99 protein-coding genes and 1 pseudogene (1 of these 100 running past the window's edge) are annotated in these 92,916 nt (G+C 69.9%); 80 read left to right on the top strand and 20 right to left on the bottom strand.

What is annotated here, in order from left to right:
- Window positions 1-457: pseudogene (locus tag ABD844_RS14000) on the bottom strand (sensor histidine kinase) (its annotated part extends 629 nt beyond the left edge of the window); the annotation flags it as partial.
- Between the two features lie 139 nt (window positions 458-596).
- On the opposite strand from ABD844_RS14000, the gene ABD844_RS14005 reads away from it, so the two are divergent.
- The 9 genes from ABD844_RS14005 to ABD844_RS14045 all read left to right on the top strand — a co-directional run bounded on the left by ABD844_RS14005 (window position 597) and on the right by ABD844_RS14045 (window position 7,888).
- Window positions 597-1,760, top strand: a complete 1,164-nt coding sequence (locus tag ABD844_RS14005) for an acetoin utilization protein AcuC (RefSeq protein WP_344876815.1) — start codon at window positions 597-599, stop codon at window positions 1,758-1,760.
- A gap of 14 nt (window positions 1,761-1,774) precedes the next feature.
- Window positions 1,775-2,557 (top strand): phosphatase, encoded by a 783-nt coding sequence (locus tag ABD844_RS14010; protein ID WP_344876817.1) that lies wholly within the window; start codon window positions 1,775-1,777, stop codon window positions 2,555-2,557.
- A gap of 312 nt (window positions 2,558-2,869) precedes the next feature.
- A complete protein-coding gene (locus tag ABD844_RS14015; protein WP_026214222.1) occupies window positions 2,870-3,073 on the top strand; it encodes a helix-turn-helix domain-containing protein in 204 nt (67 codons plus the stop codon).
- Between the two features lie 174 nt (window positions 3,074-3,247).
- Window positions 3,248-3,346, top strand: a complete 99-nt coding sequence (locus ABD844_RS14020) for a 30S ribosomal protein bS22 (RefSeq protein ID WP_018654693.1) — start codon at window positions 3,248-3,250, stop codon at window positions 3,344-3,346.
- Window positions 3,347-3,368: 22 nt separating this feature from the next.
- Window positions 3,369-4,364, top strand: a complete 996-nt coding sequence (locus tag ABD844_RS14025; RefSeq protein ID WP_344876819.1) for an NAD-dependent epimerase/dehydratase family protein — start codon at window positions 3,369-3,371, stop codon at window positions 4,362-4,364.
- Window positions 4,361-5,272, top strand: coding sequence for a lysophospholipid acyltransferase family protein (locus ABD844_RS14030; RefSeq protein WP_425568555.1), 912 nt, complete (start codon window positions 4,361-4,363; stop codon window positions 5,270-5,272). The genes ABD844_RS14025 and ABD844_RS14030 overlap by 4 nt, the downstream gene beginning before the upstream one ends.
- 93 nt (window positions 5,273-5,365) lie before the next feature.
- Window positions 5,366-6,160, top strand: a complete 795-nt coding sequence (locus ABD844_RS14035; RefSeq protein WP_344876821.1) for an SDR family NAD(P)-dependent oxidoreductase — start codon at window positions 5,366-5,368, stop codon at window positions 6,158-6,160.
- A gap of 136 nt (window positions 6,161-6,296) precedes the next feature.
- Window positions 6,297-6,875: an RNA polymerase sigma factor gene (locus ABD844_RS14040; protein WP_344876823.1), complete on the top strand. Its 579-nt coding sequence runs from the start codon at window positions 6,297-6,299 to the stop codon at window positions 6,873-6,875.
- Window positions 6,876-6,877: 2 nt separating this feature from the next.
- Window positions 6,878-7,888, top strand: a complete 1,011-nt coding sequence (locus ABD844_RS14045) for an LCP family protein (protein WP_344876825.1) — start codon at window positions 6,878-6,880, stop codon at window positions 7,886-7,888.
- 102 nt (window positions 7,889-7,990) lie between these two features.
- Here the strand turns inward: ABD844_RS14045 and ABD844_RS14050 are convergent, their stop codons facing one another.
- Genes ABD844_RS14050 through ABD844_RS14060 form a run of 3 tightly spaced genes read right to left on the bottom strand, consistent with a single transcriptional unit; the run spans window position 7,991 to window position 10,269 of the window.
- Window positions 7,991-8,866, bottom strand: coding sequence for an HAD family hydrolase (locus tag ABD844_RS14050; protein WP_425568556.1), 876 nt, complete (start codon window positions 8,864-8,866; stop codon window positions 7,991-7,993).
- 18 nt (window positions 8,867-8,884) lie between these two features.
- Complete coding sequence (locus ABD844_RS14055) at window positions 8,885-9,571, bottom strand: DUF5667 domain-containing protein (protein ID WP_344876830.1); 687 nt, start codon at window positions 9,569-9,571, stop codon at window positions 8,885-8,887.
- A gap of 59 nt (window positions 9,572-9,630) precedes the next feature.
- Window positions 9,631-10,269 (bottom strand): sigma-70 family RNA polymerase sigma factor, encoded by a 639-nt coding sequence (locus tag ABD844_RS14060; RefSeq protein WP_344876832.1) that lies wholly within the window; start codon window positions 10,267-10,269, stop codon window positions 9,631-9,633.
- A 179-nt stretch (window positions 10,270-10,448) separates the two neighbouring features.
- Between ABD844_RS14060 and ABD844_RS14065 the strand changes: the two genes are divergently transcribed.
- Window positions 10,449-11,939, top strand: a complete 1,491-nt coding sequence (locus ABD844_RS14065; RefSeq protein WP_344876834.1) for a putative quinol monooxygenase — start codon at window positions 10,449-10,451, stop codon at window positions 11,937-11,939.
- Window positions 11,940-11,951: 12 nt separating this feature from the next.
- Here the strand turns inward: ABD844_RS14065 and ABD844_RS14070 are convergent, their stop codons facing one another.
- Window positions 11,952-12,188: a glutaredoxin family protein gene (locus ABD844_RS14070; protein ID WP_344876836.1), complete on the bottom strand. Its 237-nt coding sequence runs from the start codon at window positions 12,186-12,188 to the stop codon at window positions 11,952-11,954.
- A gap of 115 nt (window positions 12,189-12,303) precedes the next feature.
- On the opposite strand from ABD844_RS14070, the gene ABD844_RS14075 reads away from it, so the two are divergent.
- The 13 genes from ABD844_RS14075 (at window position 12,304) to ccsB (ending at window position 25,886) form a co-directional block, all read left to right on the top strand.
- Window positions 12,304-12,981 (top strand): redox-sensing transcriptional repressor Rex, encoded by a 678-nt coding sequence (locus ABD844_RS14075; RefSeq protein ID WP_344876838.1) that lies wholly within the window; start codon window positions 12,304-12,306, stop codon window positions 12,979-12,981.
- Complete coding sequence (locus ABD844_RS14080; RefSeq protein ID WP_344876840.1) at window positions 12,978-14,234, top strand: glutamyl-tRNA reductase; 1,257 nt, start codon at window positions 12,978-12,980, stop codon at window positions 14,232-14,234. Before ABD844_RS14075 ends, ABD844_RS14080 begins: the two co-directional genes overlap by 4 nt.
- A complete protein-coding gene (gene hemC / locus ABD844_RS14085; RefSeq protein ID WP_344876842.1) occupies window positions 14,231-15,151 on the top strand; it encodes a hydroxymethylbilane synthase in 921 nt (306 codons plus the stop codon). The genes ABD844_RS14080 and hemC overlap by 4 nt, the downstream gene beginning before the upstream one ends.
- Window positions 15,148-16,692, top strand: a complete 1,545-nt coding sequence (locus ABD844_RS14090; RefSeq protein ID WP_344876844.1) for a bifunctional uroporphyrinogen-III C-methyltransferase/uroporphyrinogen-III synthase — start codon at window positions 15,148-15,150, stop codon at window positions 16,690-16,692. Before hemC ends, ABD844_RS14090 begins: the two co-directional genes overlap by 4 nt.
- Window positions 16,689-17,672, top strand: a complete 984-nt coding sequence (gene hemB / locus ABD844_RS14095; RefSeq protein WP_344876846.1) for a porphobilinogen synthase — start codon at window positions 16,689-16,691, stop codon at window positions 17,670-17,672. The genes ABD844_RS14090 and hemB overlap by 4 nt, the downstream gene beginning before the upstream one ends.
- Before the next feature lie 228 nt (window positions 17,673-17,900).
- Complete coding sequence (locus tag ABD844_RS14100; RefSeq protein ID WP_344876848.1) at window positions 17,901-18,530, top strand: bifunctional DNA primase/polymerase; 630 nt, start codon at window positions 17,901-17,903, stop codon at window positions 18,528-18,530.
- 300 nt (window positions 18,531-18,830) lie between these two features.
- Window positions 18,831-20,120 carry a glutamate-1-semialdehyde 2,1-aminomutase gene (hemL, locus tag ABD844_RS14105; RefSeq protein WP_344876850.1) on the top strand — a complete coding sequence of 430 codons (1,290 nt, stop codon included), beginning with the start codon at window positions 18,831-18,833 and terminating at the stop codon, window positions 20,118-20,120.
- A gap of 259 nt (window positions 20,121-20,379) precedes the next feature.
- On the top strand, window positions 20,380-21,300 hold the full coding sequence (locus ABD844_RS14110; protein ID WP_344876852.1) for a LysR family transcriptional regulator: 921 nt from the start codon (window positions 20,380-20,382) through the stop codon (window positions 21,298-21,300).
- Between the two features lie 65 nt (window positions 21,301-21,365).
- Window positions 21,366-22,004, top strand: coding sequence for a histidine phosphatase family protein (locus ABD844_RS14115; protein ID WP_344876854.1), 639 nt, complete (start codon window positions 21,366-21,368; stop codon window positions 22,002-22,004).
- Window positions 22,005-22,075: 71 nt separating this feature from the next.
- Window positions 22,076-22,642: a TlpA family protein disulfide reductase gene (locus ABD844_RS14120; RefSeq protein WP_344876856.1), complete on the top strand. Its 567-nt coding sequence runs from the start codon at window positions 22,076-22,078 to the stop codon at window positions 22,640-22,642.
- The gene (locus ABD844_RS14125; RefSeq protein WP_344876858.1) at window positions 22,635-23,357 is read left to right on the top strand and encodes a cytochrome c biogenesis CcdA family protein; all 723 of its coding nucleotides are present in this window, start codon (window positions 22,635-22,637) and stop codon (window positions 23,355-23,357) included. Before ABD844_RS14120 ends, ABD844_RS14125 begins: the two co-directional genes overlap by 8 nt.
- On the top strand, window positions 23,357-24,916 hold the full coding sequence (resB, locus tag ABD844_RS14130; protein WP_344876860.1) for a cytochrome c biogenesis protein ResB: 1,560 nt from the start codon (window positions 23,357-23,359) through the stop codon (window positions 24,914-24,916). Before ABD844_RS14125 ends, resB begins: the two co-directional genes overlap by 1 nt.
- On the top strand, window positions 24,906-25,886 hold the full coding sequence (ccsB, locus tag ABD844_RS14135; RefSeq protein WP_344876862.1) for a c-type cytochrome biogenesis protein CcsB: 981 nt from the start codon (window positions 24,906-24,908) through the stop codon (window positions 25,884-25,886). The genes resB and ccsB overlap by 11 nt, the downstream gene beginning before the upstream one ends.
- Window positions 25,887-25,898: 12 nt before the next feature.
- On the opposite strand, the gene ABD844_RS14140 is transcribed toward ccsB, so the two are convergent.
- Window positions 25,899-26,192 carry a PLD nuclease N-terminal domain-containing protein gene (locus ABD844_RS14140; protein ID WP_344876864.1) on the bottom strand — a complete coding sequence of 98 codons (294 nt, stop codon included), beginning with the start codon at window positions 26,190-26,192 and terminating at the stop codon, window positions 25,899-25,901.
- A gap of 139 nt (window positions 26,193-26,331) precedes the next feature.
- Here ABD844_RS14140 and ABD844_RS14145 point away from each other — a divergent pair, with 139 nt between their 5' ends.
- Together ABD844_RS14145 and ABD844_RS14150 are read left to right on the top strand one after the other, a co-directional pair.
- On the top strand, window positions 26,332-27,399 hold the full coding sequence (locus tag ABD844_RS14145; protein WP_344876866.1) for a hypothetical protein: 1,068 nt from the start codon (window positions 26,332-26,334) through the stop codon (window positions 27,397-27,399).
- Window positions 27,400-27,409: 10 nt separating this feature from the next.
- Window positions 27,410-27,652, top strand: a complete 243-nt coding sequence (locus ABD844_RS14150; RefSeq protein WP_344876868.1) for a hypothetical protein — start codon at window positions 27,410-27,412, stop codon at window positions 27,650-27,652.
- A gap of 194 nt (window positions 27,653-27,846) precedes the next feature.
- Here ABD844_RS14150 and ABD844_RS14155 read toward each other — a convergent pair whose 3' ends face one another.
- Window positions 27,847-28,068 carry a BldC family transcriptional regulator gene (locus ABD844_RS14155; protein ID WP_026214226.1) on the bottom strand — a complete coding sequence of 74 codons (222 nt, stop codon included), beginning with the start codon at window positions 28,066-28,068 and terminating at the stop codon, window positions 27,847-27,849.
- A gap of 256 nt (window positions 28,069-28,324) precedes the next feature.
- On the opposite strand from ABD844_RS14155, the gene ABD844_RS14160 reads away from it, so the two are divergent.
- Entirely contained in the window at window positions 28,325-28,543 is a 219-nt protein-coding gene (locus ABD844_RS14160) for a DUF4229 domain-containing protein (protein WP_344876871.1), read from the top strand.
- On the opposite strand, the gene ABD844_RS14165 is transcribed toward ABD844_RS14160, so the two are convergent.
- On the bottom strand, window positions 28,540-29,748 hold the full coding sequence (locus ABD844_RS14165; protein WP_344876873.1) for a hypothetical protein: 1,209 nt from the start codon (window positions 29,746-29,748) through the stop codon (window positions 28,540-28,542). The genes ABD844_RS14160 and ABD844_RS14165 overlap by 4 nt on opposite strands.
- Window positions 29,749-29,855: 107 nt before the next feature.
- Here ABD844_RS14165 and ABD844_RS14170 point away from each other — a divergent pair, with 107 nt between their 5' ends.
- The 17 genes from ABD844_RS14170 to ABD844_RS14250 all read left to right on the top strand — a co-directional run bounded on the left by ABD844_RS14170 (window position 29,856) and on the right by ABD844_RS14250 (window position 48,714).
- Window positions 29,856-30,572: a demethylmenaquinone methyltransferase gene (locus ABD844_RS14170; RefSeq protein WP_344876875.1), complete on the top strand. Its 717-nt coding sequence runs from the start codon at window positions 29,856-29,858 to the stop codon at window positions 30,570-30,572.
- Window positions 30,573-31,065: 493 nt separating this feature from the next.
- Complete coding sequence (locus tag ABD844_RS14175) at window positions 31,066-32,304, top strand: geranylgeranyl reductase family protein (RefSeq protein WP_344876877.1); 1,239 nt, start codon at window positions 31,066-31,068, stop codon at window positions 32,302-32,304.
- 64 nt (window positions 32,305-32,368) lie between these two features.
- Window positions 32,369-32,764, top strand: a complete 396-nt coding sequence (locus ABD844_RS14180; protein ID WP_080043646.1) for an NADH-quinone oxidoreductase subunit A — start codon at window positions 32,369-32,371, stop codon at window positions 32,762-32,764.
- A gap of 2 nt (window positions 32,765-32,766) precedes the next feature.
- Window positions 32,767-33,318: a NuoB/complex I 20 kDa subunit family protein gene (locus tag ABD844_RS14185; RefSeq protein ID WP_344876880.1), complete on the top strand. Its 552-nt coding sequence runs from the start codon at window positions 32,767-32,769 to the stop codon at window positions 33,316-33,318.
- Window positions 33,315-34,010 (top strand): NADH-quinone oxidoreductase subunit C, encoded by a 696-nt coding sequence (locus ABD844_RS14190; RefSeq protein WP_425568557.1) that lies wholly within the window; start codon window positions 33,315-33,317, stop codon window positions 34,008-34,010. The genes ABD844_RS14185 and ABD844_RS14190 overlap by 4 nt, the downstream gene beginning before the upstream one ends.
- Window positions 34,007-35,332 (top strand): NADH-quinone oxidoreductase subunit D, encoded by a 1,326-nt coding sequence (locus ABD844_RS14195; RefSeq protein WP_344876882.1) that lies wholly within the window; start codon window positions 34,007-34,009, stop codon window positions 35,330-35,332. Before ABD844_RS14190 ends, ABD844_RS14195 begins: the two co-directional genes overlap by 4 nt.
- 67 nt (window positions 35,333-35,399) lie before the next feature.
- The gene (gene nuoE, locus ABD844_RS14200) at window positions 35,400-36,056 is read left to right on the top strand and encodes an NADH-quinone oxidoreductase subunit NuoE (protein WP_344876884.1); all 657 of its coding nucleotides are present in this window, start codon (window positions 35,400-35,402) and stop codon (window positions 36,054-36,056) included.
- Window positions 36,053-37,342: an NADH-quinone oxidoreductase subunit NuoF gene (nuoF, locus tag ABD844_RS14205; RefSeq protein WP_344876886.1), complete on the top strand. Its 1,290-nt coding sequence runs from the start codon at window positions 36,053-36,055 to the stop codon at window positions 37,340-37,342. The genes nuoE and nuoF overlap by 4 nt, the downstream gene beginning before the upstream one ends.
- The gene (locus ABD844_RS14210; protein ID WP_344876888.1) at window positions 37,339-39,726 is read left to right on the top strand and encodes an NADH-quinone oxidoreductase subunit G; all 2,388 of its coding nucleotides are present in this window, start codon (window positions 37,339-37,341) and stop codon (window positions 39,724-39,726) included. Before nuoF ends, ABD844_RS14210 begins: the two co-directional genes overlap by 4 nt.
- The gene (gene nuoH / locus ABD844_RS14215; RefSeq protein WP_344876890.1) at window positions 39,723-41,024 is read left to right on the top strand and encodes an NADH-quinone oxidoreductase subunit NuoH; all 1,302 of its coding nucleotides are present in this window, start codon (window positions 39,723-39,725) and stop codon (window positions 41,022-41,024) included. Before ABD844_RS14210 ends, nuoH begins: the two co-directional genes overlap by 4 nt.
- On the top strand, window positions 41,011-41,526 hold the full coding sequence (nuoI, locus tag ABD844_RS14220; protein WP_308193318.1) for an NADH-quinone oxidoreductase subunit NuoI: 516 nt from the start codon (window positions 41,011-41,013) through the stop codon (window positions 41,524-41,526). The genes nuoH and nuoI overlap by 14 nt, the downstream gene beginning before the upstream one ends.
- A complete protein-coding gene (locus ABD844_RS14225; protein ID WP_344876895.1) occupies window positions 41,519-42,334 on the top strand; it encodes an NADH-quinone oxidoreductase subunit J in 816 nt (271 codons plus the stop codon). The genes nuoI and ABD844_RS14225 overlap by 8 nt, the downstream gene beginning before the upstream one ends.
- Window positions 42,331-42,627 (top strand): NADH-quinone oxidoreductase subunit NuoK, encoded by a 297-nt coding sequence (gene nuoK, locus ABD844_RS14230; protein WP_344876897.1) that lies wholly within the window; start codon window positions 42,331-42,333, stop codon window positions 42,625-42,627. The genes ABD844_RS14225 and nuoK overlap by 4 nt, the downstream gene beginning before the upstream one ends.
- Window positions 42,628-42,700: 73 nt before the next feature.
- A complete protein-coding gene (gene nuoL / locus ABD844_RS14235) occupies window positions 42,701-44,566 on the top strand; it encodes an NADH-quinone oxidoreductase subunit L (protein ID WP_344877072.1) in 1,866 nt (621 codons plus the stop codon).
- Entirely contained in the window at window positions 44,566-46,125 is a 1,560-nt protein-coding gene (locus tag ABD844_RS14240; protein ID WP_344876899.1) for an NADH-quinone oxidoreductase subunit M, read from the top strand. The genes nuoL and ABD844_RS14240 overlap by 1 nt, the downstream gene beginning before the upstream one ends.
- Window positions 46,122-47,714 (top strand): NADH-quinone oxidoreductase subunit NuoN, encoded by a 1,593-nt coding sequence (gene nuoN, locus ABD844_RS14245; protein ID WP_344876901.1) that lies wholly within the window; start codon window positions 46,122-46,124, stop codon window positions 47,712-47,714. Before ABD844_RS14240 ends, nuoN begins: the two co-directional genes overlap by 4 nt.
- Window positions 47,715-47,724: 10 nt before the next feature.
- Complete coding sequence (locus tag ABD844_RS14250; RefSeq protein ID WP_344876903.1) at window positions 47,725-48,714, top strand: polyprenyl synthetase family protein; 990 nt, start codon at window positions 47,725-47,727, stop codon at window positions 48,712-48,714.
- On the opposite strand, the gene rarD is transcribed toward ABD844_RS14250, so the two are convergent.
- Window positions 48,690-49,619, bottom strand: a complete 930-nt coding sequence (gene rarD / locus ABD844_RS14255; protein ID WP_344876905.1) for an EamA family transporter RarD — start codon at window positions 49,617-49,619, stop codon at window positions 48,690-48,692. The genes ABD844_RS14250 and rarD overlap by 25 nt on opposite strands.
- Window positions 49,620-49,740: 121 nt before the next feature.
- Here rarD and msrA point away from each other — a divergent pair, with 121 nt between their 5' ends.
- The 6 genes from msrA (at window position 49,741) to ABD844_RS14285 (ending at window position 52,744) form a co-directional block, all read left to right on the top strand.
- Entirely contained in the window at window positions 49,741-50,403 is a 663-nt protein-coding gene (gene msrA, locus ABD844_RS14260) for a peptide-methionine (S)-S-oxide reductase MsrA (protein WP_344876907.1), read from the top strand.
- Window positions 50,404-50,797: 394 nt separating this feature from the next.
- Window positions 50,798-51,253 carry a helix-turn-helix domain-containing protein gene (locus ABD844_RS14265; RefSeq protein WP_344876909.1) on the top strand — a complete coding sequence of 152 codons (456 nt, stop codon included), beginning with the start codon at window positions 50,798-50,800 and terminating at the stop codon, window positions 51,251-51,253.
- A 3-nt stretch (window positions 51,254-51,256) separates the two neighbouring features.
- Window positions 51,257-51,490 carry a hypothetical protein gene (locus ABD844_RS14270; RefSeq protein ID WP_344876911.1) on the top strand — a complete coding sequence of 78 codons (234 nt, stop codon included), beginning with the start codon at window positions 51,257-51,259 and terminating at the stop codon, window positions 51,488-51,490.
- Between the two features lie 46 nt (window positions 51,491-51,536).
- Complete coding sequence (locus tag ABD844_RS14275) at window positions 51,537-51,812, top strand: VapC50 family PIN domain-containing toxin (RefSeq protein WP_344876913.1); 276 nt, start codon at window positions 51,537-51,539, stop codon at window positions 51,810-51,812.
- A gap of 285 nt (window positions 51,813-52,097) precedes the next feature.
- A complete protein-coding gene (locus tag ABD844_RS14280; RefSeq protein WP_344876915.1) occupies window positions 52,098-52,445 on the top strand; it encodes a type II toxin-antitoxin system RelE/ParE family toxin in 348 nt (115 codons plus the stop codon).
- A complete protein-coding gene (locus tag ABD844_RS14285) occupies window positions 52,445-52,744 on the top strand; it encodes a helix-turn-helix domain-containing protein (RefSeq protein ID WP_344876917.1) in 300 nt (99 codons plus the stop codon). The genes ABD844_RS14280 and ABD844_RS14285 overlap by 1 nt, the downstream gene beginning before the upstream one ends.
- A 288-nt stretch (window positions 52,745-53,032) precedes the next feature.
- Here the strand turns inward: ABD844_RS14285 and ABD844_RS14290 are convergent, their stop codons facing one another.
- Entirely contained in the window at window positions 53,033-53,626 is a 594-nt protein-coding gene (locus ABD844_RS14290) for an NADPH-dependent FMN reductase (protein WP_344876919.1), read from the bottom strand.
- 114 nt (window positions 53,627-53,740) lie between these two features.
- Between ABD844_RS14290 and ABD844_RS14295 the strand changes: the two genes are divergently transcribed.
- Window positions 53,741-54,577, top strand: coding sequence for a helix-turn-helix domain-containing protein (locus ABD844_RS14295; RefSeq protein ID WP_344876921.1), 837 nt, complete (start codon window positions 53,741-53,743; stop codon window positions 54,575-54,577).
- 44 nt (window positions 54,578-54,621) lie between these two features.
- On the opposite strand, the gene ABD844_RS14300 is transcribed toward ABD844_RS14295, so the two are convergent.
- The 3 genes from ABD844_RS14300 to ABD844_RS14310 form a co-directional block, all read right to left on the bottom strand.
- Window positions 54,622-55,536, bottom strand: a complete 915-nt coding sequence (locus ABD844_RS14300) for a DUF6891 domain-containing protein (RefSeq protein WP_344876923.1) — start codon at window positions 55,534-55,536, stop codon at window positions 54,622-54,624.
- A gap of 136 nt (window positions 55,537-55,672) precedes the next feature.
- Complete coding sequence (locus ABD844_RS14305; protein ID WP_344876925.1) at window positions 55,673-56,800, bottom strand: hypothetical protein; 1,128 nt, start codon at window positions 56,798-56,800, stop codon at window positions 55,673-55,675.
- A 178-nt stretch (window positions 56,801-56,978) separates the two neighbouring features.
- Window positions 56,979-57,407, bottom strand: coding sequence for a hypothetical protein (locus tag ABD844_RS14310; RefSeq protein WP_344876927.1), 429 nt, complete (start codon window positions 57,405-57,407; stop codon window positions 56,979-56,981).
- Between the two features lie 130 nt (window positions 57,408-57,537).
- On the opposite strand from ABD844_RS14310, the gene ABD844_RS14315 reads away from it, so the two are divergent.
- Complete coding sequence (locus ABD844_RS14315) at window positions 57,538-57,957, top strand: VOC family protein (RefSeq protein ID WP_344876929.1); 420 nt, start codon at window positions 57,538-57,540, stop codon at window positions 57,955-57,957.
- On the opposite strand, the gene ABD844_RS14320 is transcribed toward ABD844_RS14315, so the two are convergent.
- Window positions 57,948-58,154, bottom strand: coding sequence for a hypothetical protein (locus ABD844_RS14320; protein WP_344876931.1), 207 nt, complete (start codon window positions 58,152-58,154; stop codon window positions 57,948-57,950). The two genes, ABD844_RS14315 and ABD844_RS14320, sit on opposite strands and share 10 nt — an antisense overlap.
- Window positions 58,155-58,226: 72 nt before the next feature.
- On the opposite strand from ABD844_RS14320, the gene ABD844_RS14325 reads away from it, so the two are divergent.
- The 14 genes from ABD844_RS14325 (at window position 58,227) to ABD844_RS14390 (ending at window position 73,129) form a co-directional block, all read left to right on the top strand.
- Window positions 58,227-58,598, top strand: coding sequence for an MmcQ/YjbR family DNA-binding protein (locus ABD844_RS14325; protein WP_344876933.1), 372 nt, complete (start codon window positions 58,227-58,229; stop codon window positions 58,596-58,598).
- A gap of 11 nt (window positions 58,599-58,609) precedes the next feature.
- A complete protein-coding gene (locus ABD844_RS14330; RefSeq protein ID WP_344876935.1) occupies window positions 58,610-59,182 on the top strand; it encodes a GNAT family N-acetyltransferase in 573 nt (190 codons plus the stop codon).
- A 47-nt stretch (window positions 59,183-59,229) separates the two neighbouring features.
- A complete protein-coding gene (locus tag ABD844_RS14335) occupies window positions 59,230-59,613 on the top strand; it encodes a hypothetical protein (protein WP_344876937.1) in 384 nt (127 codons plus the stop codon).
- Window positions 59,614-59,646: 33 nt separating this feature from the next.
- A complete protein-coding gene (locus ABD844_RS14340; protein WP_344876939.1) occupies window positions 59,647-60,576 on the top strand; it encodes a DMT family transporter in 930 nt (309 codons plus the stop codon).
- On the top strand, window positions 60,573-61,208 hold the full coding sequence (locus tag ABD844_RS14345; protein ID WP_344876941.1) for a GntR family transcriptional regulator: 636 nt from the start codon (window positions 60,573-60,575) through the stop codon (window positions 61,206-61,208). Before ABD844_RS14340 ends, ABD844_RS14345 begins: the two co-directional genes overlap by 4 nt.
- Window positions 61,209-61,301: 93 nt before the next feature.
- Window positions 61,302-61,652: a hypothetical protein gene (locus tag ABD844_RS14350; RefSeq protein WP_344876943.1), complete on the top strand. Its 351-nt coding sequence runs from the start codon at window positions 61,302-61,304 to the stop codon at window positions 61,650-61,652.
- A gap of 266 nt (window positions 61,653-61,918) precedes the next feature.
- On the top strand, window positions 61,919-63,373 hold the full coding sequence (locus ABD844_RS14355; protein WP_344876945.1) for a sugar transferase: 1,455 nt from the start codon (window positions 61,919-61,921) through the stop codon (window positions 63,371-63,373).
- 3 nt (window positions 63,374-63,376) lie between these two features.
- Entirely contained in the window at window positions 63,377-64,444 is a 1,068-nt protein-coding gene (locus ABD844_RS14360; protein ID WP_344876947.1) for a glucose-1-phosphate thymidylyltransferase, read from the top strand.
- Window positions 64,441-65,367, top strand: a complete 927-nt coding sequence (gene rfbB, locus ABD844_RS14365) for a dTDP-glucose 4,6-dehydratase (protein WP_344876949.1) — start codon at window positions 64,441-64,443, stop codon at window positions 65,365-65,367. The genes ABD844_RS14360 and rfbB overlap by 4 nt, the downstream gene beginning before the upstream one ends.
- A 25-nt stretch (window positions 65,368-65,392) precedes the next feature.
- On the top strand, window positions 65,393-66,244 hold the full coding sequence (gene rfbD, locus ABD844_RS14370) for a dTDP-4-dehydrorhamnose reductase (RefSeq protein WP_344876951.1): 852 nt from the start codon (window positions 65,393-65,395) through the stop codon (window positions 66,242-66,244).
- A 119-nt stretch (window positions 66,245-66,363) separates the two neighbouring features.
- The gene (locus ABD844_RS14375) at window positions 66,364-67,299 is read left to right on the top strand and encodes an endonuclease/exonuclease/phosphatase family protein (RefSeq protein WP_344876953.1); all 936 of its coding nucleotides are present in this window, start codon (window positions 66,364-66,366) and stop codon (window positions 67,297-67,299) included.
- Between the two features lie 52 nt (window positions 67,300-67,351).
- Entirely contained in the window at window positions 67,352-68,131 is a 780-nt protein-coding gene (locus tag ABD844_RS14380; RefSeq protein ID WP_344876956.1) for a WecB/TagA/CpsF family glycosyltransferase, read from the top strand.
- Window positions 68,128-69,243: a hypothetical protein gene (locus ABD844_RS14385; RefSeq protein ID WP_344876958.1), complete on the top strand. Its 1,116-nt coding sequence runs from the start codon at window positions 68,128-68,130 to the stop codon at window positions 69,241-69,243. The genes ABD844_RS14380 and ABD844_RS14385 overlap by 4 nt, the downstream gene beginning before the upstream one ends.
- 70 nt (window positions 69,244-69,313) lie before the next feature.
- A complete protein-coding gene (locus tag ABD844_RS14390; RefSeq protein WP_344876960.1) occupies window positions 69,314-73,129 on the top strand; it encodes a LamG-like jellyroll fold domain-containing protein in 3,816 nt (1,271 codons plus the stop codon).
- Here ABD844_RS14390 and ABD844_RS14395 read toward each other — a convergent pair.
- Both ABD844_RS14395 and rfbC read right to left on the bottom strand, forming a co-directional pair.
- Window positions 73,126-73,944, bottom strand: coding sequence for a glycosyltransferase (locus ABD844_RS14395; RefSeq protein ID WP_344876962.1), 819 nt, complete (start codon window positions 73,942-73,944; stop codon window positions 73,126-73,128). The genes ABD844_RS14390 and ABD844_RS14395 overlap by 4 nt on opposite strands.
- A 5-nt stretch (window positions 73,945-73,949) precedes the next feature.
- Complete coding sequence (rfbC, locus tag ABD844_RS14400; protein ID WP_344876964.1) at window positions 73,950-74,507, bottom strand: dTDP-4-dehydrorhamnose 3,5-epimerase; 558 nt, start codon at window positions 74,505-74,507, stop codon at window positions 73,950-73,952.
- Window positions 74,508-74,600: 93 nt separating this feature from the next.
- On the opposite strand from rfbC, the gene ABD844_RS14405 reads away from it, so the two are divergent.
- From ABD844_RS14405 to ABD844_RS14450, 10 genes are all read left to right on the top strand, one after another.
- Entirely contained in the window at window positions 74,601-75,809 is a 1,209-nt protein-coding gene (locus ABD844_RS14405; protein ID WP_344876966.1) for a class I SAM-dependent methyltransferase, read from the top strand.
- Entirely contained in the window at window positions 75,806-76,585 is a 780-nt protein-coding gene (locus tag ABD844_RS14410; RefSeq protein ID WP_344876968.1) for a glycosyltransferase family protein, read from the top strand. The genes ABD844_RS14405 and ABD844_RS14410 overlap by 4 nt, the downstream gene beginning before the upstream one ends.
- The gene (locus tag ABD844_RS14415) at window positions 76,582-77,229 is read left to right on the top strand and encodes a PIG-L deacetylase family protein (protein ID WP_344876970.1); all 648 of its coding nucleotides are present in this window, start codon (window positions 76,582-76,584) and stop codon (window positions 77,227-77,229) included. Before ABD844_RS14410 ends, ABD844_RS14415 begins: the two co-directional genes overlap by 4 nt.
- On the top strand, window positions 77,229-78,245 hold the full coding sequence (locus ABD844_RS14420) for an NAD-dependent epimerase/dehydratase family protein (RefSeq protein ID WP_344876973.1): 1,017 nt from the start codon (window positions 77,229-77,231) through the stop codon (window positions 78,243-78,245). Before ABD844_RS14415 ends, ABD844_RS14420 begins: the two co-directional genes overlap by 1 nt.
- The gene (locus tag ABD844_RS14425) at window positions 78,242-79,507 is read left to right on the top strand and encodes a DUF4910 domain-containing protein (protein WP_344876975.1); all 1,266 of its coding nucleotides are present in this window, start codon (window positions 78,242-78,244) and stop codon (window positions 79,505-79,507) included. The genes ABD844_RS14420 and ABD844_RS14425 overlap by 4 nt, the downstream gene beginning before the upstream one ends.
- On the top strand, window positions 79,504-80,496 hold the full coding sequence (locus tag ABD844_RS14430; protein WP_344876977.1) for a hypothetical protein: 993 nt from the start codon (window positions 79,504-79,506) through the stop codon (window positions 80,494-80,496). Before ABD844_RS14425 ends, ABD844_RS14430 begins: the two co-directional genes overlap by 4 nt.
- Window positions 80,497-80,507: 11 nt before the next feature.
- The gene (locus ABD844_RS14435) at window positions 80,508-81,983 is read left to right on the top strand and encodes an oligosaccharide flippase family protein (protein WP_344876979.1); all 1,476 of its coding nucleotides are present in this window, start codon (window positions 80,508-80,510) and stop codon (window positions 81,981-81,983) included.
- Between the two features lie 16 nt (window positions 81,984-81,999).
- Entirely contained in the window at window positions 82,000-82,878 is an 879-nt protein-coding gene (locus ABD844_RS14440; RefSeq protein ID WP_344876981.1) for a glycosyltransferase family 2 protein, read from the top strand.
- A 7-nt stretch (window positions 82,879-82,885) separates the two neighbouring features.
- On the top strand, window positions 82,886-83,707 hold the full coding sequence (locus ABD844_RS14445) for a hypothetical protein (RefSeq protein WP_344876983.1): 822 nt from the start codon (window positions 82,886-82,888) through the stop codon (window positions 83,705-83,707).
- A 124-nt stretch (window positions 83,708-83,831) separates the two neighbouring features.
- Window positions 83,832-84,677, top strand: a complete 846-nt coding sequence (locus ABD844_RS14450) for a hypothetical protein (RefSeq protein ID WP_344876985.1) — start codon at window positions 83,832-83,834, stop codon at window positions 84,675-84,677.
- Here the strand turns inward: ABD844_RS14450 and ABD844_RS14455 are convergent.
- Entirely contained in the window at window positions 84,670-85,797 is a 1,128-nt protein-coding gene (locus tag ABD844_RS14455) for an acyltransferase family protein (protein ID WP_344876987.1), read from the bottom strand. The two genes, ABD844_RS14450 and ABD844_RS14455, sit on opposite strands and share 8 nt — an antisense overlap.
- A gap of 175 nt (window positions 85,798-85,972) precedes the next feature.
- Here ABD844_RS14455 and ABD844_RS14460 point away from each other — a divergent pair, with 175 nt between their 5' ends.
- The 3 genes from ABD844_RS14460 to ABD844_RS14470 are packed head-to-tail and all read left to right on the top strand — an operon-like array spanning window position 85,973 to window position 89,109.
- Complete coding sequence (locus ABD844_RS14460; RefSeq protein ID WP_344876989.1) at window positions 85,973-86,911, top strand: hypothetical protein; 939 nt, start codon at window positions 85,973-85,975, stop codon at window positions 86,909-86,911.
- Window positions 86,912-86,920: 9 nt separating this feature from the next.
- Window positions 86,921-87,670, top strand: coding sequence for a hypothetical protein (locus ABD844_RS14465; RefSeq protein WP_344876991.1), 750 nt, complete (start codon window positions 86,921-86,923; stop codon window positions 87,668-87,670).
- Window positions 87,667-89,109 (top strand): O-antigen ligase family protein, encoded by a 1,443-nt coding sequence (locus ABD844_RS14470; protein ID WP_344876993.1) that lies wholly within the window; start codon window positions 87,667-87,669, stop codon window positions 89,107-89,109. Before ABD844_RS14465 ends, ABD844_RS14470 begins: the two co-directional genes overlap by 4 nt.
- Here the strand turns inward: ABD844_RS14470 and ABD844_RS14475 are convergent.
- Entirely contained in the window at window positions 88,998-89,546 is a 549-nt protein-coding gene (locus ABD844_RS14475) for a dTDP-4-dehydrorhamnose 3,5-epimerase family protein (RefSeq protein WP_344876996.1), read from the bottom strand. The genes ABD844_RS14470 and ABD844_RS14475 overlap by 112 nt on opposite strands.
- A 10-nt stretch (window positions 89,547-89,556) precedes the next feature.
- Window positions 89,557-90,531, bottom strand: coding sequence for a glycosyltransferase family 2 protein (locus ABD844_RS14480; RefSeq protein ID WP_344876998.1), 975 nt, complete (start codon window positions 90,529-90,531; stop codon window positions 89,557-89,559).
- Between the two features lie 64 nt (window positions 90,532-90,595).
- On the opposite strand from ABD844_RS14480, the gene ABD844_RS14485 reads away from it, so the two are divergent.
- The gene (locus ABD844_RS14485; protein ID WP_344877000.1) at window positions 90,596-91,411 is read left to right on the top strand and encodes a 2OG-Fe(II) oxygenase; all 816 of its coding nucleotides are present in this window, start codon (window positions 90,596-90,598) and stop codon (window positions 91,409-91,411) included.
- Window positions 91,408-92,328 carry a right-handed parallel beta-helix repeat-containing protein gene (locus ABD844_RS14490; protein WP_344877002.1) on the top strand — a complete coding sequence of 307 codons (921 nt, stop codon included), beginning with the start codon at window positions 91,408-91,410 and terminating at the stop codon, window positions 92,326-92,328. Before ABD844_RS14485 ends, ABD844_RS14490 begins: the two co-directional genes overlap by 4 nt.
- Window positions 92,329-92,669: 341 nt before the next feature.
- Here the strand turns inward: ABD844_RS14490 and ABD844_RS14495 are convergent.
- On the bottom strand, window positions 92,670-92,916 hold a 247-nt coding region (locus tag ABD844_RS14495; RefSeq protein WP_344877005.1), incomplete at its 5' end, for a hypothetical protein.

The raw sequence follows: 92,916 nt of genomic DNA on the forward strand, positions 1-92,916 counted from the left end.
TGAGCTCGATCCTGAGCCGGACGAACTGCCCGGCCCCCACGAACACGCCGACCGTGAACAGGGCCGCCAGCCAGCCGCCCTGCGCCCGCAGGCCCACCTCCATGACGACGGCGTAGAAGGCGTAGGCGATGGCCGTGGCGATCGCGGTGGTGCGGCCGATGGTGTAGCGGCCCAGGCTGTACATGGCGATGGCGGTGGGCAGGTTGGTGAAGACGATGGTCTGCGTCAGGATGGCCACGGAGTCGATGGCGGTCACCGCGGCGGCCGTCACGATCGGGTGGCGGCGGCGCACGAGCAGGCACACCATGGCGAGCAGATAGTGCACCAGGGTCAGGGAGTCTCCCACCGTGCCCCGGGCGGTCAGGGCGACGAGCGCGATGAGCGCAGGCAGGGCGAGCACGGCCACCAGCGTCCGGTCGAAGACCTTCGGACGCCGGAAGAACCGCACGGTCTTCATGAAGGCCCGCGCCACGCGCACGCCCAAACACTAAAACACCGCTGCTCCGAGCCGGGCCCGGCGGCGAACCCGGGCTTCAACCCGGTGTCTGCGCTGCGGTAACGTCTGCGCAAGGCGAGGGACACGCGGAGGGGTTGGCATGAGCCGGTCGGCACGGGTGATCTGGGACGACGCTCTCACCTCCTACAACTTCGGGCCCAGCCATCCGCTGGCGCCCGTGCGCGTCGAGCTGACCATGGCGCTCGCCCGTGAGCTGGGCGTGCTCGACAAGGTCGAGATGGCCGGCTGCGTCCCCGCGAGCGACGACGAGCTGGCCATGGTGCACGACCGCGGCTACATCGAGGCCGTCAAGCGCGTGTCCGCCTCGGGCCTGCCCGACCCCGCCGCCGGGCTCGGCACCTCCGACAACCCCGCGTTCAAGGGCGTGCACGAGGCGTCGGCGCTGATCGCCGGCGCTTCGCTGGCCGCCGCCCGCTCGGTCTGGGAGGGCTCGGCCGAGCACGCGGTCAACGTCGCCGGCGGGCTGCACCACGCGATGCCGGCCCTGGCCAGCGGGTTCTGCGTCTACAACGACCCGGCCCTGGCCATCGCCTGGCTGCTGGAGCAGGGGGTGGGCCGCATCGCGTACGTGGACGTCGACGTCCACCACGGCGACGGCGTGCAGACGGTGTTCTACGACGACCCCAGGGTGCTGACGATCAGCCTGCACGAGAGCCCGCGCACGCTGTTCCCCGGCACGGGCTTCCCCGAGGAGACCGGGGCCGACGGCACGGCCGTCAACGTGGCGCTCCCGGCCGGCTGCGGCGACTCCGGCTGGCTGCGGGCCTTTCACGCGGTCGTGCCGCCGCTGCTGCACGAGTTCGGGCCGGAGATCCTGGTGACCCAGCACGGCTGCGACAGCCACGCGCTCGACCCCCTGGCCAACCTCATGCTCAGCGTCGACGGCCAGCGTGCCGCGTACGCCGCCCTGCACCGCCTGGCGCACGAGACGGCCGGCGGGCGGTGGATCGCGACCGGCGGGGGCGGCTATGAGCTGGTGCAGGTGGTGCCGCGGGCGTGGACCCATCTCATCGCCGAGATGGCCGGTCACCCGATCGACCCCGACACGCCGACGCCCCCGGACTGGCGCCAGTTCGTACGGGACAGGACGGGGGAGCTGCCACCCCTCACGATGACGGACGGTCGAAATCCGGAATTTCGTGACCTGTCTGGTGGTTATGATCCAGCGGACCCCATTGACCGTGCGGTCATGGCGACCCGGCAAGCGGTGTTCCCCCTGCACGGCCTCGATCCGATGCCCTGACGAGGAAAAAAGCAGTGCTCACCCGCGACGAACTCCGAGATCAGCTTGTCCACAGCCGGATAGCCGGCGATGTCGCGACCTCCCGGGAGAACAACCTCGACCACTACAGCTCGCTGGCCAACGGCGACCCCTACTACGCGCTGGGGTTGACGTTCGACCAGCCGTGGTCGTACCGCGACATTCTCTCGCTCATGGCCAAGTCCGCGGGCGTGGTCTCCGATCCCGGCCACCGCTGGGGCCAGGACACCATCGATCCCGACCTGACGATCGACGCGATCGACGCGATGGCCGAGCGCATCGCCACGGTGCTGTCGCGGCCGAGCCCGCGCATCCTCTTCGCCACCGGCCACCCCACCGGTCTGCTGGCCGTCCACCTGCCGCTGGCCGCCCTCTGCGTGGCCAGGGGCGCGGTGCTGCTGACGCCCGGCGAGGGGTGGACGTACGCGGGGTCGGGGTTCGGGCGCCCTAGGGGGATCAGGTACCTGCAGGAGATCGCCATGCTCGACGACAAGGGCGCTCTCGTGCACACCCACGACGCGGCCCCGATGCGGCACATGCTCGCCGAGCTCGACGGAGATCTTCCCGACCTGGTGATCGCCGACCACGGCTGGGCGGGGGCGGCAGGGGAGGCCGGCGTGTCGACGGTGGCGTTCGCCGACTGCAACGACCCCGGGCTGTTCCTCGGTGAGGCCGAGGGCAAGATTGATGTGGTCGTGCCGCTTGACGACAACGTGCTACCGCGTCATTACGCTCCGCTGACCGAGAGACTGGTCACACAGGTCTCACGAGCCCTTTGAGTCGAAATCGGTCATCCCCATACTGTCTTTTCGCGCCTGCATTCCAAGAGGCTCGCTGTCCCTTTGCCAACTTTTGATGGGCCTCCGGCGACTCTTATGTGAGGCGACTTGGACAGTTCCAACGTCCAGGTGAGGTGCTCGGCCAGGCTGCTGGCCAGCGACTTCGCTGGTTCGGCTGACATGTGGCTCCGTCAACTGAGAAAATAGGGGGTTTGCGCACTCGGAGTCCCGACTTACGCTGACGGCAGTACACGTGCGTGAGCAATGGCACCAGTGGGGATAACCCGGAAACACGTGCGGAAGAGGCGTCCGATGGGTGCAGGCGAAAGACCTCTCAGCGAGGTGAAGTTCCTGACAGTCGCAGAAGTGGCGACGGTCATGAGGGTGTCCAAGATGACGGTGTACCGGCTCGTGCACTCTGGCGAGTTGCCGGCCATCCGTGTCGGCCGGTCGTTCAGGGTGCCTGAGCAGGCGGTACACGACTATCTACGGGAGGCCTACATCGAGGCAGGTTGATGTAGCGACACGCCCGGTCGTGTCGTGAGTGCTGTCGCGGGAGAGGCCCGGCCGACGCTGGTACGGCCGGGCGCTCACCCCCCAATGGGCGATCTACCGTGGATCGCCGGTAGTCTGTGAGCCGGTGTGCGCTCGCACTCCGATTCAGACGTGCTATCAGTACCTGGGGGTCCCGTGGGCTCTGTCATCAAGAAGCGCCGCAAGCGGATGGCTAAGAAGAAGCACCGCAAGCTGCTCAAGAAGACGCGCATCCAGCGGCGTAACAAGAAGTAACCGACGCTGCTGCGAGGCGCTGATGACCCACACCGTGCTCGTCACCGGGGTCTCGCGCCACATAGGCGCCCGCGTGGCGAGTGTTCTGGCGGCTGATCCCGGTATCGGCCGCGTCATCGGAGTGGACACCGTGCCGCCCCCCTCGCTCACGCGAGACGGCGGCATCACGCTCGGGCGGACGGAGTTCGTCCGGGTGGATCTGCGCAGCCCCGACATCGCCCAGGTGATCGCGGCCGCGGACATCGACACCGTGGTGCACATGAGCCTGGTCAGCGCTCCGTCGAAGAGCGGTGGCAGGGCGGCCATGAAAGAGCACAACGTCATCGGCACCATGCAGTTGCTCGGTGCGTGCCAGCGGTCGGCGACCGTGCGGCGCGTGGTGGTCCGCTCCACCACCGCCGTCTACGGCTCGTCCCCCCGTGATCCCGCGGTGTTCACCGAGGACCTCGAGCCCAACGAGGGCCCCGTCCACGGTTACGCCAAAGACGCGGCCGAGGTCGAAAGCTACGTGCGCGGTTTCGCGCGGCGTCGTCCCGACGTGACGGTGTCGCTGCTGCGCTTCGTCAACTTCATGGGCCCTGGTGTCGACTCGCCGCTGACGCGTTACTTCACCCAGCCGGTGCTGCCGACCGTGTTCGGCTTCGATCCGCGGCTGCAGTTCGTCCACGAGGACGACGCGGTCGAGGTGCTGCGCCGGATGGCGACCGAGGATCACCCCGGCACGTTCAACGTGGCCGGGGCGGGTGTGCTGCTGCTGTCGCAGTGCGCCAGGAGGGCGGGGCGGCCGTCGTTGCCGCTGGTCTCGCCCGCCTTCAAGGTGCTCGGCGGTGCCGTGCGCCGGCTCGGCCTGGTCGAATACTCGCCCGAGCAGGTCAGGCTGATGAGCCACGGCCGCGCGGTCGACGCCTCCAGGCTGGAGGCCGAGCTGGGCTGGAGGCCCAAGTTCAGCACCGGTGCCGCCTACGACGACTTCCTGCGTTCCCGCGGCCTGCGGCCGATCGGGGGTGCGCGCGTGTGAACGTTCCCCATGGGGAGCACGAGGGGCGGACGGCCCGCGTGATCCCGATCAGCGCGGCGCCGTCGTTCGAGGAGTCCGAGCCCATGGCCAGGCTGCTGGCCTTCCTGGAGCGGCGCGTCAGGGGCGACTACGAGGTCGACGAGTTCGGCTACGACGCCGAGCTGACCGACAAGGTCGTGCTCGAGCTGATCAGGCCGCTCTACAACCGCTGGTTCCGGGTGGAGACCCGCGAGCGGGAGCACGTCCCCGACGACAGCGGCGCCCTCATCGTCGCCAACCACTCCGGCACGCTGCCGATGGACGCGCTGATGTTGCAGGTGGCCATGCACGACGAGGTCGGCCGGCCGCTGCGGCTGCTCGGCGCCGACCTGGTCTACCAGTTGCCCGTGCTCAGCCACCTGGCCCGCAAGACGGGCCACACGCTGGCCTGCCCTGAGGACGCCGACCGGCTGCTGCGCAAGGGCGAGGTGGTCGGGGTGTTCCCCGAGGGGTTCAAGGGCGTCGGCAAGCCCTACTCCGAGCGGTACAAGCTCCAGCGCTTCGGCCGCGGCGGCTTCGTGTCGTCGGCGATCCGCGCCGGGGTGCCCATCGTGCCCACCGCGATCGTGGGGGCCGAGGAGATCTATCCCAAGATCGGCGACCTGCGGCTCGTGGCCAGGATGCTGGGGCTGCCCTATCTGCCGATCACGCCGTTCTTCCCGCTGCTGGGGCCGCTCGGGCTGGTGCCGCTGCCGTCGAAGTGGATGATCGAGTTCGGCGAGCCGATCCGTACCGACGAGTTCGAGCCGGCCGCGGCCGACGACCCCATGCTGGTCTTCAACCTCACCGACCACGTGCGCGAGGTCATCCAGCAACTGCTCAACGAGCTGCGGCTGCGCAGGGGCCACGCCTTCCCGCCCTTTCTCTGAGCGTCCGGATTCTCCGAACGCGGATGCGCAACCCCGCGGGATCCCCCGGTGTTCTCTGAGCGATCTGATCGGACACCGAAGGGAAATCTCCCCATGGATCTGCAGCTTTCCGGCCGCGTCGCCGTCGTCACCGGCGCGTCCAAGGGCATCGGGCTGGCCGTCGCCCGCACCCTGGCCGAGGAGGGCGCCCACGTCGTCGCCGCCTCCCGTACGGCGCCTGACGCCCCCGACCTCAAGGTGACCCACGTCGCGGTGGACCTCATGGACCCGCAGGCGCCCGAACGGGTGGTCGCGCGGGCGGTGGAGGAGTTCGGCGGGGTGGACATCCTGGTCAACAACGCCGGTGGGCCGCCCCCCGGGACCACGCTGCCGCGCGTCGGCTTCATGACGCCGGACGACGCCGACTGGCGGGCGATGTTCGAGTTCAACCTGTTCGCGCTCGTCCGGACGGTGCGGGCGGCCGTACCGGTGATGCTGGAGCGGGGCGGCGGGGCCATCGTGAACGTCTCCTCGACCATGAGCCGGCAGCCCTCCGCCCTGAACGTCGACTACGGCGCCGCCAAGGCGGCCGTGACGGCGCTCGGCAAGTCGCTCTCCGAGGAGTACGGCCCCCGTGGCATCCGGGTGAACACCGTCTCGCCCGGGCCGGTGCTGACCGACTGGTGGACCAAGGACGGCGGCGCGGCCGAGGTCATCGCCGGGATGGCCGGCTCCGACAAGGACAGCGTGATCTCCCAGGTGGCTCCTGAGATGATGCGGCTCACCACCGGGCGACTCGTGCACCCGCAGGAGATCGCCGACGCGGTCGCCCTGCTGGTCTCGCCCCGCTCCGGCAGCACCACCGGCGCGGAGTTCGTGGTCGACGGAGGCCAGCTCAAGGAGATGTGAGCCCTTCCCGGCTCCATCCGGAGGAGGATGGGGCCGGGAACACCCCGCCGGACCGCGGCGGGCGTTCGGGGCCGTGAACCCAGGCGGCGGGTTGTGGCAAGACATCCGTGACCGATCCCCCTACAGAAGGGCGGAGATGACCACGCAACCCGCCATCAGGGGTGCGGACTCCGAGCTGGTGAGCGCCTCGCTGACCGATCCCGAGGCGTTCGCCGAACTGTTCGACCGCTACTCCGCCATGCTCTACCGGTACGCCTCCCAGCGCCTCGGCCCCGAGCCCGCCGAGGACCTCGTCGGTGAGACGTTCCTGGTCGCCTTCTCCCGGAGACAGAGCTACGACCTGGCCTACCAGGACGCCAGGCCGTGGCTCTTCGGCATCCTCACCAAGCTCGTCTCCCGGCACCGCCGCACCGAGGCCGCCCGCTACCGGGCCTTCCTGCGTGCCCCTGTCGACTCCGCCGTGGAGTCGCCCGCCGACCGGGTCGCGGCCGGGGTGAGCGCCCAGGCCGTACGCACGGAGCTGGCCGGCGCCCTGGCCGGGCTGCCCGCCAAAGACCGTGACGTGCTGCTGCTGATCGCCTGGGGCGACCTGACGTACGAGGAGACCGCGCGGGCGCTCGGCATCCCCGTGGGAACCGTGCGCTCCCGCCTCAACAGGGGCAGGCGGAAGGTACGGGCCGCGCTCGGCGACGCCAACCCGATGGAGGAGGAGTGAAGATGGACGACCTGAAGCTGCTCCGCGATCTCGGGGCGGAACTGACGCACGAACCGCCCGCCACGCTCGTCCGCCAGCGCGACCGGCTCCTGCGCGACCGGCCACGGCGCAGGTGGTCCGGGTGGTGGACGGCCGGGCTCGTCGCCGTGGCCACGGCCGCCGCCGTGGTGGTGCCGACGGCGTTCACCGCGGTCCGCCACGTGGCCGCGCCACCCGCGGGGACCGACACGGTGGACGTGAGCGGCACCCGCAACGTGCTGGTCATCGGCTCCGACACCCGCGAGGGCGCGGGCAACGAGCAGTACGGCCCCGCTCTGGCCCGGCAGAACGCCGGCCAGCGCTCCGACACGATCGTGATCATTCATGTGCCGGCCGACAGGAGCGGGGCCACGACGATCAGCGTCCCGCGCGACTCGATGGTCCAGATCCAGCGCTGCGGCTCGGACCCCGCCCGGCTGGACCTGATCAACTCGGCGTACGACTCGGGCGGCGCCGCCTGCCTCAGGACGACGCTGGAGAAGCTCACGGGGCTGCGCCTGCACCACACCGTCGAGGTGGACTTCGCCGGGTTCAAGGACCTGGTGGACGCGCTCGGGGGCGTACAGGTCAAGGTGCCGGAGCCGATCGACGACCGCGAATCGAAACTCAAGCTGCCCGCGGGCGAGCAGTTGCTCAGCGGGGAGGCGGCGCTCGGCTACGCGCGGCTGCGCAGGCAGGGCGACGGCTCCGACGTCGCACGGATCAAGCGGCAGCAGACGCTCGTGCTGGCGATGCTGAAGAAGACTCAGCAACAGGTGGCCGCCGACCCGACCAAGCTCAGGGCCCTCACCACGGTGGTGCGCGAGGCGGTGCGGACGGATCTCAGCATCGAGGAGGTGTACGCCCTGGGCACGCAGCTCGCGAAGTCCAAGCTGAACACCGTGTCGGTGCCCTGGGAGCCGTACGAGGCGGACAAGAACCGGCTCCAGTGGAGCCAGCCGGAGGCGGACAACCTGTTCAGGTCGCTGAAGTAGACAAGTGCGACCGTCGCCGGGCGACGGCGCTCGCCCGGGTGCGGCCGGTCATGACGGCCGCAGGCACGGGAGTACGGCCGGTCGAGGCGATGCCGGCGAGGGCTACGGGCGGTCGCGGTAGAGGCGGCGCAGGGCGATGCCCGCGGCGACGCCGCCCGCGACCGCGCCCACCCCGGCCGCGATGGGCAGCGCCGCCATCGTGGCCTTGCGGCCGGTGCGGAAGTCCTTGATCGGCCAGTCGTGTTTTCTGGCGTGCTCGCGCAGCTCGTTGTCGGGGTTGATGGCCACCGCCCGCCCGACGAGCGACAGCATCGGCAGGTCGTTGGCCGAGTCGCTGTAGGCGGTGCACCGGGTCAGGTCGATCCCCTCGCGGCGGGCCAGCGCGCGCACCGCCTCGGCCTTGGCCGGCCCGTGCAGCAGGTCGCCGACCAGCCGCCCGGTGTAGACGCCGTCGCTGGTCTCGGCGACCGTGCCGAGCGCGCCGGTCAGGCCGAGCCGCTGCGCGATGACCCTGGCCAGCTCGACCGGGGTGGCGGTGACCAGCCAGACCCGCTGTCCGGCGTCGAGGTGGCTCTGGGCGAGCGCGCGGGTGCCGCCCCAGATGCGGTCGGCCATGACCTCGTCGTAGATCTCCTCGCCGAGGCGTACGACGTCGTCGACCTTGGCGCCCGCGACGAACGCCAGGGCCGTCTCCCTGGCGACGGCGATGTGCTCGGGGTTCTCGTTGCCGCGCAGCCGGAAGACCGCCTGCCCCACGGCGAACCTGAACAGGTCGGACGTCGTGAACAGTCCGCGCGTGGCCAGCCCCCTGGCGAAGTGGTAGATCGACGCGCCCCGCATCATCGTGTTGTCCACGTCGAAGAAGGCCGCGACCTGAAGGTCCGGCTCGACAGGCGGCACCGTGACCGCGGCCCGTGCCGCGGCCTCGCCGGCGACCTCGGGCCGCACTGCCTGTCGTCGTCGCATAAGCCGCCACATGCGCTTCAGCTTACTTTCCTACTCAGGCGCGACCAGTCCTTCTATGTAGTCGAGATAGCCTTCTGCCTGCGCGAGTTGGTCGTCGTCGAGCTCCTGGAGCATCGGCTTGACGGCCTCCTCCTGATCTTTCGCGAACTTCTTGATCTTCGGTGAGCGCGGCTCCGCCCGTTCGAGCCGGCTGATGCCGGCCCGGGTCGACTCCTCCATGTCCTTGAGCGTCTTGTCGACCAGAGGGCCCTCGGCCGACGAGCCGAGCAGGCTGGCGACCTCCTTGGCGCGGGTCTGGGCCGAGTCGAGCTCACGCCGGCCGCGTTCGGCCTCGTCGGCGCTGAGGCGTACGAGCGTGCTCTCCGCGGCGCGCTTGAGCGGGTAGAGCGTGTCGCCCGGCACGGCCCGGTAGGTGGCGAACGAGGAGACCATCATCGCCGCCGCCAGCCCCACGGCGGCGAGCTGGGACAACAACGGCTGCCGACGTGCCGGCCGCTGGGCCGGTCGCTGGGCCCGCCGCTGTGCCGCCCGCCCTGACCGCCGCCGGTGTCCGGCCGCCCGCGCGGGCGGCTCGGGCTCCGGCTCGATCGCGCCGGACAGCAGCTCGGCGCGCAGCCGTTCCCTGAAGGCGGGCTCGGGGGCGCCGCCGAGCGGCAGCTCGCGCAGCTCGGTGAGGTGCACGAGCAGGCGCTCCTGCCGCTCGCGCGCGCTACTCATGACAGCTCCCTGACCGTTGCGGCCACAACATCTGCCTAACGAAGGGCGCATGGGGGAGGTTACGCCAGGTCGTGCTTGAGAGCCCTGGCCAGCGCCCGTACGGCACGGAACTGCAGCGCTTTGATCGCTCCACTCTTCTTCCCCATGATCAGCGCGGTTTCCGCGAGCGAGAGGCCGTGCAGGAAGCGCAGCACGACGCATTCCTGTTGTTCGGGATTGAGATCTCGTACGGCACGCAGCACCCGGTCGTTGATGATGGCCGTGACCACGGCGTTCTCGGGAATGTGGGAGCCGTCGAGCGGAACGTCGATCACCTCTCCCGTCGGGATCTCCAGCCGGTAGCGGCCCGACTTGAAGTGGTCGGTCACCAGGTTTCTCGCGATGGTCACGAGCCAGGCCCCGAAGTCGCGGCCCTGCCAGGTGAAGTCGCCGATCCTGCGCAGCGCCCGGAGGAAGGTCTCGCTGGTCAGGTCCTCCGCCAGCGGGTGGGAGCCGACCCGGAAGTAGATGTAGCGGTAGACCAGGTCCACGTAGCGGTCATAGAGCGTGCCAAACGATTGGTTACATCCGTTCTTGGCCAGCATCACCAGCGAACGGAGGTCGTCGGGCGGGTCTTCGCGCACGGCGACCTCGCCCGTCCGGGCAGGTCCAGCGACCGCTGGCGCCAGCAGCCCGGCGAACGGCGACGAGTCAGGCATCCGGTATCCCTAGGGGTAAGGGGTGCGGCGTGCTCGAACACTCTAGAAATCAACCGGAAAATCCACAATCCACAGCATGCTTGCATGACTAGGTGTAATCGGCGGATACCGTGGTGGACCGACCCGTTCCCTCTTCGGCTACCGGCTGGGAGGCATCGTCCGGCAGCATTGGAGTCACCATGGAGATCCTCGTTGCTGTCATAGCTTTTGCCGGTGCGCTCCTGGCCGCGATCGCGGCGGGCGCCCTGATCCAACGACTGCGCGACGATCCTGAGGGATGGTTGATCGCCTGGACCGTTGCAGTCGGTGCGCTGTGCCTGTCCCTGGGCGCGATCGGCATCGGCTATCTCGCGGGCTTCGGCGGCGTCACGTTCCGGATCTATCAGGTGACAGGGTCGTTGCTGGCGCCGCTCTGGCTGGCCGTCGGTCTGGTGCAACTGCTGTCGGAGAAGGTGCCGCCCCGGTTCCTGGCGTGGCTGCTCGGCATCGCGCTGACCTTCGTGGCCACCGTCATCATGGTCCTCGACCCGCTGAAGACCGACGACATGAGCAGGCTCCTGCCCTCGGCCGCCAACCACTGGAACGTCTTCCCCAGCTACCTGCTGGTCGGCGTGCACGTGGTCGACCTGGTGCTCATGCTGGCGATGCTGGTCGTGGCCGGGCTCAAATGGCGCGGTGGCGACGAGTACGACACCGACAACCTGCACGCCACCCTCGTCATCGTCCCGTCGGGGCTGGCCGTCGTGGGCGCCATGCGGTTCGCGGTGCCGCCGCTGTTCACCACGGCGCTGCTGGCCGTGGCCGCGGCGGCGGTCTGGTACACCGTGCTGCGGCCCCTGGCGCCGTACGAGGACGACGACGAGGACGACTTCGACTCCGACGGCGACGCGCGCCCCCCGCGCCGTGACGAGCGCTCTCAGCGCCGCGAGGAGCGTGCCCAGCACCGCGAGGAGCGCGCCCAGCACCGCGAGGAGCGTCCCGTGGCGCTCGACGAGCGCCAGATGCCGCCGGGGGAGCGCCCGATGTTCCGCGACGAGGTGCCCCAGCAGGGCGGCCGCCGGGGCATGCCCGAGCCGGTGCCCGCCGCCGACCCGCCGGCCGCGCCGCCGCGCCGGTCGTCGGGGCTGGGAGACCTGGTCGCCGAGTATCGGGCGGGCGACAGGGAGGTCGACTACGCGTCGCGGATGACGCCGCCGCCCGACGCCGGCCCCTCGACCGGCTACATCATGAACGGCACGCCCTCGCGGCCCGACTACGCGATGCCCGACACCGGCGCCGTCTACCCCGGCGCCGAGCTGTTCACGCCCGCGGCGCAGCAGCAGGCCGACTCCGGCAAGCCCGCGCCGAACATCTACGGCCTGCTCACCGTCTTCACGATCATGGACGGCGCGGGCGACGCGTTCGACCGGCTGGCCGAGGCGACCGTCGAGGCCGTGCGCCGCGGCGAGCCCGACACGCTCATCTACGTCTGCCACGCGGTGAAGTCGGCGCCGCTGCAGCGCATCATCTACGAGCTCTACCGCGACGAGGTGGCCTACCGCGACCACCAGCGGCAGCCGCACGTGGAGCGGTTCGTCAACGACCGGCAGGCCATGGTGCTGGCCACCAACGTCATCGAGCTCAACGTCAACGCCGCGAAGGTGATGCCGCTCCCGATGGTCGCGTACTGACCCCGGGCCCCGCTACGCGCCGAGCGCGGCCCGCAGACGGGCCTCGTCGACCCGCCAGAAGTCGTGCTGCACGCCGTCGATCAGCGTGACCGGGATCATCTCCCCGTATTTCTCACTCAGCTCCTCGGAGGAGTCGATGCCGATCTCCTCCCATGGCACGCCCAGCTCGCCCGCGACCCTGGCAATGATCTCACGCGCGTCGTCACACAGGTGACAGCCGGGCTTGCCGAGCAAGGTGATGCGGTGCATGGAGCAACCGTACCCCGCCGACTTTGTGCATCGGTTCACAAAGGGATTAACCTGAAAGACGGTTCGATTCCGTTCACGCGGTCCCCAAGCCGCCCGTCCCCTGGAGCACCGGCACGTGAAGAGCGCGTCCCAGCCGCGTGACCGCGGCATTCCCGAGGCGACGGTCGCGAGGCTTCCGTTGTACCTCAGGGCGCTGCACGGGATGGCGGAGCGGGGTGTCGCGACCGTCAGCTCGGAGGATCTCGCCGTGGCCGCCGGGGTCAACTCGGCCAAGCTCCGCAAGGACCTGTCACACCTCGGCTCGTACGGCACTCGCGGCGTCGGCTACGAGGTCGAGTACCTCGTCTACCAGATCTCCCGCGAGCTGGGCCTGACGCAGGACTGGGCGGTCGCGATCGTCGGGGTCGGCAACCTCGGCCGCGCGCTGGCCAACTACGGTGGGTTCGTCTCCAGGGGCTTCCGGGTCGCGGCGCTCGTGGACGCCGACCCCGAAGTCGTGGGCGATACCATCGCGGGGTTGAATGTGGAGCACATCGACGAACTGGAAGCCGTGATCAAACGGCGTGGAGTCTCGATCGTGGTTCTGGCGACACCGGCGGCAGCGGCGCAGAAAGTGTGCGATCGCGTGATCGCCGTGGGCGTCACCAGCATCCTGAACTTCGCCCCAGTCGTGCTCTCCGTGCCAGAAAGCGTCGATGTCCGTAAAGTCGACCTATCAATCGAACTGCAGATTCTCGCGTTCCACGAGCAACGCAAGGCTGGGGGGCCACTCATGGCGGTGGACGGTCAATGAGTGTTCTGGCTATCGGACTCAGCCACCGGACGGCTCCGGTGGCCCTGCTGGAGCGCGTCTCGGTCGCCGGCGACGCGCTGGTCAAACTGCTGCACGACGTGCAGCAGGACCCCTGCGTCGCCGAGGCGATGGTGGTCTCGACCTGCAACCGGGTCGAGGTCTACGCGACCGTCGACCGGTTCCACGCCGCCGTCACCGCCGTCAGCACGCTGCTGGGCGAGCACTCCGGCGTACCCGCCGACGAGCTGACGCCGCACCTCTACGTGCACTACGAGGAGCGGGCGGTCGAGCACCTGTTCTCCCTGGTGTGCGGCCTCGACTCCATGGTGGTCGGGGAGGGGCAGATCCTCGGGCAGGTCCGTCAGGCGCTCAAGCTGGGCCAGCGCCACGGCACCGTGGGCGCCACCCTCAACGAGCTGGTGCAGCAGGCGCTGCGGGTCGGCAAGCGGGCCCACCACGAGACCGGCATCGACAAGCACGGGGCCTCCCTCGTCTCCGCGGGCCTCGCCCTGGCGGGCGACCTGGCCGGGCGGCGGGCGCTGGTGGTCGGCGCGGGCTCGATGAGCTCGCTGGCCGCCGTCACGCTCGCCCGCGCCGGGGTCACCGACATCGTGGTGGCCAACCGCACGTACGAGCGGGGCGCCCGGCTGGCCGAGTCCGTCGGGGGCCGGGCGGTCGGGTTCGCCGCCGTGGCCGGCGAGCTGGCCGGGGCCGACATCGTCATCACCTGCACGGGCGCGGGCAAGCACGTCATCACGCCGCCGATGCTCACGCGGCCGGCGTTCCTGCTGGACCTGGCGCTGCCGCACGACATCGACCCGGCCGTGCGCGAGGTGCCCGGCATCACGCTGGTCGACCTGGAGACGATCAAGGACTCGGGCATAGGCTCGCGCGAGGGCGACGCCGTGCAGTCCGTACGCGCGCTCGTCGCGGACGAACTGCGCGCCTACCTCGACGCCGAGCGGGCGGCCAAGGTCACCCCGACCGTCGTGGCGCTGCGCAGCAAGGCGGCCGGGGTGGTCGAGTCGGAGCTGGGCCGCCTCATGATGCGCATGCCCGACCTCGACGAACGGGCGCGCGACGAGGTCGCCATGACCGTCCAGCGGGTGGTCGACAAACTGCTTCACGAGCCGACTGTGCGTGTCAAGCAGCTCGCCACCTGTCCAGGAGGCGATCATTATGCGGAAGCCCTGCGTGAGCTGTTCAACCTGGATCCGAAGATGCCCGAGGCCGTGAGGGAGGTGGAGCTGTGACGTCCCGGTCCGGCGCGCTGCGGCTCGGCACCCGCCGCAGCCTCCTGGCGACCACGCAGTCCCAGACCGTGGCCGACGCCACCACCGAGCGCACCGGGTGCGCCGTCGAACTCGTCGGCGTCACGACCTTCGGCGACGTCACCAAGGCCCACCTCGCCCAGCTCGGCGGCACAGGGGTGTTCGTCAGCGCGCTGCGCGACAAGATCGCCGAGGGTGAGATCGACTTCGCCGTCCACTCGCTGAAGGACCTGCCGACCACGCAGGACCCGCGCTTCACGCTGGCCGCCATCCCCGCCCGCCACGACCACCGCGACGCGCTGGTCGGCGCGCACAAGTTCGCCGACCTGCCGCCCGGCGCCCGGGTCGGCACCGGGTCGCCGCGGCGCGTCGCCATGCTCAGCGCGCTGCGTCCCGACCTCGAGTACGTGGCCATCCGCGGCAACGCCGACACGCGCATCGAGAAGGTCAACTCCGGTGAGCTGGACGCGGTCGTCCTGGCCTCGGCCGGCCTGACCAGGCTCGGCCGCAGCGCCGACATCGCCCAGGTCTTCGAGATCGAGGAGCTGCTGCCCGCGCCGGGACAGGGCGCGCTGGCCGTGGAGTGCGGCTCCGACCGCCCCGACCTGATCGAGCTCCTGAGCGTGCTCGACGACCCGCACACCCGCACCGCGGTGACCGCCGAACGCGCCGTGCTGAGCGCCCTGGAGGCCGGGTGCTCGGCTCCGGTGGGTGCTTTCGCGCTCGATGACGGGCACACTCTGAACCTGACCGCTGTGGTCGTCTCCATCGACGGCCGCGAAGCGGTCCGCAAGTCCGCCGCCGGCTCTCCTTCGGAGTCAGCGAACCTGGGTCGCCTCCTCGCGGCCGAGATGATCGCCGAAGGGGCCGACAGATTGATGGGGGAGCATTCCCATTGAGCTCCGATAGTCCGACCTCCGGTTTCGTCGCGTTCGTGGGCGCGGGTCCCGGTGATCCCAACCTGCTCACGCTCCGCGCCGCCGAGCTGCTCGGCAAGGCCGACGCGGTGGTGCTCGACGAAGAGACGCAGACCCCGCTGCTGCGTCACTGCCGCGAAGGCGTCGAGATCGCCGAGGGCGACTTCGTCCAGCGCGCCGCACGCGGGCAGCTCGTGGTACGCCTGGTCGAGGGCGACCCCATGCTGTTCTCCTCGATCACCGAGGAGGTCGCGGCCTGTGCCGCGGCGGAGGTGGACTTCGAGATCGTGCCCGGCGTGCCGCCCGCGACCGCCGTGCTCACCTACGCCGGCATCCCGCCCGCGACCGACGTGCCCGAGTTCCGGGTCGTCGACGCCGCCCAGGACCAGGACTGGGCCGTGCACGCCGCCTGCCGCGGCACGCTGGTCATCTACAACGGCATCGGCGACGCCGTGGCCATCGGCAAGGCGCTGGTGGCCGGCGGCAAGCCCGACACCACGCCCGTCGCGGTCAGCAGCGGCGGCACCACGACCGAGCAGTACACCGTGGTGTCCTCGCTCGGCCGGCTCCAGGCCGACCTCAAGCACGCCGGCATGACCGAGCCAGGGCTGATCGTGGTGGGCGAGGCCGTGCGGATGCGCGACAAGCTGTCGTGGTTCGAGACCAAGCCGCTGTTCGGGTGGCGGGTGCTGGTGCCCCGTACGAAGGAGCAGTCGCGCAGCCTGTCCGAGCAGCTCATCTCGTACGGCGCGGTGCCGGAGGAGGTGCCGACCATCTCGGTCGAGCCGCCGCGCACCCCGCAGCAGATGGACCGTGCGATCAAGGGCCTGGTCACCGGCCGCTACGAGTGGGTGGCCTTCACCAGCGCGAACGCGGTCAAGGCCGTCCGCGAGAAGTTCGAGGAGTACGGCCTCGACGCCCGCGCCTTCGCCGGGCTCAAGGTGGCCGCCGTGGGCGACGCGACCGCGCGGGCCCTGGTCGAGTTCGGGGTCAAGCCCGACCTGCTGCCGTCCGGTGAGCAGTCGTCGGAGGGGCTGGTGGCCGAGTGGCCGCCGTACGACTCGATGCTCGACCCGATCAACCGGGTGCTGCTGCCGCGGGCCGACATCTCCACCGACACGCTCGTGGCCGGGCTGACCGAGCTGGGCTGGGAGTGCGACGACGTCACCGCGTACCGCACCGTGCGGGCGGCCCCGCCGCCCGCGCCCATCCGCGAGGCCATCAAGGGCGGCGGCTTCGACGCCGTGCTCTTCACGTCGTCGTCCACCGTACGCAACCTCGTGGGCATCGCGGGCAAGCCGCACAACGTCACCGTGATCGCGGTCATCGGGCCGCAGACGGCCAAGACGGCCGACGAGTTCGGGCTCCGGGTCGACGTCATGGCCGACAAACCGTCCGCCTCCGCCTTGGCCGCCGCGGTGGCCGAGTTCGGGGCCAAACAGCGTCAGGCGGCCCTGGCGGCGGGCGACACGCCGCGCAGGCCCTCGCAGAACCGCCGGGGCGCCAGAAGGAGAGCCAAATGAGCGCACGATTCCCCGTCGCCCGCCCCCGCAGGCTGCGGCGCAACCCCGCGCTGCGCCGGATGGTGGCGGGCACCAGGTTGCACCCCGCCGACCTGATCCTGCCCATGTTCACCAAGGAGGGCATCGCCGAGCCGCAGCCGGTGGCCTCGATGCCCGGCGTCGTGCAGCACACCCGCGACTCGCTGCGCAAGGCCGCCCGCGAGGCCGCCGAGGCGGGCGTCGGCGGGATCATCCTGTTCGGCGTCCCCGCCGTGAAGGACGCCCGCGGCTCGGCCGCCGACGACCCCGACGGCGTGCTGCAGGTGGCCCTGCGCGACGTGACCGCCGAGGTCGGCGACGCCATCGTGGTGATGGCCGACACGTGCCTCGACGAGTTCACCGACAACGGGCACTGCGGGATCCTCACCCCGTCCGGCGACGTGGACAACGACGCCACCCTGGAGCGGTACGCCTCGATCGCGGTGGCCCAGGCCGAGGCCGGGTCGCAGATGGTGGCGCCGAGCGGGATGATGGACGGCCAGGTGGGCGCCATCCGCGCCGCCCTCGACGGGGCCGGTCACGCGAACGTGCCGATCCTGTCCTACTCCGTCAAATACGCCTCCGCCTTCTACGGCCCGTTCCGCGAAGCCGCCGAGTGCGCACCGCAGTTCGGCGACCGCGGCACCCACCAGCAGGACCCGGCGGGTCCGCTGGAGGAGGCGCTGCGCGAGGTCCGTCTCGACCTGGCAGAGGGCGCCGACGCGGTCATGGTCAAGCCCGCGCTGGCCTACCTCGACGTCATCACCCGCGTCCGCGACGAGGTGGACGTGCCGGTCGCCGCCTACCAGGTCAGCGGCGAGTACGCGATGGTCGAGGCCGCCGCGGCCAACGGCTGGGTCGACCGGGACCGGATGATCATGGAGTCGCTGGTCGCGATCAAGCGGGCCGGGGCCGACCTGATCCTGACGTACTGGGCCACGGAGGTGGCACGAACGCTCTAACCAAGGGGTTTCCCGTCAACTCGTGGGACGTGTGGGTTAGAGTTGCATGACAAGTGCTGGTGTGTCCCGCGTGTGCGTTGGTGCAGACTCCGCTGGTCGCGCTGGCCGTGTGCCGCGGCCCGCCGCAGGCGCGGATCCCGCGACCTGCCGGTCGGCCGCTGAAGACGGCCGACCGTGCCGCCCGGAGCCGGGGCCTGCTCAGGCGCTGTTACTCGACGGGAGACACCAATGGTGGGGGTACCACTGGCTCGGCGTACCAAAAAGCGGTCGCGGCCGACACGCATCGAGGCCGTGCTCGAATACGCCGCCCTGGGCTGGCCCGTCGTACCGGGCGCCTATCCGCTGCGCCACGGGCCGCGCGCCTGTTCCTGTGACAGGGTCGGCTGTCCCGACCCGGGCGCCCATCCGCTCTCGCCCGCCTGGCACGTGCAGGCCACGACCGACCCCGCCCTGCTCACGCGCTGGTGGCAGAACGAGCCCGAGGCCGGGGTGATCGTGCCCACGGGGCGCGTGTTCGACGTCTTCGACGTACCGCTCGCCTCCGGCCTGTCGGCGCTCACGCGAATCGACGCCGCCGGAGCACACCCGGGCCCGGTCGCCGCCAACGGCGACCGGGTCCTGTTTTATGTGGCCACCCGGGGCAACCCTGAGGACGAGGACGAATGGTGGTCGTGTCAGCTCGACTGCGACCCGGCGACCATCGACGACACGCCGGGGCTGCGCTGGCACTGCCGCGACAGCTACGTCCTCGCGCCGCCCTCGGCGCTGCCCGGCGGCCAGTCCGTCGCCTGGCTACGCCCTCCCGACGGCCGCCCGCTCCCCGACCCGCTGCGCCTCCTGGAGTGGCTGGCCGACTGAGCTCAGAACCGGCGGAGGTCGCGCTGCCACAGTGCGGAGCTGTCGATGGGACAGAGGCTCAAGCGAGCGCTTCTCTCCATGCGGCCTTCTCCGCCAGACGCGCTGCCTCGGCCTGGTCGAACTCGCCCCGCTGAGCGCGTGCCGCGAGCTTCCCCAGCGCTTCGAGCCGCCTGCCCCGCGCGACGTACTCCCGGAGAGGTACTCCCGGAGAGCGAGAGCGAAGAGCGTGTGCGGCGCCACTATGCCGTGCCTTGTGCCCGATCTCGGGGGTGGTGGCCGGCGCGGCTAACCTTGGTTCCCGTGAGCCGTACACAGAACTCCGAGGACCTGTTCGCCCGCGCCCGCGCGATCGTGCCGGGAGGCGTCAACTCCCCGGTACGCGCGTTCGGCGCGGTGGGCGGCACCCCCCGCTTCATGGCCTCGGGCTCCGGCCCCTACATCATCGACGTCGACGGCAACCGCTACGTCGACCTGGTGTGCTCGTGGGGCCCGATGATCCTCGGCCACCGCCACCCCGCCGTCGTCGAGGCCGTCTCCGGGGCCGTGGCCGCCGGTTTCTCCTACGGCACCGCCACCCCGGGCGAGGTCGAGCTGGCCGAGGAGATCGTGGCCAGGGTGGCGCCCGTCGAGAAGGTGCGCCTGGTCAGCTCGGGCACCGAGGCGACGATGAGCGCCGTGCGGCTGGCCCGTGGGTTCACCGGGCGGTCAAAGGTGATCAAGTTCGCGGGGTGCTACCACGGGCACGTCGACGCGCTGCTGGCCGCGGCCGGGTCGGGGGTGGTGACGTTCGGGCTGCCCGACACGCCCGGCGTGACGGGGGCGTCGGCGGCCGACACGATCGTGCTGCCGTACAACGACGTCGCGGCCGTCGAGGAGGCGTTCGCCACGGCCGACGTCGCGTGCGTGATCACGGAGGCGTGCCCGGCGAACATGGGCGTCGTCCCGCCGCTCGACGGTTTCAACGCGCGCCTGCGCGAGCTGTGCACGGCCCACGGCGCGCTGCTCGTCGTGGACGAGGTGCTGACGGGCTTCCGCGTCTCCCCGGCGGGCTGGTACGGCCTCGACCCGGTCGACGCCGACCTGATGACGTTCGGCAAGGTGATGGGCGGTGGGCTGCCGGCGGCGGCGTTCGGCGGCCGGGCCGACGTGATGGCCTGCCTCGCGCCGGAGGGCCCCGTCTACCAGGCGGGCACCCTGTCGGGCAACCCGCTGGCCTGCGCGGCCGGCCTGGCCACGCTGCGGGCCCTCGACGCCGAGGCGTACGCGCGGGTCGACGCCGCCGCGCTGAAGGTGGGGGAGGCGGCCTCCGAGGCGCTGGGCGCGGCGGGGGTGCCGCACCGGCTGCAGCGGGCGGGCAGCCTGTTCTCGATCTTCTTCACCGAGTCGCGGGTCACGAACTTCGCCGAGGCCAAGGCCCAGAACACCGACGCGTTCACGGCGTTCTTCCACGCGATGCTCGACCAGGGCGTCTATCTGCCGCCGTCGGCGTACGAGGCGTGGTTCCTGTCGGCCGCGCACGACGACGAGGCGCTCAACCGGATCGCCGACGCTCTCCCCGCGGCGGCGAAGGCGGCCGCCGCCGTCCTGTGACCGACGGGGCGGCTACCTGAGGGGGCGTGCCGCCGTAGCGGCGACGGCAAGGGGCTCACCATGCGCCGAGCCCGCTCAGCGAGCGGGCTTCTCGTAGCGGATGCGCTGGTCGCGCGCCTGCTCGGCGAGCACCTTGAGGTACGACACGGGGGTGGGCTGCGGCTTCTTCGTCTTCAGTATTCTCATGCAACTATTTTCATCTGCTACACATTCAACGACAAGCGAGACTTTCTACGCTAAACCATTTAGGCTGGCTTACATGTTGGACTTGAACCGGCTCAAGGCCCTTCACGCGGTGCACGTCTACGGGTCGGTCGGCGCGGCGGCCGAGGCGCTCATGGTCACCCCGTCGGCGGTCTCGCAGCAGATCGCCAAACTGGAGCGGGAGACCGGCGCGCGGCTCATGGAGCGCAGCGGGCGCGGCGTACGCCTGACCGACGCCGCCGGCCTGCTGGCCGAGCACGCCGAGCGCATCCTCGCCCTGGTCGAGACCGCGGAGGCCGACTTCGAGGCGCTCCGGGGCGAGGTCGTCGGCCGGCTCAACATCGCCGCCTTCCCCACAGCCGTGCGCGGCCTGATGCCCGGCGCGCTGGTCTCGCTCAGGCAGCGCCACCCCGACCTGTGGGTGCAGCTCACCGAGCGCGAGCCGGAACGCGTGGTACGCGACGTCTCCAGGGGCGAGCTGGACCTGGGCGTCATCCAGGACTGGCTCAACCGCCCCATGGCCCTGCCCGAGGGCCTGTCCAAGGCCACGCTGCTCGACGACGTGGCCGACGTGGCCATGCCCGCGGCACACCCGCTGGCCGGAGAGCGGGAGATCGAGCTGGCCGCGCTGCACGGCGAGCAGTGGATCAGCTCCTCGCCCGGCACGGTCTGCCACGACTGGCTGGTCTTCACGCTGCGCAGCGCCTCGCTGGAGCCGGTGATCGCCTGCATGGCCGACGAGTACCCGACCCAGCTCGCCCTGGTGGCCGCGGGCCTGGGCTGCGCGATCGTGCCGCGCCTCGGCCGCGACTGCGTGCCCGCGGGCACCCGGCTCGTCCCCATCCGGCCGCGCCAGTCGCGGCGCATCTACGCGGTGTGGCGTACGGACGCGGCCCGTCGTCCCGCGATCAGGGCCATGGTGGAGGCGCTGGCGGAGGCGAGCAGGAAACAGGAGAACGCCTGGGCGGTGAACTGAGGGTGTCCGTATCCGGTGCGGGCGCTGACGGCACGGCCCGGGCGAGCGGATAGGCTGTGCCCACCATGGCTGAAACCACCGTCGTCCACCTGCTGCGCCACGGTGAGGTGCACAACCCGTTGGGCATCCTGTACGGCAGGCTGCCGGGCTATCACCTGTCCGAGACAGGTCAGCTCATGGCCGAGACGGTCGCCAAGGCGATCGGCGGCCGCGACATCGTCGCGCTCTACAGCTCGCCGCTCGAGCGCGCCGTGGAGACGGCGACCCCGCTCGCCGACAAGCTCGGTCTGGAGATCGTCCAGGACGACCGGCTGATCGAGGCGGGCAACTTCCTGCAAGGGCGCGTCGTGGGCAAGGATCTCCGGGTGCTGCGCGACCTGCGCAACTACCGCTACTTCTGGAACCCGCTGCGCCCGTCCTGGGGAGAGCCCTACCCGGTCATCGTGCGGCGCATGAAGTCGGTGATCGACGAGGCCAGGGCCGCCGCGCGCGGCCACGAGGCGGTGCTCGTCAGCCACCAGCTCCCGATCTGGGCCATCAGGTGCGCCGCGGAGGGCCGCAGGCTCTGGCACGATCCGCGGCGCCGGCAGTGCACGCTGGCCAGCCTCACCACGCTCATGTTCGCCGGCGATCGCCTGGTCAGCATCGGCTACAGCGAGCCCGCCGGATCGCTGCAGACCGGACGGCCGATCCCCGGGGCCTGATGTCCGGGGCGCGCGGGCACCCCGGTAGAGTTGCAAGCTCTACCGGTTGTAGTACAAGGAGATCTTCCTCCGTGCGCGCCAAGTCCTTCCCCCTTCTCCTGCTGGCCGTGCTCGTCGCCGGTTGCGCGGGCAACCAGAGCGGTCAGCCGCAGGCAGGCGACACCAGGTTCGTCGCCGGCGACGGGAAGATGCAGGTGTTCGAGGCGGCCGAGCGTAAACCGGCGCCCGTGGTCGAGGGGCCGACCCTCGACGGCGGCACCGCCTCGCTGGCGGCGCACAAGGGCAAGGTCGTGGTGCTCAACTTCTGGGCGTCGTGGTGCGGGCCCTGCAGGGCCGAGGCGCCGGTGCTCAAGGAGGTCGCCGCGAAGACGAAGGACACCGGCGTGCAGTTCCTCGGCGTCGACTTCAAGGACCGCCAGGCCGACGCGCAGGCGTTCGAGCGCACCGAGCAGACCGGTTACCCGCACATCTTCGACCAGCCCGGCAAGGTCGCGCTGGCCTTCCAGGGCACGGTGCCGCCCGCGGCCATCCCGTCCACGCTCATCATCGACAAGCAGGGCCGCATCGCGGCCAGGGCGCTGGGCGCGGTCAAATACACCGACCTGATGAACACGGTGACCAAGGTGCGCGATGAGTGAAGTCGTCGCCTCCGGCTCGCTGCTGCTGGCCGTGCCCATCGCGGTGCTGGCCGGGGTGGTGTCGTTCCTGTCGCCGTGCGTGCTGCCGCTGGTGCCCGGCTACCTGTCCTACGTCACCGGCATGAGCGCCGACCCCAAGCGGGGCCGGCTGGTGCTGGGGGCGGCGCTGTTCGTGGCCGGGTTCGGGCTGGTGTTCGTGCTCAGCGGGGCGCTGTTCGGCGGCCTCGGGTCGGTCATGCTGGGCAACGCCGTCCACATCACGCGGGTGCTCGGCGTGCTGACCATCGTGCTCGGGCTGGCGTTCCTGGGCGTGGTGCCGGGGCTGATGCGCGACGTGCGCATCCACCGCATGCCCGCCGCGGGGCTGGCGGGCGCGCCGCTGCTCGGGGTGGTGTTCGGCCTGGGCTGGACCCCCTGCATCGGGCCCACCCTGGCCGTCGTGCTCACGCTCGGGCTCAACGAGGGCAGCGCCGGGCGGGGCGCCCTCCTGGCCATGGCGTACGCGCTGGGCCTGGGCCTGCCCTTCGTGGCCGCGGCGCTCGCCTACAGCAAGGCCCTGCGGACGTTCCGGGCCATTCGCAAGCATTCGCGCCTGATCACCCGGGTCGGCGGCGGCATGATGGTGGCCGTCGGCGTCCTGCTCGTGACCGGGCTATGGGGAGAGATGATCGCGGCCATGCAGGGGCTGATCGGCTCGTTCGAGCCGGTGATCTGATGAGCGTCGAAGAGCTGGAGCGGACGAAGGCGCCCGAGCGGCAGGCGTTCGGGGCGACGGCCTGGCTGCGCTGGGTCTGGCGCACGCTCACCTCGATGCGGACGGCGCTGATCCTGCTGTTCCTGCTCGCGCTGGGCTCGGTGCCCGGCTCGCTGGTGCCGCAGCGCGGCGTCGACCCCGACAAGGTCGCCCGGCTCTACGAGCAGAACCCGGGCCTGGCCGAGTGGTACGACCGCTTCCAGCTCTTCGAGGTGTTCACCTCGGCCTGGTTCGCGGCGGTCTACCTGCTGCTGTTCACCTCGCTGATCGGCTGCATCATCCCGCGCACCGCGACCTACCTGCGCGAGCTGCGCCGCAAACCGCCCGCCGCCCCGAAGAACGTGTCCCGCCTGCCGCACGCCGCCTCGTTCGAGGGTGAGCTGGAGGTCGCGGAGGCCGCCGCGCGGCTGCGTAAGCTGCGCTTCCGGGTCGTGACCGGCGACGGCTGGGTGTCGGCCGAGAAGGGCTTCCTGCGCGAGACCGGCAACCTGTTCTTCCACATCGCGCTGCTCGGCATCCTGCTCGCGATCGGCGCCGGCTCCCTCTTCGGCTACCGGGGCAACGTGCTGGTCGTCGAGGGCGACGGGTTCGCCAACACCGTGGCCGCCTACGACCGCTTCATCCCGGGCAGCCAGGTCTCGGCCGAGTCGCTGGAGCCGTTCTCGTTCCAGCTCGCCGACTTCAAGGTGGCCTACCAGGTCACCGGCGACAAGCGCGGGCAGGCGCTCGATTACACGGCCCGGCTCAAGGTCAACGACTCGCCGCAGTCGTCGGCCCGCGACTACGACCTCAAGGTCAACGAGCCGCTGGAGATCGACGGCACGCAGACCTACCTGATCGGCAACGGTTACGCGCCCGTCTTCAAGGTCACCGACGGCAAGGGGCAGGTGGCCTACGAGGGGCCCGTGCCCTGCCTGATCGAGGACAAGACCACGATGACCTCGGGCTGCGTGGTCAAGGTGCCCGACGCGCAGCCGGCGCAGCTCGGTTTCCTGCTGCAGTTCATGCCCACCAGCGTGCCGCTGACCGACGGCGGCCACGCCTCGGCCTTCCCCGGCGAGCTGAATCCCGAGGTGCAGATCCTCGGCGCGTTCTCCGGCGACCTGGGGATGCGCTCGGGCAGGCCGCAGTCGGTCTACGAGCTGGCCGAGCCCGAGTTGCTGAAGAAGCTCAAGCCTCTGGTCATGGGGTCCGCCACGGCCAAGCCGCTGGCCGTGGGGCAGTCGGTCGACCTGCCCGACGGGGCGGGCAAGATCGAGTTCACCGGCGTGAAGGAATGGATCACGCTCCAGATGGCCTACGACCCGGGGCGCCTGCCCGCCCTGGTGGCCGCGGCCACCGCCGTCGTCGCCATCGCGCTCTCACTCATGATCCGCCGCCGCAGGGTGTTCGTACGGATCGGCGAGGGCCGGGTCGACGTGGGCGGTCTGACCCGTGCAGAGGGCTCAGCGGCGGGCTTCGCCGAGGAGTTCGCCGACATCGTCAAGGTTCTATCAGCGGGAGTGAAGGATGAACGCTGAGCAACTCGCCGAGCTGAGCGACCTTTTCGTCGTAGCGGCCGTTCTGCTCTACGTCGTCGCCATGGTCGGGTTCGCGATCGAGCTGGCCTTCGACCGGGCGCGTCCCGGCAAGGCGAAGGCCGCCACGAGGCGGGAGGTCGAGGCCAGGCAGCCGGTCGCGGTCGGCGCGTCTGGCGGCGACACCACCACCACCACTGGAGCGGTGGAGGAGGCCGAGACGCCCGCCGCGCCCGCCGCGCCTCCGGCGTGGGCCCCCAAGGCCGGCACCGTGGCCCTCGTGCTCGCCTGGGTCGGCTGGGCCGCCAACTTCGGCGCCCTCGTCACCCGCGGCCTGGCCGTCGACCGGTGGCCGTGGGGCAACATGTACGAGTTCGTGGTGGCCATCTGCTTCGCCGCCGTGTCGGCGTTCCTCGGCACCCAGGTCCGCCACAACGTGCGCTTCCTCGGCGCGTTCGTCATGGTCATCAGCGCGCTCGGGCTCGGGCTGGCGGTCAGATACTTCTACACCGTCGCGGGGCCGGTGGTGCCCGCGCTCGACTCGTACTGGATCGCCATCCACGTCTCCGCGGCGATCATCGCCAGCGGCCTGCTGGCCCTGGCCGGTGTCGCGGGGGTGCTCTATCTGGTGCGCGGCGACGGGATGTCACGCCTGCCCTCCCGCGCCGACCTGGAGAAGGTGGCGCACCGGGCGATCGTCTTCGCCTTCCCGCTCTGGACGTTCGCCGTCATCGCGGGCGCGCTGTGGGCGGACCGGGCGTGGGGCCGCTACTGGGGCTGGGACCCCAAGGAGGTGTGGTCGTTCATCACCTGGGTGGCCTACGCCGCCTATCTGCACGCCAAGGTGACGGCGGGCTGGCGGGGCAGGGCCGCGACGATCGTGCAGCTCGTGGCGTTCGGGTGCCTGCTGTTCAACCTGATCGGGGTCAACATCTTCATCGACGGGCTGCACAGCTACGCCGACGTGAAGTGACCCCGCCGGGAGCTAGCTCAGGTCGTCGCCGCGCATCCGCCGGTCGAGGTCGCGAAGGAAGTCGGGGTCGTCGTCCGGCCCCTTCGGCGCGCCCGGACCCGGGGGCACGGGCCAGGCGGCGCGCGGGGCCCGCGGACGGCCGCGCGCCATCCACACCAGGCCGCCGAGCAACGGGATCAGCACGACGATGAGGATCCAGAGCGCCTTTGGTACGTTCCTGACCTCGTCTTCAGGCGTCGTGACGACGTCGAACAACGAGAAGAGCCAGAAGGCCAGCAGCGCGAGGCCGATCAGAACACCTGCCATGTCCCGAACTGTAAGCCATGTAGCTGTGTGATCGTGCTGCCCGATGTCCCATTTCGGATGACTAGCGGAAGATCGGCGTCGTACGGTGGAAACCGATCCGACGGTGTCCATGGGACTTCACGGGGCGTTGAGGGGTGCGATGGCCTTTTCTCACGACAAGGGTCCCGGTGACAGAGGGCGGCACCGGCGCGGCCGTTGGTGGCGGCGTGGCTCGTATTTGTTCTCGCGCCGCACCGAGTCGCCGCCCGAAGCCGACCGCTCGTTCTGGTCCAGCGTCCGCGAGAGGCGCCAGGAGGCCCGCGCGGCGGCCAGGGGTCTCAACGGCGCGGAGCGGCGCCATTGGCCGGGAGACGACGGGCTGAAGGGGCGGCCCGAGCGAGGCCGGGGTGGCGAGCCCGAGAGGAGGATGTGGCCGGGCGGCGAGGCGAAGGAGCGGACGCCGCGGCACCCGCAGGAGACGACCTGGGACGCCTTCGACGTACGCGAGCGCGGCGAGCGGCTGCCCGCCGCCGTGGTCGTCGACCGGCCCCGCTACACCTGGTACGACTTCGAGCTCGCCGACCAGCCCCTCAGAGCCCGGCCCAACCGGCCCGACCTGCCCTCGCTCGGCGACGGCCTGCGCCACTGCGGCGCGCTCGAGTCGATCCTGCACCGCCAGTGGGACGCCAGGCTGGGCCCGCCGCCCGCGGACGTCGTCAGGGCCGTGGAGAGCCTGGCCAGGCTGCCCGACCGGCTGAAGGAGCTGCTGGCGGCCCGGCTGGAGGGCATCTACGTCGGCCCTGGAGGCGTGCCCGACCTCGACGACATGGGCTACTTACGCGGTGCGCCGCTTCCATCAGGGCGCGCGACCTGGGACATCTGCGCGGGAGCGTACGGCGACCGCAAGATCGTCGTAGGCGACCGTCCCTCACCCACGCCTGACGTGATGATGCACGAGGTCGGTCACGCCATCGACGACGTCGACTCGTTCTACGGGGAGTGGGTGTCGGATTCACCGGAGTTCGTACGCCTCTACGAGGCCGCCGCGCCGCTGCTGACCTCGACCTTCCACCGCCAGGGCGGCGGGCTCGGCCGCAAGGAGTTCTTCGCCGATGCCTTCGCCGCCATCGCCGCCCGCCAGCGTCCCGCGCTCGTGGACATGCTCGGGGGCGACACGCGCATGGCGCTCGACATCATGCTGTTCTTCAACCGGCGCTACGGAATCTAGGTGATCGGCCATGTACGTCATCCGGCTCGCGGACGGCACCTTGCGCGTACCGCAGAGCCTGACCAGCGAGGACGGGCGACTGATCGGCAACGCGTACGTGGAGGTCCAGCCCGATGACCCCGACTACGAGCAGTGGTTGCCGGAGTCGCTGACCGAGGAGGAGGCCGAGTTGCGCCGCCGCCGCTGGGAAGAGGAGAACGACGACCTGGAGCGGGAGTTCCTGGCCTTCAAGGCGGAGCAGGAGGACGCCTGAGCGGGGGAGGCGTACGTCGGCCTGAGCTACCGGACAGGCGCCAGCCACGGTCGGCGGATGGCGCCGCCCCGTACCTCCCGTACGTACGTGTGGCCGGAAAGCACGCGAACAGTGGGTCCCGCCAGCGGTGATCCTGGCGGCTAGGGCCGCGGATCAGGCGGCCCACCGTGCAGGATCACCGACTTGACGGAACGTCAGACGCGCGGGGACTCACCTGCCGGCCTGTCGGCCGTGAGAACATCCTCGCCTCGCAGAAGGGCGTGGACTTCCGACTCGCGGAAGCGCCGGTGCCCTCCGGGGGTGCGGATACTGCTGATGCGGCCTGCCGCAGCCCAGCGCGTAACCGTCTTTGGGTCAACCCGGAAGAGGGCGGCAACCTCTCCTGGGGTCAGCAGACGCTCGCTGCTACTCTCCACCAATCTCTCCCCCTCGCATCCCGCTTCCTGCCAGCGGGCGGACAGGTACCAGTGTGTCGAGCGAAGCCCGATTTATCCGTGGTTTTCTACAAAGATCACGGGTTGTTATCGGCTGACTGCCCGATTGTTATATGATAGAGCCTCTTTGGGGCTCTCGTGGGTGTTTCTTTACGAAACTCCCTAACTGGGAACAGTAGCAGTGCTCGCGTCCGATGCGAAGAGCGACCGCTCCACAGGTCGGAGTAACCTCGAACCCGTGCGTCCAGTTCTCGTTTACACCCTGCTGCGGATCCTGCTGTTTGGCGTGACCTTCGGTGTCCTCTGGCTGCTCGGGCTGCAACAGCCACTGTTGCTGATCGTGGTGTCCTTCTTGATCAGCGGAGTGGCCAGCTACGTGTTGCTGTCCAGGCAGCGTGACGCCGTGAGCGAGCGTCTCAGCGCCAAGGTCGACCGTCCGAAGCCGCAGAACGACTAGGGCAGGGGGAACATGCCAATCCGGGCATGGTACTCCCGTCCGAGTCGTGTTGTGTCACTACCGACAAGTAGTCCACTGCTGTGCGCGTAAAACGCCTTCACGCCGATCCCCCGCTCGCGTCCGGGATTCCAACTCAGCGCCTTTCCCGTACGCGGATGAATGGCCCCGATGCCCTCACGCGCCACCGCGCCGGGGCCCGCCGAGTCGCGTCCGCGGGGATTGTCCAGCCAGCGCTGGTGCCCGCCGACATACACGGCGGCCCCGGTCACCGCGACCGCGTAGAGCGAATCGCCGCCCGTGGCGTTCACCCAGGTCGGCTTGATGGCCGTGCCCTTGGCGTGGGTCTCGAACCGTGCCGTGGTGTCGCACATCCCGCCCCTGGGGCCGCCCGTGGTGACGACCGCGAAATAGCGGCCGTCGGGGGAGAAGTCGAGGCCGCGCACGTACGAGGGGAAGGCGCTGCTGTTGCACGGGCGCGCGTACGCGTCGGTGCGCCACGGGGCCACCCTGGCGGTGCGGCCGCTGATGTCGATCAGCCCGAGCTGCGGCCGGGACTGGCCGCCCAGCGTGGTGAACGAGCCGTCCACGGCCAGCCTGCCGCCTGAGACGGCCAGCGCGTAGACCTTCACCTTTGCCGTCAGCGGATCGTCCGGCGCGATGTCGAAGGCCGGGTCGGCCGCTCCAGTGGCGGCGTCGAGCCTGGCCAGCGCGACGCGCGGGCTGACGAAGTCGCCGCCGACGTAGAGCTTGGCGCCCTGCCTGGCCAGCGAGGTCACCATGCCCCCGCCGATGCGCGGCTCGAAGCCGGCCACCAGCGAGCCGTCGGCCAGGCGCACCCGGGCCAGCCCGCGCGCTCGCTGGTTGTCGACGCCGTGGAACTCGCCGCCGACGTAGACGGTGCCGTCGTCTCCGGCGGCCAGGCCGTAGACCGGGCCCGCCACGCTCGGCGCGAAGCCGGGCAGGATGCGACCGGTGACCAGGTCATAGGCGAACAGGTTGGCCCGTGGCTGGGCCGTACGGCGGGCCGAGTCGGCGACCTCGGTGAACGAGCCGCCGACGACGACGGTGCGCCCGACGACGGCTATGGCGTTGACGATGCCGTCGAGCACGTGAGGGGTGCTGTCGACCGGGTCGGCCGACACGACCCGCGAATGCGGGACGGGGGTCGAGGCGATGATCGCCGCAAGGGCGACACGGGCAAACATTCGCCAATATCTAGCAGACGTTCGGTAATCATGAGACTACTTTCCGTTGATTGTCCCAGATGGGCATGACAGCGACCCCGAGGGCCCGTCGCAATAGGCTGTGGGGCATGACGCGCGCTCAGTTGGACAAACAGCCGGACGAGGTCGCCGCGATGTTCGATCGCACCGCCCGGCGCTACGACCTGGTCAATGACGTGATCTCCCTCGGGCAGGTCAGGCTCTGGCGCAAGGCGGTGGCCGCCGCCGTCGACGCCGGTCCGGGTGAGCTCGTCCTCGATCTGGGGGCGGGCACGGGCACGTCCACCGACGCGTTCACCACGCTGGGCGCGCGGGCGATCGCCTCCGACTTCTCCCTCGGCATGCTGAGCACGGGGGTGCGCAGGCACGGCGGAAACGCGCTGTCGGGGCCCGGGGTGCCGTTCATCGCGGGTGACGCGCTGCGGCTGCCGTTCGCCGACGACGCGTTCGACGCGGTGACGATCTCGGTGGCGCTGCGCAACGTGCACGACACCGCGCGGGCGCTGCGGGAGATGCTCCGCGTGACGCGGCCGGGCGGGCGGCTGGTGGTGCTGGAGTTCTCCCACGTGACGGTGGGTGCGTTCGACCTGGTCTACCGCGAATACCTGATGCGGCTGCTGCCGAAGGTGGCCACGGTGTTCGGCTCCAACGACGACTCCTACGAGTATCTGGCCGAGTCGATCAGAGACTGGCCCGACCAGCGCACCCTGGCCCGCACGATCCAGGACGCCGGGTGGGAGCGGGTGGCCTGGCGCAATCTCAGCATGGGGATCGTCGCGATACATCGGGGATTCAAGCCCGCCTGACCCTGACCGCTGGCCTTTTCTGTCCTTGCTGTTTTTGGTCGGCCCGTTTTCCTGGGTGTGGATCGTCCAAAACAAGGGCAATTCTTGGCGGCCGATTCCCGGGAGCGGGCGGGGCGGGCCGCGAAATCACTCCGGTGCCCCGGCGCGGCCCCGCGGAAGTCTCGAGACGGCATCGCCTCACCCGCAGGGCTCCGGGCGGCGCGGAGCCTGCTGCTAGCGTGACGATCATGTCTGCGCCACCACAGGCGACACGCCGTCCTCCTGGATCACAAGACAGCACCCCGACTGCCACTATGTGCAGGAAAAGCAGTAGACTGCGGGCCGGTAAGTTTGTGAAGGGGTTCACAAAGGAACGAAGGCGCGACACCCCACGGCCTTCGAGCGTGTAGGGACAGGACAGTCCAGTGACCGTGCCAACAGCCATCCGCCCAGTGCGGGAGCGCGTCGCGAGAGAGCGACGCAGGAGCCGACGAGTGGCGAAGCGGGCGCGACCATGAGCACTGTCGACGCCGACGTCATCGTCGTCGGCGCAGGTCCCGCCGGTTCCGCCGCCGCCTTCTACCTCGCTCGGTCCGGGCTCGACGTGCTGCTCCTGGAGAAGACCAGGTTCCCCCGCGAGAAGGTCTGCGGCGACGGCCTGACCCCCCGCGCGGTCAAGCAGTTGCAGAACATGGGCGTCGACATCGACGCGCCGGGCTGGATCAGGAACAAGGGCCTGCGCGTCGTGGGCGGCGGCCTGCGCTTCGAACTCGACTGGCCGCGCCTTGAGCGCTTCCCCGACTTCGGCCTCGTCCGCACCCGCCAGGACTTCGACCAGATCGTCGCCGCCAACGCGGTCGCGAACGGCGTACGCCTCATGGAGGGCGTCAACGTCACCGGGCCCCTGCTCGACGACCGCAGCGGCCACATCGTGGGCGTGACGACCAAGGACGACCGCGAGTTCCGCGCCCCCCTCGTGGTGGCCGCCGACGGCAACAGCACCCGGCTGGCCCTGGGCATGGGCCTGCACAAGCGGGAGGACCGCCCGATGGGCGTGGCCGTGCGGACCTACTTCGAGAGCCCGCGCCACGACGACGACTACCTCGAGACCTGGCTGGAGCTGTGGGACGGCGACACGCTGCTGCCCGGCTACGGCTGGGTCTTCGGCGTGGGCGACGGCACCTCCAACGTCGGGCTGGGCCTGCTCAACACCAGTGCCCAGTTCAAGAACATCGACTACCGCGACCTGCTGCGCCGCTGGTGCCGGTCGATGCCGGAGGAGTGGGGGTTCACCGAGGAGAACATGACGGGCCCGATCCGCGGCGCCGCGCTCCCGATGGCGTTCAACAGGCAGCCCCACTACACGCGCGGCCTGATGCTCGTCGGAGACTCCGGTGGGTCGATCAACCCGTTCAACGGCGAGGGCATCGCCTACGCCATGGAGACCGGCGAGATCGCCGCCGAGGTCATCGCGCGGGCGTACAAGGAAGCCACCCCCGCGCATCGCGAACGGACGCTGCGGACCTATCCTCGGGTGCTGAAGGACGCCTACGGCGGTTACTTCACGCTCGGGAGGTGGTTCGTCGAGGCGATCGGGAAGCCGGGCGTGATGCGCTTCGGCACCAGGCACGGGTTGCCCCACCCGAGGCTGATGCGCTTCGCGCTCAAACTCCTTGGTAATCTCACCGACCGGCGAGGCGATGCGTCCGACATGATCATAAACGCACTCTCGAAGGTCGCGCCACCAGCATGAATCCCGTAATCAACAGACCCGGCTGCGCGCCCGCGCGCGCGGCGACTCCGGAGGAGGCGTAGCGATGGACCTTTACGTGCCCATCCTGGTGCTCGCCGTTCTCGCGGGGGGCTTCGCGATCTTCTCGGTCGCCATCGCTCCCTTCACCGGTCCCAAGCGCTGGAACCGCGCCAAGCTTGACGCCTACGAATGCGGCATCGAGCCGACGCCCCAGCCTGTCGGTGGTGGACGGTTCCCACTCAAATACATGATCACGGCGATGCTCTTCATCGTCTTCGACATCGAGATCATCTTCCTATACCCGTGGGCCGTCTCGTTCGCTCCGCAGACGGACGACCTCGGCCGCGTACTCTCCTCGGGCCTCGGCCTGTTCGCGCTCGTCGAGATGCTGCTGTTCATCGTCACCGTGCTCGTCGCCTACGCGTACGTGTGGCGCCGCAAGGGTCTGGACTGGGACTGAAAATGGGAATTGAAGAAAAACTCCCCAGCGGGTTCATCCTCAGCACGGTCGAAGCGGCCGCCGGATGGGCGCGCAAGAACTCCGTATGGCCGGCCACGTTCGGCCTCGCATGTTGCGCCATCGAGCTGATGGCCACCGGCGGCCCCCACTACGACCTGGCGCGCTTCGGTATGGAGCGCGCTTCGGCGTCTCCCCGCCAGGCCGACCTCATGATCGTCGCCGGGCGCGTGTCGCAGAAGATGGCCCCCGTCCTGCGCCAGATCTACGACCAGATGGCCGAGCCCAAGTGGGTCATCTCCATGGGCGTGTGCGCCTCCAGCGGCGGGATGTTCAACAACTACGCCATCGTGCAGGGTGTCGACCACGTCGTCCCCGTCGACATCTACCTGCCGGGCTGCCCGCCGCGGCCGGAGATGCTCATCGACGCGATCGTGAAGCTGCACGACAAGATCCAGAACATGAAGTTCGGCGCGCACCGGGCCAAGCAGATCGAGGAGCTCGAGCTGCAGGCGCTGCGCACGCTGCCGCTGATCGAGCAGGGGGCCGCGAAGTGACGTCGCCCGACAACCTCCCCGAGGTCCCAGAAGCGCAGGTCCCCGAGGTGCCGGCGGCCCAGGAGCCGCCGATCGCCCGGCACGGCATGTTCGGCGCCCACGACACCGGCGACACCTCCGGCTACGGCGGCCTCGTCGTACGCCGGGCGCCGGAGATCTCCACGCCGCGCCCGTACGGGGGCTACTTCGACGAGATCGTCGACAGCCTGGCCCTCGACGACGCCATCGATCGGGTGGTCGTCGACCGCGGCGAGCTGACCCTGCACGTCAAGCGCGAGCGCCTGGTCGAGGTCTGCCAGAAGCTGCGCGACGACCCCGCCCTGCGCTTCGAGCTGTCGCTCGGCGTGTCCGGCGTGCACTACCCCCACCTGGTGGGCGAGGAGCTGCACGCGGTCATCCACCTGTGCTCGATCACCCACAACCGGCGGGTCCGCGTCGAGGCGAGTGCGCCCGACTCCGACCCGCACATTCCATCCACGGTGAGCGTTTACCCTGGTCACGACTGGCATGAGCGCGAGACGTACGACTTCTTCGGGATCGTCTTCGACGGCCACCCCGCGCTCACCCGGATCATGATGCCGGACGACTGGGACGGGCACCCCCAGCGCAAGGACTACCCGCTCGGCGGCATCCCGGTCGAATACCGCGGCGCCACCATCCCGTCGCCCGACCAGAGGAGGAGCTACTCATGAGCACCGCTTATGACGAGGCGACCGAGGGCAAGGTCTATTCGGTCACCGGCGCCGACTGGGACGAGGTCGTCACCGGCGTACGCGACTCCGAGGAAGAGCGCCTCGTCGTCAACATGGGCCCGCAGCACCCGTCCACGCACGGCGTGCTCCGGCTGGTGCTGACGCTCGACGGCGAGACGGTCACCGAGGCGCGCGGCGTCATCGGCTACCTGCACACCGGCATCGAGAAGAACATGGAATACCGGACGTGGACCCAGGGGACCACGTTCGTGACCCGCATGGACTACCTCTCGCCGATCTTCAACGAGACCGCGTACTGCCTGGGCGTGGAGCGGCTGCTCGGCGTCACCGAGCGCATCCCCGAGCGGGCGCAGGCCATCCGCGTGATGATGATGGAGCTCAACCGCATCGCCTCGCACCTGGTGGCCATGGGCACGTTCGGCATGGAGCTGGGCGCGACCACGCCGTTCCTGTTCGGGTACCGCGACCGCGAGATGGTCATGGACCTGTTCGAGTACATCACCGGTCTGCGCATGAACCACGCCTACATCAGGCCGGGCGGCGTGAGCGTCGACCTGCCCGCGGGCGCGGTCGACAAGGTCGGTGAGTTCCTCAAGGAGATGCCCAAGCGGATCAAGGACATCCGCAAGCTCCTCGACGAGAACCCCGTCTACCTGCGCCGCACCAAAGACGTGGCCTACCTCGACCTGACCGGCTGCATGGCGCTCGGCGTCACCGGGCCCATCCTGCGCGCCGCCGGCCTCCCATGGGACCTGCGCAAGTCGCAGCCCTACTGCGGCTACGAGACGTACGAGTTCGACGTCGCCACCGAGCGCGGCTGCGACGTCTACTCGCGCTACCTCGTCCGCATGAAGGAGATGGAGGAGTCCCTCAAGCTCGTCGAGCAGGCTCTCGACCGCATCGCCGGCCCGCTCAAGGGCGACCCGGTGATGATCGAGGACAAGAAGATCGGCTGGCCCGCGCAGCTCGCGCTCGGCCCCGACGGGTTCGGCAACTCGCCCGACCACATCGCCCACATCATGGGCACCTCGATGGAGGCCCTCATCCACCACTTCAAGCTGGTGACCGAGGGCTTCCGGGTGCCGGCCGGGCAGGCGTACGCCAGCATCGAGTCGCCCAAGGGCGAGCTGGGCGTCCACGTGGTCAGCGACGGCGGCACGCGCCCCTACCGCGTGCACTTCCGCGAGCCGTCCTTCTGCAACCTGCAGAGCTTCCCCGCCATGGCGGAGGGCGGCCAGGTCGCCGACGTGATCGCCGCGGTGGCTTCTATCGACCCCGTCATGGGAGGTGTGGACAGATGAGCGCGTTGCGCGAGCGAACGATGGGTCACCACACGGTTGATGTCATGAGTGCGCCGGAGGCACGGTCATGACGTATTCACCGGAGGTCCGCGAGCGTCTGGAGAGAGACGCCAAGGAGATCATCGGCCGCTACCCCAAGGCGCGCTCGGCCCTGCTGCCGCTGCTGCACCTCGTGCAGTCGGAGGACGGCTACGTCTCCGACGACGGGCAGGAGTTCTGCGCCGAGATGCTGGGCGTCAGCAAGGCCGAGGTCACGGGCGTAGTGACCTTCTACACCATGTACAAGCGCAAGCCCGCCGGTGACTATCACGTCGGCGTGTGCATCAACGCGCTGTGCGCTGTCATGGGCGGCGACCAGATCTGGGAGGAGCTGTCGGAGCACGTCGGCGTCGGTCACGACGAGGCGACCCCCGACGGCAAGGTCTCGCTGGAGCGCATCGAGTGCAACGCGGCCTGCGACTTCGCCCCCGTCATGATGGTCAACTGGGAGTTCTTCGACAACCAGACGCCTGAGTCGGCCAAGCAGCTCGTCGACGACCTGCGTGACGGCAAGGATGTGCGGCCCACGCGCGGCCCGAAGAAGCTGTGCACCTTCAAGGAGGCCTCGCGGGTGCTCGCCGGCCTGCCCGACGACCTCGCGGGCGACGGCCCGTCGGCCGCCGGCGCCTCGCTGGAGGGCCTGAAGGTCGCCAAGGCCAAGGGATGGAAGGCCCCAGAAGCATGACCACGACTCTGACACCGGTCCTGACCGCGAACTGGGACCAGCCCAACTCCTTCACCCTCGACGTCTACGGCGAGTACGGGGCCGCGAGGAAGGCGCTGGGCATGGACCCCGACGCCGTCATCCAGGCCGTCAAGGACTCGGGCCTGCGCGGCCGCGGCGGCGCGGGCTTCCCCACCGGCATGAAGTGGGGCTTCATCCCGCAGGGTGACGGCAAGCCGCACTATCTCGTCGTCAACGCCGACGAGTCGGAGCCGGGCACCTGCAAGGACATCCCGCTGATGATGGCCAACCCGCACTCGCTGGTCGAGGGCATCATCATCACGGCGTACGCGATCAGGGCCAACCACGCCTTCATCTACGTGCGCGGAGAGGTGCTGCACGTCATCCGGCGGCTGCACGCGGCCGTGCGGGAGGCGTACGAGAAGGGGTATCTCGGCAACGACATCTTCGGCTCCGGCTATGACCTGGAGCTGGTCGTGCACAGCGGCGCGGGCGCCTACATCTGTGGCGAGGAGACCGCCCTGCTCGACTCGCTCGAAGGCTTCAGAGGTCAACCGCGGCTCAAGCCCCCGTTCCCGGCCGTGGCGGGCCTGTACGCCTCGCCTACTGTCGTGAACAACGTCGAGTCGATCGCCAGTGTTCCCTCGATCATCGCCAACGGGGCCGACTGGTTCGCCGGGATGGGCACCGAGAAGTCGAAGGGCTTCGGCATCTTCTCCCTCAGCGGCCACGTCACCAGGCCCGGCCAGTACGAGGCCCCGCTCGGCATCACGCTGCGCGAACTGCTCGACATGGCCGGCGGCATCCGCGAGGGGCACCGGATCAAGTTCTGGACCCCGGGCGGCTCCTCCACCCCGATCTTCACCGACGAGCACCTCGACGTGCCGCTCGACTTCGAGGCGGTGGGCGCCAAGGGCTCCATGCTCGGCACCCGCGCGCTGCAGATCTTCGACGAGACCACCTGCGTGGTCCGCACCGTGCTGCGCTGGACCGAGTTCTACGCCCACGAGTCCTGCGGCAAGTGCACGCCCTGCCGCGAGGGCACGTACTGGCTCAAGCAGGTGCTCAAGCGCCTGGAGAAGGGCCAGGGCAGCGAGGACGACCTGGTCACGATCACCGACATCGCCGACAACATCCTGGGCCGCTCGTTCTGCGCCCTGGGCGACGGCGCGACGAGCCCCATCCACTCCTCGGTGAAGCACTTCCGTGAGGAGTACCTCAAGCACTTCGAGATCGGCGGCTGTCCGTTCGACCCGAAGAAGTCCACTCTCTGGGGTGAGCAGTGACAGTCGTAGAGACCCAGACGAACCTGGTGACCCTGACCATCGACGGGTTCCAGGTCAGTGTCCCCAAGGGCACGTTGATCATCAGAGCCGCCGAGCTGCTGGGCATCCAGATCCCCAGGTTCTGCGACCATCCGCTGCTCGACCCGGCGGCCAACTGCCGTCAGTGCCTGGTCGACATCCCCGACGCGGGCAACGGCCGCGGTTTCCCCAAGCCGCAGCCGTCGTGCGCGATCGAGGTCGCCGAGGGCATGGTGGTGCAGACCCAGCTCACCTCCCCGGTCGCCGAGAAGGCGCAGCGCGGGGCCATGGAGCTGCTGCTCATGAACCACCCGCTCGACTGCCCGGTCTGCGACAAGGGCGGTGAGTGCCCGCTGCAGAACCAGGCCATGTCCAACGGCCAGGGCGAGTCGCGCTTCCAGGAGCAGAAGCGCACCTTCCCCAAGCCGCTGCCGCTGTCCACGCAGGTGCTGCTCGACCGCGAGCGTTGCGTCCAGTGCGCGCGCTGCATCCGCTTCTCCGACCAGATCGCCGGTGACCCGCTCATCGAGTTCTTCGAGCGCGGGGCCAAGGAGCAGGTGCGTACGGCCGAGGGCAAGCCGTTCAACTCCTACTTCTCCGGCAACACGGTGCAGATCTGCCCGGTCGGCGCGCTCACCGGCGCCGCCTACCGGTTCAGGGCCCGCCCGTTCGACCTGGTCTCCACGCCCAGCGCGTGCGAGCACTGCGCCTCCGGCTGCGCCCAGCGCACCGACCACCGGCGCGGTCGCGTCACCCGCCGCCTGGCGGGCAACGACCCGCAGGTGAACGAGGAGTGGAACTGCGACAAGGGCCGCTGGGCCTTCACCTACGCCACGCAGCCCGACCGGCTCAAGCAGCCGCTGGTCCGAAACGAGGACGGCGTGCTCGTGCCCGCCTCGTGGCCGGAGGCGCTGGCGGTGGCCGCCGAAGGGCTGGCCAAGGCCCGCGGCAAGGCCGGCGTGCTGGTCGGCGGCCGGGTCACGGTCGAGGACGCCTACGCCTACGCCAAGTTCGCCCGCCTCGCGCTCGGCACCAACGACATCGACTTCCGCGCCCGGCCGCACTCCGCCGAGGAGGCGCAGTTCCTGGCCCACGCGGTGGCCGGCAAGGGCATCGAGATCAGCTACGCCGACCTCGAGAACGCCCCGCACGTCCTGCTCGTCGGGTTCGAGCCCGAGGAGGAGTCGCCGATCGTCTTCCTGCGCCTGCGCAAGGCGTGGCTGAAGAAGGGCCTGAAGGTCACCTCGATCGCGCCGTTCGCCTCCCCGGGCCTTGCGAAGATGGGCGGCACGCTCATCCGCACCGCGCCTGGCACCGAGGCCGACGCGATCGGCGACCTGGTCGGCACGCTGGCCGAGGGCACGATCGTGATGGCCGGTGAGCGCCTGGCCACCATCCCGGGCGCGCTGTCCGCGGTCGTCCGCCTGGCCGCCCTCTCCGACGCCAGGATCGCCTGGATCCCGCGCCGGGCCGGTGAGCGCGGCGCGGTCGAGGCCGGCGTGCTGCCCAACCTGCTGCCGATCGGCCGCCCGGTGGACGACGAGACCGCCCGCGCCGAGGTCGCCAGGGCGTGGAACGTGGCCTCGCTGCCCGCCGCCCCCGGCCGCGACACCGCCGGCATCCTCGCCGCCGCCCGCGACGGCGAGCTGGACGCGCTGGTCGTCGCCGGCGTCGACCCCTACGACCTGGCCGACCCGGCGACGGCGCTCGAAGCCCTTGAGCACACGCCGTTCATCGTCAGCCTGGAGATCCGCGCCAGCGCCGTCACCGACCGCGCCGACGTGGTCCTGCCCGTCGCCGCCGTGCAGGAGAAGAGCGGCACGTTCGTCAACTGGGAGGGCAGGGGCCGCTCGTTCGAGGCGCCGCTCAGGGTGCCGGGCCTGCAGTCCGACCTGGCGGTCGTCGGCAACCTGGCCGACCGGCTGGACGTGCACCTGGGCCTGCCGGACGCCAAGGCCGCCCGGCGCGAGCTGTCCGGGCTCGGCTCCTGGCGCGGCAGCCGGGTCAGCGCGCCCAACGCACTGACCCGCACCCAGGAGATGCCGGAGCCGGGGCAGGCGCTGCTGGCCACCTGGCACCTGCTGCTCGACGAGGGCAGGCTGCAGGACGGCGAGCCGTACCTCGCGGGCACCGCCCGCACCGCCGAAGCGCTGGTCTCGGGGAGCACCGCGGCCGAACTGGGCGTGGCCGACGGCGACAAGCTCGTCGTGGGCGGCACGGAGACCGGCACCGTGACGCTGCCGGTAAGGATCGCCGACCTGCCGGACCGGGTGGTCTGGGTGCCGGCCAACAACGGCGGCTGCTCGGTCACGCGTGACCTGCGTGCGGTGGCCGGCGACATCGTCACCATCGGGAGCGCCTCATGACCCACGTTCTCGCGGCCGATCCCACCCTCGCCGACTTCGGCAAGGACCCACTGTGGATCACCATCATCAAGGCCGTGATGCTGTTCCTCTTCCTCATGCTGGGCGTCATGATGTTCGTCTGGTACGAGCGCAAGCTCATCTCCTGGATGCAGAACCGGCGCGGCCCCAACAGGGCCGGCAAGTTCGGCCTGCTCCAGTCGGTGGCCGACGCCATCAAGATGGGGCTGAAGGAGGACATCTTCCCGCGGACCGTGGACAAGGTGCTCTATTTCCTGGCCCCGGTGATCATGGTGGTGCCGGCGTTCCTGGCCTTCTCCATCATCCCATTCGCGGGGAAGGTGAACCTGTTCGGCGTGGAGACGCCGCTGCAACTGGTGGACCTGCCGGTGGCGGTGCTGTTCATGCTGGCCATGGGCGCGCTGTCGGTCTACGGCGTGGTGCTCGCCGGATGGTCGTCGCGCTCGCCGTACGCGCTGCTCGGCGGTCTGCGCTCGGCGGCCCAGGTGGTCTCGTACGAGATCGCGATGGGGTTGTCGTTCGTGGCCGTCTTCCTGTTCGCCGGGACGCTGTCCACCTCGGAGATCGTCAAGGCGCAGGAGAGCACCTGGTTCGCGGTGCTGCTGATCCCGTCGTTCCTGATCTACGTGATCTGCATGTTCGGCGAGGCCGCGCGCATCCCGTTCGACCTGCCGGAGGGCGAGGGCGAGCTGGTCGGCGGCTTCCAGACCGAATACTCCTCGTCGCTGAAGTTCGCCCTGATCATGATGGGCGAATACCTGCACACCTTCACCGCCTCCGCCATCGCCGTCACCCTGTTCCTGGGCGGCTGGCGGGCGCCGTTCCCGATCTCGTTGTGGGAGGGCGCCAACCTGGGCTGGTGGCCGGTGCTGTGGTTCTTCATCAAGTTCGTGCTGACCTTCAGCTTCATCGTGTGGGTCAGGGCCTCGCTGCCGCGAGTCCGCTACGACCAGCTCATGTCCCTGGGCTGGAAGGTGCTGATCCCGGTCAACCTGGCCTGGATCCTGCTGGTGGCCGCGGTCCGCAACGTGGTGGTCAACGAGGGCGACAGGACGCTCGGCATCGCGCTCGGCGTGGTCATCGTGATCGGGGCGCTGGCCATCTGGATGCGGTTCGACACCGTCAACCAGCGGCGCAAGGAGGCCATGAAGGCACAGGTAGAGGCCGAGTTCGAGGAACTGTCCAACGAGCCGACGGCCGGCGGCTTCCCTGTGCCGCCGCTCGACCTGCCGCACTACCACGGGGTGCAGCACAAGGAGATTCCCAGTGGGACTAACTGACTGGCTGAACCCCGTCAAAGGCTTCGGGGTCACCTTCCACACGATGTTCAAGAAGCCTGTCACGACGAACTACCCGGAGGAGAAGAAGCCGACGGCTCCGCGCTTCCACGGGCGTCACCAGCTCAACCGCTGGCCCGACGGGCTGGAGAAATGTATCGGATGCGAGCTGTGCGCCTGGGCGTGTCCGGCCGACGCGATCTACGTCGAGGGCGCGGACAACACCGAGGAGGAGCGCTTCTCGCCGGGCGAGCGTTACGGGCGCACGTACCAGATCAACTATCTGCGGTGCATCCTGTGCGGCCTGTGCATCGAGGCGTGCCCGACCCGCGCGCTCACCATGACCAACGAGTACGAGCTCGCCGACACCAACCGCGAGAGCCTCATCTACACCAAGGAGATGCTGCTCGCGCCCCTGACCCAGGGCATGGAACAGCCGCCGCACCCCATGCGGCTCGGTGAGACCGAAGAGGACTACTACCGGCTGGGGCGGACCAATGGGTGAGACCATCACGTTCTGGGTGCTCGCCGTCGTCTCCGTCGGCGCCGCGCTCGGCATGGTCTTCAACCGGAAGGCCGTCTACTCCGCGCTGATGCTCGGCACGGTGATGCTCTGCCTGGCCGTCCTGTACGCCGTGCAGGACGCGCCCTTCCTGGCCGCGGTGCAGATCATCGTCTACACCGGCGCGATCATGATGCTGTTCCTGTTCGTGCTCATGCTCGTCGGCGTCGACTCTTCCGACTCCTTCGTCGAGACGCTCAAGGGCCAGCGCTTCTGGGCCATCCTCGCGGGACTCGGCTTCCTGGCGCTGTTCGTGCTGGCCATCGGCAACGCGGTCTTCGCTCCGCAGGTCGGGCTGGCGGCGGCCACGCAGCAGGGCGGCTACATCCGCTCGATCGCGCTGCAACTGTTCACCAAGTACGTGTTCGCGTTCGAGATCACCTCGGCGCTGCTGATCACCGCCGCGCTCGGCGCGATGGTGCTCGCGCACCGCGAGCGGCTCACCGAGAAGGTCACGCAGAAGGACCTGGCCCGCGCCCGGTTCCTGGGCGACCAGCCCTCGCCGCTGCCCGGCCCCGGCACGTACGCCAGGAACAACGCCATCGACATGCCGGCGCTGCTGCCCGACGGGTCGGTCGCGGAGTCCTCGGTCAACCGCTACATCGCGCGCTACGACGTCGAGCACGACCACCTGCCCGAGAACCCCAAGCTCGCCGAGGCCATCAAGCACACGGCCGAGGAGGACGAGGCGCGCGCCGACGTCGACAAGGACGCCGAGCGGGACGCCGAGACCAATGAGGTGACCAAGTGACCACGCACTACCTGGTCCTGTCCGGGCTGCTCTTCGCCATCGGCGCGATCGGCGTGCTGGTCAGGCGCAACGCGATCGTGGTGTTCATGTGCGTCGAGCTGATGCTCAACGCCTGCAACCTCGCCTTCGTCACCTTCTCCAGGCAGGTCGGCAACCTGGAAGGCCAGATCATCGCGTTCTTCGTGATGGTGGTGGCCGCGGCCGAGGTCGTGGTCGGCCTGGCAATCATCGTGACGATCTTCCGAACCCGCAGGTCAGCGTCCGTCGACGACGCGAACCTGCTGAAGTACTAAGAGGTGACTGGTGGAATCTCAAATCGCTGAGATCGTCCAGCACACCGGTGGAGTGATCGGCGTCTCCTGGCTGATGATCGCCTTCCCGCTCGTCGGGGCGTTCATCCTGCTGGTGTTCAACCGGTTCACCGACCGCTGGGGCCATCTGCTGGGCGTGGCCATGTCCCTCGCCTCGTTCGTCGTGGCGGTGCTGGCGTTCTTCGAGCTGATCGGACTCGGGGAGGAGGCGCGCCGCCGGGCCGTCCATCTCTTCGAGTTCATCCCGGGCATGCCCGGCGAGCCGGCCATGGTCGACATGGGGCTGCTCATCGACCCGCTGTCGATCAGCTTCGCCCTGCTGATCACCGGTGTGGGCTCGCTGATCCACATCTACTCCATCGGCTACATGGCCCACGACGAGCACCGGCGCAGGTTCTTCGCCTATCTCAACCTGTTCGTCGCGGCGATGTTGCTGCTGGTGCTGGCCGACAACTACGTGGGCCTGTTCATCGGCTGGGAGGGCGTCGGTCTGGCGTCGTACCTGCTGATCGGGTTCTGGCAGTTCAAGCCGTCGGCGGCGGTCGCGGCGAAGAAGGCGTTCGTGGTCAACCGCGTCGGTGACTTCGGGCTGCTGGTCGGCATGTTCGTCATCTGGACCACGTTCGGCACCCTGGCCTTCAAGGACCTGGGCGCCCAGGTCAACGGCGTACAGAACGGCACCACGCTGGCCATCGGCCTGCTGCTGCTCCTCGGGGCGTGCGGCAAGTCGGCGCAGCTCCCGCTGCAGTCCTGGCTCCTCGACGCCATGGAGGGCCCGACCCCGGTCTCGGCCCTGATCCACGCCGCGACCATGGTCACCGCCGGCGTCTACCTCGTGGTCCGCTCGGGGGCGTTCTTCTTCCCCGAGGGCTCGGGCGCCGCGCTGGCCGTCGCCATCGTCGGCGCGGCCACGCTGCTCGCCGGTGCGATCATCGGTTGCGCGAAGGACGACATCAAGAAGGGCCTGGCCGGTTCGACGATGTCGCAGATCGGCTACATGATGCTGGGCGCGGGCTTCGGCCCGGCGGGCTACGCGTTCGCGATCGGCCACCTGATCACGCACGGCTTCTTCAAGGCCGACATGTTCCTCGGCGCCGGCTCGGTCATGCACGGCATGAACGACGAGGTGAACATGCGCAAGTACGGCGGCCTGCGCAAGTACATGCCGATCACCTTCGTCACGTTCTTCATCGGCTACCTGGCGATCATCGGGTTCCCGCTGCTGTCCGGCTACTTCACCAAGGACGGCATCATCGAGACCGCGGTGCACCACCAGCCGGTGCTCGGCTGGCTGGCCGTGCTGGGCGCGGGCATCACCGGCTTCTACATGTCTCGGATGGTCTTCATGACCTTCTTCGGCGAGAAGCGCTGGGCCGACGACGCCCACCCGCACGAGTCGCCGACCGTGATGACCGTGCCGCTGATGATCCTGTCGCTGGGCGCGCTGGGCCTGGGCGGCTACCTCGTCCTGGGCGGCACCCTGTACGACTTCCTGCGTCCGGCCGTGGGCGGCACGCCGGAAGGGGCGCCGCACTTCGACCCGTTCACCACGCCGGGTCTGGCCACGCTGGCGCTCGTCGCGGTCGGCGCGGTCTTCGCCTGGATGCGGTACGGCCGGGCCACGGTGCCGTCGGTGCAGCCGCGCGGCTCCTTCCTCACCACGTTCGCCCGGCGCGACCTGTACGGTGACGCGCTCAACGAGTCGCTCTTCATGCGCCCCGGCCAGTGGCTGACCCGCATCGCGGTGTTCTTCGACAACCGGGGCATCGACGGGCTGGTCAACGGTCTGGCGGCAGGCGTCGGCGGCACCTCCGGGCGCCTGCGGCGGATCCAGACGGGCTTCGCCAGAACGTACGCGCTGTCCATCCTGATCGGTGCCGCCCTGCTGACCGGCGCCCTGCTCTTCGTTGGGAACATCTGATGTCACCCTGGCTTCCGATACTCATGGCGGTGCCCGTGGTGGGCGCCATCGTGGTGGCCCTGCTTCCCAAGGGCAGTGACAAGCTGGCCAAGCAGGTCACGCTGCTGGTCTCGCTGCTGGTGCTGGTCCTGACGGGCGTCATGGCCGCCGGGTTCAAGCCCGGCGGCGAGCGGTTCCAGTTCACCGCCGAGTACAACTGGATCCCGAGCTTCGGCGTGAAGTTCGGGGTCGGCGTGGACGGCGTGGCGCTCGTGCTCATCGCCCTGTCGGTGGTGCTCGTGCCGATCGTGGTGCTGGCCTCCTGGCACGACGCCGACGGCGTCAAGACCGCCGACGGCACGCTGATCACGCCCAAGCGGTCGGTGAAGACGTACTTCTCGCTGCTGCTGGTGCTCGAGACGATGATGATCGGCGTCTTCGCGGCGACCGACATCTTCCTGTTCTACGTCTTCTTCGAGGCCATGCTGATCCCGATGTACTTCATGATCGGGTCGTACGGCGGCGCCCAGCGGTCGTACGCGGCCGTCAAGTTCCTGCTGTACTCGCTGTTCGGCGGCCTGCTCATGCTGGTCGCGGTCATCGGGCTCTTCGTGGTCGCGGGCAAGCAGTCGTTCATGTTCCCCGAGCTGGTCGGGGCCATCCAGGACCCGGTCATGCAGAAGTGGCTGTTCGCCGGGTTCTTCATCGCCTTCGCGATCAAGGCCCCGCTGTGGCCGGTGCACACGTGGCTGCCCGACGCGGCCGCCCAGGCCCCGGCCGGTGCGGCGGTGCTGCTGGTGGGCGTGCTGGACAAGGTCGGCACCTTCGGGATGCTGCGCTTCTGCCTGGAGCTGTTCCCCGACGCCGCCAAGGCGTTCACGATGCCGATCGTCGTACTGGCGGTCATCAGCATCATCTACGGCGCCATCGTGGCCATCGGGCAGACCGACATGAAGCGGCTCATCGCCTACACGTCGATCTCGCACTTCGGCTTCATCGTGCTGGGCGTGTTCGCCATGTCCGGCGTCGCCCAGTCCGGGGCGGCCCTCTACATGGTCAACCACGGCTTCGCCACCGGCGCGCTGTTCCTGGCCGCGGGCTTCCTCATCGCCAGGCGCGGCTCGCCGTTCCTCGGCGACTACGGAGGCGTGCAGAAGGTCGCGCCGCTGCTGGCGGGCTTCTTCCTGGTCGCCGGTCTGGCCGGTCTGTCGCTGCCGGGCCTGTCGTCCTTCGTCAGCGAGTTCATGGTCATGATCGGCACCTACTCCAGCACGGCCCACGGCTCGGGCGCGCTGACGGCGGCGGCGATCATCTCCGCGGTGGCCGTGGTCCTGGCGGCCGTCTACATCCTGTGGATGGTCCAGCGGGTCATGAACGGCCCCACGGCCGAGCCGGTCAAGGCGTTCAGGGACCTGAACGCCCGGGAGGTCTGGGTGCTGGCCCCGCTGGTCGCCCTGATCATCGGGTTCGGCTTCTACCCCAAGCCGCTGCTGGACGTGATCAACCCGTCGGTGCAACACACGCTGACCAACGTGAAGGTACCCACCTCCACCATCGCTGAGAAGGGGACAGGCCAGTGAACCCCGCCATCGAAGCGCCGACGATCGAGTACGGCACGCTGGCGCCGCTGCTGGTCGTCTTCGGTGCGGCCGTCATCGGCGTGCTCGTCGAGGCGTTCGCGCCGCGCTACCTGCGCAAGTCCATCCACGTGCCGCTCACCCTGCTGAGCCTGGCCGGCGCGTTCGCGCTGGTCCTGGTGCAGACGATGCGCGGCCAGGTGTCCACCACGGCCTCCGCCATGGGCGCGGTCGCCGTCGACGGGCCGTCGCTGTTCATCTGGGGCGTCATCCTCGTCCTGTCGTTCGTCTGCGTGCTGCTGATCAACGACGAGGGGCACTTCGTGGCCTCCGCCGCGGCCGTGCCCGGCAGCGCCGACGAGGAGGAGGCCGAGGCCCACGACAACGGCAGCGGCCAGACCGAGGTCTACCCGCTGGTCCTGTTCGCGGTCGGCGGCATGCTGCTGTTCCCGGCCGCGCACGACCTGCTGATGATGTTCGTGGCCCTCGAGGTCATGTCGCTGCCGCTGTACCTGCTGTGCGGCCTGGCCCGCAAGCGTCGCCTCCTGTCCCAGGAGGCGTCGATGAAGTACTTCCTGCTGGGCGCGTTCTCCTCGGCGTTCTTCCTGTACGGCACCGCCATGGTCTACGGCTTCGCCGGCACCGTCTCGCTGCCGGGCATCAACCAGGCCCTGGCCGGGGCCAGCGGGCTCGAGCCGCTGCTGCTGATCGGGTTCTCGATGCTCGCCGTGGGCCTGCTGTTCAAGATCGGCGCGGCGCCGTTCCAGGCGTGGAAGCCGGACGTCTACCAGGGCGCCCCCACCCCGATCACCGCCCTCATGGCCTCCGGCACGCTCGTGGCGGCCGTCGGGGCCGTGCTGCGGGTGTTCTGGGTGGGTCTGGGCAACCTCGACTGGGAATGGCGACCGGTCATCTGGGGTGTGGCCGCGCTCACCATGATCGTGGGCTCGATCCTGGCGATCACGCAGACCGAGATCAAGCGCATGCTGGCGTACTCGTCCATCGCGCACGCCGGCTTCCTGCTGGTCGGTGTGATGGCCACGTTCGGCAGCGCCGAGGGGAACGCGGGCTCGCTCAAGGCGATCCTGTTCTACCTGGCGGTCTACGGCATCACCACGGTCGGGGCGTTCGCGGTGCTGACGCTCGTACGCGACCCGGGCGGTGAGGCGGGACACCTGTCACGCTGGGCCGGGCTCGGCAAGCGCGCGCCGGTGCTGTCCGGGGTGTTCGCCTTCTTCCTGCTGGCCTTCGCCGGCATCCCGCTGACGAGCGGCTTCTTCGGCAAGTACGCCGTCTTCGCCGCCGCGCTGAACAGCGGGACGCAGCCCGGCGACTCGATGGGCGGCTGGATGGCCGGCCTGGTCGTCGTCGGTGTCGTGGCCTCCGCGATCGCGGCGTTCTTCTACGTCCGCGTGATCGTGCTGATGTTCTTCAGCGAGCCCGCCGCCGACGGCCCGGCCATCGCGGCCCCCAGTATGGGGACCGTGGCCGTCATCGCAGTTTCGTTGCTGGTTACGGTAGGAGTGGGGCTCTACCCGGAGTCCGTGCTCGGTGTTGCCAACGACGCTGCAAGCAGCCTGTTCATCAGATAAGGGGATCTGTATGTCTGCGCCTCCCGTGGTTGACCTTCCCATTGAGGACGAACGGTTGGCGCAGGATGTGACCAACGGACTGGCCGCGGTCGAGAAGCTCCTGCGCTCGTCGGTGGAGAGTGAGGACGCCTTCGTCACGGAGGCGTCCAAGCACCTCATCGAGGCGGGGGGCAAGCGGTTCCGTACGTTGATGGTGCTGCTGGCCGCCCAGTTCGGCGACGCGTCGGCGCCGGGCGTGGTGCCCGGCGCCGTGGTCATCGAGCTGACCCATCTGGGCTCGCTCTACCACGACGACGTCATGGACGAGGCCCCGGTGCGCCGGGGCTCGCCCTCCGCCAACGCCCGGTGGGACAACACCGTGGCCATCCTCACCGGCGACTACCTGTTCGCCCAGGCCTCCGACCTCCTCGCCGACCTCGGCCCCGAGCTGATCCGGGTGCAGGCCCAGACGTTCTCCCGTCTCGTCCAAGGGCAGATCCGCGAGACCATCGGCCCGCGTGACGGGGAGGACCCCGTCGGGCACTACCTGCACGTCCTGGCCGACAAGACGGGGTCGCTGATCGCCGCCTCCGGCCGCTTCGGCGCGCTGCTCTCCGGCGCCCCCGCCGACGTGGAGGAGCGCCTGAGCCGCGCCTGCGAGGCGATCGGCGTGGCCTGGCAGCTCGGGGACGACCTGCTCGACGTGGCCTCCACGGGCGCCGAGTCGGGCAAGACACCCGGCACCGACCTCAAGGAGGGCATCAAGACCCTCCCGGTCCTGTACGCGCTCGCCGCCGGCGACCACCCCCGCCTGACCGCCCTGATGTCGGGCCCGGTCGCCGACGAGGACCTCGACGAGGCCCTCTCCCTGCTCCGCGCCCACTCGGGGATGGCGCGGGCGCGGGCGGAACTGGACGCCTGGGTGGACCGGGCGCGCGATGACATCTCGGGCCTGCCCGACATCCCGGCCAAGGACGCGTTCCTGGCCCTCTGCGACTACGTGGTCGAACGCTCGGGCTGAGCCTTCGGTGTGGTGACGCGGCTCCGGGCGGCGGTGCGAGCCGTCCGGAAGCTGTCGTACGTGAAGATCGCCAGGGCCAGCCACACGATCGAGAACCCGATCCACCGGCTGGACGGCATGACTTCCCCGACGATCAGCACCCCGCACGCGAACTGCAGGATCGGCGCGATGTACTGCAGCACCCCGATCGTGCTCAACGGCACCCGGATGGCCGCCGCCCCGAAGCAGATCAGCGGCACGGCGGTGATGAGCCCGGCCCCGACCAGCAGCGCCGTATGCCACACCCCTTCCCGCCCGAACGTGGCCGCACCGGTGCCCTGAAGGAAGACCAGGTACGCCAGCGCCGGCACCAGCAGCACCAGCGTCTCGACCGCCAGGCTCTCCGTGGCCGCCACGTTGGCCTGCTTCTTCACCAGGCCGTAGAGCCCGAAGCTGAACGCCAGCGTCAGGGCGATCCACGGCAGCCGCCCGTAGTCGATCGTCAGCACCAGCACCGCCAGCGCCGCGAACCCGACGGCCACCCACTGCAACGGCCGCAGCCTCTCACGCAGCAGCACGACCCCGAACAGCACGCTGACGAGCGGGTTGATGAAGTAGCCGAGTGCGCTCTCCACCACGTGACCGGTGTTGACCGCGTAGATGTAGGTGCCCCAGTTGACGGTCACGACGACGGCGGCCACGGTCAGCAGGGCGAGCTTGGCGGGCTGCCGGGCGATCTGCTTGATCCAGGACCAGTGCCTACGTACGGCGAGGGCGGCGACCACGACGACCAGGGACCACACCATGCGGTGGGCGAGGATCTCGACGGATCCGGAGGGCTTGAGCAGCGGCCAGTAGAGGGGGAACAGGCCCCACATGGTGTAGGCGGCGATCCCGAACAAGACGCCACGCCGAAGGTCAGGCATGTCCTCCAGTTTCGAGCATTGCCACCTTTAAACACAAATTTCGTCTATTGAATGGAAATGTGTAGCGATCCTAAAGTGTTGGCCTCTGTGTAGGCTGGATCTGACCTATGGAGGTAGCGCTATGGGCTGGCTGTTCGGCGGCAACAAGACATCGATGGTCCGACCTGAAGACGCCCTTCCGGGCCGCGCGGAGCAGATGCCCGTGCCGCCCCGCCACGCCGTCCTCGACGCCCCCTTGGCGCCTCCGTACCCGGAGGGGCTGGAGACCGCCGACTTCGGGCTCGGCTGCTTCTGGGGCGCCGAACGCAAGTTCTGGCAGACCCCGGGGGTCGTCACGACGGCCGTCGGATACCAGGGGGGCCAGACGCCCAACCCCACGTACGAAGAGGTGTGCAGCGGGCTCACGGGCCACACGGAGGTCGTCCGGGTCGTCTTCGACCCCGCGAAGGTCTCGTACGAGGAGCTCTTGAAGGTCTTCTGGGAGGCCCACGACCCCACCCAGGGCATGCGCCAGGGCAACGACCTCGGGACACAGTACCGCTCGGCGATCTACTACCACTCGCCGGAGCAGCAGAAGGCGGCGGAGGCGTCGCGGGACGCGTACCAGCGGGTGCTGAAGGAGGCGGGCTACGACGAGATCACCACAGAACTCGCCCCAGCGGGCCCGTTCTACTACGCCGAGGACTATCACCAGCAATATCTTTTTAAAGTGCCGGACGGCTACTGTGGGATCGGCGGCACGGGTGTGACCTGCCCGGTGGGTATCGCGCCTGCCGGAGAGTGAGGCGTTGACCAGCAAATGTCTGCCCGTTGGTCTGGTGTCCGGCGAGGCGTGAACCTGCGGAAGAGCTAGGTTCTAGCTCTTGATCGCCCTGCCTGCCGGTTTCGATCAAGGGCTAGAGCGCACCGAAGGGGGCGGCATTCTGGTTCGATGCCTGGACGCGGTCCTCCTGGCGGGCTTGAACGAGCGGCCGGGTTTCGTCGCCCGGTTCGGGGCTCCCCCTCCCGCACTGGCCTCGCGGAGATTCACACCTTCTTCGCTCATCCGGATCTCTGGGACAGTGGCATGTCCATGATCCTTCTGATGGCCATCTTCGACCGTGTGCGCCCGTAAGCCGCTAGCGATTTTGCTTGCGTTTATTTCGTCTGTTGCGGATACAGCGGAGAGGGGGTGACTCATGACTGACGTGCAGGCCAAGCGAGTTCAGCCGGGAAGCATCGATGCCGAGGTAGCCGGTCGCGCGGTACGCAGGATCAAGGATTACCTCATGCGGTATCCCGAGCAGCCGACCGTACATGTCGCAGGTGAGCACGGGGACGAGGACCCCTTGATCCTGCCTCGTGAAGCCGTGACCCTGCTTGCCTTCATTCTTGCCCAAGCAGCCGAAGGGCGCGGAGTCACGGTGATTCCATCGCATGCTGAGCTGACGACACAGCAAGCGGCGGACATGCTGAACGTCTCACGCCCGTATGTGATCAAACTTCTGGAGACGGGAGAAATTCCCTTCCGGTTGATCGGCAAGCACCGCCGAATCAAGTCCGAGGATTTCCACGAATACAGGCGTCGCGATGACGCCAAGCGCCGGACCGCGGCCGACGAGCTCGCTGCGCTGGGGCAAGAGTTGGGCATCTGAGCCATGACATTCGTGGTGGTCTACGACGCGAACGTGTTGTACGGCAACACCCTGGGTGACCTGCTCATTCGTCTCGCCATGACGGGACGGGTGCAAGCCAGGTGGACCAACGGCATCCCTGACGAGATGCAGCGCAACCTCGCCGCCAACCGGCCCGACATTCCTGCGGAGAAGCTCGACAAGCTCCCGGTGCCTGATGAACTCCGCTGTCTGAGACTGCCTTGTCGAGGGGTATGAGCCACTGATCGAAGGGCTGAAGCTTCCCGATGCTGGTGATCGGCATGTGCTGGCTGCGGCGATCAAAGTGGGCGCGACGGCCATCGTTACGTTGAATTTCAAGGACTTCCCTGCCGACTACTTGGCTCCATGGGATATCGAGGTGAAGTCGCCCGATGACTTCGTGCTGGACCAAATCGACCTGGACGGAAGGGTCGTCTGGGCTTGTGTGCAGCAGATCGCGGACTCACGGACCAGCCCGCCGGAGACCGTTGATGATGTGCTCGACGCTTTGGAGGCGGCGGGCCTCGTCGAAGCGGTCGCGGCCCTTCGAGCCGGCTGAAGTCCTCCTACTGGATCTGTAGCGCGAAGCCAAGCGCTACCACCAGCAATAATTGTGGAAGAACTCGAACGGCTATTGCGGCATCGGTGGCACGGGCGTCGCCTGCCAGGTCGGCCTGGCCTCCGGCGAGGCGTAGAGCCGCGGGGCCCTGGCGGGGGAGCCGAGGGTCTCTGTCCTGCTCTGCTCTCCGCCGGAGATGCCGTTGGGTAGGTGCCGGATAACTTTGAGTGATCGGATCTCCGCAATCGTATGACCGCCGTGGGCCCTGGCCATAGCATCGTTGCTATGGCCTGGGGTAGCGTGGGGCTGGAACCGGAAGTCCGGGAGTGGCTCGAGAAGCTCTCGGCAGAGTCGTTCGCGCGAGCGGCTTTCTCTATTGACCTGCTGGCGGCGGAAGGCCCGCTGCTGGGAGAACCGTACACGCGACAGCTCGATGGCAAGCTGCGCGAGCTGCGGTTCTACCTTGATGAGCTAACGATGCGGATCAGATACTGGATCGCTCCGGAGCGGCGGATCATCCTTCTGACGGTTTTCCGCAAAACGCGCATGAGGGAAGATCGAGAAGTGGAGCCGGCGCGGCGGGCGTTGTTCCGTTGCAAGGATGAGGCGCACTCGGCGGCCGAGGAGTGGTGATGACCGAGCGGACCGATTGGGCCGATCTCCGGGACAGACGACTGTCCGAGCCCGGGGCGGCAGAGGCTTACGACGCTGCCCGTCTCGCCTTTGAACTTGGTCGGGCGGTAAGAGAGATGCGGGAATCTCGCGGGTGGAGTCAGAGTGAACTGGCTCGTGCGGCTGACATGACACAGTCAGCCGTGGCCCGGTTCGAAGGAGGGGGCACCGTTCCGACGCTGCCGGTCCTCGAGCGACTGGCCAGGGCTCTGGACGCTGATCTGGAGGTACGGATCAGTCCACGTGCGCCCGCAGCCTGAGTCTGATTTGTCGTGCGAGATGAAGTGCTGCCGTCGGCAGTGCTTGTTCAAGGTTCCGGACGGATGCTGCAAGATCGGCGGGACGGGTGTCTTCTGTTCGGTGGGTCTGACCTCCGGCGAGGCGTAGACCTGCGGAAATAGCCCGATCCTGGCCTGTGATCGGCTGGTTGCTCCGGTGCCGATCACGGGCCAGATTCGCTTGCGGCGACGATCTTCATTGGGCTGGGGGCGATCGACGGCCTAGGGCATTGGTGTGGTCGAGCGGGGCGTTCGTCGGTGTTGCCGGGTTCATGCCGGGTAAGGGGCGGTTTCGCGGGCCGATCGGAGGGCGCCGGCCCACCAGGCCAGTTGGTCGAGCAGTGTCTTGGCGTACCCGGAGGACTCGGGGTCGAGTGGGCGACCGTCCTGCCACGCCGTGTAGTAGAAGGGGAAGGACAGACCGTCGCGAATGGTCACCGCGTGCAGCTCGGTCAGTACGTTCTCCAGGTGCAGCACGGCATGCCGCCCGCCCGCCGCGCCGCCGTAGCTGACGAAGGCGACGGGCTTGGCCGTCCAGTGGGTGAAGTGCCAGTCGATGGCCGCCTTCAGTGACGCGGGATAGCTGTGGTTGTACTCCGGCGTGACCACGATGAACGCGTCAGCGCGATCCAGGGCCGAGGTCAGCGGCGCCATTCCGGCCGGACGCGGGTAGTCCTCGTCGGAGAACTTCGGCGACACGTCTGGGAGGGCCAGTGGGAGCTCGACCTGCGCCAGATCGACGACCTCCACCTCGAATCCACCATGAGTACGGGCCTGATCGGCGACCCACGAGGCCACCACCGGACCGAACCGGCCCTCGCGGACGCTGCCAACGATGATCGCCAGATTGTGCTTGTCATTCATGTCCACCACGATCAGGCCGTCGTGGGGGCTACAGCCAGACCGTGGTCAGGCTGGCCCTCACAGGGCCACCCACAGCACTCCGCGAGCCGAGGACAGCGCCATATGCTGCACGGTATGGGTACGCCGTTGGGTGACTTCGTTCGAGCCAAGCGCGACAGCATCCAGCCGGACACGCTGGGGCTACCGGAGCACGGCCGCCGCCGGTCGCCCGGACTGCGACGCTCGGATCTGGCCGCGCGGGCCGGCGTCAGTGTCGAATACCTGACCCGCATCGAGCAGGGCCGTGACCGCAATCCTTCGATGCCGGTGGTGAACGCGCTCGCCGACGCGCTCAGTCTCGACCTCTCGGAGCGCAACCATCTGCGTTACCTTGCGAAGATCTCCAGTGGTGACTGTTCCGCTCGTACCCGGCTCGCACCGCCGCCCCGCGACGTCCGGCCGTCGGTCATGGAGACGCTCCGCCTCCTCGAACCGGGGATCGCGGTGGTGATGAACCGGCTCGGCGACGTCCTGGCCTACACCGGCGGCTACGAGGTGGTGATGGGCGAAACCGGGTTGCTCGACGCCGACCGGCCGAACCTCACCCGCTACGTCTTCACCGACCCCGGCGCCCGGACGTTCTTCGCCGACTGGGACGACATCGCGGACGAGCAAGCCTTCGACCTGTGGCTCGCACCCTCCATCGAGAACTCCGAGTGGCTCACCACAGAGCTCGCGCCCGTCGCAGGCCCCGACTTCACGCGACGCCTGAACCGTCACGTGATTCCGCAGCGCGGCGTTCTCCGGCTCAACCACCCGTCCGGGCACGAGCTTCGGCTGCTCCGCGAGACGCTCGAACTCTCCTCGGACGTACAGCAACTGGTCGTGTTCCTCCCCGCCGACGAAACGACGGCCCAGGGCATCGATGAACTGCGTCGCGGGCCCGCCGGACGACTCCGCGCGATCTCCTGACACACCCCGACCTTCGTCCGCTCCGCACAGCCGCCGGGCTGATGTCAGCCGATGAGGCGCCGGCGCCAGTCGATGGGGGCGATGGTGATGGCCTGGTCCGGCTCGCCGTTCCAATCGGTGGGGAGACCGGTCCGCTCCAGCGCGGCCACGATCTCACGGCCGATGGCCGCCGTGGTGGTCGGCGAGCCGTCGAAGCCGCCGTACAGGAGTGTCAGACCGTGTCCGGCCGCAGCGGCGTCCGTGCACTGGCTGTGGAAGAAGACGTAGCCTCGGGCGTCCGGGGTGCTGGCGCCGCCGATCTCTGTACGGCCGCACGTACCGCAGCAGGTGAAGTGCTCTTTCGCCGTGATGCCGCCGGTTTCCAGGGCCGTGAAGGCGCGGGTGAGCCGTTCGGGGTCGGTCTCGCCGTCCCAGGTGGCCTGTTCTTCGATCCGCTCCAGCCACAGCCGGTCGGCCAGTGCGCGGGCCTGTTCGGGGGAGACAGGTCGGCGATCGCCCGACGCCAGGTAATCCTCCGCGATCTCGGCCAGCTCCGCCCTGGTCGCGTACCCGCCTGTGATCACCTCGCGGATGCGCGCCTCAAGACGTGCACGATCGTCGGCTTCCAGGCTGAGCGGCGGAGGCGGCTCGGGCGCAGCCAGGTCCAACGGGGTCCAGGAGAGCATGGACCGCCAGCCGTCGTCCTGGCGCGCCCACGCGGACATGGCTGCGATCACTGGGTCGGGACTGTCGAGGATGACCTGGAAGTGCCGGTCGGCCCCGCCTTCACGATGCTCAATCGTGTAGTCGGCTCCGTCATGCCACACCTGCAGGAAAACGTCTGGCAGGTCGGGGATTCGCTGAAGGATCATGAACCTGTAGGTGTGCGGCCCCAGCCCGCCGACCAGTGCCGCGACGTCTTCCTCGCCTGCCCATACCAGTCGGCGACCGTCCTCGGTCACCACCGTGATCTCCAGCATGGCCCTCACCCTGGCACAGAACGCCGTGCGGGAGCGTCCCGAGGTGAGGGCCGTCACGTACGTCCGTCGTGGGGAACCCGCGGGTACGTGGTTCCGCATAGGGGAGGGACGTTCTGGTGCTTGTGTCGCGGGCTTGTCAGCCGCAGCCGCGGGGGCTGGGCTTGGCGGTCTTGCCGGCTGCCGCCACGGTCCGCGGCCCCACGTAGCCGCCCACGATCAGGCGGTCTCCGTAGACCTGTTCGGGGGTCGACAGCGTGGCGAGGAGGCGGGCCGCGCCGGTGGAGACGTTGAGGGCGTAGACGTACGAGCCGACGGGCTTGGTGGCCGCCTTGCCCGGACGCTCCCGTCCCGCCGCGGCGACGATCTCCTCGTCGTTGAGCCAGTCGATCACGTCGGCCTGGTAGACGTCGGCGGGCAGTCGCGGCTTGACCGTGGTCATCTTGCCCGTACGGGTGGAGAACGCGGCCAGCCACACGGGGGTCATGTCGGGACCGCAGGCGGGCGCCTGCTTGGGCACCAGGTTGGCGGCCCGGCCGTCGCGTGCGGCGAAGGCGCCCCAGATGAGGTGCTTGTGGGCGTGGGTCGGGATCTTGACGGTGGTGCCGCGAGTGCCGTCGACGGTGCGGAAGGCTCCGCGGTCCGAGAGGCCGGGGGGCTTGAGCAGGGTGAGGCGGCCCGTCTCCGGGTCGGCGTCCAGGAGGGTCCAGCCCTTCGGCAGGCGTCGTGTCGTCCCGGCCGTCACGTCGGCGAACGTGACCGAGGGGACGTCGGTGTCGGCCGGGGTGATGGCCAGCCCGCTGCCGTCGCGTACGAACCGCAGTGTGAACGGCGAGCCCACGGAGTCGCGCGGCACCCGGTAGGGGATCGTCCAGGTCTGGGCGGAAGCCAGGTCGCGGACCACGACGGCGTCGTCGGCGGCCCGCTGGTAGGCGATGCGCGTGCCGTCGGGGCTGATCGCGAGGGCGCCGGACTCGCCCAGTTCGTCAGGGTTCTTGCTCTTCTCCCAGCCCAGCGCGTCGGGGACGGTGAAGCGTTGCCCGTCGGCGGTGACCAGGCGCCAGCTCTGGCAGGGGCCCGAAGGGATGCTGTCGCGGTCCTTGGGGTTGACGCACAGGTAGGCGAACGTCGCTCGGCCCGCCCCCGAGTCGGGCAGCGCGGGCGGCGCGGCGCCTGTCGCGGCCGTCGCAGGCGACGCGGGTACGGCGGAGCCGAGCGCCGCCAGAGTGATCACCGATGCGGCCCGCAGGCAGGTGGTCAAGTTCATGATCTCCCCGTTTCGACGTGGTGATGGCCCTCGCTTTCCTGTTGGAGGGCGTATCGGCACGGAAAGTTCGCCACTGATGGCAGGCCGTTATATTGCCGTCACGATTTCCAGATAATTCCTGCGACAACTTCCGGGCCTTTCGTGGCGACTTTCCAGGGCCCATCGGCGCAGGAGGGTTTCATGCTCCGGTGAACGGTCGTGACTGCGAGGTGACGTGAAACCAGCGCCCGGCCGGGGGCAGCAGCATGAGGACGATGGCGACCAGCGGGAACCCCGCCACCACGACAATCATGTCGCGCCAGGTCAAGCCCGGATCCATCGCACGGAGCGCGAGGCCGCCCGCGATGTACGCCGTCTCGACGCCGACGATCAGCCGGCGCACCGCCCTCCGACGCGTGGACCAGCGGCTCAGCAGCCAGCCGACGGTGGACAGGCTCACGGCGGCGTAGCCGAGCGGGATCAGCAGCATCCAGTGGAACGTGGCGAAGAAGCCGCCGATCCCCGCGGCGAACCCCACGAGCCCGAAGGCCATCTGGAACGTCAGGACGTATTGAGCTGCTTTCACGGTGCCCGGCATTCGTGCGGAGGCCGTGGACGGGGGCGTCATGCCTTGATTATGGAGGACAGTCCGTTGAACCCGGAATGAACCGCCTCTGGCAAACAGGCGGCCATCCGAGGCGGCAGGTGGACACGGGGATTCAGAAACCGGATATTAGGGGGGAAGCGGAGGTGTTTTGATGCACGCACGCCTTGACCATCTCGTCTGTTGGGTTTCCGACCAACTCGTCTCCCTGCATTTCTATGAACGGGTGATCGGCCTGCCAGGGGTGCGGGCAGTGGAGTTCCGCGAGGGGAAGGCGCCCTTTCCCAGCGTGCGGATCTCGCCGGAGTGCGTCATCGACCTGATGACCTTCGAGTCGATGCGGGGCGTGGACGAGGGCACCGGAGTGCCGGGCAGCTCCGGGCATCCGCTCAACCATCTCTGCCTGGCGGTCGGCAAGGAGGATTTCGACGCCCTCCAGGTACGGCTGAAGCAGCACAAAGTGGAGATCACCGGCACCGGCACGAACTCGTTCGGGGCCCAGGGCATCGCGCCCGAGACTATTTACTTCCCCGATCCCGATGGGAACGTGATCGAGGTTCGATACTACGACTGAGCCGGGCCCGTACGGCGCGGCGGGCCATGGGCCCCCATGTCCTCCAGCGCCGTGACGAGCACGGCCGGCTCCTCCAGGGAGCGGGACGCGCGTACGAGGTGAGGAAGCGTACGCCGCCGGTGCTGGGACGGGTCTTGGGTGGCCTGCCAGAGGGCCTCCTGGTCGGCTCTGGTCAGGGTCTCGACGTAGAGGCGCACGTTCACCTCCTTGCTGGTTGAGTGAGTGCTCAACTGTTCTGAAGTGTCAGGGCGATCTGGTACACAGGCGGCATGGGTGTGACCGTCGATGAGTTCTTGGCGATGCTGGACGAGTTGCCCGAGGTCCGGTTGAGCCACGGGGGCGAGTGGGTCGGCCTCAAGGTGCGCGACAAGGGGTTCGCCTACCTGTGGGAGGCGACGGAGACCGTCGGGCTCAAGGCGACGATCGAGGAGCAGATCGCGCTGGTCAGTGAGCGGCCCGAGGTGTTCGAGGTGCAGTTCACGGCGGGGCGGTTCGGCTGGGTGGTGGTGCATCTCGACAAGATCGACTCGGATGAGCTGTTCGAGCTGGTGGCCGAGGCGTGGTGCCTGACCGCGCCCAAGCAGCTCGTGGCCGACTTCGAGGCCACCCACCCGATCGGGCAGAGGGTGCAGTCCGGGTAATCTCGGGCGTCGTGATTCCTGCGAACGTCCGGCTGCGGGAGTGGCGCGACGATGACGCCCCCGTCGTGCTCCACGCCTTCCAGTCGCCTGACCTGCGCCGGCAGGCACCCTGGCCCGTCGTGACGCTCAAGGACGCCTCCGGGTGGATCGCCTCCTGGTCCGGGGTGGGGCACGCGTTCGCGGTGACGGTCGGTGAAGCAGACGGGGCGCGGGTCGTTGGGAACGTCGCCGTGGCGCGGATCGACGATCACGGCAATGGGTGGGTCTCCTACTGGGTCGTTCCCGAGGCCAGGGGGAGAGGTGTCGCGGTGGCGGCCACCGAGTTGCTGGCCCGGTGGGCGTTCGAGGTGCGGGGGCTCTTCCGGCTCGAACTCGGGCACAGGACCGACAATCCCGCCTCGTGCAGGGTGGCGGTGAAGGCCGGGTTCCTGCCCGAGGGGGTCGAGCGGGGGAAGCTCTGTTACGAGGGTGTCCGCTACGACGTCGAACGGCACGCCCGCCTGGCCACCGACCCTCTGGCGCCACTGATCCCGCCCGATCGTCAAACGCCCGACCCTGGACCGGAGGGCCAGGGGTCGGGGTGATGCGGTTTGCCTGGCGAGGCTCGGGGTTGCTGAACTAACCTTTGCGGATGGACAGCGAGAGTCTGGCCGCGGCTGGGCTGCTGGCGGCACTGGGCCGGGCGTCGGAGACCCTCGCGGAGTTACATCACCCGTTCGTGCGCAGTGAGCGCTTCTCCCATTTCTTCCCGCCCGCGGGCGCGCGCGTGGGCGTCACGTTCGTCCTGCCGGACGGCCGCGAGGTCAGGTTCGAGGTCTCCATCGCCGCCTCCGGGGGCGCGTTCCACGTCGAGGGCGGGGTCGAGGCGGAGGGCGAGCCGCTGCTGGAGTTGCCGCGCAAGAGCCTGCCCGGCGTCCAGGACGCGCTGGCGGTGTTCGACGACTACGTGGGGGAGGTGGCGGCTCCGGCGACGCGGCTCATCGGCCAACTTCTGGAAGAATTGTCTGACAACTAGACGAGGAGTGTCTAATTGTCAGACAATGACGGCATGGGGAACGGACCTCTTGCCGTCATCGGCGCTGCTGTGCTCTGGGGGACCGCGGGCACGATCGGACTGCTGGTGTCCACCGGCTCCGCCTCCGACGCGACCGCCCTGGCCGCCGCCCGGCTGGTGATCGGAGGTGCGGCGCTCGCGTTCGTCGCCCGTAGGGGTCTCAGGCGCGTGATCAAGCCCGGCCTGCTGCTCGGCGCGGTGGCCGTGGCCGCGTACCAGCTCTGTTTCTTCGCCGCCGTGACGCGTACGGGGGTCGCCATCGGGTCCGTCGTCGCGATCGGCAGCGGGCCGGTCTTCACCGGGCTGCTCTCCTGGCTCATGCAGGGCCGCCGCCCCACCCGGCGCTGGACCCTGACCACCGCGGTCGCCATCTGCGGCTGCGCGGCGCTGATCGTGGGCGGCGGGGCCGAAGCGGGGACGCGGGCGGTGTCGGGCGTGCTGTTCGCCCTGCTGGGCGGGCTGGTGTACGCCTTCTACGCCGTCATGGCGGCCCGCGCGATCGGCCGCGGCGGCGACTCCGACGCGGTGATGGGGGTGATGTTCGGCGGCGCGGCGATCATCATGCTGCCCGTCCTGGCGCTGACCTGGCCCGGGTGGGCGGCCGAGCCGCGGGCCCTGCTCGTCGTGCTCTACCTGGGGCTCGGCACCACGGCCCTGGCCTACCTCCTGTACGGCCGGGGCCTGCGCACCACCCCCGTGGCCACGGCCGCCACGCTGGCCCTGACCGAGCCGGCCGTCGCCGCGCTGCTCGGCCTGGTCGTGCTGGGCGAACGGCTGTCCCCGGTCTCGATCGCCGGGCTGGTCCTGCTGGGGGCGAGCCTGCTGGCGGCGGCCGTACCCGAACGCGGGCCTGAGCCGAAGACCGAGGGGCCGGAACGCGCGGCGGATCAAGGGCCGGAAATGGAGCTAGAGTCGCAGCCGTGACGTTGCCGCTCAGACCCGTCTCCACCGTCGGCGCGCTCGCCGACGCCCTGCGCAGCAGGGTGTTGTCCGGCGAGATCGCGCCCGGCACCGCGCTGCCTGAGCAGGAGATCGCCGCGACGTACGGCGTGGCCAGGCCGACCGTGCGGGAGGCGCTGGCGAGCCTGGTCCACGAGGGGCTGCTCAGGCGCGAGCGCAACCGCAGCGCCTACGTCCCGGAGGTGACGCTCTCGGACCTCGAAGACCTCATGTACGTCCGCCGCCCCCTGGAGGACCTGATGGCCCGCGCCGTGGTCGGGCGGAGGGTGCCGGAGGCGGAGGCCGCGCTGCACCGGATGGCCGCCCTGCCCCCCGAGGCGCCGTGGTCGGAGACCGTGGCCGAGCACATGCTGCTGCACCAGGCGCTGATCGAGGCCGTCGGCAGCCCGCGGCTGGAGCGGCTCTACGGCACGCTGGCCGCCGAGACGCAGCTCGGGGTGGTGCGGCTGCGCGAGGTGTACAAGGACAGGGACGTGCTGATCCGCGAGCATCGGGAGCTGCTCGACGCCATCGCGAACGGCCCGGTCGAGGTCGCGCGGGCGGCGGTGGCGGCCCATCTCGGCCACTCGTGGGGCGGCGAGCACACTCAGCGGTGATCCCGGCGATCGGCGAGCCGTCCGGTGCGCTCATGCGCACCAATGCGCGCGAACCCTTGCGAGACAGCCCCAGAACTCGCAAGAATCGCGGCCATGCACGGCAATCCGATGCCGGACTCCTACGTGTATGTCACGGAAGAGGGCGTCACTCGTCACTATGCGGACGGGAGCGTCGAGGCCCTCGCCTGGGAGGACGTGGTGGAGGTCCGTGTCGTCACCGAAAGTGGCGAAGACGTCCTGTTCATCCTGCTCGACCGTGACGGCGAGGGCTGCGTCGTGCCCCGCTCGGCCACGGACGCCACGTTTCTCACCCGCCTGCGCTATCTGCCCGACTTCGACCTCGACCGGCTGGCCGTGGCGGCCGACTCGGCGCACGACGGGGTCGTGGTCGTCTGGCGCAGCCCCGATCCACCCTCGGCTCTCCCGGACCTGGAGTACGACTAGCCCCGTCACATAACGGCAACCAGCGGAAATGTCCCAGCAAATCTCCAGTTCCGCTGGCCCGTCGCTGCCACTTTTGGATCGTTCCGTCAAGCCCTATGACGCCTAACTATCGTCCGATTGTGGACAATTGACGATATTCCCCGGGATGGAATGGATCTTTACTCTTTAGTGGGGGCCGCCGCCCTTGTTGTGCGTGGGACTTGTCAACCCATGTGGTTCAAGGAACGTCAAGTTATCGCAGAACACAGAGTTGCCAGGGTGGTGCTATGAGGGTGGGGACTGGGGAGTCCACTGTCGTGCTCCTCGGGGCCGTGCCACGCCGTGCGTCCAGTATCTGGACGCGGGCGTACTTACGGCTCCTGTTATCCGGGGACACGTTATGCGCGCTGCTCGCATGCGTCTGCGTGCTGGGCATCCGGCTGATCGCCGGGGTGTACATACCGCTGGCGGAGTTCCTGCTGGGGTTCGGCCTGGTCGTGGCCTGGCCGGTCGCGCTCATGATGGGCGGGGCGTACCGGCAGCGGGCCAACGGTGAGGGGACAGAGGAGTTCAGGGCCGTCTTCAACGGCGGCGTCGGCCTGATGGCCACGGTCGCGATCATGGCGTACGCCACGCAGACCGCGATCGCACGGAGCTTCGTGATGGCGATGCTGCCGCTCGCGCTGCTGATCACGATCTACTACCGCTACCGCATGCGCAAGCGCCTCCACCGAAGGAGAGCGGTGGGCGAGTACATGCGCCAGGTGATAGCGGTCGGGCACCGGGAGTCGATCCTCGACCTGGTGGTGCAGTTCAGGCGTCAGCCGTACCACGGAATGCGGGTGGTGGGGGCCTGCCTTCCCGACACCGCGATCGACGTCGATCTCGACGGGATTCCGGTGCTGGGGTCGTTCGGCGACGTGGCGAGCGTGGTCGAGCGGTCGCAGGCCGACGCGGTGGCCGTGCTGGCCTGCCCGGAGCTGGACGGCGCGGCGCTGCGCCGGCTGGCCTGGAGCCTGGAGACCGCGCGTACCGATCTGTTCGTGGCGCCCGCGCTGCTCGACGTGGCGGGGCCGCGCATCAGCATCAGGCCGGTCGCGGGCATGCCACTGCTGCACGTGGAGCATCCCGAGTTCGACGGCGTGCGGCAGTTCGTGAAGACCGTGTTCGACCGGCTGGGCGCCGGGTTCGCGCTGTTGGTGCTGGCGCTGCCGCTGCTGGCGATCGCGCTGGTGATCCGTACGACGAGCGACGGCCCCGCGCTGTTCTTCCAGACGAGGGTCGGCAGGGACGGCAAGACCTTCCGTCTGGTGAAATTTCGTACGATGGTGGCCGATGCCGAACGGCTCAAAGGAGCACTCCTCGACTCGAACGAGTTCGACGGCGTGCTCTTCAAGATTAGGAACGATCCAAGGATCACTCGGGTAGGCGCTTTCCTGCGGAAATACTCCCTCGACGAGCTGCCCCAGCTCCTCAATGTCCTGCGCGGGGAGATGTCCCTCGTCGGCCCGCGCCCGCCGCTGCCGCAGGAGGTGGCCGAGTACGGCACGGACGTCCGCCGCCGCCTGGTGGTCAAGCCGGGCATGACCGGGCTGTGGCAGGTCAGCGGGCGCTCGGACCTGACGTGGGAGGAGTCCGTACGCCTCGACCTGCGCTACGTCGAGAACTGGTCGCTCATCCTCGACCTGCAGATCCTGTGGAAGACCTGGTCCGTCGTCACCCGTGGAGAAGGGGCGTACTAGAAGGTGAAGGCACTCGTGCTCGCGGGGGGTTCGGGCACCCGGCTACGGCCCATCACGCACACGTCGGCCAAGCAACTGGTCCCGGTCGCGAACAAACCGGTCCTGTTCTACGGCCTGGAGGCGATCGCGGAGGCGGGCATCACGGAGTTGGGCCTGGTGGTCGGGGACACGCAGGCGGAGATCGAGGCGGCCGTCGGTGACGGCTCGGCGTTCGGGCTGCAGGTGACGTACCTGCGGCAGGAGGCCCCGCTCGGGCTGGCCCACGGCGTGCTGATCGCCCGCGACTACCTGGGTGACGACGACTTCGTCATGTACCTGGGCGACAACTTCGTCGTGGGCGGCATCAGCGGCCTGGTGGACCGGTTCAAGCGGGAGCGGCCGGCCGCCCAGATCATGCTGACGAAGGTCGGCGACCCCCGGCAGTTCGGGGTCGCCGAGCTGGACTCCGAGGGACGCGTGATCGGCTTGGAGGAGAAGCCCGCGCGGCCCAAGAGCGATCTGGCGCTGGTCGGCGTCTACCTGTTCAGCCCGGCCGTGCACGCGGCGGTGGCGGAGCTCAAGCCGTCGTGGCGAGGCGAGCTGGAGATCACCGACGCGATCCAGTGGCTGATCGAGGCCGGGCTGCGCGTGGAGTCCTCGGTGATCTCCGGCTACTGGAAGGACACCGGCAACGTCACCGACATGCTGGAGGTCAACCGGCTGGTGCTGGAGTCGGTCGAGCCCAGGATCGACGGGCGGGTGGACGGCGCCAGCGAGCTGATCGGCCGGGTCGCGGTCGAGCCGGGGGCCGTGGTCGAGCGCTCCAGGATCGTCGGCCCGGCCGTCATCGGCGCGGACGCCCGGATCCAGGACAGCTACGTCGGCCCGTACACCTCCATCGGGGCCTCCTGTGCCGTCACGGGGAGCGAGATCGAGTACTCGATCGTGCTGCCCAGGGCCTCCATCGCCGGGGTCGGCCGGATCGAGTCGTCGCTGATCGGGCACGACGTCGAGGTCACCCCGGCGCCCAACACCCCCAAAGCCCACCGTCTCGTACTGGGCGATCACAGCAAGGTGCAGATCAGTTCATGACCAGAATTCTGGTGACAGGCGGGGCGGGATTCATCGGCTCCCACTTCGTCCGGAGCCTTCACGACGCCTACGTCACGGTCCTCGACAAGCTGACGTACGCGGGCAACCGGGCCAACCTCGACGGGGTCCGGCACGAGTTCGTGCACGGGGACATCTGCGACGCGGGGTTGCTGGCGAGCGTCGTCCCCGGGCACGACCTGGTGGTGAACTTCGCCGCCGAGACGCACGTGGACCGTTCGATCGAGGGCGCCGCCGAGTTCATGCGCACCAACGCGCTCGGCACTCAGACACTGCTCCAGGCGTGCCTGGACGCGGGCGTGCCGAAGGTGGTGCAGGTCTCGACCGACGAGGTGTACGGCTCGATCGACATCGGCTCGTGGGACGAGAACGCGCCGGTGCGCCCGCGCTCGCCGTACGCGGCCTCGAAGGCGAGCGGTGACCTGATCGCCCGCGCGTACGCGGTCACGTACGGGCTGAACGTCTCGATCACCCGCTGCGGCAACAACTACGGCCCCCGGCAGTACCCCGAGAAGATCATCCCGTTGTTCGTCACGAACCTGCTGCGCGGCAGGAAGGTCCCGCTGTACGGGGACGGCGGCAACGTTCGGGACTGGATCCACGTCGACGACCACTGCGCGGGCATCCGCCTGGTCGCCGAGCGGGGCGCGCCCGGCGAGGTCTACCACGTCGCGGGCACCGCCGAGCTGACGAACAAGCAGCTCACCAGCCTCCTCCTGGAAGCCTGCGGCCGGGACTGGGACATGGTGGAGCACGTCGCCGACCGCAAGGGCCACGACCGCAGGTACTCGCTGGACGACGCCAAGCTGCGGGGCCTCGGCTACCGGCCGGAGATCCCGTTCGAGCAGGGGCTGAAGGACACGGTCCGCTGGTACGCCGAGCACCGGGACTGGTGGCGGGGATGACCGTTCTGTCGTGCCGGGAGGCGTCGTGAGGTGGCTCATCACGGGGGCCGGCGGCATGCTGGCCGCCGACGTCCTCGACCGGACCGCGCTGACCGGCGAGCCGGTGCTCGCCCTCGGCCGGGGCGAGCTGGACGTGTGCGACAGGCGGGCGGTACGCGACTTCGTCTCCGCCTACCGGCCCAGGGCCGTGGTCAACTGCGCCGCCTGGACCGCCGTGGACGACGCCGAGACGCGCGAGGCCGAGGCGCTGGCGGTCAACGGGGACGCCGTGCGCTGGCTCGCCGAGGCGTGTGACCTGGTCGGGGCCCGGCTCCTGCACGTGTCCACCGACTACGTCTTCGACGGGACCGCGCCCGTGCCCTACCCCGAGGACGCGACGGCCGCGCCGGTGAACGCGTACGGCCGTACCAAGCTGGCCGGGGAGTCGGCGGCGCTGGAGCACGGGCACTACGTGGTGCGCAGCGCCTGGCTGTACGGCGCGCGGGGGCGGAACTTCGTGAAGACGATGATCAGGCTCGCGGGCGAGCGCGAGACCGTCGACGTGGTCGACGACCAGCGCGGCCAGCCGACGTGGGCGGCCGACCTGGCCGACTACCTGGTGCGGCTGGCGCAGTCCGACCTGCCGCCGGGCGTCTACCACGGCACCAGCGCCGGGGAGACGACGTGGTGCGGGCTGGCCAAGGAGATCTTCACGCTCCTGGGCCTCGACCCTGGCCGGGTACGCCCCGTGACCTCCGCGGACTTTCCCCGCCCGGCCCGTCGGCCGGCCAACAGCGTGCTCGCGCACACCCGGGGACAGCCGATCCGCCACTGGCGGCAGGCCCTGCACGCGGCCTGGCCGGTGCTGACACGTGAGCCGCAGTGCAGCGTCGTCTAGAGCAGCGTGGTCCAGAGCAGCGTTCAGAGGTTCGTCCGGATCGGGTGCTCGCGGGCGAGGGAACGGAGGGGCGCGGGCGGAGCCGGAGCCGGAGCCGGAGGAGGGGGGCGGGTGCCGTGATGTCGTGGCTGGCGGTCGTGGCGCTGGCCGGTTGGGTGGGGCTGCGGCTGCTCGGCTGGGAGCCGGCGTTCCTCTGGTCCCAGCTCGTCTCGTTCACCCCCTACGCGGCGGTCCTCTCCCTGGTGCCGTTGCCCGTCGCGGTCCTCACGCGCGACCGTCCGCTGCAGGTGGCCGCGCTGGTGGTGGCCGGGGCGTTCGCGACGGTCGTCCTGCCGCGGGCGCTGCCGGAGCGCAACCCGCCCGCCGCGGGCCCGGTCGTCCGGGTGCTGGCCGTCAACCTGCTGCACTCCTCCGTGCCTCCGTCGGCGCTGATGGCCGTGGTGGAGCGGGTCCGGCCGGACGTGCTGCACCTGCTGGAGTTCACCGACCGGATGCGGGAGCGGGTGGAGGGGCTCGGGCTGGGGCGGCTGTTGCCGTACGAGGTCGTGCTGCCGGGCAAGAACTCCGAGGGCGCGGCGATCTATTCGCGGTACCCGCTGCGGCCGTCGGAGACGCCGATCGAGGCCCCCGTCTTCAAGGGCAGCCCCCGCCACCTCCCGGCGGTGATCACCCTGCCGGGCGGGCGGGAGGCCGAGTTCGTGGCCGTTCACGCGTGCGCGCCCTCGGAGGGCTGGCGTACGGCGTGCTGGGCGTCGAGCATCCGGGCCCTGCCGCCCGCCGCGGAGCGTCCGCGCGTCCTGGCCGGTGACTTCAACTCCACCCTCGACCACGTGGTGCTGCGCGAACTGATCGCCACCGGCTACCGCGACGCGGCGGACGTCACCGGCAAAGGGCTGTCCATGACCTGGCCCTACTACGAGCAGCCGAGGTTGTTCCCGAAGGCGGCGATCGACCACGTGCTGGCCGATCGCCGGATCGCGATCCGCGGTTTCGAGACGGTGCCGCTGCCCCGTACGGACCACCGCGCGACGCTCACCGAGCTGGTTTTTCCGTGATGTCACGTTTCCGGAGTTGTGGGCGATATGCCTTGGACACCCAGGGGGACGAATGACGAGGTTACCCGAGCAGTCCTACAGGAAGACGGTGTTCGGCACCGTGCTGGACGCCCTCACCATGAGCCAGGTGATCGCGCGGTGCGTGGCGGCGGTCGCCGCGCACCAGCGGCTGACCATCGGCGTGGTGAACGCCGCCAAGGTCGTCAACATGCGTACGGACCTCGCGTTGCGCCAGTCGGTCCTCGACAGCGATCTCGTGCTGGCCGACGGGCAGTCGGTGGTCTGGGCCGCGCGGGTGCTCGGTCACCGGGTTCCCGAGCGGGTGGCGGGGATCGACCTGTTCACGGAGCTGATGGCGGAGGGCGGCAGGCGCGGGTACCGGGCGTACTTCCTCGGCGCGACCGAGGAGGTGCTGGTCCGCCTGCTGGCGGAGGTACGGCTGCGCTATCCAGGGCTGGCCGTCGCCGGCTCGCGTGACGGCTACTTCACCGTGGAGGAGTCGGCCGAGGTCGCCGCGGAGATCGCCGCCTCCGGAGCCGAGCTGTTGTTCCTGGGCATCACCTCGCCGAAGAAGGAGATCTTCATCCGCGAGTGGGGCGAGAGCACCCGGGCGCGGATCGTCCACGGCGTGGGCGGCTCGTTCGACGTGCTCGCGGGGCGTACCCGCAGGGCGCCGCTGCGCTGGCAGCGGCTGGGCCTGGAATGGCTCTACCGCGCGTTGCAGGAGCCGCTGCGGCTCGGTCCCCGGTACGCGCGGACCAACGGCAGATTCCTGCTCCTGGTGGTCAGGGAGTGGGCCGGTGTCAGACGCAAGATCGAGGAGACGACGTGACGGATCACCGGATCGCTCTGCTGAGCTCCGGACACCAGGACTTCGTGACGAGGATGCTGGACCTCGCCGTACGCGGGCTGCCGCCCGGCTACGCCGACGGCGGGTTCGTGTTCACCCGCCGCGCCCGCAGGGACGCCGGCGGCGAGTGGACCGCGGTGCCGGAAGGCCGCAGCATCCGCTACTCGGCGATCGTCGCGCTCGGCGTGGCGACGCTGGACGAGTCGCGGCAGCGGGCGGCGCTGGCCGGTGACGGCCTCCTCGACCTGGTGGGCCATCTGGTCAAACGGCTGCCGGAGGTGACAGGGCCCGGCGACGCCGCGTTGATCTGCTGGGCGGCGGCGCAGGCCGGGCACGCGGACGTCGACCTCGCGCTGAGCCGCCTGGCGGAGCTGGACACGGGTCCCCAGATCTACACGGTCGAGGCGGCGTGGGTGCTGGCCGCGCTGGTCGCGTCCGGGGTGACGGACGGCAGGACCGAGCGCGCCAGGGAGCGGCTGCTCGGCGGGCTGGCGGGCAACCGGCTCTACCCGCACGCGCTCGGGCAGGGGCCGCTGGTGCCGCGCTATCGCGCCCACGTGGGCTGCTTCGCCGACCAGGTCTATCCGCTGCAGGCGCTGGCCAGGCTGCACGCCGCGGTCGGCGACGAGGAGGCGTTGCGCGCGGCCGAGCGGGTGGCCACGGGGATCTGCCAGGCGCAGGGCCCGTACGGGGAGTGGTGGTGGCACTACGACGCCCGCAGCGGTGCGGTGGTCGAGGGCTATCCGGTCTACAGCGTCCACCAGCTCTCGATGGCGCCGATGGCGCTGCTCGACCTGGCCGAGGCGGGCGGCGCCGCGCACGTGGCGGAGATCGCCAAGGGGCTCGACTGGATGATCGAGCGGCCCGCGTTCGTGCGGGACGACCTGGCCCTGACGTGGCGCAAGGAGGCCAGGGCCGATCCCCGTAAGATCGTCCGCGGTCTGCGGGCGGCGGCGACGGGGGTGCACCAGGGGATGCGGCTCGGCGTGCTGGACCGGATCTATCCGCCGGTCGCCGTGGACCGGGAGTGCCGGCCGTACGAACTGGGCTGGTTGTTGTACGCGTGGCTGGCCAGATGCGGACAGCCCTCGTGACTTCCGGCTGAATCGGTGCGATAGATCGAGTCCAGGGCTCGGGGGAGTATCGGCTCTTGAGGGGGTTCCCGTGTTGAGACGGCTTCGCCGTGCGCTCTTATCCGTTCTGCTGCTCACCACCGGTCTGGCCGTCGTCGCGCCGTCCGCCGCGCAGGCGCTGCCGGGCAGCTTCCAGAGACAGGTCGTCTTCAGCGGGCTGACCAACCCGTCCAACATCGAGTTCGCCTCGGACGGCCGGGTGTTCATCGCGGAGAAGAGCGGGCTGATCAAGGTCTTCGACTCCATGACCGACACCACGCCGACGGTCTACGCGGACCTGCGCACGCAGGTCCACAACTTCTGGGACCGGGGGCTGCTCGGCCTGGCCCTGCACCCCGACTTCCCCGCCGACCCGCGCGTCTACGTCCTGTACGCCTACGACGCCGTGCCCGGCGGCACCGCGCCGCGCTGGGGCACGCCGGGCGCGACCGCCGACCCCTGCCCGACGCCGCCCGGCCCGACCGGCGACGGCTGCCTCGTCACCGGGCGCCTGTCGGTGCTGGCACCCTCGGGCGGCGGCCAGATCACCGAGACCCCGCTGATCACCGACTGGTGCCAGCAGCATCCCAGCCACTCCGTCGGAGACCTCAAGTTCGGCCCCGACGGCATGCTCTACGCCACTGGCGGCGACGGCGCCAGCTTCAACTTCGCCGACTACGGCCAGGACAACCTGACCAGCTCCGACATCACCCCCGACAACCCGTGCGGCGACCCGCCCTCGCCGGTCGGCACCGCGCTGACGCCCCCGGCCGCCCAGGGCGGCGCGCTGCGCTCGCAGGACCTGCGCACCTCCGGCGACCCGGCGGCGCTCAACGGCACCACCATCAGGATCCACCCGGACACCGGCGCCGCCGCCCCCGGCAACCCGAACGCCGGCAGTAGCGACCCCAACGTGGCCAGGATCATCGCCTACGGGCAGCGCAACCCGTTCCGCTTCGCCATCCGGCCGGGCACCAGCGAGGTGTGGGCCGGTGAGGTCGGCTGGAACACCTGGGAGGAGATCAACCGGGTCGCCGACCCCACCGGCTCCGTGGCCAACTTCGGCTGGCCCTGCTACGAGGGCTCCGGGCGGCAGGGCGGCTACGACAACCTCAACCTGACCCTCTGCGAGAACCTGTACGCCGCCGGGCCCGGCGCGCACACGCAGCCGTACTTCGCCTGGAACCACGGCTCCAGGCCGGCGCCGAACGACCCCTGCCCGTCGGGCGGCTCCTCCTCCAGCGGCGTGGCCTTCTACACCGGCGGCTCTTACCCCGACTCCTACGACGGCGCGATGTTCTTCTCGGACTACAGCCGGTCGTGCGTCTGGGTCATGACCAAGGGCGCGAACGGCCTGCCCGACCCGGCGACCGTCACCACGTTCGACTCGGGCATCCCCGCCGTCGAGGTGCAGACCGGCCCCGGCGGCGACCTCTTCGCGGTCGACTACGCGGGCGGCCGGATCGTCCGCTACCTCTACGACAACAACCCGCCGAGCGCGGTCATCGGCGCGAGCGCCACGTCCGGCGCCGCGCCGCTCGCGGTCGACTTCACCGCCGCGGGCTCCTCGGACGCCGACTCCGACCCGCTGACCTTCCGGTGGGACCTGGACGGCGACGGCGACTTCGACGACTCCACCTCGGCCACTCCGTCCTTCACCTACACCCAGCCGGGCTCGTACGTGGTGAAGCTGCGTGCCGACGACGGGCGCGGCGGCCAGGGAGACGCCACCGTCACGATCAACGTGGGCAACACGGCCCCGACCGCGGCCATCGTCTCCCCGGCCACCTCCCTGACCTGGGCGGTCGGGGACACGATCACGTTCTCCGGCACCGGCACGGACGCCCAGGACGGAACGATCCCGGGCTCACGGATGTCGTGGCGGCTGATCCTGCACCACTGCCCCGGCACCTGCCACGAGCACGAGATCACCACGTTCACCGGCACGAGCGGCTCCTTCGCGCCGCCTGACCACGAGTACCCCTCGCACCTGGAGCTGCGGCTGACCGTGACGGACGCGCACGGCCTGACCGACACCGAGAGCGTGATCCTCCAGCCCAAGACGGTGAACCTGACCTTCCAGACCGTGCCGGCCGGGCTGCGGCTCGGCTTCAACGGCGAGCAGACCATCGCGCCCTTCACGCGTACGGTGATCGTGGGCTCGCACAACTCGGTCTCGGCGCCGTCGCCGCAGAGCGCGGACGGGTTCAGCCACACGCTGACCTCCTGGTCCGACGGCGGCGCGGCCAGTCACAACGTCACCGCGCCCGCCACCGCGACCACCTACACCGCCACCTACCAGCGCTCGCAGGCGCCGGACGGGCTGGTGGCCGCGTACGCGATGGACGAGGGCGGCGGCACGGCCGTCGGCGACGCCTCGGGCCACGGCAACGCCGGCACGGCGGCGAACACGGCGTGGACCGTGACCGGCAAGTACGGTCAGGCGTTGTCGTTCAACGGGACGTCGAGCTGGGTGACGGTGGCGGATTCGGGTTCGTTGCGGTTGACGGACGGGATGACGGTGGAGGCGTGGGTGCGTCCGTCGAGTGTGACGGGGTGGCGGACGGTGGTGATGAAGGAGTTCGGGGCTGATCTGGCGTACGCGATCATGGGGAGCGGGAGCAGCGGTCCTGGGGCGTTCATCCACACCACCTCGGGCGCCAACGCGCCGGCTTCCGCCAATCTGCCGCTGAACACCTGGAGCCATGTGGCGGCCACGTACGACGGGTCGACGTTGCGGATGTTCGTGAACGGCGCACAGGTGGCCACCAACCCCACGACCGGTGCCCTGCGGACCGGGACCAGCCCGTTGCGGATCGGCGGCAACAGCGGCTCGGGCGAGTATTTCAGCGGCCTCATCGACGAGGTACGGATCTACAACAAGGCGCTCACCCCCGCCCAGATCGCCACCGACATGAACACGCCCGTCGGCCAGCAGGGGCCGCCCGACACCCAGCCGCCCACCGCGCCGGGCTCGCTCGTGGCGACCGGCGGCCAGGGCAGCGCCCAGCTCACCTGGACGGCCGCCACCGACGACGTGGGCGTGACCGGGTACACCGTCCACCGCTCCGCCACCGCCGGGTTCACCCCGTCGGGGGCCAACCAGGTGGGCTCGACCGCGGGCACGGCGTTCACCGACTCGGGCGTCGAGCCGGGCACGTACCACTACCGCGTCGTGGCCTTCGACGGGTCCAGCAACACCGGCCCGCCGTCCGGCGAGGCGTCGGCGGTGGTGACCCAGGCGCCCACGGTCACCGGGCTGGTGGCCGCGTACGGCATGGACGCGGGCACGGGCGCCGCCGTCGCCGACGCCTCGGGGAACGGCAACGACGGCACGGCCGCCGCGACGACCTGGGCGAGCGGGAAGTACGGTCAGGCGTTGTCGTTCAACGGGACGTCGAGTTGGGTGACGGTGGCGGATTCGGGTTCGTTGCGGTTGACGGACGGGATGACGCTGATGGCGTGGGTGCGTCCGTCGAGTGTGACGGGGTGGCGGACGGTGGTGATGAAGGAGTTCGGGGCTGATCTGGCGTACGCGATCATGGGGAGCGGGAGCAGCGGTCCAGGGGCGTTCATCCACACGTCGTCGGGGGCCAACGCGCCCGCTCCCGCCAATCTGCCGCTGGACGCCTGGAGTCATGTGGCGGCCACATATGACGGGGCCACGTTGCGGATGTTCGTGAACGGCGCTCAGGTGGCGACGAATCCGACGGGTGGTGATCTGCGTACGGGGACGAGTCCGTTGCGGATCGGCGGCAACAGTGGCTCGGGCGAGTACTTCAGCGGCCTCATCGACGAGGTACGGGTCTACAACAAGGCGCTCACCCCCGCCCAGATCACCACAGACATGAACACCCCTGTCGGTTAACCCCGGCTGCTCTCGTCACGCAGCCAGGTGGTGTAGTCGCCCGCGCGGATCGCGCGGGCGGCTCTCCGCCTGGCCAGCACGGCGACCGCGGCGAAGACGGCCGCCGCGCCCACCAGGCGCGGCTCCCTGGCCACGATGGCCAGCAGGTCGCGCGCCCCCGTTCGCTCCCCGGCCGTGGCCGTGCTCTGCTCCAGCTCGCTCACGCTGGTCATCGCGCGTACGCGGCGGCGGAGCAGGTCGGCGAACGTCCGCGGGGTCTGGATCACCGCCCGCGCCCCGGTCACGACCGCGCGCTCCCCGGCCGAGAACGCGAGCGAGGCGGCCAGGTCGTCGGCCATCGCCGGGGGCAGGGCACGGATGCGCGCGTTGCCCGCGTCGTTCACCGCGATGACGCCGCGGCCGAACAGTCCGGCGCGCACGTGGGGGAGTCGCGTCCAGATCGCGTAGTAGGCGCGGATCGGCCACGGGCGGCCGGCCAGCGCCAGCTCCCGTTCCGGTGCGGCGGCCAGCGGCCCGCCGGGCGCGGCCAGCACGGCCGTGAGCGCGCGAGCGGAGTCGGTGCTCAGCTCGATGTCGGCGTCCACGTACAGGCGGGGGTACCCGCGGGCCGCCGCGTCGCCCATGCGTAACGCCTCGCGCTTGGAGGGGACGGGGGTGGTCAGGACGCGCACGGCGTACGAGCCGGCCACCCCGGCGGTGTCGTCGGTGCAGCCGTTGGCCACGACCACGACGTCGAACTCGCCCGGCGCCGCCTCGCGGAGCAGCCCGTCGAGCAGGCGGCCGATCACCTTGGCCTCGTTGTGGGCCGGAATCACGACGCTCACCACGTCGGCAACAGCCCCGCGTCGAGCGCCTGCTGGAGCGTGGGCGCTGCGGCGTCCTTGGCCGACAGGACGGGCTCGCCGTCGAGCGGCCATTCGATGGCGAGGTCGGGGTCGAGCGGGTGCACGCCGTGCTCGCGCGCCGGGTCGTACGCGGTGGAGCAGAGGTAAACGACCGTGGCCGACTCGCTCAGCGCCAGGAAGCCGTGGCCCAGCCCTTCGGCGAGGTAGAGCCCGCAGCGCGCCGAGTCGTCCAGCCGCACCGCCTCCCACCGGCCGAAGGTGGGCGAGCCCACGCGCAGGTCCACGGCGACGTCGAGCACCGCCCCCGAGACGCACATGACGTATTTGGCCTGGCCAGGCGGCACGTCGGCGAAGTGCAGGCCGCGCAGCACGCCGCGCCGGGAGATCGAGCAGTTGACCTGGGCCAGCTCCATCGAGTGTCCGAGCGCCTCCCGCAGGTCGGCGGCGCGGAAGCCTTCCAGGAAATCGCCCCGCGGATCGCTGTGGATGCGGGGGGTGTAGAGCAGTGCTCCATCGATGCTCAGGCGTTTCATGAAGATACTTGTAACACTCATTGGTGCTCGCCCGAAGTATGGCTGGGAGTGGCCAAAGGGGGAAATCTTGTTATTTTCGGGCGAGGTTCATTGTTGACGACATCGTGCCGGCTGTGCGGCTCGGGCGACCTGGTCAGCGTGGTGGATCTCGGGGCGACACCGCCCTGTGAGCGCTTCCTCACCGCCGGACAGCTCGAGGAGCCCGAGACCACCTATCCGCTCCACCTGCGGGTGTGCACCAGTTGCTGGCTGGCCCAGATACCACCGCTGATCACACCAGAAGAGACATTCACCGAGTACGCCTACTACGCGTCATATTCCGCTTCCTGGGTGGATCACGCACGGCAATTCGTCGACCGCGCTGTGGAACGGTTCAAACCGTCGTTCGTGGTCGAGGTGGCCAGCAACGACGGCTACCTGTTGCAGCACGTGGTCGAGCGCGGCGTCAGGTGCCTGGGCATCGAGCCGTCGGCCAACGTCGGGCAGGCCGCCAAGGACAAGGGCGTGCCCACGCTGACCGCGTTCCTGACGCCGGAGACGGGCGCCGCGGTGCGGGCCGGGAACGGTCCCGCCGACCTCGTCGTGGCCAACAACGTCTACGCGCACATCCCCGACGTGATCGGCTTCACCGAGGGGCTGCGCGCCCTGGTGGCCGACGACGGATGGGTGTCGATCGAGGTGCAGCACCTGCTGACCCTCGTGGAGCTCAACCAGTACGACACGATCTACCACGAGCACTTCCAGTACTACACGGTCGCGTCGGCGCAGCGGGCCCTGGCCGCCGGCGGGCTGACGCTGGTGGACGTCGAGCTGCTGCCCACCCACGGCGGGTCCATCCGCCTGTGGGCGCGGCCGTCGGGGAGCCCGTCCGAGCGCGTGCACGACGTGCTCGCCAGGGAGAAGGCCGCCGGGCTGCACGACCTGTCCGGGTATGCCGACTTCGCCGACCGGGTGGCCCGCGTCCGCCGCGACCTGCTCCGCTTCCTCGTCGCCGCCGCCGACGAGGGAAAGACCGTCGTCGGCTACGGGGCGCCGGGCAAGGGCAACACGCTGCTCAACCACTGCGGCGTCCGCCAGGACCTGCTGGCGTACACGGTCGACCGCAACCCCTACAAGCACGGCAGGTTCACGCCCGGCACCCGGATCCCCGTCGTCGAGCCGGAGCGCATCGCCCGCGACCGTCCCGACTACGTGCTCGTCCTGCCGTGGAACCTGCGCGAGGAACTCACCGCCCAGCTCTCCTACGTGCACGAATGGGGTGGCCGTCTGGTCTTCCCCATCCCTCACCTGGAGGTCGTGTGAAGGTCGTCCTGTTCTGCGGGGGTTTCGGGACGCGCATGCGCACCGGCGTGCCGGGCGAGGTGCCCAAGCCGATGGCCCTGGTCGGCCCCCGGCCGCTGCTCTGGCACGTCATGCGCTACTACGCGCACTTCGGGCACAACGAGTTCATCCTGTGCCTGGGCTACGGCGCGCACCACATCAAGGACTTCTTCCTCGGCTACCAGGAGGCCACGTCCAACGACTTCGTGTTACGCGGCGGCAGGGTCGAGCTGTTGTCGAGTGACATCTCCGACTGGTCCATCTCGTTCGTGCAGACCGGGATCAACTCCCCGATCGGCGAACGGCTGCGGCGGGTGCGCCCGTACCTGGATGGCGACGAGATGTTCCTCGCGAACTACGCGGACGTGCTCACCGACGCCCCCCTGCCCGACATCATCGGCCGCTTCGCCGACTCGGGCGCGGCGGCCTCGATGATGGTCGTGCCGCCGTCGCAGACCTTCCACTGCGTGGACCTCGACGAGAACGGCCTGGTCGGCGGCATCTCGCCGGTCAGCGAGATGCCCATGTGGGTCAATGGCGGCTACTTCGTGCTGACCCAGGAGGTCTTCGAGCACATCCCGGAGAACGGTGACCTGGTCGCTGACGGCTGCGCCGAACTCGCCAAGCGGGGCCGCCTGCTGGCCTACCCGCACCGCGGCTACTGGCGGCCGACCGACACCGTCAACCAGCGCATGGAGCTGGACGAGGCGTACTCGCGCGGCGAGCGTCCATGGGCGCTCTGGGAACGGTCCCAATGATCGGACTGCGCCCTGAACGGCTCACCGGCATCGTGGCGCTCGGCGCCCACTGCGACGACCTGGCCATCGGGGCGGGCGGCAGCCTGCTCACGGTCTGCGCCGCCCGCCCCGGCCTGCGCGTGGACGCGCTGGTGCTCTCCGGCGGCGGCACCGAGCGCGAGGACGAGGAGCGCGCCGCGCTCGCCGACTTCTGCCCGGGAGCGGACCTGCGGGTCACCGTGCTCAAGCTGCCCGACGGCCACCTGCCTGCCCGGTGGGAGGAGGCCAAGACGGCGGTGGAGGAGCTGCGCTCGCGTACCGAGCCCGGCCTGATCTTCGCGCCCTGGCGGGGCGACGCCCACCAGGACCACCGCGGGCTGGCGAAGCTCGTGCCCACGGCCTTCCGCGACCACCTGACGCTCGGCTACGAGATCGTCAAATGGGACGGCGACCTCGCCGCCCCCACCGTGTTCCAGCCGCTCACGCCCGAGGTGGCGGAGCTGAAGGCGGACCTGCTGCACCGCCACTACGCCTCCCAGCGGCACCGCGCCTGGTACGACCGCGAGGCGTTCCTGGGCCTGGCCCGCATCCGCGGGATCGAGTGCCACGCGCGCTACGCCGAGGCGTTCCACGTTTCCAAGCTGACCCTCGATCTGGAGAACTGATGCGCGTACTGCTCACCGGCCACCAGGGCTACCTGGGCAGCGTGATGGCCCCCATGCTGACCGAGGCCGGGCACCAGGTGGTCGGCCTGGACTCCGGCCTGTTCGCCGACTGCGTGCTCGGCCCCGCGCCCGAGCCGATCGAGACGCACGCCGTGGACCTGCGCGACGCGGGCCCTGAGCACGTGGCCGGGTTCGACGCGGTGGTCCACCTGGCCGCGCTGTCCAACGACCCGCTCGGCGCGCTCGCTCCCGACCTGACCTACGACATCAACCACCACGCCTCCGTCCGGCTGGCCGGGCTGGCCAAGGAGGCGGGCGTACGCCGCTTCCTGTACGCCTCCACCTGCTCGGTCTACGGCGCGTCCGGCGGCGAGGACCTGCTGGACGAGGACGCGCCGCTGCGCCCGGTGACCCCGTACGCCGAGTCGAAGGTGCGGGTCGAGGACGACCTGGCCGCGCTGGCCGACGACCACTTCACGCCCGTGTTCCTGCGCAACGCCACGGCCTTCGGGTTCTCGCCCCGGCTGCGCGCCGACATCGTGCTGAACAACCTGGTGGGGCACGCGTACCTGAGCGGCGAGGTGCGGGTGTTGTCCGACGGCACCCCGTGGCGCCCGCTGGTGCACGCCAGGGACATCGCGGAGGCGTTCGCGGCCGCGCTGGACGCACCCCGCGAGGCCGTGCACGCGACGGCCTTCAACGTGGGCACCGAGGTCAACAACGTGACCGTGGCCGAGATCGCGGCCGAGGTCGTCGCCGCGGTGCCCGGCTCGACGCTGGCCATCACCGGTGAGACGGGAGCCGATCCGCGCTCGTACCGCGTCGACTTCTCCCGCATCAGGGCCGCGCTCGGCTACGAGGCCCGCTGGACGGTCAAGGCGGGCGCGGTCGAACTCATCGACGCCTACCGCGACCACGGCCTGACCGCCCAGGACTTCGGCCGCCGCTTCACCAGGCTGGCCCGCCTCTCCGACCGGCGCGCGGACGGCACCGTCGACGACACCCTCCGGCCATGACCGGGCCCGAGATGCACGACCTGGTACGGCGGCTCTACCCGCTGTGCCGCAGCATCACCGGCCCCGGGCTGCGCCGCACCCTGGAGATCATCGGCGAGTCGATCCCGCTGGAGATCACCGAGGTGCCGACCGGGACCAAGGTCCTCGACTGGACGATCCCCCGCGAATGGACCATCCGCGACGCCTACATCAAGGACGCCACGGGCGCCAAGGTCGTCGACTTCCAGGACTCCAACCTGCACGTGGTCGGCTACAGCGCGCCCGTCGAGGCGACCATGTCACTTGGGGAGCTGCGCGGGCACCTGCACACCCTGCCCGGCCAGCCGGATCTGGTGCCGTACCGGACCAGCTACTACGCCGAGACCTGGGGTTTCTGCCTGAGCCAGCGGACCCTGGACGGGCTCGTGGACGGGCCGTACGAGGTCAGGATCGACTCCACGCTGGCCGACGGGCACCTCACCTACGGGGAGCACGTCGTCCGCGGGGCCAGCTCCCAGGAGGTGCTGATCTCCTGCCACGTGTGCCACCCGTCGCTGGCCAACGACAACCTGGCCGGGGTGGCGGTGGCCGTCGCGCTGGCCCGGCGGCTGACCGACCCCTGGTACACCTACCGGTTCGTGTTCGCGCCCGGCACGATCGGGGCGATCGCCTGGCTCGCGCGCAACCGGGCGCATGTCGACCGCGTCGCCCACGGCGTGACCCTGGCCTGCGCGGGCGACTCGGGCGCGATCACGTACAAGCGGAGCAGGCGCGGCGACGCCGAGGTCGACCGGGTCTTCGCGCACGTGCTGAAGGACCGGCCGCACACCCTGCTCGACTTCTCCCCCTACGGCTACGACGAGCGGCAGTACTGCTCGCCCGGGTTCAACCTCGCCGTCGGGTCGCTGACCAGGACGCCCTATGGCGGCTACCCGGAGTACCACACCTCGGCCGACGACCCGGACTTCGTCCGGCCGGAGGCGATGGAGGACACGCTGGAGACCCTGTGGACGGCCGTACGGGTCCTTGAGGCCAACCGCCGCTACGAGAACCTCAGCCCGTACGGCGAACCCCAGCTCGGCACCAGGGGCCTGTACGGGTCCCTCGGCGGCCGCAGTGACACGAAACAGGCACAGATGGCGATGTTGTGGGTGCTGAGCTACTCCGACGGGAGCCACAGCCTCCTCGACATCGCGGAACGGTCGAACCTGCCGTTCCACGCACTGGCGGAGGCGGCGGACGCCCTTCGGGGGGCGGGCCTGGTGAAGGAGTTGACGGGTTGAGCCTGGCGCTGAAAGTCGGCGACGTGGTCGAGGTCCTCAGCGCTGAGGAGATCCTCGCCACCCTGGACGAGAAGGGCGAGCTGGACAGCCTGCCCTTCATGCCGGAGATGCTGTCCTACTGCGGGCGACGGCTGACCGTGGACAAGGTGGCGCACAAGCTCTGCGACACCATCGGCAAGTCCGGGATGCGGCGGATGGACGACGCCGTCCACCTGACGGGCGCGCGCTGCGACGGCTCGGCCCACGGCGGCTGCCAGACGGCCTGCCTGCTCTACTGGAAGACCTCCTGGCTCAAGCGGGTCAGCGGCCCGCCCACCACCGGCCCGATCAGCTCCGGTGCGACCAGCGGCGAGCGCCCGCTGCTGCCCGTCCTGGACGACAACACCCGCAGGGAGCCGGGGCCCGACGGCACGCCGCGCTACCGCTGCCAGGCGACCGAACTGCTGCGCGCGGCCCCGGAGCGGCTGCCCTTTCGCGACCTCGGCCAGTACGTCACCGACGTCCGGGCGGGCAACGCCGGCATCGCCTCGACCCTGCGCACGATCTTCTTCGGCGTGTTCAACCGCTACCAGCGGCTCTCCAGGAAGTTCCCCCGCCGGCTGCGCGTCAAGGGCGGCCTGGCCTGGGGGTTCGTCCGCCCGGGCCCGCACGCGGGCCCCGCGCCGAAGGCCGCGACCGGTCTGCGGCCCGGCGACCTGGTCAGGATCAGGTCCAAGGACGAGATCGTCGCCACGCTGACCACCAAGGGCTTCAACCGCGGCCTGGGCTTCGAGGAGAGCATGGCGCGTTCGTGCGGGCGCGTCGCCCGCGTGAGCGCCCGCGTCGAGCAGTGCATCGACGAGAAGACCGGCGAGCTGCTGCGGATGAAGAACCCCTGCATCGTGCTCGACGGCATCATCTGCGACGGCGTCTACAAGTCCAACTGCCCCCGCGCGTTCCTCCCGTTCTGGCGGGAGATCTGGCTGGAGCGGATCGACGAGCCGAGCTAGGGAAGACGGGTATGGCAGAGCAAACGGGCCCGGACATCAGCGACATCGGGCGCAAGGCGGGCCGAGGGGCGATGTGGAGCCTGCTCGGCACGCTGGTCACGCGCGCGGGCTCGTTCATCCTCGGCCTGGTGCTGGCCAGGCTTCTCGCGCCGTCCGACTTCGGCATCTACGCGGTCGCGCTTGCGGCCACCCAGTTCGTCATGGTCGTCAAGGACGTCGGCGTCATGTCGGCCGTCGTGCAGTGGCGGGGACGGCTGAAGGACATCGCCCCCACGGCCACGACGCTGACGATGTGCTCCGCCCTGGCCCTGTACGCGCTCTTCTGGGTCGGGGCGCCGTACTTCTCGCGGCTGGCGGGCAGCGAGGAGGCCACGCCCGTGGTGCGCATCCTCACCGCGGTCATCCTGGTCGAGGCGATCACGGCGGTGCGCAGCGCGGCCCTGCTGCGCTGGTTCCGCACGGGCAAGAACGCCAAGGCCGTGCTGGCGGGGTTCCTGGTCAACGCGCCGGTGGCCATCGTGCTGGCGGTCAACGGGGCGGGGGCGTACAGCTTCGCGTGGGGGCAGGTCGCCGGGGCCGTGGTCACGGGCGTGTTCATGATGCTCTACGCGCGGCTGCCGTACCGGCTGGGGTTCGACCGGCGGATCGCGGGCAGGCTGCTGCGCTTCGGCGTCCCCTCGGCGGCCGGGATCGCGCTGGAGATCTCCCTGCTCAACGTGGGCTACATCATCGTCGGCAACATCATGGGCAAGGACTGGCTGGGCTTCTACCTGATGGCCTTCAACGTGTCGAGCTGGGTGCCCGGCATGATCGGCAGCGCCATCCGCATGGTGTCGATCGCCGGGTTCTCCCGGCTGGCCGAACGTGACGAGGAGTCGCTGTCGCTCGGCGTGCAGCGAACCGTGCCGCTGCTCATCACGATGGTGCTGCCGCTGGGCGCCTTCATGGCGGTGCTGGCGCACCCGCTGATCATCTTCATCTACGGCGAGGAGTGGGAGCTGGCGGCCGGTGTGCTGCGGTTCCTGGCGGTCGTGATGGTGGTGCGCATGCTCACCTCCTTCGCCCTCGACATACTCAACGGGCAGGGCGCCACCCGCTCCACGGTCTGGATGAACCTCGGGCACGCGGCGGCGATGATCCCGGCGCTCATCGTCGGCACGCAGCTCGACGGCATCCGCGGCGCCGCGATCGGGCAGGCGGTGGCCGCGGTACTGGTCGCGCTCCCGCTCGCCATGCTCGCCGTGCACCGCGCGGGCGTACGCCTGGCGCCCGTGCTGCCCGCTCTCGTCCGCCCGATGCTGGGGGCGCTGCTGTGCGGCGGCGTCATGCTCGGCCTCACGGCGCTGACCGAGGGCCTGCCGTTCGTCCAGCTCGCCGTGGCGGGCGGCGGCGGCCTGCTGGCGTACGTGCTGGTCGTGGTGACCCGCGACCAGTTCCACACCGTGAGCGATCGCCTGGTGCGGCTGCTTCCCGCCCGCGCGCGATGACCCCCGAGGAGAAGCGATGCTGGTGTCCATCGGAATCCCGGTCCGCAACGGCGCGGACCGCCTGGAGAGCGCCGTACGGTCGGCGCTCGCCCAGGACCACGCCGACGTCGAGGTGGTGATCTCGGACAACGCCTCGACCGACGGCACGGAGGAGCTGTGCCGCGAGCTGGTGCGCCAGGACGGCCGGATCGCCTACTACCGGCAGCCGCACGACCTGCACGTGGTGGGCAACTTCGTGGAGGTGCTGCGGCGGGCGCGCGGGGAGTTCTTCCGCTGGATGGGCGACGACGACCTGCTCGAACCGAGCTACGTGTCCAGGACGCTGGAGCCGTTCCTGGCCGACGAGCGGCTCATCCTGGTCACCTCCGACGTCACCTACACGGGCGCGGACGGCACCGTGCACCGGCCGCACTACCGCGGTACCCGGATGCTCTCCGACGACCCCATCGACCGCCTGGACGAGCTGTGGGACGTGGTCACCACCCAGCACCACGGGCTCGACCCCCTCTACGGCCTCATGCGGCGCGACCGGGTGGCCGCCGTGCCCCGGCCGCTGATGATCCGCGAGGACGAGGTCTACGCCACCATGCTCGCGCTGACCGCGCCCTGGGGGCACGTGCCGGAGCCGCTGGCGCATCGCAACCTGCGCGAGCGGCGTCTTTCCGGGATCGCCGCGGCGCTCGGCGTACCGGCCTGGACCGCGCACTTCGCGACCACGTTGCAGTTCAGGGCGATGTACCGGGCCCTGCGCATCCTGGAGCTCTCCGCGCAGCAGCGCAGCCGGGCCCGTGCCGTGCTGCTGCGTACGTACTGGCGCCGGCAGCGGCAGATGCTCGGGCACCGCGGCCGCAAACTCGCCGGGATGGCCGTCAGGTCCGTCTCCTCGAAAGGGTGATCTTCTCGTGTTGATTCGCATCGTGCGGATGCTCATGCATCCGGGCCGGATCCTGCTGGCGCTCATGCGGCGGCTGCCGTTCGGCTCGTACGAGCTGCGCTGCGCCCTCGACCTCTACCCGAGGCCCCACTACGCGTACGGCGTGCAGCAGGCGGCCGAACTGGCCAGGCGGCTCGGCGTTGGCCGGATCAGCGTGGTCGAGTTCGGCGTCGCGGGCGGCGCGGGCATGGTGGAGCTCAACCGCATGGCGGCGCTGGCGACGGCCGCCTCCGGCGTGAAGATCGACGTCTACGGCTTCGACACGGGCGCCGGGCTGCCCAAGCCCACCGACCACCGGGACCTGCCCTACATCTGGCGCGAGGGCGACTTCGTCATGGACGTCGACGCGCTCAAGGCCCGCCTGGCGGGGGCGACGCTGGTCCTGGGCGACATCAGCGACACCGTGGGGCAGTTCCTCGACGGCGAGCGGCCGGCGCCGATCGGGTTCGTCTCCATCGACGTGGACTTCTACTCCTCGACCGCGGCGGCGCTGCGGCTGTTCGCGGGCGACCACAAGTATTTCCTGCCCCGCGTGTTCTGCTACCTCGACGACACGGTGGGCGACGACGACCAGGTCATCCACAACGACTACGTCGGCGAGCTGAGCGCGATCAGGGAGTTCAACGAGGCCAACGAGCTGATGAAACTGGCCCCGATCAACGGCCTGCGGCACAAGCGCGCCGTCGCCGCCCCCTGGAACGACAACATCCAGGCGCTGCACCGCTTCGACCACCCCGACTACTCGACGTACGTCGGCCGGCCGGACACCCAGACCCAACTGCCGCTCTGAACACCCCCTGTAACGAAGCGACGGGCGCGGGCGAGAGAAGGGAAAAGTACAACGCGAGGGGGAAAATCTCGCTATGTCCGTTCTATTATCGAATAGCCGAATTGACGATGAGGTTCGGCGGAAAATGCTCTTCCAGGGGGACGTCTTCCTCTACTCGGCGACACCCGCCTCGACCGAGCTGATCGCGTTCGCCCGCGAGCTGGTCGAGGAGGCGTTCGAGGGCCGCGACCCCGAGACCGCCCAGCACGAGATGCCGGTCGAGGAGTTCGCCGCACTGCTCGCGGCCCTCAAACCACGCTTCATCCACCACCCCACCAGCAAGAAGATCATCGCCACCCTGCTGGACGAGATGGGCATGGCGCTGGACAGGACCTATTTCGACGTGCCCAGGCTGCGCACCTCGACCTCGGGCCACTACCTCGACTCCGGCATCTCCTACGCCTACCACGCCCACCGCGACTGCTGGTACTCCGCCCCGTTCTGCCAGGTCAACTGGTGGATCCCGGTCTACGAGGTGGTCCCGGAGAACGTCTTCGCCCTGCACCCGCAGTACTTCGACCGACCCGTACGCAACAGCAGCGGACGCTACGACTACGCGGAATGGGTCGCGGTCAGCCGCCCCACCGCCGCCCAGCACGTCCACAGCGACACCCGGGACCAGCCGAAGCCCGAGGAGGAGCTGGACCTCGGCAGCGAGTTGCGCCTGGTGCCGGAGCCGGGCGGCATGCTGCTCTTCTCCGGGGCGCACCTGCACTCCACCGTCACCAACACCTCCGGCAGGACCCGCTTCAGCATCGACTTCCGCACCGTGCACATCGACGACGTGCGCTCCCGCGCGGCGGCCCCGAACGTGGACGCCACCTGCCGCGGCACCACCCTGCGCGACTTCTACCGGGCCGACGACCTGACGCGCATCCCCGAGGAACTGGCGGCGGAGTACGAGGCGGAGGCGCTGGCCAAGCTCACCTGACCCGCGCGCGTACGGCCTCGCGCAGGCCCTTCCAGCTCCTGTGCCGCTGGAACGGCAGCTCGAAGACCGACGCGAACACCCACGCCGCCCCCACGCTCGCCGGCACGCCCACGGCGAGCGTGAGGAGGAACGCCGGCATGCCCGCCGGCACGTGCGGCGCGACGAGCAGGCGGTTCACCATGACGACGATCGGCGAGTGGATCAGGTAGAGGCTGTAGGAGAAGGACCCCAGACGCCGGACCGGCGCCGTGTCGAGCAGCCGCACGAGCGGCGCCGGTCTGCCCGTCGCCACGGCCACCAGCAGCAGCCCGGCGGCCGGGCCCACCGCCAGGTCCACCCAGAAGAAGTTCCCGACCACCCACACCGGCCCGGCCACCACGACGAGCAGCAGCGCCGGCAGCGCGGCGGCCAGCGCGAACCAGTGCCAGGGCAGCCGGGCGGTTCGCTCCCGCGCGTTCACGACGCCCGCGCAGACCGCGCCCAGGGCGAACAGCGCCGCGAACTGCGGGGTCAGCCGCATCAGCAGGTCAACGGCCGGTACGGCCGGCGCCAGCGCCCCCACCGCCACCACGAGCGCGGTCACCGCGCCGAGCATCACCGCCGCGCCCATCCTGCGCAGCACCAGCAACATCAGCGGGAACACCAGGTAGAGCTGCGCCTCGACGGCGATCGACCACAGGGCGCCGTTGGGGCTGGGGGAGCCGAAGACGTCCTGGAGCAGCAGCCCGTAGACGACGACCGACTTCCCTGTGGGCGCCTGCTGCCCCGGCTGCGGGATGACCGCCCACGCGATCACCAGGCTGAACGCCAGCGCCGCCCAGTACGGCGGCAGGATGCGCCAGGCCCGCCGCTGGAAGAACGTACGCCCGCTGCCCAGCCGCCACCCGGACCGCGCGGGCGAGACCGCCAGCGAGAAACCGGACAGCACGATGAACACCACCACCGCGAAATGGCCGTACAGCAGCCACCCCGTCCACGCGGGCGCGCCGTTGACCGGGAACCCGGGGAAGGACAGGAGCCAGCAGTGATGCAGGACGACGAACAGCGCGGCCAGGCCCCGGATGCCGTCGAGCCCGGCCAGCCTGCCCCGCGTCGCCGCACGCTCTTCTGTCAACCCCACCGCAAGCCCCCGTCGACGTAGTCGTACGTCTATCGCTCCGGTGGCGGGCGGTGTAACCGTTTCGCGGTGGAAGTCGGGGAGCTGTTGGGGGATGTGGGCGGATGTAACGTCTGGCGGGGATAGCGCGATGGCCCTCTATAGAGCAAGAGTCGCTGATGCGGGGGAACGTACCAAAATGGAGTTCTGGAAGGCGATCCTTGGTCTTCTCCGGAGAATTCTGATCGGCCCACCGTTGGTTCTGGCCTCGCTCGCGGTGGGCGTCGTGGTGTACTCGGTGCTTCCTGTGCACTACTCGGCCGACGTCTCACTCGTCCTGGCCACGCCGGTGAACGGCGGGACGATCCCGTCCGACAAGACCAAGCAAGGGCTCACCAACCCGTTCCTCTCGTTCAACGACGCGCTCAAGACCGGGGCCAGCATCGTCATCCTGTCCATGAACACGCAGGACGTCTGGACGGAGCTGGGCGCGCCCAAGGACGGCCCGACGGAGATCACGATCGACGACGGGCGCAGCAACCCGAACGTGCTGGACATCAACGGCCCCTACATCTACGTCCGGGTCGACAGCGAGTCTCCCGCGACGGCGACGGCCGTGCTGATGGCGGCGCGCGAGCGGGTGGCGACCGAGCTGTTCAAGTGGCAGAAGGCGCTCGGCGCCCCGGCGAACACCTTCATCACCTCGACCGACATCGTGCCGCCCGCCGAGCCCGAGGCCGACCACAGCCTCAACTGGCAGGGCGGGATCATCGCCGCCCTGCTCACCCTGGGCGTCGGGTTCGGCATCGCGTACGGCGTGGTGCACGGGCGCGCCCGCAGGCGCCCCGACCTCTCGTCGCCCCCGGTGGTGGGGGCGGTCCTGGGAGCGGTCCAGCAGCCTGCCCTGGGACCGGTCCAAACGCCGGTTCCCGAACCGGTTGGGGTGCCGTTGGGGGTGCCAGTGGTAGGGCCAGTGGTAGGGCCGGTGGGGGCGAAGGCCCAGGCGGGCGAGCCCGCCGACGCGCCCGAGGCCGACGAGGACAGCTCCGCCACCATGGAGTTCCCCGCCTACCGGGGCGAGCCCCTCGCACCCGTGCCCGGTTTCCGCAAGGCGAGCCAGGACGACGGCGAGGGATGAGGCCCTGCCATGGACTTCTGGGCGACGGTGACGATCCTGTTCAGGCGCTGGTACGTGACGGTGCCCGCCTTCCTGCTCACGATCGCGGTGGCACTCGGCGTCTTCGCCGTGGCGCCCAAGACCTTCATCTCCACCTCGGCGCTCGTCCTGACCCTGCCGGTCACCGGCGGCAGCGTGCCGAGCGACCCCAAGTTCCCCAACCCGCGCACCAACCCCCTGGTCTCCTTCGACCAGGGGCTGAGCATGACCTCGTCGATCCTCATCCAGGCGCTGAACACCCCTGACGCGGCGGCCGAGGTGGGCGTGCCGCCCGGCGGCGAGGTCACGCTCAAGGTCACCAGCGGGGGCACCAACCCCGAGCTGATGCCGGCCACCCCCTTCATCGTCATCACCTGCGAGGCCCCGACCGCCGAACAGGCACTCGGGATCGTGACGAAGATGACCGCACTGGCCCAGAAGGAGCTGCGCGCCCGGCAGCAGCAGGTCAAGGCGCCGCCCACCACGTACGTGAGCGCCACCGTCGTGGTGCCGCCGACCCAGCCCGACGAGAAGAAGGGCAGCCGGATGCGCAGCGCGGTGGTCACCGGGGCGCTGGCGTTCTTCATGGGCCTGTTCGCCGCATTCGCGGCCGAGAGCTTCGCCCGCCACCGCCGGGCCCGCCGCGGGACCGATCGGCAGCCTCCGGCCCAGCCCGACCTCGTGTACGCCGAGGCCGCCGCGAGCAACGGATCGCGGTCACTGGCGGGGCGCGAAGGATGACCTGGGCCAGGAGCACGGCCACGGCGCCGGCGGTGACCGCGACGCCCGTGCCGCTGCGGCACCCGCGGCGGGCCGACGGCGCCACGCTGGTCTGCGTGTTCGTCATGTGCCTGCTGATCCTCCCGGCCCGCCTGGCGGTGGCCGGTCTCCCGCTCTCGCTCACGCCCGCGGAGATCGTGGCACTGTCGCTGGGCGTGGTGTGGGTGTGCGCCCAGATGGTCAGGACGTCGGGCGTCGCCAAGGGGCCCAACCCGGTCCGTACCGCGATCTTCGCGTACGGGATGATCCTGCTGGCCGTCTACGGGTACGCGACCAACGTCTACCTGCCCTCCGACGAGCTCAACCTCGCCGACCACACGATCGTGCTCTTCGCCGGCTACGTGAGCCTGGCGCTGGTGGTCTGCGACGGCATCGGCAGGCGCGAGCGGCTCGACTTCGTGCTGAAGGCGGTGGTCATCGGCGGCACGTTCGCGGCGGTCGTGGCCCTGATGCAGTTCAGGCTGAACTTCGACCTCACCGAGTACCTGAAGATCCCCGGGCTGCGGCACTCCTCGCCGGAGGAGGTGCCGACCGTGATCTCCCGCTCGGACCTGCGCCGGGTCGCCGGCACGCTCGGGCACCCGATCGAGTTCGGGGCGCTGTCGGCGATGTTGCTGCCCCTGGCCGCGCACCTCGGCTTCCAGGCGCGCAGCCGGGGGGAGGGCGCGGTCCGCTGGTGGATCTGCGCCGCCGTCATCGCGGCCGGGCTGATGTTCTCGGTCTCCAGGACGGCCGTGCTCGGCATGGCGGGGGCGGGGCTGATCCTCCTGATCGGCTGGTCCAACAGGCGCAGGATCGCCACCATCGGGGCGTTCGTGGTGTTCCTCGGCGTGATGAAGGTCGTGGCGCCGGGGCTGCTCGGAACGTTCTACAACCTGTTCGCCGGGGTGGGCGACGACAGCAGCATCATCTACCGCACCCACGACTACCCCTTCGCGATGCGGGAGTTCGACAAGAGCCCGATCTTCGGCCGCGGGCCTGGCACCTGGTATCCGTTCAAACACCAGGTCTTCGACAACCAGTATCTGCTGTCGCTGGTCGAGACCGGGCTGCTCGGCGTGCTCGGCTTCGTCGGGGTGATCGTGTGCGGGATCGTCGTGGCCCTGCGCGTACGCGCGACCAGCACCGACCCGAACGCCCGCAACCTCGGGCTGACCATCGCCGCCTGCCTGGTGATCCCGCTGCTCGGCGCGGCCACGTTCGACCTGCTCTCGTTCCCCGGCATCACCAGCGTGCTGTTCCTGCTCATCGGCGCGGCCGGGGCGCTGCTCCGCCTCGAACGCGCCGATCAGGCGGACAGGCTGCTCCTCAGCTCCTTCCAGGAGCCCGCCGACAGGTCGCGCTCGCTGATGGCGCCGACCGGCAACGGCCACGGCAGCGCGAGGTCGGGGTCGTCGTAGCGGACGGCCAGGTCCTCGGCGGGGTCGTGCTCCCTGTCGATGCGGTAGCAGACGTCGGCGTGCTCGGTCAGCGCCTGGTAGCCGTGCAGCAGGCCCGGCGGTACGTAGAGGTGGGCGAAGGAGACGTCGTCGAGCCGGACGGCCACGTGCGAGCCGAACGTCGGCGACCCCGGCCGCGCGTCCACCAGCACGTCGAGCACCGCGCCGTGCGCCGCCCGCACCAGCTTGGCCTCCCCGCGCCCGGAACGGCCGTGCATGCCCCTGATCGTGCCCAGCCGCGAGCGCGACTGGCTGTCCTGGACGAACGCGGTGTGGTCGAGCCCGTGCTCCGCGGCGATCACGGCGTCGAAGGTCCTGGTGAAGAAGCCGCGCTCGTCGTGGCTCGGCGTCGGCACGAACAACAGCGCGCCCTCGAGCTCCAGCCGCTCGACTCTCATGGTGATCCTCTCATCCGGGTAGTGCCCGCAGCCGCCTGGAGGGCCGCAGCAGCGCCACGACCGACGCCCTGGCCGTACGTCGACCGGCGGCCGCCCGCATCGTCTCACCGAGCAGCACGGCGATGTAGAAGCCCGCGCTCGCGACCCTGCCCCGGCGCAGGCGGAAGAGCCGTACCCGGTTGACCGTGAGCAGCGCGGCCAGCATGGGGCTGGTCTTCGCCTCGCCGCCGATGTGCTCGATCACCGCGGCGGGCTCGTACCAGAGCGTCCAGCCCGCGTCGGCGGCCCGCAGCGCGTACTCGGTCTCCTCGCTGTACAGCAGGAACGACTCGTCCCATGGGCCGATCTCGGCCAGCGCGGTGGCCGAGATGAGCATGGCGGCCCCGGTGGCCCAGTCGGCGGGGCCGGGACGTTCGTACCGGCCGGGGTCGGCCACCATCTCGCCCAGCGCGCCGATGCGGCCCGCCAGGCGACCGCCGATCAGCGCCTCGGCGAGCGCGCGGCGCACGGTCGGCGTACGGCGCAGCGAGTGGTGCAGCACCCCCTCGGTGCTGACCAGCCGGGGCGCGGCGATGCCGGTGCCGGGGCGCCCGAGCGCCCCGGTCAGCACGCCCAGCGCGCCGGGACGCAGGCGGCAGTCGGGGTTCAGCACGAGGACCGCGTCCAGTTCGGCGAGGTCGAGCGCCGCGACTCCGGCGTTGATGGCCGCCGCGTAACCGGCGTTCCTGCCCACCCGGACGGGCCTGACGGGCAGACCGGTGGCCTGCTCGGCGAGGCGGAGCGAGTCGTCCTTGGAGGCGTTGTCCGCCACGACCACGGCCGACAGCCGTACCCCTGCCGCGCCTTCCGCCAGAGAGGCCAGGCAACCGCCGAGCACTGCCGCGCTGTTGTAGGTCACGATCACGATCGCGACTCGGGGAGAGCCTGACGTCACATGACGGCCATCGAACCCCAGCAATGGATCGTTACAGGTAACAGCGGGCACTGCCGGGGCGATGAGGGGGAGAGGGGACCAGGGGCGGGCTGCCGTAGAGACGGAGACACACTTCATGCAGGATCTGCAGGCTTTCACCTTTCGCCGGGACGAGTTGTTCCCGTTAGCGGACAAGTACTCCGACCAGTTCCGCACGGCGTCGCCGTTCCGCCACGTGATCATCGATGACTTCCTGCCGCCCGAAGTGCTGGAGCCGGTGCTCGAGGAGTTCCCCGAGCCGCGGGACGCCACCTGGCAGCGGTTCGACACCGCCCGCGAGGTGAAGCTGGCGCTGGCCGACCCCGAGCGCATGGGCCCGGCCACCCGGCACCTGCTGGCGGAGTTCAACGGGGGCGTTTTCGTCGACTTCCTGGAGCGGCTGACCGGCATCACACAACTCGTCTCCGACCCCCACTACGAGGGCGGCGGCCTGCACCAGATCCGGCCCGGCGGCTTCCTCAAGGTGCACGCCGACTTCAACAAGAGCCGCAGGCTCAACCTCGACCGCCGGCTCAACGGCCTGCTCTACCTGAACAAGGACTGGCAGGAGGACTACGGCGGCCACCTGCAGCTGTGGAACAGGGACATGACCGAGTGCGAGGGCAAGATCCTCCCGGTCTTCAACCGGTTCGTGGTCTTCGCCACGACCGACGACGCCAACCACGGCCACCCCGACCCGCTCACCTGCCCGCCGGACCGGGCGCGGCGCTCGATGGCGCTCTACTACTACTCCAACGGCAGGCCGGACGACGAGGTCACCGACGACCACACCACGCTGTTCAAGCAGCGGCCCGGTGAGGCGTGGAAGAGCAACCTCCGCCAGGTCGCCAAGCGCTGGACGCCACCCGCGCTCGCCGATCTCGTCGGCAACCGGCGGACCAGGGACACGTGAGGCGGCACGTCAGGGGCTGGTGCCTCGGCGCCGTCCTGGTCGTGCTGCTGAGCGGCTGCCAGAGCGACGGCGGCGACAGGCAGCCGGTCACCACCCGGCAGCCGCCCACCCCGTCCCCGTCCGTCTCGGCGTCGCCGTCGGCGCCGGCCGAGCGCGCCTGGCCGGGGCCCGGCAACACGGGCGTGCCCGAGGGCGTACGGCTGCGCAAGTCGGGGTCCCTGCGCGTGACCAAGAACGGCACGGTCATCGACGGCCTAGAGGTGACCGGGTACATCACGGTCGAGGCCGACGACGTCACCATCCGCAACACGCGGGTGCGGGGCACGAAGGGCTGGTGGGGGATCCTCCAGCGCGAGGGGCGTACCGGGCTGACGGTCGAGGACAGCGAGATCTTCGGCAACGGCAGGCAGCGCACCCAGTTCGGCATACTCAACCAGGGCAAGATGATCACGGTCCGCCGGGTGGACGTCCACACGATCTCCAACGGCATCCTCACCCAGCAGGGCCTGGTCGAGGACTCGTACGTGCACGACCCGAAGTACTACGACGGCGACCACACCGACATGATCATGTCGACCGGGCCGCCCGCGCCCGGCACCGAGCTGGTCATCCGGCGCAACACGGTGATCAACACGCTCGACCAGACCGGTGCGATCGCCCTGTTCCAGGACTTCGGGGTGGTCAAGGACGTGACGGTGGAGGGCAACCTGCTGGCGGGGGGCGGCTGGTCGTTGTACGCGGGCGCCGGGGTCAAGGGCACGTCCTCGAACATCAAGGTGATCGACAACGTCTTCAGCCGCCGGGTCTGGCCCAAGGGCGGCTCGGCGGGGCCCGTTTCATATTGGGATAAAGACGGGCCCGGAAATCAGTGGCAGGGTAACACCTGGGAAGACGGCGGGACGGTGCCGCCAGGATAGAGATCGTCCGCTCGATTCGTGCGGCAAATGGGAAAATTGGAATACTTGCGAATTGAGGGGAAAGCGAGTCCTTTTCGTTAAAAATACCCTCTTCGTGCTTCCGGCGTGGCTAGTCTCTCCCCTTGAGAGATCCGGCCCGAGATGCGGCCCAGGAGATTCGGCCCACGATTCGGCCCGAGATTCGGCCCAAGATTCGGCTCGGCCACGATCGGAAGGAGTTCGCCTGTGTCCAGGCATCGAAGGAGCAACAGGCGCATCGGGTGGTTATCCCTGGCCGGCGTCTCCGCGGTGGCGGTGCTGGCGGGTGGGTACGGCATCATCGTCCTCGACACTCCGGAGCCTCAGTCGTCCCTGACGGGCGCGCGTGAGGCCGGTGCCGAGGCGGGTGCCACGGCATCGCCCCAGGCGGCCGCCGGCCGCGGGCTCAGGCCGCGCGTGACCGGCACCGGCGAGCCGGGCTCCGCGAACGCCCGGTCCACCAGGGACCCCTGGCGGTGGTGGCCGGGACGGCCGACGAGGAAGCCGACCGCGCGCCCGACCCGCAGGCCGACCAGGACCCCCACCCCCACCCCGTCGGCGACCAGGACG

The sequence above is a fragment of the Nonomuraea antimicrobica genome (assembly GCF_039536965.1).
GTDB classification, from domain to species: domain Bacteria; phylum Actinomycetota; class Actinomycetes; order Streptosporangiales; family Streptosporangiaceae; genus Nonomuraea; species Nonomuraea antimicrobica.

Bases quoted from the DNA above. Each gene is read 5' to 3' on its own strand.
- nuoL (WP_344877072.1), top strand. From the start codon at position 42,701: ATGATCGCCTTCCCGCTCGTCGGGGCGTTCATCCTGCTGGTGTTCAAC.
- ABD844_RS14175 (WP_344876877.1), top strand. From the start codon at position 31,066: ATGAGCACTGTCGACGCCGACGTCATCGTCGTCGGCGCAGGTCCCGCC.
- ABD844_RS14335 (WP_344876937.1), top strand. From the start codon at position 59,230: ATGGACAGCGAGAGTCTGGCCGCGGCTGGGCTGCTGGCGGCACTGGGC.
- ABD844_RS14475 (WP_344876996.1), bottom strand. From the start codon at position 89,546: ATGAGAGTCGAGCGGCTGGAGCTCGAGGGCGCGCTGTTGTTCGTGCCG.
- ABD844_RS14080 (WP_344876840.1), top strand. From the start codon at position 12,978: ATGAGTGTTCTGGCTATCGGACTCAGCCACCGGACGGCTCCGGTGGCC.
- ABD844_RS14315 (WP_344876929.1), top strand. From the start codon at position 57,538: ATGCACGCACGCCTTGACCATCTCGTCTGTTGGGTTTCCGACCAACTC.
- ABD844_RS14185 (WP_344876880.1), top strand. From the start codon at position 32,767: ATGGGAATTGAAGAAAAACTCCCCAGCGGGTTCATCCTCAGCACGGTC.
- ABD844_RS14140 (WP_344876864.1), bottom strand. From the start codon at position 26,192: ATGGCAGGTGTTCTGATCGGCCTCGCGCTGCTGGCCTTCTGGCTCTTC.
- ABD844_RS14440 (WP_344876981.1), top strand. From the start codon at position 82,000: ATGCTGGTGTCCATCGGAATCCCGGTCCGCAACGGCGCGGACCGCCTG.
- ABD844_RS14150 (WP_344876868.1), top strand. From the start codon at position 27,410: ATGTACGTCATCCGGCTCGCGGACGGCACCTTGCGCGTACCGCAGAGC.
- ABD844_RS14055 (WP_344876830.1), bottom strand. From the start codon at position 9,571: ATGAGTAGCGCGCGCGAGCGGCAGGAGCGCCTGCTCGTGCACCTCACC.
- hemB (WP_344876846.1), top strand. From the start codon at position 16,689: ATGAGCGCACGATTCCCCGTCGCCCGCCCCCGCAGGCTGCGGCGCAAC.
- ABD844_RS14165 (WP_344876873.1), bottom strand. From the start codon at position 29,748: ATGTTTGCCCGTGTCGCCCTTGCGGCGATCATCGCCTCGACCCCCGTC.
- ABD844_RS14005 (WP_344876815.1), top strand. From the start codon at position 597: ATGAGCCGGTCGGCACGGGTGATCTGGGACGACGCTCTCACCTCCTAC.
- nuoE (WP_344876884.1), top strand. From the start codon at position 35,400: ATGACGTATTCACCGGAGGTCCGCGAGCGTCTGGAGAGAGACGCCAAG.
- ABD844_RS14450 (WP_344876985.1), top strand. From the start codon at position 83,832: ATGCTCTTCCAGGGGGACGTCTTCCTCTACTCGGCGACACCCGCCTCG.
- ABD844_RS14280 (WP_344876915.1), top strand. From the start codon at position 52,098: ATGGCCTGGGGTAGCGTGGGGCTGGAACCGGAAGTCCGGGAGTGGCTC.
- ABD844_RS14170 (WP_344876875.1), top strand. From the start codon at position 29,856: ATGACGCGCGCTCAGTTGGACAAACAGCCGGACGAGGTCGCCGCGATG.
- ABD844_RS14460 (WP_344876989.1), top strand. From the start codon at position 85,973: ATGGAGTTCTGGAAGGCGATCCTTGGTCTTCTCCGGAGAATTCTGATC.
- ABD844_RS14070 (WP_344876836.1), bottom strand. From the start codon at position 12,188: ATGCACCGCATCACCTTGCTCGGCAAGCCCGGCTGTCACCTGTGTGAC.
- ABD844_RS14300 (WP_344876923.1), bottom strand. From the start codon at position 55,536: ATGCTGGAGATCACGGTGGTGACCGAGGACGGTCGCCGACTGGTATGG.
- ABD844_RS14350 (WP_344876943.1), top strand. From the start codon at position 61,302: ATGCACGGCAATCCGATGCCGGACTCCTACGTGTATGTCACGGAAGAG.
- ABD844_RS14425 (WP_344876975.1), top strand. From the start codon at position 78,242: ATGACCGGGCCCGAGATGCACGACCTGGTACGGCGGCTCTACCCGCTG.
- ABD844_RS14240 (WP_344876899.1), top strand. From the start codon at position 44,566: ATGTCACCCTGGCTTCCGATACTCATGGCGGTGCCCGTGGTGGGCGCC.
- ABD844_RS14380 (WP_344876956.1), top strand. From the start codon at position 67,352: ATGACGAGGTTACCCGAGCAGTCCTACAGGAAGACGGTGTTCGGCACC.
- ABD844_RS14015 (WP_026214222.1), top strand. From the start codon at position 2,870: ATGGGTGCAGGCGAAAGACCTCTCAGCGAGGTGAAGTTCCTGACAGTC.
- ABD844_RS14470 (WP_344876993.1), top strand. From the start codon at position 87,667: ATGACCTGGGCCAGGAGCACGGCCACGGCGCCGGCGGTGACCGCGACG.
- ABD844_RS14115 (WP_344876854.1), top strand. From the start codon at position 21,366: ATGGCTGAAACCACCGTCGTCCACCTGCTGCGCCACGGTGAGGTGCAC.
- ABD844_RS14420 (WP_344876973.1), top strand. From the start codon at position 77,229: ATGCGCGTACTGCTCACCGGCCACCAGGGCTACCTGGGCAGCGTGATG.
- ABD844_RS14040 (WP_344876823.1), top strand. From the start codon at position 6,297: ATGACCACGCAACCCGCCATCAGGGGTGCGGACTCCGAGCTGGTGAGC.
- ABD844_RS14375 (WP_344876953.1), top strand. From the start codon at position 66,364: ATGTCGTGGCTGGCGGTCGTGGCGCTGGCCGGTTGGGTGGGGCTGCGG.
- ABD844_RS14310 (WP_344876927.1), bottom strand. From the start codon at position 57,407: ATGACGCCCCCGTCCACGGCCTCCGCACGAATGCCGGGCACCGTGAAA.
- resB (WP_344876860.1), top strand. From the start codon at position 23,357: ATGAGCGTCGAAGAGCTGGAGCGGACGAAGGCGCCCGAGCGGCAGGCG.
- ABD844_RS14065 (WP_344876834.1), top strand. From the start codon at position 10,449: ATGGAGATCCTCGTTGCTGTCATAGCTTTTGCCGGTGCGCTCCTGGCC.
- ABD844_RS14415 (WP_344876970.1), top strand. From the start codon at position 76,582: ATGATCGGACTGCGCCCTGAACGGCTCACCGGCATCGTGGCGCTCGGC.
- ABD844_RS14100 (WP_344876848.1), top strand. From the start codon at position 17,901: ATGGTGGGGGTACCACTGGCTCGGCGTACCAAAAAGCGGTCGCGGCCG.
- rfbB (WP_344876949.1), top strand. From the start codon at position 64,441: ATGACCAGAATTCTGGTGACAGGCGGGGCGGGATTCATCGGCTCCCAC.
- ABD844_RS14195 (WP_344876882.1), top strand. From the start codon at position 34,007: ATGAGCACCGCTTATGACGAGGCGACCGAGGGCAAGGTCTATTCGGTC.
- ABD844_RS14060 (WP_344876832.1), bottom strand. From the start codon at position 10,269: ATGCCTGACTCGTCGCCGTTCGCCGGGCTGCTGGCGCCAGCGGTCGCT.
- ABD844_RS14290 (WP_344876919.1), bottom strand. From the start codon at position 53,626: ATGAATGACAAGCACAATCTGGCGATCATCGTTGGCAGCGTCCGCGAG.
- ABD844_RS14125 (WP_344876858.1), top strand. From the start codon at position 22,635: ATGAGTGAAGTCGTCGCCTCCGGCTCGCTGCTGCTGGCCGTGCCCATC.
- ABD844_RS14145 (WP_344876866.1), top strand. From the start codon at position 26,332: ATGGCCTTTTCTCACGACAAGGGTCCCGGTGACAGAGGGCGGCACCGG.
- ABD844_RS14270 (WP_344876911.1), top strand. From the start codon at position 51,257: ATGACATTCGTGGTGGTCTACGACGCGAACGTGTTGTACGGCAACACC.
- ABD844_RS14285 (WP_344876917.1), top strand. From the start codon at position 52,445: ATGACCGAGCGGACCGATTGGGCCGATCTCCGGGACAGACGACTGTCC.
- ABD844_RS14340 (WP_344876939.1), top strand. From the start codon at position 59,647: ATGGGGAACGGACCTCTTGCCGTCATCGGCGCTGCTGTGCTCTGGGGG.
- msrA (WP_344876907.1), top strand. From the start codon at position 49,741: ATGGGCTGGCTGTTCGGCGGCAACAAGACATCGATGGTCCGACCTGAA.
- ABD844_RS14050 (WP_425568556.1), bottom strand. From the start codon at position 8,866: ATGTGGCGGCTTATGCGACGACGACAGGCAGTGCGGCCCGAGGTCGCC.
- ABD844_RS14485 (WP_344877000.1), top strand. From the start codon at position 90,596: ATGCAGGATCTGCAGGCTTTCACCTTTCGCCGGGACGAGTTGTTCCCG.
- ABD844_RS14465 (WP_344876991.1), top strand. From the start codon at position 86,921: ATGGACTTCTGGGCGACGGTGACGATCCTGTTCAGGCGCTGGTACGTG.
- ABD844_RS14025 (WP_344876819.1), top strand. From the start codon at position 3,369: ATGACCCACACCGTGCTCGTCACCGGGGTCTCGCGCCACATAGGCGCC.
- ABD844_RS14325 (WP_344876933.1), top strand. From the start codon at position 58,227: ATGGGTGTGACCGTCGATGAGTTCTTGGCGATGCTGGACGAGTTGCCC.
- ABD844_RS14265 (WP_344876909.1), top strand. From the start codon at position 50,798: ATGACTGACGTGCAGGCCAAGCGAGTTCAGCCGGGAAGCATCGATGCC.
- ABD844_RS14305 (WP_344876925.1), bottom strand. From the start codon at position 56,800: ATGAACTTGACCACCTGCCTGCGGGCCGCATCGGTGATCACTCTGGCG.
- rfbC (WP_344876964.1), bottom strand. From the start codon at position 74,507: ATGAAACGCCTGAGCATCGATGGAGCACTGCTCTACACCCCCCGCATC.
- ABD844_RS14295 (WP_344876921.1), top strand. From the start codon at position 53,741: ATGGGTACGCCGTTGGGTGACTTCGTTCGAGCCAAGCGCGACAGCATC.
- ABD844_RS14045 (WP_344876825.1), top strand. From the start codon at position 6,878: ATGGACGACCTGAAGCTGCTCCGCGATCTCGGGGCGGAACTGACGCAC.
- ABD844_RS14180 (WP_080043646.1), top strand. From the start codon at position 32,369: ATGGACCTTTACGTGCCCATCCTGGTGCTCGCCGTTCTCGCGGGGGGC.
- nuoF (WP_344876886.1), top strand. From the start codon at position 36,053: ATGACCACGACTCTGACACCGGTCCTGACCGCGAACTGGGACCAGCCC.
- ABD844_RS14225 (WP_344876895.1), top strand. From the start codon at position 41,519: ATGGGTGAGACCATCACGTTCTGGGTGCTCGCCGTCGTCTCCGTCGGC.
- ABD844_RS14435 (WP_344876979.1), top strand. From the start codon at position 80,508: ATGGCAGAGCAAACGGGCCCGGACATCAGCGACATCGGGCGCAAGGCG.
- ABD844_RS14035 (WP_344876821.1), top strand. From the start codon at position 5,366: ATGGATCTGCAGCTTTCCGGCCGCGTCGCCGTCGTCACCGGCGCGTCC.
- ccsB (WP_344876862.1), top strand. From the start codon at position 24,906: ATGAACGCTGAGCAACTCGCCGAGCTGAGCGACCTTTTCGTCGTAGCG.
- ABD844_RS14355 (WP_344876945.1), top strand. From the start codon at position 61,919: ATGAGGGTGGGGACTGGGGAGTCCACTGTCGTGCTCCTCGGGGCCGTG.
- ABD844_RS14110 (WP_344876852.1), top strand. From the start codon at position 20,380: ATGTTGGACTTGAACCGGCTCAAGGCCCTTCACGCGGTGCACGTCTAC.
- rarD (WP_344876905.1), bottom strand. From the start codon at position 49,619: ATGCCTGACCTTCGGCGTGGCGTCTTGTTCGGGATCGCCGCCTACACC.
- nuoH (WP_344876890.1), top strand. From the start codon at position 39,723: ATGACCCACGTTCTCGCGGCCGATCCCACCCTCGCCGACTTCGGCAAG.
- ABD844_RS14250 (WP_344876903.1), top strand. From the start codon at position 47,725: ATGTCTGCGCCTCCCGTGGTTGACCTTCCCATTGAGGACGAACGGTTG.